The 115,343-nt window shown below is 42.5% G+C and carries 93 protein-coding genes and 1 pseudogene (1 of these 94 running past the window's edge); 31 read left to right on the top strand and 63 right to left on the bottom strand.

Features of this window, described 5'->3' with window-relative positions:
- Nucleotides 1–20 carry the start of an ArnT family glycosyltransferase gene (locus BLS28_RS26120; protein WP_091174710.1) on the bottom strand. The gene continues 1,702 nt to the left of window position 1, outside the view, so the window shows 20 of its 1,722 coding nt (coding positions 1–20); the start codon lies at nt 18–20; its stop codon lies off the left edge, out of view.
- Nucleotides 21–170: 150 nt separating this feature from the next.
- Between BLS28_RS26120 and BLS28_RS26115 the strand changes: the two genes are divergently transcribed.
- The gene (locus BLS28_RS26115) at nt 171–650 is read left to right on the top strand and encodes a DinB family protein (protein ID WP_091174707.1); all 480 of its coding nucleotides are present in this window, start codon (nt 171–173) and stop codon (nt 648–650) included.
- Here the strand turns inward: BLS28_RS26115 and BLS28_RS26110 are convergent.
- From BLS28_RS26110 to BLS28_RS26075, 8 genes are all read right to left on the bottom strand, one after another.
- On the bottom strand, nt 647–1,915 hold the full coding sequence (locus tag BLS28_RS26110) for a hypothetical protein (protein WP_143020879.1): 1,269 nt from the start codon (nt 1,913–1,915) through the stop codon (nt 647–649). The genes BLS28_RS26115 and BLS28_RS26110 overlap by 4 nt on opposite strands.
- A gap of 77 nt (nt 1,916–1,992) precedes the next feature.
- Complete coding sequence (locus tag BLS28_RS26105; protein ID WP_091174702.1) at nt 1,993–3,501, bottom strand: FAD-binding protein; 1,509 nt, start codon at nt 3,499–3,501, stop codon at nt 1,993–1,995.
- Nucleotides 3,502–3,507: 6 nt separating this feature from the next.
- A complete protein-coding gene (locus BLS28_RS26100; protein ID WP_143020878.1) occupies nt 3,508–3,792 on the bottom strand; it encodes a Bor/Iss family lipoprotein in 285 nt (94 codons plus the stop codon).
- A 202-nt stretch (nt 3,793–3,994) separates the two neighbouring features.
- Nucleotides 3,995–5,110, bottom strand: coding sequence for a cyclopropane fatty acyl phospholipid synthase (gene cfa, locus BLS28_RS26095; protein WP_091174697.1), 1,116 nt, complete (start codon nt 5,108–5,110; stop codon nt 3,995–3,997).
- A gap of 184 nt (nt 5,111–5,294) precedes the next feature.
- The gene (gene recA / locus BLS28_RS26090) at nt 5,295–6,317 is read right to left on the bottom strand and encodes a recombinase RecA (protein WP_090534412.1); all 1,023 of its coding nucleotides are present in this window, start codon (nt 6,315–6,317) and stop codon (nt 5,295–5,297) included.
- A 142-nt stretch (nt 6,318–6,459) separates the two neighbouring features.
- Nucleotides 6,460–7,215: an endonuclease III gene (gene nth, locus BLS28_RS26085; protein WP_091174695.1), complete on the bottom strand. Its 756-nt coding sequence runs from the start codon at nt 7,213–7,215 to the stop codon at nt 6,460–6,462.
- A 243-nt stretch (nt 7,216–7,458) separates the two neighbouring features.
- On the bottom strand, nt 7,459–7,653 hold the full coding sequence (locus tag BLS28_RS26080; RefSeq protein ID WP_091174692.1) for a hypothetical protein: 195 nt from the start codon (nt 7,651–7,653) through the stop codon (nt 7,459–7,461).
- 269 nt (nt 7,654–7,922) lie between these two features.
- Nucleotides 7,923–8,507: an RNA polymerase sigma factor gene (locus BLS28_RS26075; protein ID WP_090534404.1), complete on the bottom strand. Its 585-nt coding sequence runs from the start codon at nt 8,505–8,507 to the stop codon at nt 7,923–7,925.
- A 488-nt stretch (nt 8,508–8,995) separates the two neighbouring features.
- Here BLS28_RS26075 and uvrA point away from each other — a divergent pair, with 488 nt between their 5' ends.
- The 4 genes from uvrA (at nt 8,996) to BLS28_RS26055 (ending at nt 16,968) form a co-directional block, all read left to right on the top strand.
- On the top strand, nt 8,996–11,884 hold the full coding sequence (uvrA, locus tag BLS28_RS26070; RefSeq protein ID WP_091174725.1) for an excinuclease ABC subunit UvrA: 2,889 nt from the start codon (nt 8,996–8,998) through the stop codon (nt 11,882–11,884).
- A 239-nt stretch (nt 11,885–12,123) separates the two neighbouring features.
- Nucleotides 12,124–14,412: an IPT/TIG domain-containing protein gene (locus BLS28_RS26065; protein WP_091174689.1), complete on the top strand. Its 2,289-nt coding sequence runs from the start codon at nt 12,124–12,126 to the stop codon at nt 14,410–14,412.
- 192 nt (nt 14,413–14,604) lie between these two features.
- Nucleotides 14,605–15,198, top strand: coding sequence for a glycoside hydrolase family 19 protein (locus BLS28_RS26060; RefSeq protein ID WP_091174687.1), 594 nt, complete (start codon nt 14,605–14,607; stop codon nt 15,196–15,198).
- Between the two features lie 132 nt (nt 15,199–15,330).
- Entirely contained in the window at nt 15,331–16,968 is a 1,638-nt protein-coding gene (locus tag BLS28_RS26055) for an ABC transporter substrate-binding protein (protein ID WP_091174685.1), read from the top strand.
- Nucleotides 16,969–17,119: 151 nt separating this feature from the next.
- On the opposite strand, the gene odhB is transcribed toward BLS28_RS26055, so the two are convergent.
- From odhB to msrA, 5 genes are all read right to left on the bottom strand, one after another.
- The gene (gene odhB, locus BLS28_RS26050; RefSeq protein WP_091174683.1) at nt 17,120–18,673 is read right to left on the bottom strand and encodes a 2-oxoglutarate dehydrogenase complex dihydrolipoyllysine-residue succinyltransferase; all 1,554 of its coding nucleotides are present in this window, start codon (nt 18,671–18,673) and stop codon (nt 17,120–17,122) included.
- Nucleotides 18,674–18,734: 61 nt separating this feature from the next.
- Nucleotides 18,735–21,551, bottom strand: a complete 2,817-nt coding sequence (locus BLS28_RS26045; RefSeq protein WP_091174680.1) for a 2-oxoglutarate dehydrogenase E1 component — start codon at nt 21,549–21,551, stop codon at nt 18,735–18,737.
- Nucleotides 21,552–21,725: 174 nt separating this feature from the next.
- A complete protein-coding gene (locus BLS28_RS26040; RefSeq protein ID WP_091174677.1) occupies nt 21,726–23,027 on the bottom strand; it encodes a DASH family cryptochrome in 1,302 nt (433 codons plus the stop codon).
- A 259-nt stretch (nt 23,028–23,286) separates the two neighbouring features.
- Complete coding sequence (locus tag BLS28_RS26035) at nt 23,287–24,093, bottom strand: 5'-nucleotidase, lipoprotein e(P4) family (protein ID WP_091174674.1); 807 nt, start codon at nt 24,091–24,093, stop codon at nt 23,287–23,289.
- 240 nt (nt 24,094–24,333) lie between these two features.
- Nucleotides 24,334–24,879 (bottom strand): peptide-methionine (S)-S-oxide reductase MsrA, encoded by a 546-nt coding sequence (gene msrA / locus BLS28_RS26030; RefSeq protein ID WP_091174672.1) that lies wholly within the window; start codon nt 24,877–24,879, stop codon nt 24,334–24,336.
- 115 nt (nt 24,880–24,994) lie between these two features.
- Between msrA and BLS28_RS26025 the strand changes: the two genes are divergently transcribed.
- Both BLS28_RS26025 and BLS28_RS26020 read left to right on the top strand, forming a co-directional pair.
- A complete protein-coding gene (locus BLS28_RS26025) occupies nt 24,995–25,387 on the top strand; it encodes a DoxX family membrane protein (RefSeq protein ID WP_167516241.1) in 393 nt (130 codons plus the stop codon).
- A gap of 425 nt (nt 25,388–25,812) precedes the next feature.
- Entirely contained in the window at nt 25,813–26,580 is a 768-nt protein-coding gene (locus BLS28_RS26020) for a hypothetical protein (RefSeq protein ID WP_143020877.1), read from the top strand.
- Between the two features lie 85 nt (nt 26,581–26,665).
- On the opposite strand, the gene BLS28_RS26015 is transcribed toward BLS28_RS26020, so the two are convergent.
- The gene (locus tag BLS28_RS26015) at nt 26,666–27,562 is read right to left on the bottom strand and encodes a LysR family transcriptional regulator (RefSeq protein WP_091174667.1); all 897 of its coding nucleotides are present in this window, start codon (nt 27,560–27,562) and stop codon (nt 26,666–26,668) included.
- A 99-nt stretch (nt 27,563–27,661) separates the two neighbouring features.
- On the opposite strand from BLS28_RS26015, the gene BLS28_RS26010 reads away from it, so the two are divergent.
- A complete protein-coding gene (locus BLS28_RS26010) occupies nt 27,662–28,300 on the top strand; it encodes an NAD(P)H-dependent oxidoreductase (protein ID WP_091174664.1) in 639 nt (212 codons plus the stop codon).
- Nucleotides 28,266–28,556, top strand: coding sequence for a putative quinol monooxygenase (locus BLS28_RS26005; RefSeq protein ID WP_091174662.1), 291 nt, complete (start codon nt 28,266–28,268; stop codon nt 28,554–28,556). Before BLS28_RS26010 ends, BLS28_RS26005 begins: the two co-directional genes overlap by 35 nt.
- A gap of 310 nt (nt 28,557–28,866) precedes the next feature.
- Here the strand turns inward: BLS28_RS26005 and BLS28_RS30640 are convergent, their stop codons facing one another.
- The gene (locus tag BLS28_RS30640) at nt 28,867–29,109 is read right to left on the bottom strand and encodes a hypothetical protein (RefSeq protein WP_143020876.1); all 243 of its coding nucleotides are present in this window, start codon (nt 29,107–29,109) and stop codon (nt 28,867–28,869) included.
- Nucleotides 29,110–29,578: 469 nt separating this feature from the next.
- Here BLS28_RS30640 and BLS28_RS25990 point away from each other — a divergent pair, with 469 nt between their 5' ends.
- From BLS28_RS25990 to BLS28_RS25960, 7 genes are all read left to right on the top strand, one after another.
- Complete coding sequence (locus BLS28_RS25990; RefSeq protein WP_143020875.1) at nt 29,579–30,337, top strand: DUF349 domain-containing protein; 759 nt, start codon at nt 29,579–29,581, stop codon at nt 30,335–30,337.
- A gap of 279 nt (nt 30,338–30,616) precedes the next feature.
- Nucleotides 30,617–33,040, top strand: coding sequence for a beta-galactosidase GalB (gene galB / locus BLS28_RS25985; RefSeq protein ID WP_091174650.1), 2,424 nt, complete (start codon nt 30,617–30,619; stop codon nt 33,038–33,040).
- 402 nt (nt 33,041–33,442) lie between these two features.
- A complete protein-coding gene (locus tag BLS28_RS25980) occupies nt 33,443–34,264 on the top strand; it encodes an SDR family NAD(P)-dependent oxidoreductase (protein WP_091174648.1) in 822 nt (273 codons plus the stop codon).
- A gap of 127 nt (nt 34,265–34,391) precedes the next feature.
- Complete coding sequence (locus tag BLS28_RS25975; RefSeq protein WP_091174646.1) at nt 34,392–35,282, top strand: helix-turn-helix domain-containing protein; 891 nt, start codon at nt 34,392–34,394, stop codon at nt 35,280–35,282.
- A 108-nt stretch (nt 35,283–35,390) separates the two neighbouring features.
- Nucleotides 35,391–37,838, top strand: a complete 2,448-nt coding sequence (locus BLS28_RS25970; protein WP_091174643.1) for a bifunctional YncE family protein/alkaline phosphatase family protein — start codon at nt 35,391–35,393, stop codon at nt 37,836–37,838.
- A 111-nt stretch (nt 37,839–37,949) separates the two neighbouring features.
- A complete protein-coding gene (locus BLS28_RS25965; protein WP_256337540.1) occupies nt 37,950–38,819 on the top strand; it encodes an aldose 1-epimerase family protein in 870 nt (289 codons plus the stop codon).
- An 88-nt stretch (nt 38,820–38,907) separates the two neighbouring features.
- Complete coding sequence (locus tag BLS28_RS25960) at nt 38,908–39,246, top strand: hypothetical protein (protein ID WP_090534362.1); 339 nt, start codon at nt 38,908–38,910, stop codon at nt 39,244–39,246.
- A 453-nt stretch (nt 39,247–39,699) separates the two neighbouring features.
- Here BLS28_RS25960 and secG read toward each other — a convergent pair whose 3' ends face one another.
- The 6 genes from secG to BLS28_RS25930 all read right to left on the bottom strand — a co-directional run bounded on the left by secG (nt 39,700) and on the right by BLS28_RS25930 (nt 45,874).
- Nucleotides 39,700–40,068: a preprotein translocase subunit SecG gene (gene secG, locus BLS28_RS25955; protein ID WP_091174641.1), complete on the bottom strand. Its 369-nt coding sequence runs from the start codon at nt 40,066–40,068 to the stop codon at nt 39,700–39,702.
- Between the two features lie 9 nt (nt 40,069–40,077).
- Nucleotides 40,078–41,448, bottom strand: a complete 1,371-nt coding sequence (locus BLS28_RS25950; protein WP_143020874.1) for a hypothetical protein — start codon at nt 41,446–41,448, stop codon at nt 40,078–40,080.
- Nucleotides 41,449–41,469: 21 nt separating this feature from the next.
- On the bottom strand, nt 41,470–41,994 hold the full coding sequence (locus BLS28_RS25945; protein WP_091174636.1) for an LptE family protein: 525 nt from the start codon (nt 41,992–41,994) through the stop codon (nt 41,470–41,472).
- A 5-nt stretch (nt 41,995–41,999) separates the two neighbouring features.
- Nucleotides 42,000–43,256: a sigma-54 interaction domain-containing protein gene (locus tag BLS28_RS25940; RefSeq protein WP_091174634.1), complete on the bottom strand. Its 1,257-nt coding sequence runs from the start codon at nt 43,254–43,256 to the stop codon at nt 42,000–42,002.
- A 108-nt stretch (nt 43,257–43,364) separates the two neighbouring features.
- Nucleotides 43,365–44,870, bottom strand: coding sequence for a MiaB/RimO family radical SAM methylthiotransferase (locus BLS28_RS25935; RefSeq protein ID WP_091174632.1), 1,506 nt, complete (start codon nt 44,868–44,870; stop codon nt 43,365–43,367).
- 146 nt (nt 44,871–45,016) lie between these two features.
- Nucleotides 45,017–45,874, bottom strand: coding sequence for a hypothetical protein (locus BLS28_RS25930; RefSeq protein ID WP_091174631.1), 858 nt, complete (start codon nt 45,872–45,874; stop codon nt 45,017–45,019).
- 241 nt (nt 45,875–46,115) lie between these two features.
- Between BLS28_RS25930 and BLS28_RS25925 the strand changes: the two genes are divergently transcribed.
- A complete protein-coding gene (locus tag BLS28_RS25925) occupies nt 46,116–47,918 on the top strand; it encodes an AsmA family protein (RefSeq protein WP_091174628.1) in 1,803 nt (600 codons plus the stop codon).
- Nucleotides 47,919–48,095: 177 nt separating this feature from the next.
- On the opposite strand, the gene BLS28_RS25920 is transcribed toward BLS28_RS25925, so the two are convergent.
- The 16 genes from BLS28_RS25920 to BLS28_RS25840 all read right to left on the bottom strand — a co-directional run bounded on the left by BLS28_RS25920 (nt 48,096) and on the right by BLS28_RS25840 (nt 69,978).
- Entirely contained in the window at nt 48,096–48,386 is a 291-nt protein-coding gene (locus tag BLS28_RS25920; RefSeq protein ID WP_091174627.1) for a type II toxin-antitoxin system RelE/ParE family toxin, read from the bottom strand.
- Entirely contained in the window at nt 48,383–48,589 is a 207-nt protein-coding gene (locus BLS28_RS25915; RefSeq protein WP_091174625.1) for a DUF2683 family protein, read from the bottom strand. The genes BLS28_RS25920 and BLS28_RS25915 overlap by 4 nt, the downstream gene beginning before the upstream one ends.
- 287 nt (nt 48,590–48,876) lie before the next feature.
- Nucleotides 48,877–55,887: a T9SS outer membrane translocon Sov/SprA gene (gene sov / locus BLS28_RS25910; protein WP_256337539.1), complete on the bottom strand. Its 7,011-nt coding sequence runs from the start codon at nt 55,885–55,887 to the stop codon at nt 48,877–48,879.
- Between the two features lie 24 nt (nt 55,888–55,911).
- Nucleotides 55,912–56,496 (bottom strand): Holliday junction branch migration protein RuvA, encoded by a 585-nt coding sequence (gene ruvA / locus BLS28_RS25905; RefSeq protein WP_091174622.1) that lies wholly within the window; start codon nt 56,494–56,496, stop codon nt 55,912–55,914.
- Nucleotides 56,497–56,735: 239 nt separating this feature from the next.
- Nucleotides 56,736–59,015, bottom strand: coding sequence for an NADP-dependent malic enzyme (locus tag BLS28_RS25900; RefSeq protein ID WP_091174620.1), 2,280 nt, complete (start codon nt 59,013–59,015; stop codon nt 56,736–56,738).
- A gap of 146 nt (nt 59,016–59,161) precedes the next feature.
- Nucleotides 59,162–59,530 (bottom strand): iron chaperone, encoded by a 369-nt coding sequence (locus tag BLS28_RS25895; RefSeq protein ID WP_091174617.1) that lies wholly within the window; start codon nt 59,528–59,530, stop codon nt 59,162–59,164.
- Between the two features lie 636 nt (nt 59,531–60,166).
- On the bottom strand, nt 60,167–61,444 hold the full coding sequence (locus BLS28_RS25885) for a lytic transglycosylase domain-containing protein (RefSeq protein WP_091174612.1): 1,278 nt from the start codon (nt 61,442–61,444) through the stop codon (nt 60,167–60,169).
- Nucleotides 61,445–61,511: 67 nt separating this feature from the next.
- Nucleotides 61,512–62,936: an Asp-tRNA(Asn)/Glu-tRNA(Gln) amidotransferase subunit GatA gene (gene gatA, locus BLS28_RS25880; RefSeq protein WP_091174609.1), complete on the bottom strand. Its 1,425-nt coding sequence runs from the start codon at nt 62,934–62,936 to the stop codon at nt 61,512–61,514.
- Nucleotides 62,937–63,039: 103 nt separating this feature from the next.
- Nucleotides 63,040–63,213: a Sec-independent protein translocase subunit TatA/TatB gene (locus tag BLS28_RS25875; protein ID WP_175490113.1), complete on the bottom strand. Its 174-nt coding sequence runs from the start codon at nt 63,211–63,213 to the stop codon at nt 63,040–63,042.
- Nucleotides 63,214–63,245: 32 nt separating this feature from the next.
- Nucleotides 63,246–63,689, bottom strand: coding sequence for a Sec-independent protein translocase subunit TatA/TatB (locus BLS28_RS25870; protein WP_091174606.1), 444 nt, complete (start codon nt 63,687–63,689; stop codon nt 63,246–63,248).
- 59 nt (nt 63,690–63,748) lie between these two features.
- Nucleotides 63,749–65,059 (bottom strand): murein hydrolase activator EnvC family protein, encoded by a 1,311-nt coding sequence (locus tag BLS28_RS25865; protein ID WP_091174604.1) that lies wholly within the window; start codon nt 65,057–65,059, stop codon nt 63,749–63,751.
- Nucleotides 65,060–65,075: 16 nt separating this feature from the next.
- Nucleotides 65,076–65,861 (bottom strand): lipoprotein insertase outer membrane protein LolB1, encoded by a 786-nt coding sequence (lolB1, locus tag BLS28_RS25860; RefSeq protein ID WP_091174602.1) that lies wholly within the window; start codon nt 65,859–65,861, stop codon nt 65,076–65,078.
- Nucleotides 65,839–67,539 carry a tetratricopeptide repeat protein gene (locus tag BLS28_RS25855; protein WP_176844570.1) on the bottom strand — a complete coding sequence of 567 codons (1,701 nt, stop codon included), beginning with the start codon at nt 67,537–67,539 and terminating at the stop codon, nt 65,839–65,841. The genes lolB1 and BLS28_RS25855 overlap by 23 nt, the downstream gene beginning before the upstream one ends.
- A gap of 175 nt (nt 67,540–67,714) precedes the next feature.
- Nucleotides 67,715–68,146 (bottom strand): dUTP diphosphatase, encoded by a 432-nt coding sequence (gene dut, locus BLS28_RS25850; RefSeq protein ID WP_091174598.1) that lies wholly within the window; start codon nt 68,144–68,146, stop codon nt 67,715–67,717.
- The gene (locus BLS28_RS25845) at nt 68,143–69,663 is read right to left on the bottom strand and encodes an MATE family efflux transporter (protein WP_143020873.1); all 1,521 of its coding nucleotides are present in this window, start codon (nt 69,661–69,663) and stop codon (nt 68,143–68,145) included. The genes dut and BLS28_RS25845 overlap by 4 nt, the downstream gene beginning before the upstream one ends.
- A 33-nt stretch (nt 69,664–69,696) precedes the next feature.
- The gene (locus BLS28_RS25840; protein WP_311084056.1) at nt 69,697–69,978 is read right to left on the bottom strand and encodes an acylphosphatase; all 282 of its coding nucleotides are present in this window, start codon (nt 69,976–69,978) and stop codon (nt 69,697–69,699) included.
- Nucleotides 69,979–70,108: 130 nt separating this feature from the next.
- Between BLS28_RS25840 and BLS28_RS25835 the strand changes: the two genes are divergently transcribed.
- On the top strand, nt 70,109–70,630 hold the full coding sequence (locus tag BLS28_RS25835) for a YceI family protein (RefSeq protein ID WP_091174596.1): 522 nt from the start codon (nt 70,109–70,111) through the stop codon (nt 70,628–70,630).
- A 108-nt stretch (nt 70,631–70,738) separates the two neighbouring features.
- Here the strand turns inward: BLS28_RS25835 and BLS28_RS25830 are convergent, their stop codons facing one another.
- Entirely contained in the window at nt 70,739–71,908 is a 1,170-nt protein-coding gene (locus BLS28_RS25830) for an amidohydrolase family protein (protein ID WP_091174594.1), read from the bottom strand.
- A 156-nt stretch (nt 71,909–72,064) separates the two neighbouring features.
- Between BLS28_RS25830 and rlmN the strand changes: the two genes are divergently transcribed.
- Together rlmN and BLS28_RS25820 are read left to right on the top strand one after the other, a co-directional pair.
- Nucleotides 72,065–73,132 carry a dual-specificity RNA methyltransferase RlmN gene (gene rlmN / locus BLS28_RS25825; protein ID WP_091174591.1) on the top strand — a complete coding sequence of 356 codons (1,068 nt, stop codon included), beginning with the start codon at nt 72,065–72,067 and terminating at the stop codon, nt 73,130–73,132.
- A 23-nt stretch (nt 73,133–73,155) separates the two neighbouring features.
- Nucleotides 73,156–73,854, top strand: a complete 699-nt coding sequence (locus BLS28_RS25820; protein WP_091174588.1) for a ComF family protein — start codon at nt 73,156–73,158, stop codon at nt 73,852–73,854.
- Nucleotides 73,855–74,056: 202 nt separating this feature from the next.
- Here the strand turns inward: BLS28_RS25820 and BLS28_RS25815 are convergent, their stop codons facing one another.
- The 5 genes from BLS28_RS25815 to BLS28_RS25795 all read right to left on the bottom strand — a co-directional run bounded on the left by BLS28_RS25815 (nt 74,057) and on the right by BLS28_RS25795 (nt 79,994).
- Nucleotides 74,057–77,185 carry a PAS domain S-box protein gene (locus BLS28_RS25815; RefSeq protein ID WP_091174586.1) on the bottom strand — a complete coding sequence of 1,043 codons (3,129 nt, stop codon included), beginning with the start codon at nt 77,183–77,185 and terminating at the stop codon, nt 74,057–74,059.
- Between the two features lie 3 nt (nt 77,186–77,188).
- Complete coding sequence (glyA, locus tag BLS28_RS25810) at nt 77,189–78,475, bottom strand: serine hydroxymethyltransferase (RefSeq protein WP_091174585.1); 1,287 nt, start codon at nt 78,473–78,475, stop codon at nt 77,189–77,191.
- Between the two features lie 199 nt (nt 78,476–78,674).
- Nucleotides 78,675–78,977, bottom strand: a complete 303-nt coding sequence (locus BLS28_RS25805; RefSeq protein WP_091174583.1) for a type II toxin-antitoxin system RelE/ParE family toxin — start codon at nt 78,975–78,977, stop codon at nt 78,675–78,677.
- Entirely contained in the window at nt 78,974–79,207 is a 234-nt protein-coding gene (locus tag BLS28_RS25800) for a hypothetical protein (RefSeq protein WP_091174579.1), read from the bottom strand. Before BLS28_RS25800 ends, BLS28_RS25805 begins: the two co-directional genes overlap by 4 nt.
- Before the next feature lie 37 nt (nt 79,208–79,244).
- Nucleotides 79,245–79,994, bottom strand: coding sequence for a segregation and condensation protein A (locus BLS28_RS25795; RefSeq protein WP_091174577.1), 750 nt, complete (start codon nt 79,992–79,994; stop codon nt 79,245–79,247).
- A 240-nt stretch (nt 79,995–80,234) separates the two neighbouring features.
- Here BLS28_RS25795 and dxs point away from each other — a divergent pair, with 240 nt between their 5' ends.
- On the top strand, nt 80,235–82,166 hold the full coding sequence (dxs, locus tag BLS28_RS25785; RefSeq protein ID WP_091174572.1) for a 1-deoxy-D-xylulose-5-phosphate synthase: 1,932 nt from the start codon (nt 80,235–80,237) through the stop codon (nt 82,164–82,166).
- A 91-nt stretch (nt 82,167–82,257) separates the two neighbouring features.
- Here the strand turns inward: dxs and BLS28_RS25780 are convergent, their stop codons facing one another.
- The 16 genes from BLS28_RS25780 to upp all read right to left on the bottom strand — a co-directional run bounded on the left by BLS28_RS25780 (nt 82,258) and on the right by upp (nt 98,310).
- Complete coding sequence (locus tag BLS28_RS25780; RefSeq protein ID WP_091174570.1) at nt 82,258–83,844, bottom strand: gliding motility protein RemB; 1,587 nt, start codon at nt 83,842–83,844, stop codon at nt 82,258–82,260.
- Nucleotides 83,845–83,872: 28 nt separating this feature from the next.
- Nucleotides 83,873–85,009, bottom strand: a complete 1,137-nt coding sequence (gene gmd / locus BLS28_RS25775; RefSeq protein ID WP_091174568.1) for a GDP-mannose 4,6-dehydratase — start codon at nt 85,007–85,009, stop codon at nt 83,873–83,875.
- Between the two features lie 146 nt (nt 85,010–85,155).
- A complete protein-coding gene (locus BLS28_RS25770) occupies nt 85,156–85,719 on the bottom strand; it encodes a DUF3109 family protein (protein ID WP_091174567.1) in 564 nt (187 codons plus the stop codon).
- Between the two features lie 14 nt (nt 85,720–85,733).
- On the bottom strand, nt 85,734–86,528 hold the full coding sequence (locus tag BLS28_RS25765) for a DUF3108 domain-containing protein (protein WP_091174566.1): 795 nt from the start codon (nt 86,526–86,528) through the stop codon (nt 85,734–85,736).
- Between the two features lie 95 nt (nt 86,529–86,623).
- Nucleotides 86,624–87,139 carry a DUF2480 family protein gene (locus BLS28_RS25760; RefSeq protein WP_090534980.1) on the bottom strand — a complete coding sequence of 172 codons (516 nt, stop codon included), beginning with the start codon at nt 87,137–87,139 and terminating at the stop codon, nt 86,624–86,626.
- 205 nt (nt 87,140–87,344) lie between these two features.
- Nucleotides 87,345–89,462 carry a peptidylprolyl isomerase gene (locus BLS28_RS25755; protein ID WP_256337538.1) on the bottom strand — a complete coding sequence of 706 codons (2,118 nt, stop codon included), beginning with the start codon at nt 89,460–89,462 and terminating at the stop codon, nt 87,345–87,347.
- Nucleotides 89,463–89,565: 103 nt separating this feature from the next.
- Complete coding sequence (gene lptC / locus BLS28_RS25750; protein ID WP_091174560.1) at nt 89,566–90,144, bottom strand: LPS export ABC transporter periplasmic protein LptC; 579 nt, start codon at nt 90,142–90,144, stop codon at nt 89,566–89,568.
- A gap of 9 nt (nt 90,145–90,153) precedes the next feature.
- A complete protein-coding gene (bamG, locus tag BLS28_RS25745; protein ID WP_091174558.1) occupies nt 90,154–91,476 on the bottom strand; it encodes a BamG family beta-barrel-assembly machinery protein in 1,323 nt (440 codons plus the stop codon).
- The gene (locus BLS28_RS25740; RefSeq protein WP_091174556.1) at nt 91,469–92,212 is read right to left on the bottom strand and encodes a type III pantothenate kinase; all 744 of its coding nucleotides are present in this window, start codon (nt 92,210–92,212) and stop codon (nt 91,469–91,471) included. Before BLS28_RS25740 ends, bamG begins: the two co-directional genes overlap by 8 nt.
- Complete coding sequence (gene purQ, locus BLS28_RS25735; RefSeq protein ID WP_091174553.1) at nt 92,212–92,904, bottom strand: phosphoribosylformylglycinamidine synthase subunit PurQ; 693 nt, start codon at nt 92,902–92,904, stop codon at nt 92,212–92,214. Before purQ ends, BLS28_RS25740 begins: the two co-directional genes overlap by 1 nt.
- Nucleotides 92,905–93,004: 100 nt before the next feature.
- Nucleotides 93,005–93,991, bottom strand: coding sequence for a DUF6427 family protein (locus tag BLS28_RS25730; RefSeq protein WP_091174550.1), 987 nt, complete (start codon nt 93,989–93,991; stop codon nt 93,005–93,007).
- Nucleotides 93,992–94,053: 62 nt separating this feature from the next.
- Nucleotides 94,054–95,043: a glycosyltransferase family protein gene (locus BLS28_RS25725; RefSeq protein ID WP_091174547.1), complete on the bottom strand. Its 990-nt coding sequence runs from the start codon at nt 95,041–95,043 to the stop codon at nt 94,054–94,056.
- A gap of 123 nt (nt 95,044–95,166) precedes the next feature.
- Nucleotides 95,167–96,021, bottom strand: a complete 855-nt coding sequence (locus BLS28_RS25720; RefSeq protein WP_091174545.1) for a UDP-2,3-diacylglucosamine diphosphatase — start codon at nt 96,019–96,021, stop codon at nt 95,167–95,169.
- Nucleotides 96,022–96,273: 252 nt separating this feature from the next.
- On the bottom strand, nt 96,274–96,807 hold the full coding sequence (locus tag BLS28_RS25715; RefSeq protein WP_091174543.1) for a DinB family protein: 534 nt from the start codon (nt 96,805–96,807) through the stop codon (nt 96,274–96,276).
- Nucleotides 96,804–97,499, bottom strand: a complete 696-nt coding sequence (locus BLS28_RS25710; protein WP_091174540.1) for a YjjG family noncanonical pyrimidine nucleotidase — start codon at nt 97,497–97,499, stop codon at nt 96,804–96,806. Before BLS28_RS25710 ends, BLS28_RS25715 begins: the two co-directional genes overlap by 4 nt.
- Nucleotides 97,500–97,665: 166 nt before the next feature.
- Entirely contained in the window at nt 97,666–98,310 is a 645-nt protein-coding gene (upp, locus tag BLS28_RS25705) for a uracil phosphoribosyltransferase (RefSeq protein WP_091174537.1), read from the bottom strand.
- 132 nt (nt 98,311–98,442) lie between these two features.
- On the opposite strand from upp, the gene BLS28_RS25700 reads away from it, so the two are divergent.
- The 7 genes from BLS28_RS25700 (at nt 98,443) to BLS28_RS25670 (ending at nt 105,863) form a co-directional block, all read left to right on the top strand.
- Nucleotides 98,443–98,940: a GNAT family N-acetyltransferase gene (locus tag BLS28_RS25700; protein ID WP_091174534.1), complete on the top strand. Its 498-nt coding sequence runs from the start codon at nt 98,443–98,445 to the stop codon at nt 98,938–98,940.
- Between the two features lie 10 nt (nt 98,941–98,950).
- Complete coding sequence (locus tag BLS28_RS25695; protein WP_091174532.1) at nt 98,951–99,430, top strand: MarR family transcriptional regulator; 480 nt, start codon at nt 98,951–98,953, stop codon at nt 99,428–99,430.
- A gap of 106 nt (nt 99,431–99,536) precedes the next feature.
- Nucleotides 99,537–101,561, top strand: coding sequence for an excinuclease ABC subunit UvrB (gene uvrB / locus BLS28_RS25690; protein ID WP_091174530.1), 2,025 nt, complete (start codon nt 99,537–99,539; stop codon nt 101,559–101,561).
- Between the two features lie 163 nt (nt 101,562–101,724).
- A complete protein-coding gene (locus BLS28_RS25685; protein WP_091174527.1) occupies nt 101,725–101,979 on the top strand; it encodes a DUF4834 family protein in 255 nt (84 codons plus the stop codon).
- A 16-nt stretch (nt 101,980–101,995) separates the two neighbouring features.
- Nucleotides 101,996–102,292 (top strand): hypothetical protein, encoded by a 297-nt coding sequence (locus BLS28_RS25680; protein ID WP_091174524.1) that lies wholly within the window; start codon nt 101,996–101,998, stop codon nt 102,290–102,292.
- Between the two features lie 85 nt (nt 102,293–102,377).
- Nucleotides 102,378–104,858, top strand: coding sequence for a glycosyltransferase family protein (locus BLS28_RS25675; protein WP_091174521.1), 2,481 nt, complete (start codon nt 102,378–102,380; stop codon nt 104,856–104,858).
- A gap of 147 nt (nt 104,859–105,005) precedes the next feature.
- Nucleotides 105,006–105,863: a hypothetical protein gene (locus BLS28_RS25670; RefSeq protein WP_091174519.1), complete on the top strand. Its 858-nt coding sequence runs from the start codon at nt 105,006–105,008 to the stop codon at nt 105,861–105,863.
- Between the two features lie 17 nt (nt 105,864–105,880).
- Here BLS28_RS25670 and BLS28_RS25665 read toward each other — a convergent pair whose 3' ends face one another.
- Nucleotides 105,881–106,633, bottom strand: coding sequence for a glycosyltransferase family 2 protein (locus BLS28_RS25665; protein WP_091174517.1), 753 nt, complete (start codon nt 106,631–106,633; stop codon nt 105,881–105,883).
- Nucleotides 106,626–107,909 (bottom strand): glycosyltransferase family 4 protein, encoded by a 1,284-nt coding sequence (locus BLS28_RS25660; protein WP_091174515.1) that lies wholly within the window; start codon nt 107,907–107,909, stop codon nt 106,626–106,628. The genes BLS28_RS25665 and BLS28_RS25660 overlap by 8 nt, the downstream gene beginning before the upstream one ends.
- Before the next feature lie 37 nt (nt 107,910–107,946).
- Between BLS28_RS25660 and BLS28_RS25655 the strand changes: the two genes are divergently transcribed.
- From BLS28_RS25655 to BLS28_RS25645, 3 genes are all read left to right on the top strand, one after another.
- The gene (locus BLS28_RS25655; protein WP_091174512.1) at nt 107,947–111,156 is read left to right on the top strand and encodes a S41 family peptidase; all 3,210 of its coding nucleotides are present in this window, start codon (nt 107,947–107,949) and stop codon (nt 111,154–111,156) included.
- 90 nt (nt 111,157–111,246) lie between these two features.
- Entirely contained in the window at nt 111,247–112,119 is an 873-nt protein-coding gene (locus BLS28_RS25650) for a CPBP family intramembrane glutamic endopeptidase (protein WP_091174510.1), read from the top strand.
- Nucleotides 112,120–112,261: 142 nt separating this feature from the next.
- A complete protein-coding gene (locus BLS28_RS25645) occupies nt 112,262–114,529 on the top strand; it encodes an aconitate hydratase (RefSeq protein ID WP_091174508.1) in 2,268 nt (755 codons plus the stop codon).
- A 490-nt stretch (nt 114,530–115,019) separates the two neighbouring features.
- On the opposite strand, the pseudogene BLS28_RS25630 reads toward BLS28_RS25645, so the two are convergent.
- Nucleotides 115,020–115,343 (bottom strand): annotated as a pseudogene (locus BLS28_RS25630) (glucosamine-6-phosphate deaminase); the annotation flags it as partial.

Raw genomic sequence — 115,343 nt, 5'->3', positions numbered from 1 at the left:
TTTAAAGAGGTATCCTGCATTAAAATGGATGAGTAAATGAATGGGCAAAGGTATGATAAAAGATATAAGCCATAAAACGTTGGCAGCGGCGATGTGATAATTTGACGAAAAACATACCACAATCTTCATAATTTAGCGCAGCTGGAAAGCCTTAACCCATCCAATATAAAATGAAACAAGAATTTGAGGTTATCAAAAAACCGCGCCTGATGCTGTTAAACGTTGTTAAAGATCTTAGCCCCGAACAACTTAACCACATCCCCGCAGGGTTTAATAACAACCTGATCTGGAACCTGGCGCATATGATTTCCGGACAACAAGGTATTTGCTATACACGTGCAGGCGTACCTATTGTGGTTGATGACAAGTACTATACCCCCTACCGTCCCGAAACAAAGCCGCAAAGTTTTATTAATGCCGATGATATTGCTGAGGTTAAAGAGCTGCTTATTTCAACTATTGATAAAATGGAGGAAGATTACCAGACAGGTATTTTCTCAAACTATCAACCGATGACCACCCGTTATGGTGTTACCTTGAGCAATATAGAAGAAGCAATCCGTTTTTTGCCATTTCATGATGGTTTGCATACCGGTTATATCATGGCTTTGAAAAGAGCGGTTTTGGAGGAGATGAGTAAGCTTGTTTAGTATACAATCTTACTAAACGGGATCCCTACCGTTAGCCCGATTGCTGTTTTATTGTAAGGCAGTCGGGTATTCTTTAAGGAATTATTGATGTCCTGAAGCAAAAGTTGTGCTTCAAAATTTATGGCTGTGACTCCCTTTTTATCAATAAGAACAATTGGGATGCCGATGATAGAGTTGAGCGCTTTATAAGTCCCCAAATTTTTTTCAATCCGGAAACTAATGCCAACATGCGAGGTTCCGGGGATATACACTAACTTACCTGCCGCAACGGGTGTTATAAAGTTTTTATATTGGCCTATGTACCGGTCACCTTTATTTATGGTGACGGTGTTGATCCCATCTGTTCCCTGTGCTCCCGTTACATCAGCACTAAATAAGGAACCGCTTTGTACCGTATTATTCACAAAGCCTTTACCGGCAAAGGTTAAAAAGAACCGGCCCAATTTAGGGCTTTCCCAGAAACGAGTATGACTTACAAATAATTCGAGCGGGTAGTTATAATGTTTGTTAACCTGTGCATTCACATCATTGCTTACCATAAATTTTTGTGGGATAACCGGGATATAAACGCCCAGACTTGTCCAGTTATCGGTTACCAGGTCATAATTACCTGTATTTACCAGTAGTTCTGATTGCTGTTCGGAAAACCGTTGCAAATAATCTCCCCGGAGCGAAGCATAAAAGGTTTCCCGAAGTTTGCTTTTCACCTCATTGAGATTTTGTCCCGGCGCCTCCTCCTGTTTCAAAGCGTTAAGAGATTGCTCAAACTCTTCGGCCTTTTTGTTGATACTTTGAGCGATTGTATTTACCATCAATGCCCGGGCTGCATCCATCTCCTTTTTAAAATCACCATTGGCTGCGTAATAAGTTTTCGGCTTTCCCATCCAAGTTTTTTGAATGGTAAAACCCAATTGATTATCATAATACCTGTTAGCACTTTTTGCCGAATACGCGTTTGCTATATTTACCCTCGCCCCTGCTACTACAAATGACCTTACCCAATCATCACTATCAACCGGTTGGTGAAAATTATGATTGATGCTGATCATCCCTTCCGCAGCGTTGATATTAACATAATTTTTATACAACGAAAGGTCTTCATTACCGGAGAGGTAGGAGCTCACCTTATTGGACAGGAAGATATTCATGCTTTTATTAGAGATCAGCATCCCATGGCCTGTGCTGTTAGAATAGTTAGTCACTTTGCTGTTTATCGCCTTTATCTCATTGATGATCTGTGTAGTGGTTTGAGCTTTAGATTGCAAGAAGCCTGAACAGAAAAAGAGCAGACCACTTACTATGATTTTAAGCCACGCTGTATAGTTTCTCCGGTTAATATATTTCAGGCCAGCCCCCATTGCTGCGTAATTTGATTGGTAAAAACTTTCTGGCAGTCGGCATTGAGCAGGGTTTTCCGGGCGTTGACCCACCGGGTAGCTGCATCGCCGTACATTCTTTGGATGCGTTGTGGGGTAATTTCGTTGGCCTTGCCCCAATGAAATGTAAAGGGGATATTTTCATGCTCAAGCATCAGCCATACCTGGGTATAAAAGTTATAAGCTTTGTCTGATAGTGGTGCATCCAACTCCATAATGCAGGTATGTTCAAACCGGGTAAAGCCCAATGTGGCTTTGGTTTGCTTAACAAACCTAAATGAAAATACACCGCTGAAAGGGCCGATATCTTTATTGATCTTCAACATCAAATCGGCAACCCTTGGCGAAAGTTCTGCCGGGAAACCGATGGCAGAGCTCAATAGTTTTCCTCTTAACGTAGTATTGCTAAAAATTTCGCCCAGCGTACCAAAATGAGGATCAGTATTAGTTGTCATGCTGATATTTAACACCTTGGTAACTACAACCGGAACTAAAGCGGGCACAGCATCAGTAATAGTACCTATAAAACTGGCAGCATCATCTCCCGGGCCGATCCCCGCCGCGTTATCAACCGGGGGCTGATAGTTGGTACGATACGGGCGCTTATACATAGTGGTTACAAATGCCCCTTTATCCAGATCGTACGGATTAAGCAGTACCGAAAAATGGAAAGGGCGCTCGTTACCGCATGGCAGCTTATCGGTATCGCTAAAATCAAGTGTTGCCATCATACCCTGCAGTTCGGCATCATAAGGTAACCGTTGCACATAAGTTTCTAACAAAAACAGGGGTTCTGTTTCCATTAGTACGCCGTGGATAATACCGAAGCTCCCAAAACTTACCAATGCGGCATTGAAAAGTTCATCATCCTGTACCAGCTCGGTTTGCAGCAGATCCATAAACCGTTGCGCTACAATGGGAGCGGAGGCTCTTTCCAACCAAATGTGCCTGTCGGGACTTACCACAATATGGAGCCCTACTACAAAATCTGGTGTGGCACCAAAATCAAACGCCGAGCCATGAGTTCCTGTACTCACTGCACCAGCTATAGTTTGCCCGTTGCTGGCACCGGAAGTTTTGAGTGACAGGCCCCTGTTTTTCAAAAATGCGCCGAGTTCCCAAATACCGTTGCCACTTTGTGCAAAAAGCAGGTGGTCTTTGTTGCCAGTGTAAGCAGGGTTTACGGCTGTATCGGCAATAGTAAACCTGGTGTTAAGGGGTTTTGTATCCAGCATTACACCATCTTTAACCGTTGCTATTTTTGTCCACGACCAGCCAGCGCCCAATGATCGTAATGGGGTACCGGTCTCAATAGCTTCTTTAATCAGGTTTTGAAGCCCTTTGGTAGCGTCATTATAACCTTCAAGGGCATCAAGATTGTCTTCGTTGCCTAATTCATACAGATCTTTAATTTGCTCGGTAAAAGTTTCGTGCCGGTTTTCCCAACTGCTGACTCCTGTTTTAATAACTTTCATAGCCGCTTATTTGATTACGCCATCTTTGGCGCAAGGTTTACCGCATTTCCACTCTACCCTTGCAGGGCTCCAGATACCTAAGGTTACAACAGTAAGCAAGGAATAACCGAAATTATTCTTCACCGTAACTTCGGCCATACCATTGGAGCCAAGGGAATCACATATAGGAGTAACGATTCGCTTGGGGCTTTGGATAGCTCCCCAAAAAAAGAAGTTTACATTCTGGTGCGATACCTCTGACCCAGCCTGCGCCTTTGTTTCGACACGGGCCGTGTAACAACTGCACAGCATTAATGAGATTAAAACAGCAGGGATAAGCTTCCTATAAAAATACAGGGGCCTGTTCAAACGTGATGGCAACATATTGTAAGTATTTGGGAAATTCCTAAAATACAATAAAGTAAATCCAAATACTTGATTTTCAATTAAGTAAAAACACGTTTATTGAATACGTACTTTTACGTCATTTATTTGATTAATGAAAAGAAGGGGCTTATCTTATTGATTTGTACAATCCCAGATGCTTTGGTTTGGTTAAAACAATATGCCATAAATGGTTTTTTCTTGAGCGGAAGGATGCAGCGCTGGCACTAAGATAGTAGCGCCACATGCGGTAAAAGGTATCACCATATTTAACGTTAAGCTGCGGCCAGCTTTGCTCAAATTTTTTACGCCACTCCATACAGGTTCGGTCGTAATATACGCCGAAGTTATGCCAATCTTCCAAAATAAATAAGCCCTGCCATGCTGTTGAGAGTTGTGCTGCAGATGGCAGCATACCATTCGGAAATATGTATTTTGCAATCCAGGGATCGGTAACTTTAGTTGAGTAATTACCGCCTATGGTATGAAGAAGGCAAATACCGTCATCTGCTAAATTTTCGTTCACCCTTTCCATAAAGATGCGATAATTACGGTAGCCAACATGTTCAAGCATCCCCACAGAAACTATCCTGTCGAATTTTTCATGTACATCGCGATAATCCTGCACCCTGATCTCCACAGGCAAACCTTTGTTAATCTCCTTTGCAATAATGGCCTGCTCTTCTGAAAGGGTTACGCCTATCCCTTTTACGCCATACTTTTCGGCCGCATATTGAAGGAGGCCGCCCCATCCGCAGCCTATATCAAGTAAGCTCATGCCTGGTTCCAATTTTAACTTACGACAAATCAGATCAAGCTTAGCTTCCTGGGCCTCATCCAATGTTTGTGCAGTTTCCCAATAGGCACAGGAGTATATCATCCGCTTATCAAGCATCAACTCAAACAGGTCGTTGCCAATATCATAATGCTTGTGTGCAACTTCTTTTGCCTTTGATTTGGTTTGCTGATTACTAAATTTTGCCTTGAGAAAGTATTTAAGCGTATTTAAGTCGCGCGGGATCATTTTATCAACCCGGTGATACTGGACGCGAAAAAAAAATTCGTCAAGCGCTTCACAATCCCACCAACCTTCCATGTAGGCTTCCCCAAAACCTAAAGACCCTCCTGCCAGCACACGATCATACAATTTAGGATTGCGTACCTGTAAATCCCATGGGTTATTGCCATTCACGGTAATACCACCTGAAGCAAACATATTTGTAACAATCTCTTTTGATGATCCCATAGCTTTTTCCGGTTTATGCGGTGATAAAGATATTCTTTTTGCGGAAAAACAGGAACAATTGCTAACATAGTACTGCCGCGGGTTACACTACGCCAAACCCGCGGCAATTTTACAAAAAAAGCCCCCTTACAGGAGGCCTTCTTATATATTCATTAAATCACTTTAAAGATCAGTATAATCCCAATTATACTTCTTCCATGCTTTCGCCGGTTACTGTTTCTTTGATCTTATTTTCCAATTCTTCCTGTAGCTCAGGGTTATCAAGGATCAGTTGTTTAACAGCATCACGCCCCTGGCCTAAACGGGTTTCGCCATAGCTAAACCATGACCCTGCTTTTTTAATAATGTTGTATTCAACACCCAGGTCAATGATCTCACCGGCCTTTGAAATACCTTCGCCAAACATGATATCAAACTCGGCTACACGGAACGGAGGGGCAACTTTATTCTTAACGATCTTAACCTTTACGCGGTTACCGGAAACCTCATCAGTGTCTTTAATTTGGGAAATACGGCGTACATCCAAACGTACCGAAGCATAAAATTTCAATGCATTACCACCAGTAGTGGTTTCAGGGTTGCCAAACATAACACCGATCTTATCGCGCAGCTGGTTAATAAAGATACAGCAGCATCCTGTTTTGCTGATAGTGCCGGTTAGCTTACGTAATGCCTGGGACATTAAACGTGCATGCAGGCCCATTTTTGAATCGCCCATTTCGCCTTCTATCTCGGCTTTAGGAACCAACGCTGCAACAGAGTCGATAACCAAAATATCAATAGCGCCCGAACGGATTAGGTTATCGGCAATTTCCAGTGCCTGTTCACCATTATCAGGCTGGGAGATCAGCAGGTTTTCAACATCCACGCCTAATTTCTTGGCATAAAAACGATCGAAAGCGTGCTCCGCATCAATAAAGGCTGCAATTCCACCGTTCTTTTGCGATTCGGCAATGGCATGGATAGCCAAAGTTGTTTTACCTGACGATTCAGGCCCGTAGATCTCAATGATCCTTCCTTTAGGCAAACCGTTAACTCCCAAAGCAATATCAAGCCCTAATGAGCCGGTTGATATAACTTCAGTTTGTTCAACTACGGATTCGCCCAATTTCATGATGGTACCTTTACCGTATGATTTTTCCAGCTTATCTAATGTAAGCTGTAATGCCTTCAATTTATCAGCGCTATTTTTATCTATGTTAGCCATCGTATTAATTTCTTCAACAAATATAATTACATTTTTTAAAATTACTAATTTTTTTAGTAATTTATTTTTTTGCGACTGGTTGATTGGAATGTATTAAGTAAATATAATAACTACTCACTAAGTCATCTATCCACTTACTCAACTAATTATCCACACTTCTCTTCCTCAACTCCTTATCTATAATATTAAGGGCCTTTTTCTTTTTAGCTTCTTTGGCCTTCTTAAGTTTTGCAGCTTCAAGCCTTTGCAGCGCGGCTTCTGTATTATTGCGCTCATAATAGCGACAAAACCACGTAAGCGGACAAATATCGCATTTAGGGCTGCGCGCCAAACAAATATACCGGCCATGCAATATAAGCCAGTGATGTGCAACACCTATATATTCTTTAGGAATATTTTGGACCAACTGTTTTTCAACCGCCAACGGGGTACGGGCATTATTAGTTAAGCCAATGCGGTTGGCCACCCTAAAAACATGTGTATCAACAGCCATGGCCGGTTCTTCAAAAATAACCGAAGCGATCACATTGGCAGTTTTACGGCCTACACCTGGTAATTTTTGCAGATTTTCGATCCCCGAAGGTATTTCGCCATTAAAAACTTCCATCAGCATTTTGCCCATGCCTACCAAATGTTTGGCTTTATTATTAGGATAACTTACTGACCGGATGTATGCAAAAACTTCGTCGGATGTTGCGGCAGCCAGATCTTGCGGAGTAGGAAAACGCTCAAACAGTGCCGGCGTTACCTGGTTAATCCGTTTATCAGTACACTGTGCCGAAAGTATAACGGCCACCAATAATTGGAATGGGTTATTATAGTGCAGCTCAGTAACCGGGTTAGGCTGGTTTTTAGAAAAATAATCAACAAAATGGCGATAGCGTTCGGCTTTTAACATTAGTTCACTGGTTCATTCGTTCATTAGTTTATTGGTGCTTTGCTTATGGCAAATACATCCTTATAAACCACTTTCCAAAACTATCAAACTTTTCACCAATGAACGAATAAACCAGTGAACTACTGAACCATCTTAAAATAGAAAGGTTCATAAATCACTTATTGGGTTTTGGTTTTCGATTCGCATCGGTAACCTTTTCAACAATTATGATCTATGAACCAGTGGGGGAATCCGCAATAAATACTAACGTAAGCTTTTTGAATAATCCAGGATCTGGTGTATAGTTTGCACTTTGGGTTTCCTGATCAGCAGGTCCAAATCAGCACGAATTGAATTGTAAAAAATCACTTCGTCGGCGTCCAGATTTTCTTGTACATTCCTGTTCATTTCAGCTTCGTTAGCTAATGCATTTAACGTTTTTGTAAAGGTTTCATCCATAAGCTTATTTTACTATAATTTTTATATGGTTTATAACGGTGGCTTAAAGATAATATTTTGTTAAATGAAAATTAAATGAAATTTTTATTTAACAAAATTAGCTACCGGAAGCTATGAATTACGTTATTGCAACAGTAAATAACTTTATATCAGCAACTAATGAAACAATAACAGAATTTTAGACAAAAAATAAGGTTAGAATATTATTATCCGGTTTAACCTAAACAATAATATCCTAACCTTTATATCTAATCTCTTATACCGAAAAACTAATTTTTCAGGCTGAGCTCTTTGCTCTGCATCATTTTGCGGAGGTTATTAAGGGCATAGCGCATACGGCCAAGGGCGGTATTGATGCTAACATCGGTAATATCGGCAATCTCTTTAAAACTCATATCCCCAAAGTGGCGCATAATGAGCACCTCCTTTTGTTCGGATGGAAGCAGTTGGATCAGTGCTTTAAGATCTTTATGGGTTTGATCCCTAACCATCTTGTCCTCGGTACTTTCGTCATAATTACCAAGCACTTCAAAAATGTCGAAATCATCGCCATTGCTGATCATAGGCGCACGTTTTTCACGGCGAAAATGGTCAATCACCAGGTTATGTGCAATACGTGTTACCCACGGCAAAAATTTACCCTCTTCGTTATATTTACCGGCTTTAAGGGTGTTAATCACCTTTATAAATGCATCCTGAAAAATATCTTCGGCAAGGTATTCGTCTTTTACCAGCAAGTAAATAGAAGTATATATTTTTGATTGGTAACGCCTTATCAATTCTACTAAACCGGCTTCGTCGCCGGCTACATATAGATGGATTAGATCCTGATCACTCTTCAATTGAAAATCCATAGAAAGTACTACTTAAAACTTAATTCTTAGTTAAAACCTTTTAAAGTAAAGTATATTCTATAGCGTGCTCCTTAGGGGTTAAAGATTTGTTTGCTCAAATAAAATAAATTATTGGTAAAATAACAAATAAAATTTTTTTTTTTCGCGCCCTACTTTACTATTAATCGGTATAATTACCTATAAAACCATCATTTATTTGGCACACTTCCGTTAGACTTATTTTTAATACCGAAGGTTTAATCATTCGCCAAAATAAATTTTTTAAAAAGTAGTTGTTAAAACAACATTAAGTTTTAAAAAGTCAGCAAACTGTAAACTCCAATATTTCACGTAGTTTAATCCAATAAACAATCAAAACTCATTTGGATTCTGCTAAATTTTTTAGGATTTTTGCATTCGCAAAATAAAGTCCATAGCCGATAGCCCATAGACCATGGCACTGATTTAGCTATGGTCTATAGGCCATGGACTATCGACCAAAAAACAGCATGAGTAAAGAAGCAGAAAAAGATCCGCAAAAGCATATTATTATAAAAGGCGCAAGGGTGCACAACCTTAAAAACCTTGATGTGGCTATTCCCAAAAATAAACTGGTGGTAGTTACCGGCATGTCGGGTTCGGGCAAATCATCGCTCGCTTTCGATACTTTGTACGCCGAAGGTCAGCGCCGCTATGTGGAAAGCCTTTCATCATACGCTCGCCAGTTTTTGGGCCGTATGAACAAGCCCGATGTTGATTATATTAAAGGCATTGCACCGGCTATAGCTATTGAGCAAAAGGTAATTACCTCAAACCCACGTTCAACCGTTGGTACATCAACCGAGATCTACGATTATTTAAAACTGCTTTTTTCACGTATCGGTAAAACGATATCGCCCATATCAGGCAATATCGTAAAAAAAGACTCGGTGACCGATGTGGTTAACTTTGTGCTTTCATTGCCTAACGAAACCCAGGTAACCATTCTTGCTCCATTGCACCCGCACAATAACCGGAGCCTTAAAGAGGAACTTGCAGTATTGATGCAAAAAGGTTTTGTTCGTGTTGAATACAATGGCAAACTTTCGCGTATCGAATCTTTATTAGAGGATGAAACAGTAGAGAACGTTCCTTTGATGGCGGCTGAACCAACAGTCGAGATCAAAAAAACAAAGACAAAAAAAGCCGCTGCAGAAACTACCGAAATTGATCAGCAAATTGTAGTACGCATAGTTGTTGACCGCGTTACCAAGAATGAGGAAGACGAAACTATTAGCCGCTTAGGCGACTCCATACAGACTGCCTTTTTTGAAGGCAAAGGCGATTGTTTTGTTCGCTTCCAGCAACCTGACAACGATACCGAGCATGAGCGCTTTTTTTGCGACCGTTTTGAGTTAGACGGATTGAAGTTTGAAGAGCCTACGCCAAACTTCTTCAGCTTTAATAATCCGTATGGCGCATGTAAAAAATGCGAAGGTTACGGCAAGGTGATCGGTATTGATGAAGACCTGGTTATCCCGGATAAAAGCAAATCCATTTATGAGGGGGCCATTGCCCCCTGGCGCGGCGAAAAAATGCGCGAATGGAACGATGCACTGGTAAGACATGCCTTAAAGTTCGACTTCCCTATCCACCGCCAATACAATCAACTAACCGAAAAAGAGCAGCGCCTGCTCTGGACCGGCAATAAGTTTTTCCGTGGCCTTGACGAGTTTTTCAAAGAAATGGAAGAACAAACGTATAAGATCCAGTACCGTGTTTTGCTATCGCGATACAGGGGTAAAACTACTTGCCCGGAGTGTAAGGGCAGCCGTTTACGGATAGACGCTTCTTACGTAAAAATCAGCGAAAAATCAATCACTGATGTGGTGTTAATGCCGTTGGATAAAGCGTTCGAGTTTTTCAAATCGCTTGAACTGAGCGAGACCGACGCTAAAATCGGCAAACGCTTACTAATGGAGATCACCAACCGCCTTGGCTTTTTGAATGATGTAGGGTTAAGCTACTTAACACTTAACCGTTTATCAAACACCCTATCCGGCGGTGAGTCACAACGTATTAACCTGGCTACCTCTTTAGGCAGCAGTCTTGTAGGTTCGGTTTACGTGTTAGATGAGCCGAGCATTGGTTTGCATCCGCGTGATACCCAAAGGCTGATTAGCGTACTAAAATCCCTCCGCGATGTGGGCAACACCGTATTGGTTGTTGAGCATGAGGAAGAGATCATGAAAGCTGCCGATCACATTATTGATATTGGCCCGGAGGCTGGCACCCATGGCGGCGAGCTGATTTTTACCGGTACTTATAACGAAATTATAAAAGACGATAAAAGCCTCACCGGCAAATACCTGAGCGGCAGGGAAGAAATAGCTATCCCCGCAAGCCGCCGCAAATGGCACGATTTTATCGAAATAAAAGGCGCGCGCGAAAACAACCTGAAACATGTCACCGCAAAATTTCCGTTAGGCGTGCTTACTGTTGTTACGGGCGTATCCGGCTCAGGTAAAACCAGTTTGGTAAAACGCATCCTTGCCCCGGCCGTTCAAAAGGCATTGGGCAATTATTCGGGCGAACAAACGGGCTCATACGATGCTATTGATGGTGATTATGGCAAAATTGAACAGGTTGAACTGGTTGACCAAAACCCAATAGGCCGTTCATCGCGCTCAAACCCGGTTACTTATGTTAAAGCCTGGGACGAGATCCGCAACCTGTACGCCGCTCAGCCGGCAGCAAAAGCCGCCGGGCTAAAACCCTCTGCATTTTCTTTTAATGTTGAAGGCGGCCGTTGCGATGTTTGCCAGGGCGAAGGTGAAGTTAAGATAGAGATGCAATTTATGGCAGATATCTTTCTTACCTGCGAAACCTGCGGGGGCCATCGTTTCAAGCAGCATATTTTAGATATCCAGTACAAAGAAAAAAATGTATCGGAGATCCTGAACATGACTATCGATGAAGCCGTTGAGTTTTTTGCCAAAGAGCCAAAGATCATCGCCAAAATAAAACCTTTGGTTGATGTTGGTTTAGGGTATGTGCATTTAGGTCAATCGTCAAATACGTTATCTGGAGGCGAAGCACAGCGCATCAAACTGGCATCATTCCTGGTAAAGGGGAACAATACTAGTAAAACTCTTTTCATTTTTGACGAACCCACTACCGGCCTACATTTTGCCGATATTAAAAAACTGCTGAAATCATTTGATGCCCTCCTTGATCATGGCAACACCATTATTGTTATTGAACACAACATGGATGTGATCAAATGTGCGGACTGGGTTATCGATATTGGCCCGGAAGGTGGAGACCGGGGCGGTAAAGTTGTATTTGAGGGCGTTCCTGAGGACCTTCTAAAACAAAAAGACAGCTATACGGGCAAGTTTTTGAAAGAGCGGTTTTAATTGATCAATGTTTAAGCAGGCTTATCCCTTGCTATATTATATTTTAGTTAAGTTTTCATAAAATAAACTTACAGATATAAGAGCAAAGCGTATAATGCACCCTTATACGCTTTGCTTATGTAACATGTACCCACGTTTTTACGTATCAGAATAACAATTAACTATTTGTATTTAATAGTTACGGCAATCTTCCCAAAGCTTGCCAACCTAACCTTATTAATTATCGAAATATCACAAATATGAATTTATCTCTACAAACCTGTTTCAAGGCTTCATGCTTTTGGCTTTTACTTATTGTATTAGGCGTATCCTGTTCCAAATACAAAAAGCCCAAAGATGATATAGAAACAAAACCTACGGCTGCTTTTACTGCAAAAATTGATGGTGCCGATTATGCAATTGAAGCGACTGATTTTTCATCAACCTATTACACAACAAGCGGCGACGATATTAAGGCCTTGCTTACTACGGCTACATTAAACACCAATGGAAGCAAGATCACCTTTTTTGTGAATGATTTTAAACCCGGCACTGCTGTTATTAACAAAAAAACGGGAACCTCATCAAATCCCGGTAACCCTCGTTTAAAAGTGGATGCCGTTACTAACTCCGTAGTACAAAGCTATGTGCAATATATCAGCGGGGGCAATACTTATTATGCTGTTTCGGGGAGCATTACTGTTTCTTTGAGTGGTAACACAGCTACAATAAAATTCAATATTACTTTTACCGATGCTGCAGGTAAATCATTTACAGCTACGGGTTCATACACAATAAACGACTTCACAACCAATACAAAACCAAAATCACAAATCACCGATCCAACACCTATTGTAAGCAAGCCAACTATTGAAAATATAAGTCCGCTAAGCGGGTTTATTGCGGATACTGTATCCATTACCGGCACTAATTACAGCGCCACCTTAACCGAAAATATTGTGAAATTTAATGGTACCGATGCCAAAGTGGTATCGGCTATAAGCACCACCATTAAAGTAACAGTACCGGCCAGTGCCACAACTGGTGTGGTAACCTTAAAAGTAAAAGACAATGACGTAATAACCGGCCCCATGTTTACAATTTCATCGCCGGCAACTATAACTTCAATCAGCCCAACCAGCGGCAGGGCCGGAGATACCGTTACCATTAACGGCACCAATTTCAACAGCTCAATTGACGGTAACAGAGTTCGCTTTAACAATGCAGGAGCTGTTATAATTTCGGCAACCCCAACCAAAATTAAGGTTAAAGCTGCGTTGGATGGCTCAACAGGCAACGTAACGGTAACCGTTGGTTCGTCTGCAACTGTTACAGGTCCGGTATTTACTTACCTTAACCTTCCGCAGGTGCAATTTCTTTCACCTTACCAGGGCAGGGCCGGCGACACTATCGTTATTCAAGGTTATTATTTTGGAGGCACACCAGCCGCAAACATTGTAAAGTTTAATGGGATACAGGCAAATGTACTTACTGCAGCAGGAACAGCACTTAAGGTAATTGCACCTCAAGGCGTTACTTCGGGCAGGGTTACAGTCACCGTTAATGGCAAAACGTCGACTGATAGTGCCCCATTTACGGTTAACCCGCCATACCCTAATATTAAATGGCAGGAAATTTTTTATTCATCGGGTCTGGAAAACATCAATCAAATGGCCTCTTTAAGAAATGGCTTATTGGTAACCGGCGCAGCAGTTACGAGCAGTCTTTTCTTTAGTGCCGACGACAAAACATTCACCAATGTTTATAACAATCTGCCATTCAATAAAAACAGCAAAGTGATTATTCATCTGCTAAGCCAGGATGGAAAAGCATTTTATGTAACCAGTAACCTTGGCGTAGCTAAATCAACCGACGGTGTAAACTGGACAAAGCTTACACCAGATAAAAACAATCCGGACAAAGGATTCACCGGTATTGTGAGCACCAGTGAAAGACTTATGTTAGTTTCCGGCTCAACTACCTATACATCATTAGATGCAGGAACAACCTGGACAACGGCAGGCAATTCGCAGCCTGCTCAATTAGATTACTTCACCAGTTTCCCAAACAGCAAATACATTTTTGCCATTGATACCGCTAAAAACACTGCATCGCACAATGCCACTAAGCTTTATTCATCAATAGATAAAGGCACCACGTGGAATCAATCATACAGCTCTGTTACGGGAATTTATCATTTTAATGAAGGCTGCAGAGATTTTCTTAAAACAACCAACTACAGTCTTTATTGTGCATTCAGCCCGGTATCAAACCCCGGGCTTGCTGATCAAAAGCTCTATCGGTCAGTTAACCAGGGCTACCAGTGGGATCTGGTGGGCAATGAAACCTGTTTTGTAGTAAAAACCTTCGGTGTTAATGTAGCTTATGGTAGCCAAACCTTCAATTTATCAACAAATGATGGCACTACTTTCAAAAGCTTCGCACTACCACAGGGCTACAGCTACCTGGGTGGAATTGAACTGGGATCCTATATATACATAACTGTAACTAACTTATCCGGCACACACATATTCCGGTCAAGCTGGTAACTCTTCTTCTTTCTTGAAAAAATAAAAAGCCTTTTATATACTAAAGGGCTTTTTATTTTTCATTACGAGCAGCTTAGCTCTTTGATATTCCAAAATCGAATATCTATCTTTACTATTCTTCCGCACCTATTTAATCTAAAACGCTCGTTTACAGCAATTAACTTATATTACTAATACCTAAATTTTATTACCATGCCAGGTACAAAAGAATTTTATGACACCATTCGTGACACAGTTTTTAAAGGTCACATTTCACAAAGCCAGGTTGATGGTATCGAAGCCATTTTAAAGGCCGCAGCAGATGCCGGCGTTACCGATCAGCGTAAAGTAGCCTACATGTTAGGCACCGTTTACCATGAATGCGCAGGTACTATGCAGCCGATAACTGAATTTGGCAAAGGCAAAGGTCATCCCTATGGCGAAAAATTTAAAATGGGCGGGGGGCCAGGTCACCGTATCCCTTATACAACGCCCGATCAGCTTTATTATGGCCGCGGTTTTGTACAATTAACATGGTACGAGAACTATGACGCCATGAGCAAGCATTTACATCTCGACCTGCTTAACCATCCCGAATTGGCGCTTCAACCTGATATAGCTGCCAATATTATGATTGAAGGTATGACAAAAGGCATGTTTACCGGCGTTGGCTTAGGCAAATATTTTGACGCCACCCATGCCGACTGGATCAACGCCCGCCGTATTATTAACGGGAATGATCACGATGTGCTGATAGCAGGTTATGCCAAACATTTTTATAAGGGATTGACCGGTATTGATGCGTAAATTGAGTATGCGACTGTTTAACCTTTAATCTCGAACAGTCGCACAACTTTTACTTTCGGCAATCAATCATCCCTGCGCAATAATCAACTAACCCCCCACTCTGATATCATGATATTTGATATATTAGCTTAAATGAATAAGCTGATCACTTACCTTTTTGTACTATTCTCCATTCAGCTTTGTTCCTGCCATACTGATACTTCTCCCGATCAGCACAAAACCGTTTTTAATATCAATCTGGAAGAAGGCCTTACCTCACTTGATCCTGCCTTTTGCCGCAATCATTATACCATTTGGATGGATAACCAGCTTTATAACGGCCTGGTACAGATCAACGATAGTTTAAAAACCATTCCCTGTATAGCCAAAAGCTGGGAAACATCAGCTGATGGTTTATTATATACCTTCCATCTGCGTAATGATGTATATTTTCATGACGACCCTCATTTTGCAAATGGTACAGGTCGAAGGGCAGTGGCCTCAGATTTTGCTTATAGCTTCGGTCGTTTGATCGATCCCAAAGTCGCTTCATCCGGCTCATGGATCTTCAGTGATAAGGTAAAGGATAAAAGCGCCTTCATGGCACCTAATGACAGTACTTTCCAAATAAGGCTTAAACAGCCTTTCGCTCCCTTTCTAAGCTTACTCACGGCACAATATTGTTCTGTAGTCCCAAAAGAAGTGGTTGAGTTTTATGGCAAGGACTTCAGGAGCCATCCGGTAGGCACCGGCCCTTTCAGGTTTAAATACTGGAAAGAGGGTGAAGTACTGGTATTTTTAAAGAATGAGCATTATTGGGAAAAAGATGAAAAAGGTAAGCACCTCCCCTATTTGGATGCCATCCGCTCCACCTTTATTGCTGATAAGCAAACCTCATTCCTGGAGTTTGTAAAAAAGAACATCGATTTTTTAAATGATATCGATGGCAGCTATCGCGATGATATCCTCACCAAAGCAGGCAAGGTAACGCAAAAATATAAGGGTAAATTTATACTCAATACCGCTCCTTACCTGAATACCATTTACCTGGGCATGCTGGTTGATACCACTTTGCCCATTGTAAAAAAATCGCCCTTAAAAATACTTAAGATCAGGCAGGCCATCAACTACGCCATCGACCGCGAAAAGATGATCAAATACCTCCGCAACAGTATGGGTACACCGGGCTACGGAGGTTTTGTGCCCGAAGGCATGCCAGGCTTTAACGGCACCGGGGTAAAAGGTTATCTATACGACCCGGAAAAAGCTCGCTGCCTGCTCCGCGATGCCGGTTATCCCAATGGTAAAAACATGCCCGAAATTACCCTGGCTACCACTATTGGTTACCGCAGTTTAATTGAGTATGTACAAGGCCAATTGGAACGCATTGGTATAAAAACAAATGTAGAGATAACCCAGGGTGCCAGCCTGCGCGAACTAATCTCAAAAAACGGCATCAACTTTTTTTACGGCTCCTGGATAGCCGATTATCCAGATGCCGAAAACTACCTTTCAGTTTTTTACTCCAAAAATAAAATTCCCTTCGGCCCCAATTATACCGGGTTCAACAATAAAAGGTTCGATGAACTTTTTGAGCAAACCTACCAGGTAAAAGATGATGAAAAACGTTTCGCCCTCTACCGCCAGATGGATAATCTGATGATGGAGCAATCGCCCATTGTAGTATTATACTACGATAAACTGGTAAACCTTTATCAAAACAACATTAGTGGCTATAGCCTTAATGGTCAAAATTTGTTAGTGCTTAAAAGGGTGGTGAAGCGGCTTTAGTGATTAGAGGTTGGAGGTCAGAGATTAGTTGTACTTGGTTCGTCGCTACTTCTAATCACCTGACAAATTTCAAAACCTTGCGAAACCTATTACACAAAAAAATCCCGGAGGGAAAACCTACCGGGATCTCTTTTATAAAGTTTTTGCAGGGTTATACACCTAACAACAACCTTGCAGGATCTTCAAGCAATTGTTTAACCCTTACCAGGAAGCTTACCGATTCACGACCGTCAATGATGCGGTGATCATATGACAGGGCAAGGTACATCATCGGGCGGATCACAACCTGTCCGTTTACTGCTACCGGGCGCTCAATGATATTATGCATACCTAAAATGGCCGATTGCGGTGCATTAATGATCGGCGTCGATAACATCGAACCAAATACACCACCATTGGTAATGGTAAATGTGCCGCCGGTCATTTCAGGGATGGTCAGTTTGTTTTCGCGGGCTTTACCGGCAAGTACCACAATGGCTTTCTCAATTTCGGCAAGGCTCATGCTATCAGCATTGCGGATAACCGGAACAACCAAACCTTTAGGGGCAGAAACAGCGATAGAGATATCAGCAAAATTGCTGTATACGATCTCTTCGCCCTCAATACGTGCACCAACAGCCGGCCAGTCTTTCAAAGCCTCGGTAACCGCTTTGGTAAAGAACGACATGAAGCCTAAGCCAACGCCATGTTTCTCTTTGAATTTATCTTTGTATTTACCGCGTAATTCCATGATCGGCTGCATATCAACCTCGTTAAAGGTGGTAAGCATTGCCGTTTCATTTTTAACCGATACTAAACGCTTAGCAACGGTTTTACGCAACGAAGTCATTTTCTCGCGTTTCTCGTCCCTGGCACCGCTTGCTACAACAGGAGCAGCAGTTTGGGCAGCTGGAGCAGGAGCGGCAGGTTTAGCTGCCGGAGCTTGCGCGCCAAGGGCATCACCTTTAGTGATCCGGCCATCAACACCTGAACCTGATACTGATTTTGGATCAACACCTTTTTCGGCTAATATTTTGGCGGCAGCCGGTGATGGCGTACCTGAGGCATAAGTTTTAGCACTTTCGGCAGCTGCACCACCACGTGGCGATTCATCGGTAGCGCTAACTACAGCCGGGGTTACTGTAGGCTGTGAAGCACCTGCACCTTCAATAATACAAACTACGGTACCAATCGCTAATACATCGCCTTCTTTAGCGATTGTTTTTAACGTACCTGCTTTTTCGGCAGTAAGTTCAAACGTAGCTTTATCTGATTCCAGCTCGGCAATAGCTTCATCCATAGCAACAGCGTCGCCGTCTTTCTTAATCCACCGAGATAATGTAACCTCCGTGATAGATTCACCTACCGGTGGTACTTTAATTTCGACAGATGCTGATGCGGCAGCCGGAGCGGCAGCAACAGGGGCCGGAGCAGGAGCGTTTGCAACAACTTCTGGCTGTGGCTGTGCTGCAGGAGCAGCAACTTCAGCGCCTCCGTCTTCAATATTGGCAACAACAGCGCCAATTGGTAGTACATCGCCTTCATTGGCAACGATTTTTAAAGTACCGGCTTTTTCGGCAGTAAGCTCAAAAGTAGCCTTGTCTGACTCAAGTTCGGCAATAACCTCGTCCATTTCAACGTGGTCGCCGTCTTTCTTTTTCCAGCTCGAAAGGGTCACTTCTGTAATTGATTCGCCTACGGTAGGCACCTTAATCGCTAAGCTCATATTGTAGTATTGTAGATTTTATATTTTTTTCTGGATGATGTCAGGATGCTTAACTTATTGATCAATCAGCCCCGGCATCAGCCATTTTCTTTGTTGTTTTTTTAACAGCTTCTTTAACCACTTTACCGGCTGGGGCCTCAAAAGCTTTTGAAACTATGTATAACTGCTGGGCGGCATGCTGTTTAGCAAAGCCTGTTGCGGTACTGCTGCCTTCAATCCTTGAAATAACGCTCAGGTTAATCACCTTATCATTATGGAATTTACGGCAAATGTATGGCCATGCGCCCATGTTTTCAGGCTCTTCCTGTACCCAGATAAATTCGGCCTTTTCGTATTTAGCTTTGATCTTCAAAATTTGGGTAACCGGAGTGGGGTAAAGCTGCTCTACACGTACAATAGCCACATCCTTACGGTTATCGGCCTGTTGTTTGTCAAGCAGATCGTAATAAACCTTACCGGTACACAACAACACGCGTTTTACCTTTTTAGGATCAACATAAGTATCATCTATCAACTCGTGGAATTTACCGTTGGTAAAATCTTCAATTGGCGATACACATTTAGGACTGCGCAATAAGCTTTTTGGTGTAAAAATGATCAAAGGCTTACGGAAATCACGGTGCATTTGCCTGCGTAAAATATGGAAGAAGTTGGCAGGGGTTGTGCAGTTGGCAATTTGAATGTTATCATCGGCACAAAGCTCTAAAAAGCGTTCAACCCGTGCAGATGAGTGCTCAGGGCCCTGGCCTTCATAACCGTGAGGCAACAACATAACCAAACCATTACCACGCTGCCATTTAGTTTCGGCACTGGCAATGTACTGGTCAACAATGATCTGGGCACCGTTAAAGAAATCACCAAACTGGGCCTCCCAAATGGTTAAAGCAGTTGGGTTTGCAAGTGCATAGCCGTATTCAAAACCTAAAACGCCATACTCAGATAATAAAGAGTTATAGATGCTTAATTTAGCTTCGGGGTTAATGGATGCAAGCGGTGTAAATTCGTCTTCCGAATCAACCAGCGTCAATACCGCATGGCGATGCGAGAAAGTACCACGTTTTACGTCTTCACCACTTAACCTGATAGGGTAACCTTCTTTTAACAAAGTTCCGTAAGCAAGCAGTTCGCCCATGGCCCAGTCAAACACTTTGGTTTTGTTCACCATGGCACTGCGGTCTTCAAACAGTTTCTCAATTTTCTTGAAGAACTCTTTATTTGGTGGTAACACAGTGATCTTATTACCAATCTCTAATATGGTTTCTTCGGCTACAGAAGTATCAATAGCTTTTACCAGTTCTTTATGGCTTGCCAGGTGCAATCCGCTCCAAGCACCTTCAAACATGGCAATAGTATCAGTAAACCTTTCTTCTGATTTTACTTCATCTAGCTTTTGCTGTAACTCATCTTTGAAGGTTTTTTCGATAGATTTCAGGAATTCAGCATCTATACTGCCTTCATCTATCAGTTTTTGATTGTAAATCTTTAAAGGGTTAGGGTGCGCGTCGATAGCCTTGTATAACAGCGGCTGGGTGAATTTAGGCTCATCAGCTTCGTTATGGCCATAACGGCGGTAGCAAAGGATATCGATAAATACGTCCTCATTAAATACCTGCCTGTATTCCATAGCCAGGTTTACTACATAAGCCAAAGCTTCAACATCATCACCGTTTACGTGAAAAACCGGCGAAAGCACAGTTTTGGCAACATCGGTACAATAAGTACTTGAACGGGCGTCTTTATAGTTGGTGGTAAACCCTATCTGGTTGTTGATAACCAGGTGAATGGTGCCGCCTGTGCGGTAACCATCCAGTTTTTCCATTTGTAAAACTTCATATACTATACCCTGTCCGGCAATTGAAGCATCGCCATGAATCAGGATTGGAGCGATCTTTGAATGATCGCCGCCATATTTAAAGTCGATTTTTGAACGGGTAATCCCTTCTACAACCGGGTCAACAGCTTCCAGGTGCGATGGGTTAGGGCAAAGGCTCAGGTGAACTTTTTTACCGCTTTTGGTAAGCACGTCGGTTGAAAAACCTAAGTGGTATTTCACGTCACCACCAAAAGGCGATTCAGAATCGTAGTTTTTACCTTCAAACTCAGAGAATACCTCTTTATAGGTTTTCTCCATGATGTTGGTCAACACGTTCAAACGCCCGCGGTGCGCCATACCGATGATAAACTCCTCGATACCCAGATCGGCGCCTTTTTTAATTACCGAATCCATTGAAGGGATCAGCGCTTCGGCACCTTCCAGTGAAAAACGTTTTTGACCAAGGAATTTGGTGCCCAAAAAGTTTTCGAAAGTTACTGCTTCGTTCAGCTTGTTAAGCATTTCCTTCTTTTCATCAAGGGTAAAAGAAGGTGTATTACGACGGCTTTCCATCCGCTCTTCAAACCATTTTATTTTAATGGGATTACGGATGTATTTATATTCCGTACCTATTGAACGGCAGTAAGTATCCTCAAGCAACTGTCGGATATCGCGCAATTTGGCGGCACCTAAACCAACTTCAACACCGGCATTAAAAACGGTATCAAGGTCGGCTTCGCTCAAGCCAAAAGTTTCAAGCTCCTTGCCTGGGTAATAATGGCGGCGTTCGCGAACGGGGTTTGTTTTTGCAAACAAATGCCCGCGCGAGCGGTAACCATCTATCATGTTTAATACGTTGATTTCCTTTAAAAAATGTTCAGGAGTAGCTTCACCAACTACGGCAGGTGCAATTGCTCCGGCAGCATCGGTATCTTTACCAAAATCAAATCCTTCAAAGAATTTTTGCCATCCAAAATCAACCGATTCCGGTTCCTGTTTGTACTGTTCGTATAGGGAAGATATGTAGGCAGCGTTTCCGCTATTTATATAATTGAGACGATCCATGTGAAACTGATCTTTAAAACGGTACAAAAGTAATGATATACCGCTATATACTTCATAATTAATTGTAAAGAAATTTAGCCATTATTAGGCTTATTTTACCCATTGGGGTGAAAACTCAAATTATGGCGTGTTGTTTTGAAACAGATATAAAATATTTCGGTGCAGATAATATTTTTAAGCGCTAACCAAATCCCCGGCTTCATCAATGGATGATGGCTGCCAGGTATTCACAAAATCGGTTTTGGCTTCAAGCTCTTTGGGCAGCTTGGTAACTATAGCGTATTTGCTTTCCTTAGCATCGTTAACACCGGCAATAAAGGCCCAGTTGCCCCAATTGCTGGCCGGTGAGTAATCAATAAGCTTTTCTTCAAAATAAGCAGCACCCTGTACCCAGTCGGCTTTGAGGGTGTTTACTAAATAGCCCGCTACTACCTGCCGGTTTTGATTACTGATATAGCCTGTAGCATTAAGTTCATGGATTGCTGCATCAATAAGGGGCACTCCTGTTTCGCCGTTTTTCCATTTTTGGAGCGACAGCTCGGCGTCCGGCGCAAGGTCGGTGCCCTGAGCTTCGTCTTTAGCTTTGATAAATTTTTGGCCGTGTTTTTTAAACATGAACCTGAAGTAATCGCGCCAAAGCAATTCAAGCTTTAACAGGTTACCATTACTGCCATATTTCTGAATTTCCCAGTAAACCTGCCTCGGCGAAATACACCCTATCGAGATCCAGGGAGAAAGTTTTGAAGAGCAATCAGAGCCGTTACGCCCATTTTTTTGTTTCAGCAGCTGGTCTGCATTGGCAAAACACTTATGCATTTGCACCAAAGCCGCTGTTTCGCCCCCCTGAAAATATTCAGTAGCACGCATATCGTCAACAGGCTCGTTTAAACCTAATTGTTGCAAGGTTGGTAATTCGCCGGCATCGGTAATTTCCGGAACGCTGATATGATCGGGTTTTGGTACGCACGGACGAACATTACTGTCACGTTCCACCTTCTTTTTAAAAACCGCGAAACTATCCGGGATATCCTTAATCGGGAAAGGAAGATCTTCCTTATGATACATGGTATGACCGATGAAATGCTTGAGGTTAAGCCTCATTTTCCATAGCGCAGTTTCAACCTGCTCGGAGATATTGGTTTCCTCGTAGGCTACCTCACGGTGATGATAAACTTCATTTACCTGGTATTCCTGTGCAAGCTGCGGGATCACATCGGCAGGGTTACCAATGCGGATGATCAATTCGGCACCAAAACCCTGTAAATTTTTGCGGAGATCGGCAACGGCCTCTAAAAGGAACCTCGCCCTGAAATTCCCTGTTTTTGAAGCCCCCGTTTCGGTATGTTGAAAATAATAAGGATCGAAACAATAAACCGGCAGTATTTTATCAGCCTTGCGTACAGCTTCTAACAAAATTTCGTTATCATTTATGCGCAAGTCATTTCTAAACCAAACCAGAATAGTTCTATCACTCATAGTTAAACAGGGGTTAACTGAATAATAATAATGCAGTATGCAAATTTGCAATTTATTTGCGCTTCATGCACATTTTACCGCAAGATTATGACATCACCCAAACATTCAATTATTTTATTAAACTAAGTAAAATGCTTTAGCTATATAAAATAATTACACCTATAGGGGGATCAGCGTGTAAATATACGTAAATACAGGCAATTAAGTTATATACCTGCCCGGGCGGCTATCCCTCGTCAACAGTTAAAGATCAGTAGTTTTACTGATCGGCTTTGATCTTCGCCCTGATCACCGAATCTTTTTGGGCAGGGCTAAGCTTATAATTAAACCGGAAAAGTGCCCCCTCAAAATCACCATATGAAGGATTGGGAATAACAATATACCTTTTGCCAAATTCCGCTTGCAGCTTTTGTGTGGTAGCCGTCCTGCTTTCTTCGGGCGGGTGACTATCATACAGCAGGTCAAAATCGGGCAGGTTATCGCCGCAAAGCAGCAGGATGTTATGTGTTTTTAAAACGTTAAGACGGCGCGCTTCCTTGCTCGATGAAGTAGTTTTCAACTGCAGGTGTTCATCATCGGCATTAGGCAATCCATACAATTGCAGATTTTTAAGCGTACTTGCCCGCTCATTTTCATTACGGTTGGTAATGTAAAATATCGTGATCCCTTTTGATGCGGCGTACTTAAAAAAAGCAGGTGCGCCCGGCACGGTATCAGCAAGGGCTTTGTCTGTCCATTGTTTCCAGGTGGCATCGCTGTAATCTAAGTTCTGTAAGGCGCGATGGGCATCATAGGGGCTATTATCCAGCACCGTTTCGTCAATATCGGTAACAATGGCCAGTGGCTTATCACCGGGGTTCTTAATCCCTTCATCAACCCTGAGTTTAGCTACGTTATAGGCCTGAAAGCATAATGCTTTGTACTCCGCTGCCCGCTGCTGCCATAATGAAGCCCAGATCTTACCATCGTTGGTAATGCTGGTATTAGGATTGGCAGTTTTTTTAACAGATGAGCAGGCGCTGAATAACAACAGGCCTGATAGTAGATAGCTATAGCTTTTTTTCATATGGGTTGATTAAAAGAGTGACGGTCGAGACCTTGTCGAAGACTAATGCGAAAAAAGTACGCCGGCATGCTTTAACGAACTACCGTTTAACTAAACGGGTGTCATGCTGAAGCCCTCGAATCATGGTGAGCAAGGCCTCTGCGCACGACCCTTCGACGGGCTCAGGGTGACAGGCCCTTTTGCTTAATATTACTTCATCTTCAGAGCCGCTCGATTTAAACACTCCGTATGATAGGCATCTTATAACAGCTCCGGCTTTATTTTATCCTTAAACTCCTTGGCAAATTTATTGAGTTTTGGCTGGATAACAAACGCGCAGTACGACTTATTAGGATTATCGTTGAAATAATTCTGGTGGTAATCTTCGGCGCTGTAAAATGTACTTGCCGGGGTGATTTCGGTTACGATAGGATCGTCAAAAACCTGCTCATCGGTAAGCGTTTTGATCATCGCTTCCGAAGCCTGCTTTTGTTCATCTGTATAATAAAATATAGCCGAGCGGTATTGTGTGCCCACGTCGTTACCCTGGCGGTTAAGTGTTGTTGGGTTATGGGTTTTAAAGAAAACCAATAGCAATTCATCAAACGAGATCACGTCGGCGTCATACTCCAGGTGAATCACTTCGGCATGACCGGTAGCGCCTGTACAAACCTGCTCATAGGTTGGGTTTAAAACTTTGCCGCCCATATAACCCGAGGTTACTGATGTTACACCTTTAAGAGATTGGAAAACGGCTTCGGTGCACCAAAAGCAACCGTTGCCGAAAGTTATTTTTTGAATGTTCATATGTCCTGTTTTATCAAAAGTAATGCCTGTTTAAATAGTTAGCTATGAGGCTGATTTGAATATGTCAATTAAATTACTAAACTTAGTGTTTAACCTTATATTAAACCTATTAATTATGAAAATTGCAGTATTAATTGCCCGCGTTTTGCTGGGCCTGGTCTTCGTGGTGTTTGGGTTAAACTTCTTTTTCCAGTTTCTGCATATGGCCCAACCGCCCATGAGCGATAAGGCACAGGCTTTTAGCGGCGGGTTATTTGGTTCAGGTTATTTTTTTCAATACATGAAAGTAATTGAAATAACCAGCGGCCTGTTTTTAATTATCAACCGGTATACGGCACTGTTTGTGTTATTGCTGCTACCTATTTCGCTAAATATATTCCTGTTCCATGCCATTTTGGCACCGGCCGGTTTGCCAATTGGACTGGCGGTTATAGTTTTAGAGGTATTTTTGCTGTTTGCCTATCGCAAGTATTATGCGAGTATTTTTACGGCCACGCCAACGGTATAAGCACCCGGTGATTCTACAGGCTTTATTGGACAATATCCAATGTAACAAACAAGGTGTCCCAATTTTTTGATTCTCCATAAAAAAATTAAAAATTGCCGGCGTTTCTTTTTTTGCAAATAACAAATGTTCCATTTTTTGAGAGCGAAACGCCGGAACGCGTTAAAAATGAAACACATTGATAATCAGAAATTTAACACCCTACCCGAAACACTATTAAATATTTGATTATCAGCAAACAAGCCTTTTAGGAATATAAATTCAGCGTTTCAGATCCGGGCAAAATGCCCGGATTTTTTGTTTGTTTTTTTTCGTTTTTTTGGAGTTTTTTGAAAATACACGCTACTATGATCATTGTACTGACAGTACATTGTCAGCATTATTTTAATCTGGAATTAGTAGTAAAAGCAGCAAAATAAAAGCATAAATTGGCCTGTAAACCTTATCTTATGAACAGATACGCCGCCTTAATTATTTCCTTGGTTTTTATACTTTATTTCGATCATTCATCTGCACAAGATTGGTTAAAAACGGCTGAGGCAAAAGCAGCCAAAAGAGACACCAAAATATATCATCTTACATCCATCGATGGTAAAAATCAAACGGTGAAGATCGTTCCTGACTATGCAAACCATGTGCTTAAAATGATTTGCCTCAAAGATATTATTACAATAGATGATTTTTGGGGAGAAACTCCTGACATTAGGTTATTGAATAAAAACTTTATTGAGATTAACTATGCAGTAAGAGGCGGATCGGGAGTTGGGTTAGGAAATACTCTGATCATCTGCGTGGAGGGCCAACATCTATACAAGGCCATGCATGTTTTAAGATATCTTACCGGGGAATCCGGCGAACAACAGGAAGAATACCGCATTAAATTACATTTGGTTGGCAACAGTATTAACAACTGCAAATTAAAAGTCAGTGTACATGATTTTGTTGATTCAAAACCTCGCCCTAAAGAAAACTATGCCTATGACACTAACACAGTTTTAGCCTTCGACATGCAGCAAAATGTCTTTTACAGCGTTAAGCAAGACATATTCGATCACTTTATCACAACAAGAAACAAGACCAAACAAAAAATTGCAGGTAATTTCCCTATGATCATTTTAGGTAAGGAAACTTATTACTTTATAAATGACAGATGGTATTCCGGCAATCTTAACAAAGAAATGTTTGAGTTTCGATAAATCACATGGTCTTCTTTTGCCACGGCGGCCAGAGGCCGCCTTAATAGTTGCCACTCGCCGGAGGCGAGCGGCGGCGATTAGAGGCTTACACCATCTCCCGCTCAAAAATTTCCTGGATCATTCCTACCTGCTCTGCGTAAATGGATTTTTTGCGGGTGCCGAAGTACAAGGTGTTCTCAATTAAATTATATCCTTCCCAAAGCAGTTTGATATTGCCGCTGTCCCGCTCCTTTCTTGAAAGGAAATCAGGGATCACGGCTATGCCTTTACCATTACTCAAACAACGGATAATAGAGCCCATGTTAGGGACGATGAAATTAGGCTTAAAATCAGGTCGTTTGCCAAAGTTAATATGCCAGAAGCGCCGCAGGTGTTCCATATCGCCCGATGAGCCGTACCAGGTTTGGGCTTTAAGCCAGGTTTGAATCTGGTTTAGGTCTTTAGTTTTCAATAGTTCATTAAATTCGTCGGTTGGCGTTTGCGCCCCGGCAAGCACCACTATCCGTTCTTTAAAAAAAGGTTTATACTCAAGACCTTTATAATCGCCTTTATGAGGCGTAACAATCATATCGAGGATGCCATTGTCCAGGTCGGCAAGCATTTCGGGGTATTCGCCAAATTTGATGATCACATTAAAAGGCAATGTGGGCAGGTAGGATTCGAGCGTAAACTGAAAAGTTTCAAAGCACATGCCTATACTTATGGTAGGCACATCCTTTTCGGTGCTTTTATGAAAATGCCGTTCGGCATCCTCCAGTTTACAAATTGCCTCCAGGATATAGTTGTATAAGATCTTACCCCGCTCTGTGGATACCATTTTACGCGAGGTACGGTCGAACAATTTGTAGCCTACATAACTTTCCAATGAGCTTAGATGCAGGCTTACTCCCGGCTGCGAAATAAACAGCGCTTCGGCCGCGCCGGTTAACGAACCTGTTTCATATATCGCCTTAAAGGTGCGGAACCATTCAAAATTAACCATAGCCTATCTATTATAATTATGATACAAATGTATAAATTAAACTATTTTAATAATGAATTAAGCCGCTGTAATTTTGATGAAAATTAAAACAGAAAATAAATGACAAACATATTTGTAATAAACGGAGGGCAGATCTTCGGTCACTCCGGCGGAAGATTTAACAAAACATTATTGGATACGACCGTGCAGTATTTTACCGGTCACCCTGATTTTGAAGTTCGTTCAACCGATGTAAACCATGAGTACGACCCCATGCAAGAGGCTGAAAACTATAAATGGGCCGATGTGATTATTTACCACACCCCGGTTTGGTGGTTCCAGGTACCGCATGCCTTTAAAAAATATATCGACGAAGTTTTTACCGCCGGATATCAAAACGGCATTTACCGCAGCGATGGCCGCACCGCCGAAAACCCCGGCATTAATTACGGCACAGGGGGCTTAATGCAGGGCAAAAAATACATGCTTACCACATCATGGAATGCACCGGTTACCGCTTTCACCTTACCCGGCGAGTTTTTTAATGAACGCAGTGTTGACGAAGGCCCCCTGTTTGGCTTTCACCGCATGAACGCTTTTACCGGTATGCAGGCTTTAGAAAGTATTCACTTTTATGATGTAATGAAAAACGCTAATATTGAGGAGAACCTGCAACGCTACCAGGAACATTTAAACAAGCTATTTACCCAAAACAACCCAAGCCATGAAAATTTACTTAACAGCCTTAGTGAAGTGTAAGGCCGGCACCACTGCCCAAATGAAAGATTTTTTGGATAAGCTGGTAGCAGCATCCCGCCAGGAAGAAGCCTGCCTGCAATACGAGCTATACCAATCAACAACAGACGAAACCCAGTTTATTTTTCATGAAACCTGGGCCAGCCGGGAAGGGCTTGATCAGCATGTTAAGCAGGAGCATTTTCAGTTATTCAGTAAGCAGATTGCTGATATTATAGACGGCCCGCTTGGGATATATAAAACCGACAGGGTGCATTAAAATAGATAGTTAACAAAACGGCCCCCGGTTTCCACCGGGGGCCGTTTTGTTATTTGCCACAGGTTTTATTGCGATCGCCCGAGGCTTTGCATGATTTGCTGCAGTTGTCTAAACACGTTGGCATGGTGCATGACTTTGCGCATTTGGTGCAATGGTTCATTTTGTTATTGCAGCAAGGCGTATTAGCAAACGAAATATTAAATATGGTAAACAGCATCACAGTGGTGATGAAAAGAAACTTCTTCATGATTTTTTAAATTGAATGTTTAATAAAAAGATATACTATTGAAAACAGGCAGATGTCTTTTTATCAAGCTTTCGGAGGGTTCCAGCAGGTGTTGGCGTAATCGGATAAATTGCCTGCAAGGTCAAGCAAAGGAGCATTGCTACTAATAATAGCGGCAACAGGTCCGGCCTTGATAGGTTCAACTTTTAAAAAGCAGCAATTGTTACACGATAGCATGGTCATGCACATACCACCGTCACATCCTTTTTGACCGCCATGCTGTTTCTGCGGCATATGATCCATGTGATGACAGCAATTTTTGGTCATGTTATATATAGGCTCCGCTTTTCCCGGTATTGTGGAAATGAGCACCATAAAAATTAACATGATAAAGGCGATTGCTTTCATTGAATCTTGAAACGGAATGTTAGAGGAAATAGTATAAGATGATTTAAGTTTGATGTTGTTATAATACATAAATCCAATCGGCTACTATTCATCCTTCAACACATCAATAGGCTGCTTAGAGCTAACCAGCCATACAATCAGTTAACTGATTATCAATTTTATGTTAACCCTGCTAACCTCCAACTGCTGGCCTAAGTTAATAGCTATGGTGTTACCACCATAGGTTTAAATCTCCTATTTCAAGATTGATTTTTTTAGCGTGTGGTCGATGTTATCATCATAGCACTGTCTTTTGTAAGAAATATAAGTGGTACAATGAAAACGCCGACCATAAGCACAATGAACGCCTGTTGAATTTTTTATATTTACAAACCTTATGTCTAAAAAAATGATTCCATTAATATTTATAATCATCGGCAGCATTGTTACCGTTACTGCGGCTTTTTTTGACTATAGACAAAAACTCAACGATAAACAGGAGGAATTGGATAACGAAATAAAAAGAAATTTAGAATATCAAAATTTGCTTAGTAAAAGTAACGATATTATTCAAAAGAGCAACAAAATCATTGAGAGCCAACAAACCGTTATTGACTCTTCTAACAAAATAATTGATTTACAAAATCAATTAAGCGAGAGGAATGATAAAATCCAAGATTTACAAAGCAGTACATTAAACGAAATAACCGGAGGAAAGAGCATTCCCAAACTATTTATACTGCCTACACCAATCAATATTTTCATTAAGGTTGCTAATGATACCGATGTCCCGATTAGAAATATATCAATTCAAGTTACAAGAATTATCGACGATTATTTTACAACTGATTCTGCAGGAGTTTCAAATTCTAATAATACCGATGCTTGGAAAGACTGGATATTTGATGTTAGAGATCTTTCAGCACAGTCAGAAAGAATAGTATTTCAGCATGAGAACGAAAAGAAATATAACGATGTATCATACATATATAAGGTAAGTTGGTTGACAGGTTTCTATGAAGGCAGTTTTTCGATTAAAAGCGCGCAAAATTCAATGAGGCTATCTGATTCACACATTAATCATTTCACGAAGGGTTTGGATCTCAAGAAAACTGTTTACGTGGGTGGCGTAAATCCAGATATATACATCAATGGGATTAAGCCTTAATTGGTACATTTATTTCCCAAGAGCCCAATTTAGCCCGTGGTTGATGTTATTACCGTACCATGTCTTTTGTAAGAAATATAGAAGTGGCGCGATGAAAACACCGACCGCAAGCACTATATATAAATATTCAGGGGTGGGAGAGTTTTTTCCTTTATCGCTCAACTTAATTATGATTTAAAGGCAACTCCATACTTATTTACGGCATTCCTTCTCTTTTAACCTATTATTTATAATTTAGTGTCCAAAACACATTTAATCCCAAACGATATTATGTCATCAATGAAAACCCACCGCGCCGGGGCTTATAAGTTTGCATGCATCCTTGCCGTCCTGACGCTGGCCGCATTAAAACCTTTTGCCCAAAACCGGCAGAAACTTGATTTTGATAAAAGCTGGCGCTTTAACCTCGGCGCTGTTGAAAACGGCGAAAAAACAACGCTGAACGACAGCAAATGGCGCGTGCTCAATTTGCCGCATGACTGGAGTATTGAAGGTAAATTTTCAAAAGATAACCCGGCCACACCTGAAGGCGGCGCCCTGCCCGGCGGCATTGGCTGGTACCGCAAAACTTTTACTGTTCCGGCTACATCAAAAGGCAAGCTGGTTTATATTGATTTTGATGGCGTATATCAAAAAAGCGATGTTTGGATTAACGGCCATCACCTTGGCTTCAGGCCAAACGGGTATATCTCTTTCAGGTATGAACTTACTCCTTACTTAAATTTCGGCGGTAATAACGTTATCGCTGTTAAAGTTGATAACTCGGTGCAGCCAAATTCGCGCTGGTATTCGGGTTCGGGTATTTACCGCCATGTTTGGCTGGTTACCACCAACAAAACCGCCATTGATCATTGGGGCACCTATGTAACCACGAGCGATATCACCGGTGCCTCTGCCAAAGTAAATGTACAGGTACAACTGCATAATGACCAGGCATCGCCGCAGGTGCTCATCAGCACCAAACTTTATGACGCGGCCGGTAAACAGGTAGCCGCCGCGGGCGAAGCTACATCGGCAGCGCAAAATAAAAATGAGCCTTTAACGATAACCAATACCCTTACGGTAAAAAACCCGGTGCTTTGGTCGGTAGAGAACCCATACTTATATAAAGCCGTTACCCAGCTTATTGAAGGCAAAAAAGTAGTTGATGAATATACAACCACCGTTGGCATTCGCTATTTTAATTTTGATGCAGATAAAGGTTTCAGCCTGAACGGGAAGCCGATGAAGATTTTAGGTGTTTGTAATCACCATGACCTTGGCAGCCTTGGCGCAGCTATTAACAACCGTGCATTGGAGCGCCAGTTGCAGATGCTCAAAGCGATGGGCTGTAATGGCATCCGCACCTCGCACAACCCTCCGGCACCCGAACTGCTGGACCTTTGCGATAAAATGGGTTTTATTGTGATGGATGAAGCCTTTGATTGCTGGGAATGGAAAAAGGCTACTTACGATTATCACCTGTACTTTAAAGAATGGCATAAACGCGATCTGGAAGACCAAATCAAACGCGACCGCAATCATCCAAGCATCATGATCTGGAGTATCGGCAACGAAATCCCGCAACAGGCGGATACCAGCGCGTTACGCATTGCGCCTGAGTTGGCGGCTATTGTTCACAGCCTCGATAAAACCCGCCCGCTCACTACGGCTAATGACCGTCCGGATAGCACCAACAAAATTATAAAATCGGGTGCTATTGATTTGGTTGGTTATAACTATCACCAGTTTGATTACGCTAAGTTTCATGACCGTTACCCGGGTAAAAAGTTTATTGCTACTGAAACTACTTCGGGTTTGGAAACGCGTGGTTATTATGAAATGCCTTCGGATAGCATCAGGGTTTGGCCGCCAAGCTATGATAAACCTTTTGTAAGGGAAGGCAACAATGTTTCGGCATATGACAACACCCGACCACCCTGGGGCTCAACCCATGAAATGACCTGGAAGGTGATGAAAAAGTACGACTTCCTTTCGGGCATGTTCATCTGGACGGGCTTTGACTATCTGGGCGAACCAACTCCATATTCATGGCCATCGCGCAGCTCCTACTTCGGTATTATTGACCTGGCCGGCTTCCCTAAAGACGTATATTATATGTACCAAAGTGAGTGGACCAATAAAAATGTGCTCCACATTTTCCCGCACTGGAACTGGCAGCCTGGTAAAATGATCGACATCTGGGCATACTATAACAACGCCGATGAGGTTGAGCTTTACCTCAATGGCAAATCATTAGGCATCCAAAAGAAAACCGGCGACGACCTGCACGTAATGTGGCGGGTAAAATATGAGCCCGGCACGCTGAAAGCCATATCGCGCAAAAACGGCAAAACCGTGTTAACCCGCGAGATCCATACCGCCGGAGTTCCTGCAAAAATCGAGCTGACTGCCGACCGCTCGCAGATCAAAGCCGATGGCAAAGACCTGTCATTTATCACCGTAAAAATATTGGATAAAGACGGCAACGTTGTACCTGATGCTGATAACAAGGTAAACTTTAAGATTGCCGGCGAGGGCTCCATTGCCAGCGTTGACAACGGCGATCCGGTTAGCCATGATCCGTTTAAAGCTGATTACCGAAAATCATTTCATGGCCTTGCGCTGGCCATAGTACAGGCCAAAGAAAAAGCCGGCACGATCACTTTAACCGCTTCGGCTGATGGTTTGAAAAGTGCTACACTGGTACTGAAAAGTAAATAACATCACCCCCGCCCTCTCCTTTGGAGAGGGAGTTTGGACCTATAAAAAAACGCACCCCGTCTCCCTGTAGATGGGGTGCGTTTTTTTATAAGCCGAAGAGCCTTTAAAACGGAGGAAAAGTTTTTTGTAGAGACGCATAATTGCGTCTCCCGGCGGACAAGCCAATTCAAAAGGCTTCTGATTTCGTTCGAAATTGCATGCGGGAGACGCAATTATGCGTCTCTACATTTAAAACAATCAAAGTCAAACGGTTTCTAAGTTTCTGCCGACATTTACGCCTAATGACACTTTGATTACCAATTACAAGCCCCCGCGTAAAAATGTATCATTGTTCCCTACTTCTGTATAAATTGCCCTGTGTTTGCCCTGTTAATTTTGTGCTATCATTTAAAAACAACAAAAATGGCAAAGACAATTTTCATTACCGGCGCATCACGTGGTTTCGGTAAATTATGGGCCGAGGCATTACTGCAAAGAGGCGATAAAGTAGTAGCAACCGCTCGTAACCTGAGCGCTTTGGATGACCTGGTAAATAAATATGGCGACAATATTTTACCGCTGCAACTGGATGTTAATGATCGCGCTGCAGATTTCGCAGCCATCAACAAGGCAAAAGAACACTTCGGCAGTATTGATGTGCTGATCAACAATGCAGGTTACGGTTTATTCGGCAGCGTTGAAGAAACTACCGAGCAGGAAGCCCGCGAGCAGATGGAAACCAATTTTTTTGGACTGCTATGGTTATCACAGGCAGTGTTACCTGTAATGCGTGAACAAGGCTACGGCCATATTATCCAGCTTTCGAGCGTACTTGGCCTCGTTACTTTACCTGTGCTGGGTTTATATAACGCCTCTAAATTTGCGGTAGAAGGTTTAAGTGAAACCCTGGCCGCCGAAGTAAAAGGCTTTGGAATAAACGTTTCCCTGATTGAACCTAACGGCTTTGCAACTGATTGGGCTGGCGCTTCTGCCGCGCAAACCGTGGCAATGCCCGAATATGATGCTGTACGGGCGGCTTTCCAGGCTGGTTTAAATGACACCGATATTTTCGGTGTACCGGAAGCTACTACAGATGCTGTGCTGAAGCTGATTGACACCGAAAACCCTCCGTTGCGTTTATTCCTGGGTAAACACGCACACCCGTGGGTTAAACAAACTTATGAAGGCCGTGCTGCTGAGTGGGAAAGCTGGAGCGAGGTATCTGCCGCTGCGCACGGTAAATAATATCCTACAGTATATTAATTAATCAGACCATGCTTTAGGCTTTAAGCATTCAGCCTCTGATATAAATGGTATTATTTGATATAATCTACGCCGCAATTCGGCGTAGATTTGTTTATCTTTATTCATCATGCAGCATTTTAAAAATTTGGCCGATATGCACCGCTCCAATGGTTTCCCGATGCCGGAGAACCCACTCTTCAGCCTGTACAGGTGCACCCACACCTGTGGGTTTGGCGAAAGAGAGTTTACATCTGATTTTTACATGATCGGGTTTAAAAAACTTAAAGCAGGTCAGATCATGTATGGCCGTACAAAATATGATCACGATAACGGCAGCATGATGTTCATCAAACCCCGGCAGGTGATCCAGTTTAACAGTGTGGAGTATGATGAGGATGCGTTTATCATGTTCATTCACGAGGATTTTCTGAACGGCCACTTTCTGCATAACGAAATAAGCAAATATGCTTTTTTTGACTATGAGGCAAACGAAGCCCTGCACCTTTCGCCATCGGAAGAGCAGATTATGTGGGACCTTTATTACAAGATAGAAGCCGAATATCACAATAACACCGATGAATATAGCCGCGATATTATACTTACGCATATTGATTCTATCCTGAAATACTCGCAACGGTTTTACAAACGCCAGTTTATTAACCGTACAGAGCTTTCGGGTAAAACAGTATCAAAGTTTAATGAAGTGTTAGCGGCTTATTTTACCAACGGCTTATTGCTAAGCCAGGGACTGCCCTCTGTTAACGCGTTGGCCTCACAACTTAATTTATCACCTCGTTACCTAAGCGATATGCTTAAGCAGGAAACAGGAAAAACTGCTATTGAACTGATCCACATTTACCTTATAAACGAGGCAAAAAACCGTCTTAAAAGTGATTACCAAAACGTTTCTGAAATAGCATACGAACTTGGCTTTGAGAACCTTCCATATTTTTCACGATTGTTTAAAAAAGAAACGGGTATCAGCCCTAACCAGTTTAAAAAACAGTTGGTAAATTGATACACTAAGGCACTTACGCGGAAAAGTCCAATTTATTTATATTAAGTTTCTGTTAACAAGCCTTTCGGAATAAAACGATTTTGTAATTTTGATTACAATCGTTTTCTTATGAAACTAAAACTCATCGCCGGCATTATTCTTTTATGTGCGGCATTACAATCCTTCGCTCAAACTCCGGGAAAAATTGAACAAACAGGACAGGTACTATTGCCCAACGGCTGGAAGCTTAGTCCCGCGGGCAGGTCTTTACCGCTTGGCGATCTGCCGCTGAACATGCAGCTTTCCGTATCCGGTAAATTATTAGCTGTTACCAACAACGGCCAAAGCACCCAGTCGGTACAGCTCATCGACCCTAAAAATGAAAAACTGCTTGATGAGGTAGTAGTTAAAAAATCATGGTACGGGCTCGCTTTCAGCCGTGATGAAAAAAAACTATATGCATCAGGCGGTAATGACAACTGGATCCTGGTATTTAATATAGCCGGTAACAAATTGGGCACCCCGGATACCATCAAATTAGCACCGAATGCCTGGCCCAAAAATAAGGTTTGCCCTACCGGCATGGTAACTAACAAAAGTAACAGCCGCCTGTATTCGGTGACAAAGGAAGACAGCACTCTTTATATTATCGATCCTGATAAAAAAGACATCCTTAAACAGGTAAAACTCCCTGCTGAAGCTTACAGCTGTATTTTATCGCTCGATGAAAAAACGCTGTATATTTCGTTATGGGGCAGCGATATGCTTGGCTTTTACAACATAGCTACGCAAACACTCAGCACCATTAAAACCAGCAGCCATCCTAACGAACTGCTTTTAGATAAGAAAGGGAAATTCCTGTATGTGGCCGATGCGAACGACAATGCGGTATCCGTAGTAAATACTTCAACTCATAAAATAATAGAAACCATTTCTACAGCGCTTTATCCTACCCGCCTCACCGGTTCAACCAGCAACGGCCTGGCCTTATCGCAAAACGGGAAAACGCTTTATATAGCCAACGCGGATAATAACTGTCTTGCTGTATTTGATGTTACTATGCCGGGCAGCAGCAAAAGCAAGGGCTTTATCCCGGTAGGCTGGTACCCAACAAACGTAAAGGTATTGGGTAATAAAATCCTGGTATCAAACGGCAAAGGGTTTTCATCAATGGCCAATCCTAAAGGGCCGCAGCCTGTTAAAAAAACAGATAACAGCGGTTACAAGCAAGGGGCTATCAACAGCCGGGAGCAATACATAGGCGGTTTGTTTAAAGGCACGCTATCATTTATCAACAGCCCGTCGGATGCCGAACTGAAAACTTACACCAGGCAGGTTTATGCCAACACGCCGTTTACTGCTAAAATTGCAAAAACAGCCAAAGGCGAAGAAGGCAACCCCATTCCACGCCGCCTGGGCGAAAAGTCGCCCATTAAATATGTGTTCTATATTATTAAAGAAAACCGCACTTACGACCAGGTTTTAGGCGATATGCCGCAAGGGAACGGCGATACTTCGTTGTGCATCTTCGGTAAAAAAGTAACGCCTAACCATCACGCTATTGCCAATGAATTTGTATTGCTTGATAACTTTTACGTTGATGCGGAGGTAAGCGCCGACGGCCACAACTGGAGCATGGCTGCCTATGCTACCGATTTTGTAGAAAAAACATGGCCAACCAGTTACGGTAGCCGCGGTGGCAATTATGATTTTGAAGGAACCCGCAAAGCCGCCTATCCGCGCGATGGCTTTATATGGGATTATTGCAAACGCGCCGGTGTAAGCTATCGTACTTACGGCGAGTTTGTGAGCGATGGTAACCCCGGCAAAGCAAACTTAAAATCGCTTGAAGGGCATTTTTGTATCAAGTCGCCGGGCTTTGACCTGAATGTGAAAGATGTTAAAAGGACTGAGATCTGGGCCCATGACTTTGATTCGTTACTCACTATAAACGCGGTGCCGCATTTTAACACCGTGCGCATTTCAAACGACCATACCAGCGGGCAGCGCAAAGGCGCCATATCGCCCATCGCCGCCGTGGCCGATAATGATCTTGCCATTGGCCAGTTCATTGAGCATTTATCACATAGTTCGATCTGGAAAGAGTCGGTGGTTTTTATTTTGGAGGATGATGCCCAAAACGGCCCCGACCATATTGATGCCCACCGTTCACCGGTGTTTGTAGCCGGTCCATATGTAAAACGCAACGCTGTGATCCACGGTATGTATTCAACCTCGGGTGTTTTGCGTACTATCGAGCTTATTTTAGGATTGCCGCCGATGAGCCAGTATGATGCCGCAGCTATGCCGCTGTATGATTGCTTTACCAGCAAGCCCGACCTTACACCATATACTGCTAAGCCGGCACAGGTTGATTTGGAACAGCGCAACATAGCAGTAAACGAGAGCAGCAAACGTTCTGAGTTGTTTAATTTTGCCAAAGAGGATGCTGTGCCGGATATCGACCTGAATGAAGTGGTTTGGAAGTACGTAAAAGGAGAGGCATCTGTCATGCCTGCGCCAAAAAGGAGTGCCTTTGTAATTTTAGAACCTAAAAAAGAACAGGATGATGATTGATTTGTTAACTTCGTTGAACCGGAAGTTATCCAATTAACGAATCCTTAATATATTGGTTTAAAGCCCGGCCGTTGTTTATAAAAGCCGGGCTTTCACATTAATAATACTCCTATGATCACTCATTTAGAAAACGAGCACATTAAAGTAGCTATCGACACCAAAGGCGCTCAGCTAAGTTCATTTATTAACAAAGCAACAGGTATCGAACATATGTGGCAGGCCGATGAAAAGATTTGGCCATGGCATGCTCCCAACCTTTTCCCGATAGTAGGTGGCCTCATCAATAATGAGCTTTTGGTTAATGGCGAAAAGTATGCGATGTCGCGCCACGGCTTTGCACGTCAGTCGGAGTTTTTTTTATTGGAGTCGGATGAAACATCGGCAAGCTATTCGTTACCTAATTGCGAGAATACGCTTAAAGTTTATCCTTTTAAATTTGATTTCCAGATCCTGTATCACCTTATTGATAACGCGCTTCGGATTACCTATAAAGTGATCAACCTCGATAAAAAATCAATATATTTTTCTGTTGGCGGGCACCCGGCTTTTAACGTTCCCTTCAATAAAGGCGAGAACTATGAGGATTATTACCTGGAGTTTGAAACAGAAGAACATTTTGACACCCATCTTTTATCAAAAGATGGCTTTTTTAACGGCGTAACACATCCGGTACCAACTCCGAATAAAAAGCTTTATTTAACCCGCGATCTGTTTAATGACGATGCACTGGTTTTTAAAGATCTGAAATCGCGCATGGTAACTATTAAAAGCGATAAACATGATCAAACCTTGGCGCTTGAATTTCCTCATTTTAATTATCTTGGTTTATGGGCCAAACCGGGGGCTAATTTTGTTTGCATAGAACCATGGCTTGGCTGCGCCGATACCGAAGGCAAGCACGTTGATATTAAGGATAAAGAAGCTATCCAAAAATTAAGCGTGGGACATGTTTTTGAATCGGCCTATTTTGTTTGCTTATAACATTTGGGTTACAATAATTTTATACTTCGGTAAAACATTTTTCGCACTTTTTCTCTTTCATAGAAAGAATCACTTAAATATTAAAACTATGAAAACTAAAGTTTATTTATTAGCCCTCACCATGCTGCTGTCATTTACGGCGTTGAACACCTTTGCTGCTGATAGCCACGCGCTTACCCCGCTAAGCAAGGAAGAAATAGCAACCATGACAACCGAGCAAAAACAAGCCCGTGTTGAGGAGATCAAGGCCCGTGTAAATGAGATCAAAGCGATGGATAAATCGGAGCTTACCAAAGCTGAACGTAAGGAATTGCGTACCGAATTAAAATCAATGAAAAAAGAAGCCAATGCCCTTGGCGGCGGTGGTATTTACCTTTCAGTAGGTGCTATCATCATCATTATTTTGGTATTGATCCTGATATTATAATTTTAATCGTCTTGTATAAAAAACGCCTCCGACGAAAATCGGGGGCGTTTTCTTTATGTCCGTTCAGGACCTTTCAGAGATTTAAGTTACCCTATAAAATTAATGCTCATTTGGCTAGTACCAATTGAGTAATTAACTGAGTTGAACCCCTCTGGGGTTCAGATAAAGTAGGATGCTATTTCTACAAACATTTTCTCCCTCCGGGAAGACTTTTACGATTTAATAAACATATATTAATTGCTTATAGACAGGTGCACCAGAGGTGCAAAAGGTTTGTAGCATGAAAAATAGAAGTATCCTTTGCCCCAGAGGGGCAAAACAACACGCCTTGCTGATTAATTTTGTGAATTAACTTAAATCTCTGAAAGACCCGGATGGGACAGAAATTCCTGGAAAAAGAAAAAGCCCCTGAATATATCCAGAGGCCTTCAATATATCTTAATTGATTATTTACTATTTTTTGCTGCTGTCGGCTTTAGGAGCTGCCGGTGTAGCAGATGGCGTTAATGCCGGAGTTGATGAAGGAAGCGCGTTGCTTGGTTTTGAAGCTTTTTCAATTTGCTCACGCAGTGCAGGGTTATCATTGCTGCTTGATGAGCCGCCTTTTACAGCAACGTTAATAGCCAATGATAACACCATAAGGGTGATAGCTAACGCCCAGGTACCTTTTTCTAAAAAGTCGCCGGTTTTTTGTACACCCATTAATTGTGATGAGCTTGAAAAATTTGATGCCAAACCACCGCCTTTAGGGTTTTGGATAAGTACGATAAGCCCTAACAGAGCGCATACAATTACGGTAACAATGATTAAAACGATATACATTTCTTTATATTAATTAGTTTTCTTCTCTAACTCCTCAATTTGGCTTGCAAAGTAACGGCTTTTTTCCGGGAATTTCAACATCAATTTTTTGTAAGTTGCAATAGCTTTGTGATATAACATCTGGTCGATGTAAATTTGGGCTAATGTTTCACTTACCAGGTCATTTCTGTCTTCCGAGCTCTTCTTTGCTTTGTTCTCATTATCGAGCTTATCAATTGATGGCGGCCTGATCTGGGGCTCCTCTTTAATAAATTTCTCAATGATGATGTCTTCCTTTCTTTTTATCTCCGGCACATCGGGCTGAGGGGTTTTCTCCAGCTCCTCCAGAGATTGCGAATGGAAGATATTTTCATAATACTGATGCTGTAATGCATCGGCAGTCTGGCTATCAGATGCTACAGGTTTTTTTGGCTGTGCAACCGTTTCAATATTATAAGGCTGATAAGTTGATGCATATTCCTTACGGGTTTTATCTAACCACCACATAAAGGTATAAGGCATTTTCTCGTCGTTGTACTTTGATAAAACCTCCTGCTGTTCAGTAGCTTCAATTTCTGCCGGCTGCGGAGCCGACTCCTGCGATATCGCCTTATCATCATTCCTTGTGTCAACAACCGAGTTATCAAACAAAAAATAATCCGTGGATGCGATATTACCGATTATCCATTTTTCAGTTACATCGTCCCTTACGTCTTTAGCTTCGTCAACGGCAACCGGCGCCTCATCGGCCACCTCTGTTTTATCGTTTATCGCTGCATCGGTATTAACATTAGTAGCAACAGGTTCATTCACATTAGCCTGGCCTATACTTATATTCTCAATCCCAACAATTTCATCGTAAACCTCATCATCTATATCGTGGGTAGATGAAACTGATTCCCCGTTGGGCTCAGTTGCAACTGCTCCCGGATCAGCAACTTCCGTTATCGGTTCTGCATCTGCAATTTCAGGCTCAGGATCATCGATATTGATAAAATTGAAACTGCTTTTATCCTGATCTGTGTCTGCGGCTAAATCTTCGGGCAGTGTATCAGCCAGGTCATCAACAGCGGGACCGATATTAAAATAGTTTTCGGAGGCCGGTGTATTATTTACCGGAACACTATCAAGCAGGTTAATTACCTGTGATGAATTTACCGGAGAAAGGCCTTCGGGCTCCTGAATTAATTTATGCAGTAAAACAGGCTTGTAATAAACGGCCGCGCGCTGTATATCCTTATTGGTACCGGCATGGGCAAGCAAAGCATGCAAAATACCGCTTTGCGGGTAGGCATCAACCAGTTGCTGCAGGTTATAACCATAAAAAGAACCCGTTTCGGCCGGGTTGGCCAACAGTTCATCTAATATTTCGTATTGCCTGCTATTCAAATATTGATCCACGTGGTTGAAAATACAAATTGCCTACCAATTAGAAAAGGCTGCGTTAAAAATATCATCAATTAATTGCTTGTTAATTTGCTGTATAAGCCCCTGTTCCTGCGAAGAAATATCTCCCTTGTAATTGGCAAACTTAGTAAAACTTTGCTCAAAACTAAGCTTTTTATCCGCCGGAGTTTTCGCGGCATCAAATGAAAATTTAACACGCACGGTAATAGTAAGCCTGTTGGCATTAGCAATTGGCGCAACATTGCTCGCCGTTGCCTCGATAGAAACCGGGGCGATAGAATAACCGGTAATAGCGCCCGACATAGTTGCATCAGCCTCGCCGCGGACTAAGCTTAGGCTGGTTTGTGTACGGATCCTGTCTTTTAACGCTTCGGTAAAAGTTTGGCTTAGATTATTTACCACCAGCGGGGCATTGTTTTCAAAAAACTGCACATTGATGGTCTTCAAACCGGGCGGGATTGATTGGTTTTTGAGCGTGTAACATGATTGACATATAAGTATCAGCACACACACCGAAATAATCCCCAAAAGTTTTTTCATCAATTTTATAAGTTTAGTTCTTTTATTTTCCTGTATAACGTACGCTCAGAAATCCCCAGTTCATTAGCGGCAAGTTTGCGTTTACCCTTATGTTTTTTCAACGCCTTACGGATCAGGTCTGATTCTTTTTCAATCAGCGATAATGATTCCTCTACCTCTTCGGCATCATGTGTTATATTAAAACCGTCGATAGTGTTGCTATTACTGCTGGTGTTTGTAACGGTATTAACGGGTTGTTGTAAAGTAAATTGTGTTTCATTATTACCATGCAGCTCAATATCGCGGTAAAGTTGATTTAAGGTTTGCGGATTATTGGCATAATGCGGCGAAACCCCGCCATGCTCAATAATATCCGCCACCAGTTTTTTCAACTCTACCATATCCCGCTTCATATCAAACAATACTTTATACAGTATGTCGCGTTCAGAAAAATCCTCTTTAGGCTGATTGTCCAAACGCATCGGCAGGTTACGCGCGCCGGCCTCGTGCGGGATATAGGTAAGCAGGGTTTGGGCAGTGATGATCCTGTCGCGCTCAAGTACAGCCAATTGTTCGGCCATGTTTTTCAACTGCCTTACATTACCCGGCCACGAATAGTTGGTTAATACCTGCTGCGCTTCTTCATCAAGCTGGATGGGCGGCGTACGGTATTTGTCGGTAAAATCAGCAGTAAACTTGCGGAACAGCAGAAACACGTCTTCTTTCCTGTCGCGCAATGGCGGAATCTTCAGCGGTACCGTGTTTAAACGATAGTAAAGGTCCTCACGGAATTTGCCGTTCTTCACCGCGTCATACACATCAACATTGGTAGCCGCGATAACGCGTACGTTGGTTTTTTCTACTTTCGACGAACCTACTTTGATATATTGTCCCGATTCGAGCACCCGCAGCAAACGGGCCTGGGTACCCAGGGGCATTTCAGCAATCTCATCTAAAAATATGGTACCACCGTTTACGGTTTCAAAATAACCTTTACGCTCACCAACGGCGCCCGTGTAAGCTCCTTTTTCGTGACCAAAAAGTTCCGAATCGATTGTACCTTCAGGTATGGCGCCGCAGTTAACGGCAATAAAAGGCCCATGCTTGCGTGGGCTCATCTGATGTATGATGTGCGAAAAAACCTCTTTACCACTACCACTCTCGCCGGTAATCAATACCGAGATATCAGTAGGTGCAACCTGGTTTGCTATAGTTATAGCCCGGTTAAGCAATGGCGAATTGCCAATGATCCCGAAGCGTTGTTTTATTTCCTGTACTTCCATACCCCCCGGCCCCCTAAAGGGGGAGTTATTGTAAATGTTTATAATTCTTGTTTATCATAATCCCAACATTTTTTGTTACACCCCAAACCATCAGGATGTAACTCCCCTTTAGGGGGTTTGGGGGATAACTTTACCTATCAACGTAGCAGTTGTGCTGCGTTCAATCAATACGTTTACATATTGCCCCGGCTTGTAATTTTCACCAACCGGGAAAATCACCATCGCGTTTTGATCGCTGCGGCCACAATAGTCTTTGTCTGATTTTTTGGAGAAACCTTCTATCAGTACACGTTCTACCCGGCCAATGCGGGCCTGCATTCTGTAAAAAGAATATTCCTGTTGCTTGGCTACAATTTCGGTTAAGCGTTTTTGTTTTACCTCTTCCGGTATGTCATCGGCATAGCGTTTTGCCGCTAAGGTACCCGGCCTTTCGCTGTATTTAAACATGTAGGCAAAATCATACTTTACGTAATCCATCATGCTTACAGTATCCTTGTGCTCCTCATCTGTTTCGCTGCAAAAACCGGTGATCACATCGGTTGAAATTGCACAATCCGGAATGATACGACGGATAGCGTCGATCCTGTTGATGTACCATTCACGGTCATAAGTGCGGTTCATCAGGTCAAGAATACGGCTGTTGCCCGATTGTACCGGCAGGTGGATATAATTACAGATGTTATCGTATTTATTGATGGCATACAGCACCTCATCGGTGATATCCTTTGGATGTGAGGTTGAAAACCTAACCCTCAAATCAGGATCGATCAGTGCCACCATTTCTAACAGGTTAGCGAAGTTTACCCCTCCAACCTCCCCCAAGCGGAGGCTTTTGTCATTTTCAACGCCTGCTTCAATTTGCCCTTCTAAAGCCCTCTCCTTTGGAGAGGGTTGGGGAGAGGTCCATTTATATGAATCTACATTCTGCCCTAATAAAGTAACCTCACGATAACCTCTGTCAAACAGGTCGCGGCATTCGGCAACTATCGATAAGGGGTCGCGGCTGCGCTCGCGGCCACGGGTAAAGGGTACCACGCAAAATGAGCACATGTTGTCGCACCCGCGCATAATGGATACAAATGCATTGATACCATTGCTGTTTAAACGCACCGGGCTGATATCGGCATAAGTTTCCTCACGGGAGAGCAGCACGTTAACTGCCTTTTGACCATCATCTACCTGGTTAATGAGGTTCGGCAGATCGCGGTACGCATCCGGACCAACCACAACATCAACTAATTTTTCTTCTTCCAGGAATTTTGATTTGAGGCGTTCGGCCATACAGCCCAATACACCTACTACCAGGCCCGGATTTTTTACCTTAGCAACGGTAAACTCTTTTAAACGGTTGCGTACGCGTTGTTCGGCATTTTCGCGGATAGAACAGGTATTGATGAAAATAACATCGGCTACGCTATAGTCGGCAGTGGTTTCAAAACCGCTTTCGGCCAATATCGATGCAACTATCTCACTGTCAGAAAAATTCATGGCGCAGCCGTAGCTTTCAATATAAAGCTTGCGGCCATTATTTTTAGCTGTTTCGGCTTTTAACATTAACGCCTCACCCTGCCTGCTCTCATCATGTGTTTTATCCGGAATAAGCAAATCCATCATTTATATAAAAAATTAGTTTGCAAAAATAAACAAAATTTAAATACCTAAATGACATATTGTCAGTATTAAATAAAATCTCATTTATTTCAAAAAAAACGGGTGACACTTTCGCGTTACCCGTTTATCCTATTCAAATAAGCCGTTACTTATTGCGTTAAAGCTACAGTGGTGGTATTATTGATTTGCCAGATAGCTGCACCGGGCGTAGGGAAGCTTACACCCTTGGTGCTACCTTTAACACCATTGTCCTGGCCAAAATAGTAAAGTGGATGCCCTTTGTACACCAGTTGTGTTTGTCCGAATACGGTTATCACATCAAAGTCGGCTTTATTTAAAATAGAAGGAACACTTTGAACCGCCGTTACCGCATCGATTGGCCAATTAGCGTCATGCGCCACCACACCGGTGCTGAATTTATTTGTCTTAAACGTATCCTTGGTAAACAGGTACAAAGTACGGCCATTGGCATCTGTGATATATTGTGAATTTTCAGTACCGGCGATACTTTTGCTTGTGTATTGGTTACCATCATGCCCTATCAGTTGCGCGTAGGAAACCATAACGGTGTAATCCGGCTTGGCTATAAACCATGATTTGTCAACGCCATCACCGTTAACATCGGTAACTGCCACGTCTTTTGCATAATAATATAAAGGCCAGCCTTTATAGGTAGTTTGCTTGTTGCCGTCGGCATTGGTGATAACGCCGAAGTCGGCAGCTGCCAGGCCGGTACCTATAGATGGGTTTTCTTTATAAAAGGCAGGCCAGGCTACAGCGCATCCACCGGTACAAGTTGAAACGTTTGCGGCATCATCAGAGAACAGGTACAACGCACGGCCGTTATTATCCGTTATGATACTACCAAAAGTTGCGTTTGAGGTAAGCTGTACGCCGGTAACAGCTTTAGGTGTGGTTGGATTGTTGTCGTGATTTTTTTTGCACGATGCCGCTAATAAAGTTAGGGCGATTGAGCCTGTCAGGGCTAAGTACATTTTTGTTTTCATCGGGGGTCTTTTGATGTTAGTTATGGATATTTATAAACATAACGCCCTGAAATTCCCGAGGGTTGCTTTGCAGTTAAACAAAACCTTTATTTGAGTTAAACGCCGGCATATAATTCCGCATTAACAATGATGAATTAAGTATGAGTTTTAACAAAAAATAACTTATCCATCCGCTATGCTATAACAAAAGTTGCTACCTTGCTGTTAAGCATTAAAACACAAGTAAAAGTAACACCGGTAAATGGCACTCAATTTTTTAAAGCACCAGTGGCAAAAAAAAACGTTCAAATTTGTGCTGATACCGGTTATAGTGATATTGCTGCTGGCCGTAGTAGTAAACAGGTATTGGTCGCCCATTTTGGCCGACAAAGTAAAGGATGTAGTATTAAGCAGCAGCGACAGCCTTTACAAAGCCGATTTTTCGGACGCCGAGCTGCATATCCTGCAGGGCAAAATTATTATTTACAATATAACCCTTAAGCCCGACACAACAGTTTATAATCAAAAAAAGCGTTTACGCCTGGCCCCCAATACCCTGGTTGAGCTTAAGGTAAAACGGCTGGTGCTTAATCATGTGCATCCATTTAGCCTCTATTTTCAAAAAAAGCTTAATATTGGCCAAATCATCCTGAATGAGCCACGCCTGAATGTAAGCTACCAGCTAAACCATACCAGGGATACTGTTGTTAAAGATCGCCGTACAGCCTGGCAACGCATCTCCAAAAGCCTTAGATCGATCCATATCGGCAGCATATTGCTTAATGATGTTAACCTGAACTATGAGGATTACTCGGGCAACAAGGTGGCCATTTCCAAACTTAAAGAGCTAAACTTAAGTGCAAACGACCTGCTCATTGATTCGGCTACACAATATGATAAATCGCGCCTGCTTTATTGCAAAGATATCGTCACCGAATTAAACAATTACACCGGAGAAACACCAAGCGGCTTGTACGCTTATAAGATCAGGCATCTTAAACTCTCCACCCTTACATCACGCCTAAATATCGAAGGACTTGCTATGCAGCCTACTAAATCGGACGTTTTTTTTGATAAAAGCAAGAAAGACAGGCTGGGCTTACTGGCCGATTCTGTGCAGCTAAACAATTTTGACTACCTAAATTATCACAAATACCGCACAGTTTCTGCTTCAAGCCTAACCATGACAAATGGCAAGATAACTGCTTTCACCAATCCGGGTAAGAAACCAGATCCTATAACCGACAAGGTTAAAACGTTCCCCAATATGATGATCAGGAAATTAAACCTTGATTTAAGGATCGACACCATGAAAATCCGGCACGTTGATGTGGTTTATAACGAGTTCAATAAAAAATCTCAAAAAACAGGCACCGTTACCTTTAATAATACCAGCGGGGCTATTTATAATATTACTAACAATCCATCGGCCATAGCCAAAAACAACATTACCCTTGTTGATCTGACAACCTATTTTATGAACCGCGGCCGGCTCGATGTGCAATTGAAATTTAATTTAAGTGATGAAGATGCCGCCTTCAGTTATAAGGGCACATTAGGACCAATGGAATTTGGAAGGCTAAATCCAGCTACCATGCCTTTGGCTATGGTAAAAATGACATCGGGCAGTGTAAAAAAATTCAGCTTTGATATCCAGGCCAACAGCAAGGTATTTAAAGGCAAGGTTGATTTTTTATATAACGATTTAAAGGTGGTATTATTAAAACCAGATACTGCTAACGACCGCTTTAAAAGGAAATCGATCATGTCGATATTTGCTAACCTGTTTGTGATCAGGCGTAGTAATCCTGATGATAAGGGAAAGCTCACTTCGTCATTAGTAATATATAAGCGACCTAAAGATTCGCCTTTTTTTAAAACGGTTTGGAAAACCTTACTCACCGGAATCAAACCATGCATCGGCCTTGATGAAGAAAGCCAAAAAGCCACTAAAGACCGCATCGACGAGCACCTCAAAAACAAGGAAGAACGGTTAAAGAATAAGGCACAACGCCAAAAAAGAAAAGCAGAGCGAAAAAAGCTGATGGACCAGGGGAAGTTTTGATTTGAAAATTATTCAATTTGAAGATTTGAAAATGGAGCCCCTCGAGTTTTCTTCCGCCGCTGTTGGTGTTCGGAAGATAAAATTTGGGCGAAAATGTTCATTTAAAAAAGAGACAACTTTATCTTCGAACACCTGTGATGAACACCCACAACGGCGGGGTATTGATTGGGGAACTTGTTATAAAAACAACTGATCCCGACGATTGTCCCAAAAGTATAAGAGATGAACAGATGTTTCTGTAACCCGGTAAAATAGAGAAGTGTGTTTACTGATAATTGCAATTCTTACATTGACATCTATAGATGTAGCTTTATACATAAGTGGATATTCTGCTATTAGAGCTACGATGTTTTCAGTCTTTTCTAAAAATTTATCAGCAACTTTTTTTCCGAAACGGATTTCAATAAAGTCGTAAACTGCTATAAATGTTTCGTCCGCATTTTGCGTAGATAGGATTTCTAAACTCATCTTCTGTTTAGAACATTCCTAAATCCGGTGTATGGAGTTAATTTTCCCTCATCAGCTTGTTTTAGTGATTCTTTAACTCCCTTAACCACGTAATCCGGGTAAACTTCGCTTTTTTGTTCAAAAGATATTTTCATGGCTTTCATCACTGCTTTTAAAGCTGCCATCTGCTCCTTATTCTCAGGGTAAACAATTAATGCATCCATATAACAAATATACTAATTCCTTAAAGCTATTTAAAATCCCGGGTGCCGTTCGTGTCCCCTCAGGATCTCTTTTTGAGGATCATGAATTATCCGCAAATTTTTCCTGGATAGAGTAAAGCTTCGTTCATATAGTATTCGACTAAGGCTAACCGTAAGATAATTATCAGCCTTAGGGTCCTCTCCCGAGAGACCCAGAGGGGACGGAAGTTAATTTAAATTGTGAGCGACCCGAGGGAACGGGGTCTTTCATTTTCAAATCTGCAAATTAACCCATCTTCAAATCAGCCTTATTGCAGCAACAACTTCAAATTAATCCCAAAATTGGTAAATGAAGTATTAAACGTTTGCGAAGTATAGGGTTTGGTAAGGTTTGAATCATAAAACAAATTCAGATTAAAACGCTGGTTGATCACATAATCAACAGAGGGCCTTACGGTAATATTTTGTGCACCCGATGAGATCTCAGCCGATTCAACGTCGGCACGGTAAATGAGCGTTTTATTATCGCGCAATGAAAAATCGAGCTTAAAGTTCACGTCCTTATGCTGAATGCCTTCAAACCAGCCAAACGGAAAATGGAAATCTTTGGTGTGGTAACCAAAACCAAAAACAATGATCTTTTCATTTTGCTGCGCCAACTGGCTGTTAAGCATACTTAAGCTGAGCGAGCGGCTCTGGCGATATTCGGCATTGGCGGTCATGCTGTTTTTGAAACGTACGCTTGCACCCAGCAAAGGCACAAACTGCTCAAAAATGGTAACCTGCGAAAACTGGTACAACGGCAGGAAATCATTATTTAAATCGCGCGAAGTGGCAGCGCCGTTAGCTTCGCGATATTGCAGCAGCGAGATAAAGCCGCTTACATTATATGATGAACGGTAACCATGGCTCAGGTCAAACGAATCAAAAATATCCTGGAACCAGGAGATCTTACCTAAGCCATTGTACGTTACCTGCCAGTTAGGAATAGGAATTTTTGGGAATTGCGACAGGTTACTGCCCGAAGCATTTTTACCTGCATATGCTGCCAGAAACGCAGGCACCAGCACATTTTGCGAATTTGGCCCGTAACCATCGGCATAGCCATCAGCACCCCCTGCCGAATTTGGGTTGGTACGCCCTAATCTTTGCGATATCACAGCGCGGGCATCCAAAAATTTCTTAAATGTAGATGAAACATTGTTTATCCCCTTTGCCGATTCAAAGGCGGTACCAATGGTAAGGAACGATACACTGTAGTTACCCGATGTAACCGGGCTTAATGTTTCGATACTATTGCTCGATGCCAGGTATTTAAAATTGGCCTGATAATTATGATCCTGGGTTTTAAATGCACTAAGCTCAATCCGCAGATCTTTAAATGGTTCAATAATCCCCCTGAAGTGCATGTCCTCGTTTAACGATGTGGTATACAACTGATTTTGCAGGGTATCGGTGGTGATCCAGCCGTTAGCGACAGCCCTGCCCCGGATATCTGCCTGGCTGCCCAGTAAAAAGCCAAACCCGGGGGCATTACCATCTGCACCAAAAAAGCCCGACTGCGGTAAGTATCCCGGTAAAAACGTTCCCTGGGTACGGGTATAGGTTGCGCTCAGGTTTTTAATACTGGTTAGCAGGCCTATCAGGATATTGCTCTTTTTATTGGGATTATTGGCCTTACGGATAAAAGGGAACTTGTTATACAGCGACACCATATTCAGGGTTGGGTTAAGCTGGATTGCCCTTGAGTTTTGAATACTGTTACCAACATCATAAGCGGTACTATTGATAGCAAACAGCGGCTGTGTTTGCCAGTTAAAGTGTGTACTGTAACGAGCTACTGCCGATATCCAATCCAATCCCGGAATTTTGTTAATAGGTACCGTATAATTAAAGTTGATAGTGTGGTTATAATTGGTTGTACGGCCCAGTTTTTTCAGGTTATCCCAAAGGGTATCGCGCTTTAAACCATTGATCCGACCGGCGGGTTCATCCACAACCGAAAGATTGGTAGCGTCAATATCCATCTGTAATGATTTTGACAGGTTCCAGCCTATGCCGTATACACGGGTTATGTTGAAATACTTGTTGAATGTAGTTGTCGGGATAGGAATATAGTTATTAGGATCATTATCGCGCAGGGTATTCTCCGAATAAAAGCGGTTAAAATTGATGCTAAAATTCAATCGCGACGGCAGCAGGCTAAAGTTCAAATCCCGGAACAGGGCCAGCATATTGCTTTTGATGATCCTGGCAAATGGGCTGTAGTATTTGGGCTGATTGGTATAATTATAAGCAAGTGTGAGATTATAGGTTTTCTCCACATCATTCTGCGTCACAAAATCATTGTGATTGTATTCGGTGTAGGCATAAGTGGCATTAAAGTTTTCAATATCCCAAATATGGTTAAGGGCATTTTGGTTTGTACGTGCCTTATGTACGTTGGTAAAGTTGATGCTTTTGCGGGTGGTAATGTCAATAGCCGCATTCCGGATAGAGTCACGCTCTTTGGTGCTCGTTGCCGCCGCCAGCGATGCCTTCAGCTCAACATCCGGCGCTCCGGGATCATATTGCGGCATGCTCCTTTGTGATGACAAATTGATGTATGCCGGGATATGGATGCCGCTTTTATCCGGAAAAAACTTGCCGAGCTCAACATTGGCCGATACGTCATAGGTTTGATCATCACTCTGGCTCCGGTCATTCAGCCTTGAATCAAGGGTACCGAAACCAATAGTTGTTTTACTGCCCGATACGGTAATATCGGCAAAGTCGGCAAGCTTGGCATCAATCCTCGCGGTTGCGGCCCATCCCCCGCGCTGATCAAAATCGGTAAGGCGCAGCTCATCATACCAAACAGTTCCTGATTTATCCAACCCATCATCGGGCAAAACATTTGTGCCTTTATATGGATTGCGCACGCCAAGCATAATGGTACGCAGCTTGCTTAAATCGGGCTGGCCCTTGATATAAACTACCTTATCACCCTCGGTGTATTTAAAAAGCTGGTTGTAGGCCACGTTGGAGTGATTACGTGCAAGCTTCGCCCGGATCAGCAAATCAAGCTCCAGGTCCATTTCATTAACATCCGGCCATATTGCTCCTGCATCGCTGGTACCCGGCTGGGTTATTTTTAAAGGCAATTCGTATTCATAATAGTTATCCTGGTAATCAACCCCGAGGCGGATAAACGCGTTCAGGTCATTATCCTTCAAATAATCACCCTCGGCATGGATAAACATCTGCATGCGTTTGTATTTGCGCAGGTCATTATAAAAAGTACGGAAGGCGGCCCTTGAATATCCATCGCGCAGGCTTTTTATATTAAGGGACAGTGATTGCTCGTTGAGCTTGGTATTGGTTTGCAGGTTATTGTAATTACGCTGGCGGTTAATACCGGGCGGCACCACATAAGGTATAGGCGTGCGGTTACCGTTCTCTTCAATATTTACGGCCTGCACGTCGACGGTCGAATTATCTATCGGTGGGTTTTGGATAGCAGGATCGGCAATAACATTCAACGGATTTTTTTCGGTATTGAAAGCACGCCACTCGCCGCGCACCAGTTCCAGGGTCGCAAAACGCAGTACTGCAGTATCGGCAAAGTTGGTCATGAACATCCTCATAAAACGGATTGCCTTAAAATCCTGGATGTTGCCCACTTTTGATTGATAATCAGTAATCGGAATGCGGAACTGGTACCAGTTAACCGCCTGTGTTGTTCCGTTGGGCAGTTTTACCTGTGCGGTAACTTTATCGCTGATGTAATTTTGCCCTACAACCATATCTGCCGGGCGCATGGATACTTTATATTGAAAATATGAATCTTCCTGGCTCATGTTGTTGTCCCGGTTAATATCCTCGCCATCGGGCAGGGATGTTGAAGCCGAGTTTTGCAAGCCAAGCTCTGCCTGCGATTGCTGTGCCGTTTTCGAGTTACCGTCGGTGCCGTTGTATTTGCTATAACGGTCGAGGATGCCGGCACGGGCCTGGTCGAGCGCTGCGCCCTGGTAATACTGATAATCATCTGACGAAGGGTCTGCAGCGATGGTAGTAGCGGCCTGCGCGTTCAGTTGTCCTTTTATCTGCTGAACAACCGGGGCAAATTTGGTTTGCTCATCCTGGTCGTTCATGCCGTCCAAACCAACGTCCTGCAGTTTACGGGCATCGGGGTTGTTATCAAAAGCATTAATAACCGGCTGTAGTTTAGACACCCGCCCCCAGCTGGTTTCATCCACCTTGGTCAGGTCGCCGTCAACAGGCAAACCATTTTCCAGGCTTTTACGTCCATCTTTTAAAATATCTTCTGATATCGAACCTAAGTTAAAGTACAAGTCGCCACCAGCCGAGTTTGGTTTGTATATGAACGGATCAAGCATCCAAAACTCGATGTAGGATACGTTCAACGATTCAAAATCATTTGTTTCCAGCTTCCTGAACATACCACCCCAGCGTGTTTTAGGGTTTTGTAAGGTACCATCGGGATTAATGCCGGTGGTAGCATAGTTGTACGGCCCACGGATACTTGGATAAAAAGCCATGTTGAGCGTAGCCAGGCTAATCGGTTGCCCGGTAGCCGACTGCTTGTAAGGGAAAACTTCCTGCTCAATTACCTGCCTTACATAATGGTTGGAAAGCTCGCTTCTTGATATGGGGATGGAACCTGTATTGGTATAAAATATCGGGTCGATATTATAAAATGCCAGGCGGGCACGGTTATAGCCATAGCTCAGGTTATCAAACAAAGCCGATTCTCCAAACAATTGCGGCGTTCCTGAAATTTGCCAGCTGTTAGCTCCTTTAATATCTATTACCGATTGACTGTTTTCAAAATCGTCAAGATAAGATGTGCCGTGTTTGGAGCCTGCAAAATTCAATGCACCGGGACTGCCAGGCATCAGTTTGGCAAACTCGCCGTAAAAATTAATGGACGATGGCACTTTGGTATGGATGCCGGGGATCTTATCAACCAACCTGGTTAAAAACCTGGAGTTTGAACTGTAATTGGCATCAAACCCCCAAATGGTATTGGAGATGGATTCTTCGCCGGCAATTTCATTTTGGGTGATAGGCTGTTCGGTGAGGTGCATCAAAGTAGCACCTAACTGAAGTTTATCGCTGGCATGATAATCAAGCCTGGTGCCGTACAATGACTTTTGCTGCACGCCGAACAATTCATTATTCTCCAGCTTTACGGTAATAGGCTGGCCGGAAGATAACAGTGCCTGGTTCAGGATCCTGATCCGCCCGGAATTGTAATCAACCGTGTAATCGTTGCCCTCCTGCAATTTTACCGTACCAGCGGTTACGTTTACCGATCCCTGCGGAATGTTAACTGCATTTAGTTGGTACTCCGAACCTCCTGTTGAGGTATAAGTCCCCTTAATTACATACCTGTTTAATGCCGGGAAATATTGCTGCGCGATAGTTTTGGTTGAGTCATACAATGGTTGATAAACATATCGTTTAACCAGGTCGGTCTCGCCCGGGGTAAATTTGGATGCCAGGTCCGAACCAAAAGGCTCCACCACAGGGAACGAAATCCGCCCGTTTTGCGAATCGATGGTGATTCCTTCTAAAAAGTCAAAGTAGCCATCCGGTTTTTTATCGCTTTGCTGGTTGAGGTTATCAAGCCCTGCTACCTGGAGCCAAAGTTTACCTTTTAGGTTTTGCCCCTCTTCCATTACCGTTTTTTCGATCCCCGTTTTATCATCAAGACGGGTTACCGTTAATTTAAAATTGGTAGGGGCTATTTGAAAAGCACCGAGGGAGTAAATGTTTTTCATCATCAAATCCCAGGTAGGCAGATTGGTTTTCAATAACTCGCCTTTCAGCAATTTCACAAAAAGCACATTAGGCGTATTTGGGTTAACCGCAACATCGCTGCTAAATTCACCCACCTGGTATTGCACACCGTTAACGGTATACTGATAAGCTACCGCCAGCACCTCGTCATTATTCAAGGGATAATTTAGGGAGATGTAACCTAACTGCGGGTGCAGGGTATATTCCTTATCAGTAAGCTTGCGGGCGTAAGTTAGTTTTGAATAGTTATCCGTATTGCCCGATCCCTGGAAAAAGCTGGCGACATCATTGGAGTTGGTGAGCCTTGCATTTTGCGGCAAAACAGATAACAGGTTGTTTGATTGCTGGGCGAAACCTGGCCCTTTAAAACCCGCAGGCAGAGCGCTGCCGCCGCCTACTATCCTGGTTTTATTGTATGGGTTATTTTCACCAAGGTCCATGAAAGCCAATATATCGCGCGAATCGGTAGTTACATTGGTACGGTTGGTTGTCCAAACCTCAATTTTAGTAATGTTTACATTGGAGCTGATTATTGGGATATTGGCAAGCGCCCTGTTATAATTATTCCTGAAATATTGCGACAGGAAGAAGTGCTTGTTGGCCTCATAATCGGCAGGGGTCAACCTAAATTCACCCTGTTGCGAACCATTGGTAATAGTTATCGTTTTTGACTGTGAGCGTTGCTGCGAAAAGATACTGGTAACATCCAGCCGTCCAAATTTCAGCTTGGTTTTAACGCCAAAAAGCGCCTGACTACCGGTGATCAGCGTGGTATTAAGCGGCATACTAACCGTACCGGCTTCAATTTTCTGAATGATCTCGTCGGGCGAGCCTGTATAATCCAGCTTTATCTGGTTTTCAAACTGGAACTGCGCGTCGGTATTGTAATTGGTGGTGATCTTTAACTTATCGCCTATATTACCGGTTACGTTGAGTTGAATGCGCTGATCAAAATTAAAGTTAAACTGGCTGCGCTGGCGGGTGTTAAAAAGCGGGTTTTGGTTTTTATTTATCTGCCCGGCCATGATCATCTCTGCTGATCCTTGCGGACGGATATCAATCACCGAGCTGCCAAAGATCTGCTCAAACGTCCGGCTCCTGACCTTTATAGGCGGTATAAACCCTGGCTGCTGCGAATCATAGGCATAATTATCTGCCAGTTGCTGAAAATAGCCCCGCTGGGTCGATCGTTCTTTAAGTTTTAAATATTGCTCAAACGTAAGATACTGCGGGGGGCGGTAAAGTAAATTACCTACCCTTTCGTATAAAATATAACGGTTTGTGGCCGGATCATATTCAATGGTACGTACCAGGCCTGCCGGGTCGGTATTGAAAATACCTTCCCTCATCCGCTGGCTTCGTGGCGCGGTCAGGTTTATTGGTGCATTTGATTTGGTTGTATCATTTTTAGCCGCAGGCGAGGGCTTTTGTTGTGCATAAACATTTCCCAGCCCCCCGAACACCACAATGAACAACACACTTATAAGTGTCTTATAAGTAAATACTTTGATCAAAAGTTAGTAGATATTTATCCGTAATTATAGCGTTTTTAACGCGAACTTAATTAGTTCTTCAACCGTTAATTCGCCATTATTTTTCTTGATCTCCTGGTCTAATACCTTTTCGGCAACGTTACGCGCAAAGCCCAGCATTACTAATGCAGATAGTGCTTCATCCTTAACCGTCTGGCTCACCGGCACAACAGTTAGAGTATCGGGGCCTTCCTTACGCAGCTTATCCTGCAGCTCCAAAATAATCCGCTGAGCCGATTTTGGCCCAATTCCTTTTATCCGCTGGATCAATGAAACATTACCGCTCACAATAGCCGCCTGGATCTCGGCCGGGCTTATGGACGATAACATCATCCTTGCCGTATTTGGCCCGATACCCGAAATAGAGATCAAATGTAAGAACAACCTGCGTTCACCTTCCGTAGCAAAGCCGTAAAGTGTGTGCGCGTCCTCCTTTACATGTAACCATGCAAAGAGTTTACATTTTTCGTCGTCACTAATGCCCGAATAGGTATTTACCGAAATATTAATATGATACCCTACCCCTCCCGCATCTATAACCACATACGACGGGCTTTTGAACATTAGTTTTCCACTAATATAATCATACATATATTATTACTTTATTAATTTTTAAACAATGATGTTAATGGCAGATAGCTTTTACAGTGATTATCCAAAGATAAAATTCCGGCGTCATTATGTTCATATAATGACAAACAAAAAGCTGCGTTATACTCACCTTAAAAAATAAAGACGCTAAGTATTTAAATACCAGCGTCTTTATCAAAGATGTATTACTAACCCTACTCAAACCCTCCCTTCCGGGGGAACTTTAGAGGGAGTTCTATTTAACTGTTGGCGGCAGCTTTTGCCTGTGCATCAACCACTGCAATAGTAACCATATTTACAATTTCACGTACCGAACTGCCTAACTGCAACACATGCACGGGTTTTTTTAAGCCAACCAATATCGGCCCAACTGCTTCGGCGCCGCCTATTTCCTGCAAAAGTTTATAGGCAATATTACCCGACTCCAGGTTAGGGAAAATCAGTGTATTGGCCGGTTTACCATTGAGTGTTGAGAACGGGAAGTTATCATCAAGCAAATCAGCGTTAAGCGCAAAGTTGGCCTGCATATCGCCGTCGACAACCATGTCGGGGTATTTTTCGTGCAGTATCGCTACTGTTTCCCTGGTTTTTTCCGGTATCTCCCCTTCGTTCGAACCAAAGTTGGAGTATGATAATACAGCTATCCTCGGGCTGATATTAAATTGCTTTACCGAGCGTTCTATCAGCACGGTAATATCAACCAAATCATTCACACATGGGTTTACGTTCACCGTTGTATCGCCAAAAAACACAGGGCCTTTAGCGGTGATCATCATATACATGCCCGCAACACGGTTCACACCTTCTTCAGTACCGATAATTTGCAGGGCAGGTTTCACTGTGGTTACATAGTTTTTGGTTAAACCTGAGATCAGCGCATCGGCACGGCCAAACTGCACCATACAAGCGCCGTAGTAGTTGCGGTCTACCAATTGCTTTTTAGCCTCGTACAGGGTAATCCCCCGGCGCTGGCGTTTGTTATACAGAAACTCGGTATACTCATCCATATGCTCACATCCTTCCCGTGGATCAATAATATGAACATCGCCCAAATCAAGGTCATTATCATGGATGATCTTTTTGATCCTGTCGATATTGCCCAGTAAAATAGGAGTGGCAATACCTTCCTCTTTCACTATCTGTGCCGATCTTAAGATCTTATAATTATCGGCCTCGGCAAATACAACGCGCTTAGGGTTCTGTTTTGCTTTAGCGGTAAGGTTACGCAGCAGCTTATCATTAGTACCCAGGCGCACCCTCAGCTCCTCTGCATATGCATCCCAATCGGTGATCACCTTACGGGCTACACCTGAAGCTATGGCCGCTTTTGCCACCGCCATGGATACCTCGGTGATCAGCCTTTGATCCATTGGTTTCGGGATGATATAATCCTTGCCAAATTTCAGGTTAGTAAGGTTATAAGCGAGGTTAACGGCTTCGGGAACCGGCTTTTTAGCCATTTCGGCAATGGCGTGTGTAGCGGCAATCTTCATTTCCTCGTTAATGGCAGTAGCCCTTACATCCAGCGCACCGCGGAAAATGTAAGGGAAACCAAGCACGTTATTTACCTGGTTAGGAAAATCGGAACGGCCGGTTGCCATAATAATATCATCGCGTGTGCCGGCTGCAAGGTCATAATCAATTTCGGGTACCGGGTTGGCCATAGCAAAAACAACGGGCTTTTTAGCCATGGTTTTCAGCATGTCGGGGGTTACCACATTACCTGCCGAAAGACCGACAAATACGTCGGCATTTTTCATGGCATCGGCCAGTGTTTTAACATCTTTGCGGTCAGTAGCAAACTCCATCCTGATCTCGTCAAGATCGGTGCGTTCCTGGTTTAGCACACCATTGATATCAAACATCACCAGGTTCTCTTTTTTAACCCCTAATGACAGGTACATTTTTGAACACGATACCGCGGCGGCGCCCGCACCGTTAACTACCATTTTTATTTTGTCGAGTTTTTTTCCCTGGATTTCGCAGGCATTCATTAAAGCTGCCCCCGATATAATGGCGGTACCATGCTGATCATCATGCATTACGGGAATATTCATTTCGGCTTTTAGCCTGCGCTCAATTTCAAAGCAGGTTGGGGCCGAAATGTCTTCTAAATTTACACCGCCGAAAGTGGGCTCAAGCGCTTTTACAATGTTTACAAAGTCATCTACACTTTTGGCGTTCAATTCAAGATCAAACACGTCAATATCAGCATAGATCTTGAACAGGAGACCCTTACCCTCCATTACAGGTTTGCTGGCCTCAGGGCCGATGTTGCCCAGGCCAAGTACGGCAGTACCGTTGCTGATCACGGCTACAAGATTACCTTTGGCGGTATATTTATAAACATCTTCGGTATTGTCAGCAATCTTTAAACATGGTTCAGCCACACCGGGCGAGTAGGCCATGGTTAAGTCGCGCTGCGAATTTGTTGGTTTGGTAGGTACAACTTGTATCTTTCCGGGACGGCCTTGCGAGTGGTAATTCAGCGCGTCCTGTTTTCGGTTAGTTTTATTCATTTTTTTCAAATTGAAGCGCCCAAAATTACAATTCTTTTTATGGAACAAACATAAAAAAGCCCCTTTTTGCGATTATGTTAAAAAGAGGATAAAATACGGTTAAAGTTTTGATAAGATGTGTTTAAAAGATTGCATTTAGCAAAATTCTACTTTTTCTTCTTCCCTTTCTCCAGGTTCTTTTGCACCCTGAACTTTACAATTTTGGTGATCAGCTCAAGAGGCATAGGCTCATCAAGCGGAAACTGAACCGAGCCTTTGGCTCCCTTATAACCTGACAATTCTTCTTTAAATTCTTCCAATCCCTGCGGGGCCGGGTAAAAACCAATGTGATTTTTGAAGCCACCAAAGTGCACCAGGTTGCCATTGAGCACAAAGGTTGGAATAGCGTATTTGATAGCCTCCTCGGCATCTGGCGCAGCGGCTTTGATCGTTTCACGTACCAATTGCAGTTTTTGTTGAACATCTGCCGGGAAACCGGCAATATATTCGTCAATATTTTCCTTTGGCTTTTCCATGCTGATGAGTGATTGGTTGAAATAAATCTACGAAGCTTTTTTCGCTTTTGGAATCATCTCTTGCGCTCGTTTACAAACCTACCGTGTACCCATATCTTTTAATTATTATTATGAATTAAAAGAAGATGTCATTTCGACGAACCTGTTGGGGAATGTGCGGATGTGGTGAGGAGAAATCTTATACATCCAGCTCTAAACTATGTAAAGCGGCTCTACAGGGCGTATAAGATTTCTCTTTCGCTCCTATACTTAGGCCTGCCCAGCTTTGTCGAAATGACATTTTTTTTAAAGATATGGGTACACGGTAGGTTTGTAAACGAGCGTAAGTTTAAAAACTCCGGGTATAGCGGTCTAAGCTGCTTTTGCTCCGGCGGCCGGAGGCTGCTTGATAGTTGCCACCCGTCAGGAGGCGAGCGGCGGCGAGGGGGGTTAACAGGGTTAACAGAAATTGGGGTTATCTATACTCAAAACACTGAAAATCAACAAAATAATCAAAAAACAGTGTTAACCCCAAAAGCCATGGTTCGGCTGGGGCCAAGCGGTGGAAAAATGACTTTAATAACCTTATAAAAATAAAAATCCGAAAGCTGGATCTCAACTTTCGGACTTGCAGACATCGGAATCTCCGAAAAAAAATTAATTCTTTGAATACTGCCCGTCATCCTGCACATTGGCAGCAACTTCGCCGGCAGATACTTTTAACATGGCCCCTACTGTTGCCCGGTTAGTTTTAAGATGGTTCCAAACTTTAAGGTCTGATACTTCACAGCCAAACATATCAGCGATAGAAGCAAGCGTTTCGCCTCTTTTTACTTTATGGTGGGTTGGCATTCGGCGTTCGGATTTTGCCGGGGTATATTGAACAGCGGCATAAGTAGCGGGCCTTGCAGGTGTTGGTTGCACAGGCGCATTAACGCCATTTAATACATTATATAATGCAGCATAATGATCTTTTGCAGTTTGAGGAATAATAAGCCTGCGTGGTGTTTTAGGACTTCCGTTAACTACCGCCATCCTGTACGATGGGTTAAGGATCGTAATCTCTCTTAAACTCACATCAAGCGCCTGGGCAACATTACTTAACGGCACTACCCTTTTTACCATCACCGTATCGGTACGGGTAGAGAAATTGCAGGCTTGTGCAACAATGTTATGTTTATTAAAATAATGCATCACATAATTCATGGCAATGAAAGCAGGCACATAGCCACGGGTTTCAACAGGCAGATACTGGCGGATGCTCCAAAAATCGGTTACACCACCGGCCTTTTCAACAGCGCGTTCCACATTGCTTTTACCGCAATTATATGAGGCAATGGCCAGTAGCCAGTCGCCAAATTCCTGGTAGGCATCCTTCAGATAGGCAGCCGCGGCATAGCTCGATTGGATAGGGTCACGGCGTTCATCAACATAGTTATCCATGTTTAAGCCATAAGTTTTTGCCGTGGTGCCCATAAACTGCCAAAGACCTGTGGCCCCTACCCTTGATACCGCGTTCGGATCAAGCTTTGATTCAACAATCGACAGAAATTTTATTTCTTCGGGGATCCCGGCTTCGCGGAAAGCCTTTTCATATATGGGGAAGTAATATTTGGTTAAGCCTGCAACCTGGCCCATTTCATCGCGGTTGTGCATATACAGATCGATATAACCCTGTACATATTCATTATAATCAAGCTGGATATCTTTACGAATGGAATCTAACCGGCGCTTGTACAAACCTCCGTATGTACTTACCGGCAACGACTGGTTAAGCACCGGTAAAATAGTAGTGTCGGCGTTTACAATATCGGGGTTAAATTTGGTTGCCCGGCTTATTTGCTTAATTGACTTTGCCGAATTGGTTGTGTTTGTTTCGGCTTGTAAAACCTGGAGTGATAAGAGGCAAATGGTCAGCGTAAATAATCTCTTCATTTATTCAGGGATTTGATTAATTTATAATGCCCAAAGCATCAGCATTTTACTAAAATATCATTTTTTATTACAGATCGAGAAAATATTTGGCAAAATCTAACAGTTGCTGTTCGCCAAAGTGCTTTGTTAATAACTGTAAACCTAACGGCAAACCGTTGCTGTTATTGCCCGTAGGTATTGATATGGCCGGTACACCGGTTAATGAGGCTTGTACGGTAAATATGTCAGAAAGATACATTACCACTGGATCTTTCTCTTCCTTACCTATTTCAAAAGCCGGTTCGGGCGCCGACGGTACCAATATAAAATCATACTCTTCCAGTATTTCATTAGTTTTTTCCTGGATCAGCCTGCGTACCTTTTGTGCTTTAGCGTAGTAAGCATCGTAATACCCCGCGCTCAAAACAAAAGTACCCAGCATAATACGGCGCTTTACTTCCTTACCAAAACCCTCAGAACGGGAACGTTTATAAGTAGACTGTAAATCTGTAGCCAGCGGACTGCGATAACCGTAATGCACACCATCGTACCTTGCCAGGTTTGATGATGCTTCGGCCATGGCCAGGATATAATAAGTTGGCACCAGATAATCCAACAATTCAAAAGCTATCGGGGTAACTGTATGCCCATCGGCACGCAGCTTATCGATGTATTGTACAAGGTTGTCTTTTACTTCGGTGTCAACACCAGGGCTTGATATTGCTTCCTGCAGGTAAGCTATCTTCTTTTTTCCCGGCTTTTGAAGATTAGTATATGATGCAGGCGGCGGAGTTTGTGATAACGTACTGTCATATTCATCCGGACCTGCGAGTACTTCCAGCAATAATGCAGCATCTTCTACCGATTTAGTGATAGGACCAACCTGGTCAAACGATGAAGCATAGGCGATAATACCGTGCCTTGAAATTGTGCCGTATGTTGGTTTTAAACCAACAACGCCGCAAAATGAAGCTGGTTGCCTTACCGAACCACCCGTATCCGTACCTAAAGCGGCATGGCACATCCCTGCTTGTACGGCCACAGCCGAACCACCCGACGAACCGCCTGCAACTTTAGTTTCATCGGCATGGTTTTTTACCGGGCCAAAGTATGATGATTCGTTGGTGGCACCCATAGCAAATTCATCGCAGTTGCAGCGCCCAATGATCACCGCATCTTCGGCCAGCAGGCGTTCAACCACAGTTGATGAAAAGATGGAAGTGAAACCGGTTAAGATTTTTGAGGAGGCACTAACCTGGTGCCCTTTATAGCAGATATTATCTTTAATGCCGATAACCATACCGGCTAATTTGCCGGCGGTGCCATTCTTTATTTTGTTGTCAACGTTTTTTGCAGCAATCAGCGCTTCATCAGCAAACACTTCATTAAAAGCATTTAAATGAGCATTTTTTTCAATTTCAAGCAAATAGCCTTTTACAAGACCTTCAACAGTAATTTCTGCACGTTGCAACCCGCTCTTTATTTCGGTTAAAGAGGAATAAATATTAGCCATGGGGCTAAAATAAAAAACTTATCCGTTGAAATAAGAAATAAATCAACAGATAAGTTCATATACTCAATAAAAATGGCATTAAAACCTAATCCCTGTTAGGGTATTAAGCTTTTTTTTCTTCAGATGAAGAAGATGAGCCGTCGCTGTTTTGCGCGTCTTTAAATTCCTTAACGCCTTTCCCTAAGCCTCTCATTAATTCAGGTATTTTTTTACCGCCGAATAATAAAAGTATCGCAATGATGATCAGAATAATTTCTGGTGCGCCTAATCCACCCATGATTTTAAGTTTTATGTATGATTAATATTATATTATGATTTGTATTCTTCTTCTTTTTCGGTATCCAGATGACTACCGGTAACAGTCTTATCTAAATTGATATGACTTTGGTGTTCCGGCTCGGCCGGGGTATTTACGTGATAATCGCTAATAGCGATTGTATTTGGAACAGTATTTTCAACAACGGGCTTTTCGTGCTCAGCTGCAGCTTCCGGAGCTTCGGAGGCTTTTTCATCTAAAAGCGGTTTTTCTTCTTCTACTTTAGGTGCAGGTTTTTTTTCCTCGTAATTATTGATCTGGTTATTGATCTCACGTTTAACATCTTCAGAGGCATCTTTAAAGTCGCGGATACCTTTACCCAGGCTCCTCGCCAGGCCGGGCAGCTTTTCGCCGCCAAATAGCATCAATGCTGCAAAAAGTATCAGTACCATCTCGCCCGTACCAATATTTAAAAATAACAAAACTGAACTTAACATAGCATTCTGTTTAAGGATACAAATATATACAATTAAAATTTCTTATAGTTCATAACTAATTAGTTAGGCGCCAGCCAGATCTTGGGGTTAACGGGTGTTGTTCCTTTATAAATTTCAAAGTGCGCCTCCGTTTCTCCTGTCGATGGATCAGTTGCCACCGTGCCGATAGCTTGTTTGGTGCTCACTTTTTGCCCACGCGCAACAGTTACCGACCGTAAATTACTATAAGCTGTAAAATACTCCCCATGCAATATAATTACCAAATAGGTCCCGCTCACATCACCCACTTTTACAACCGTACCATCAAATACAGCCCTAACAGTACTGCCCTGGTTAGTACGGATATCAACACCTGTACTTTCACTCCTGATACCCTCAGGCGTGGTATAGGTACCAAATCCCTGGGTAATTATTCCGTTGGATACCGGCCATGGTAAACCACCGCGATTACCCAAAAAGTCGTTCGACAGCTTAGCGGCCTCAGGCGTGGCGTTCAATACACTTGATGTACTGCGCGCCGCAGCCGGCTTAGCCGGAGCCGGTGCAACAGGCGCTGGCTTATTTTCGGCCTTTGCTTTGGCTGCGGCCAGTCTTGCGGCTTCTTCAGCCCTGCGTCTTTCTTCTTCAGCAGCCCTGCGCCTGGCTTCCTCAATTTCCCTGCGGATAGCCTCATTAATGGCACGGGTTGTTTTAACGATCTTGGCCTGCAGGTCCCTCTGTTGTTTTTTCAGGATCCCTTCATGCTGCGACAGATCGCTTACCACCTTAACCTGGTTATTACGTTCATTACCCAGTGTTTCTTTTTCCTTTTGCTGATCTTTCAAGAGATCATTTTTTTCATTCTTGGTACGGTCAAGCTCATTAATTTTAACATGCAGCTCTTTTTGTGTACCCTGGATATAGTTTGCCTGCCGCTCACGGTAGGTACCAAACTGCTGTAAATATTTTAAACGTTTATAGGCCTGGTTAAAGTCTTTTGATGCAAAAAGGAACATCATCTTATTATAGGCGCTCTGGTTGCGGTATGCAAACAGGATCATAGCTGCGTATTCCTTTTTAAGCTGATCCAACTGCGACTGTAAGCTACGTACGTTATTATTGCTCTCAGAGATTTGATTATCCAATAATCTTACTTCAGAGTTGATATTTTCAATTTTTTCCTGCCGCAGGTTTATCTGTGCCTTCAGTATGCTTAGCTGCTTTAATGAAGCCTTTTTATTATTTAAAGTTTCATTGTAATCTTCATTTAATTGTTCAAGCTCTTTATTCAGCTGTGCTTTACGACGTTTCAGTTCGTCACTGCTTTGTGCGTGTACATTAACTGCTGCCAGTACCAATAGTAAAAAGAAAACTGCTTTTATAAACTTCATCAAATAAACATATTAATTATTTACCAGGCTCGTACCCATCAGGAATGCTGAACGGATAGTTTTGCTGTACTTCAAAATCGGCCTTAGTATAATGCAAATTAACTTGTATTTTTTTATCTTTTACTACTGATGCGATATCTATTTGCGCCGGCAATACCCGGTTTGTTGCTTCGATAAAGGCATTGTTGGTAACCTGTAATGATTGCGCCTGGCGCTGGTTATCTAAATTGGTTTGCGTAACCTTATTATCCGGACCAAGTATCAGCTTGTAAACCAGATCGTTCAGGGAACCGCTTAAGGTTGTATTGCCATCGGCATGGTCAAAGGTCGACTGCTCGTTCAGCAATTCGGGCACCGCGTTGCCAATCAGCAATGACTCGAGCGTTTTATAATTAACCTCTTTGCTGGCGTAAGTATATATATAACTGAATGGCTTTTTAATGTAAACGTTTTGCAAGCGGTTAATGATCATAATACTGTCGGGTGTTATAACGGCGCGGGCCGCTTCAATGCCTAATACTGCTGTGATGGAAACCCAAATCCTTTTATCTTTTGCTATCCTGATATTCAGGGTAACATCATTGCTGTTATTATTGATGCTAAGCTTGGTTTTTGCCTTGCCCGCAAATGTTGTAAAATTGACCTGGTTTGCCCTTATGGCAGCCAGTTTGCCGGCAATATCACTCGTCCTTGCTGTCGAATCTGCCTTACGGTTAACCAAAACTTGTTTACGTGCTTTACAGCTTAGCATTACCAGCAGGCAGCAAGCTATAAGTAAACTATTCGCTATATTTTTTTTCATTTATCTTACGATCTAAAACAGGTGACTGCTCACCAAAGCCTTTCGCCTTTTTCCAGTTAGTTACGGCAGCATCAGTATTCCCGAGGAAAAACAATATATCACCATAATGTTCATACTTAACCCCGCTATTGTCTTTATCATGCGTGAGGGCCTTCTCCATCCATTCTTTTGCCTGGGCATATTTTTTTTGTTTAAACAGTATCCAGGCATAAGTATCTTCAAACGATGCCGTATTAGGCTGCAACTCGTTGGAATGTGCCGACATTGCTGCCGCCTTTTCCAGCTGCTCATTCCTTAACGATAAATAATAAGCATAATTGTTTAAAGTGAATGCATTATCCGGATTGTAGGTTAAAGCTTTCTCATAACTTTCGTCAGAGCTTTTAATATTCTTCAACTCATGATAGCAATCGCCCAATAATGAAAAACTTAACGAAAGTAGCTCCTTATCCTGAAGTTCTAATGAAGTAGCATTTTTAAGATAACCAACTGCCTTATTGTTATCCTTTTTTTGTGCCCAGGCCACACCAACAAGATAGTTCATCCAGGCCTGGTTCGGAAATAATGACAATGCGTTTTCACCATCTTTAATAGCGGCATCAAGGTCGTTGTCGCCTAAATCCAGGCGCACCAGCTGTTCCTGAACATTGTACACCTGGTTATTAAGCTGGGCCGATTTTTTAAGTACTGGCTTTGCCTCTTTATATTTGGTATTCTGGATCAGCATATCGCCGTAAATAGCATAAGCCCTGGCATCGTTAGGATGGGCAACGGTCAGGATCCGGCTTAATTCAAGCGCGCTGGCTTTAGCATTGGCCTCCGGAAACTTAGGAAAGTATCCCGATATAATATTAATTTTTTGATCGATGCCGATATCCGGAATGGCAAATCCCTGGGTAAGCTCATTAAAGCTAGCTTCGTTATTCTTTTTATCGCGATAGATATCGGCCAGCGCGAAGTGCACCAAACCATTTCGCGGATCAAGCTTTTCGGCTTGCTGCAATACTTTAAGCGCCTTATCGGCAAACCCGTTCGAGTTGTAAACTTCGCCAAGGGCCAGGTAGTAACGGATCTCCCCGGGATTAGCGGCTATCTGCTTTTCCAGTTCGGAAGTGGCCTGGTCAATTTTGCCCTGCTTTAAATAGATTTTTTGACGATTGGCTAAAAGATCATCACTCGGGCCGTTCAATTTTTCAATCTCATCATATACCTTAAGGGCATCATCGTACCTTTTCAGGATGGTAAAAGCATTGGCCTTGTCAAAATAATACGCCGATTTATCCGGGTTAAGCCTGATCAGCTGGTTAAAAACATTTTCAAGCTTATCAATGGTATTGGTTTTTTCGTAGCTATCGGCCAATGCCGCCCAATACCATTCGTTATCCTTATTTATTGCTACAGCCTGCTCTAAAAGAGGCTCAGAAGCTGCAAAATCATTTTGCTGCCTTTTAAGGTTTGCCAGTTCATATAAAGAAGCATCATTTGCAGGGTCGGCCTGTAAAACGCGCTCAAACATTTCGGTGGCAAGCTTATAGTTCTCAACCGTTTTTTCGCGCAGGGCCGAAAAGAAAAGCTGCTTAACCATAGCGCTGTCCTGATAACTCATCACCTTACCTGCCGATGCCAGTGTTTTATAATCGCCGTTCTTTTTATGCTGAGCCTGAGAATTTAGAGGCAAGATGGCAAGAGGCAAGAATAAAGACGCAAGAAAAGGCGCAGAAAACAGGTGTGTTTTCCGTGTACTTTCTAATTTAATATTGCTTTTACCAATCTTCATTCTTCTTGTTTCCTGACTCTAATGGTCTTGACTATATTTCTTTCTTGCTTCCTGACTCTTATAGTCCTGACTCTAATTACTTCCCTGTGTGTCCGTAGCCGCCTTCGCCCCTTTGGGTTTCGTTCAGTACTTCTACCTGCTCCCAGTTAACACGCTCGTGTTTGGCAACTACCATCTGGGCTATCCTGTCGCCGGTATTGACCTCAAAATCTTCTGTCGAGAAATTGATGAGTAATACCTTGATCTCTCCGCGATAATCGGCATCAATAGTGCCCGGCGAATTAACAATACCGATACCATGTTTAAATGCCAGGCCGCTTCGCGGGCGGATTTGCGCTTCGAAACCCTCGGGCAATTCAATATATAAACCTGTTGGAATGAGTTTACGTTCCATTGGTTTAAGCACTACCGCAGTTTCTACATCAGCACGCAGGTCCATGCCTGCTGCATGAGCAGTTTCATAAGCCGGTAAACTATTTTTTGATTTGTTAATTATGCGGATGATCATCGTTTAAATATAGCTTTTAACTCTTTGCGTTCAAAGTAATACGCTCCAGCCGCAAATAAAAGTAAAAGCCCGTTACCAACAAAAATATTACGTTTAAATACTGAAAACGACAGAAAAACAAACAATACCGAGACAATTATATACGCAAGGTTCTTTTTTAAGTTATACGGGATGGGATAATTTTTTTGCCCCCACAGGTACGAGAGCACCATCATGGTAGCATAGGCCGCGAACGAGATCCACGCCGAAGCCATATAGCTGTATTTAGGAATAAGCAGCCAGTTTAAAATAACGGTTAATACCGCCCCTACACCAGATATATATAAGCCATAGCGGGTTTGGTCAGACAATTTATACCACACCGAAAGATTCATATAAATACCAAGGCTCAGGTAACCGAACAACAAGGGCGGTACAACGCCAAGGCCCTGCCAAAACGGATTGTAAACTATATGATGTTTCACCTCATGCGTTTCCTTTCCTACTATAAGAGTAGCCAGTATATCAACATTGGCAATAAGTGCTACACATATAATGGCCACCATAATTACAAAGTACGTCATGATGCGGGCATAAGTTTCGCCCGAATTTTTGTTTTTTGCATGGCTGAAGAAAAACGGTTCGGCACCTAACCTGAAGGCCTGCACAAAAATACTCAGAAATAATGCAATCTTGGCGCAGGTGCCATAAATGCCCACATGCGTATCGGCGATACTTTGGGGCAGCATTTGCTTCAGCATCACCTTATCTAATGACTCATTAATGATGAACGATATATTGGCTATCAATATAGGCCAACTGTATGCAAACATTTCGCTTAACATGGCACCGTCAAACTTCAGCTTCATTTGCAATATCTCGGGCAATAGCAATAATATGGTAAGCCCGCTTGCTATTGCGTTAGCTAAAAATACATATCCTACCCAATTGGGCCTGTACCAACCTGCCATCCACGCTCCGGATGGCAAATGGTGATTTATTATAAACGGAACGCCGAACAGAAAAAACAAATTGAGCATCATTACAAGGCCGATGTTTGAGCATTTGATAATGGCGTATTTTATGGGGCGGCCTTCTGCCCTGATACGGGCAAAAGGAATTACGCAAAAAGCATCAAGCACTAAAATTACGAGGAAGCACTTTACGTAAAAAATATAGTCGGCATGATCTTTAGCGACGCCGGCCTGCATGTAATTGACAATAGGATTTAGAAATAGTACACAAAAAACCAGGAATATTACTGATACCATTATAACAACACCAAACGCATTATTATAAACCTGCTGTTTGTTATCTGAACGTTTTTGCAGGTACCTGAAATAGGTAGTTTCCATACCAAAAGCCAAAATGGCGTTAATGATAGAAGCACTTCCATATACCGATGTAAAAACGCCGTTAGCATTTACCGGCAGGGTACGGGTATAAATTGGCGTTAAAACAAAGTAGATCATCCGGGAAATGATAGTACTTAAACCATATATAGCAGTTTGCCCGGCGAATTTTTTTATAGTAGACAATGGAGATATTCGATTTAATGGGTTTGTATTTAGTTACAAACGCCTTTTAACAACCTCAAAATTACGATAGTTTTTCAATTCGCCTTCATGGCTTTCAACAGCGGTCACTTCGGCGTCCTGAGGCCCTTCGTTACACCATTCCAAAAACATTTCGAGTGTAGAATTATCAGCTTCGGCTTCCATGTATACATCACCATTGGGCTCGTTGAGCACAAAACCGCGAACACCAAGCTGATCGGCAACTGCTTTTGTTGATTTACGGTAAAAAACGCCGTGTACTTTGCCTTTAACTGTAATATTAATATGTTTGATCATCAGTATTATCGTATATTGATATTGCAAAGTTAACTTTTTCCTGCTAAGCAACCTTTTAACTTTACAAGCGTAATCACTACAAAACGCATTACATTTTATTTTGATTGATATAACTCTAAAATTCTATTTTATGAAAAAAATTATTTTTTCTGCCCTGATCATTGCTCTTACAACCTTTTCGGCTTTCGCTATTTTGGGCAACTGGAAAGTGAAAGACGATGAAGCCCAGGTAACTTTTGAAGGCCACAGGGTAAGCGGTTCATTCAGCGGCTTAAAAGCCGATATAACATTTGATAAAGACCATCCCGAACAAGCTAAAATTTCGGCAACTATCGATGTTACAACCGCAGCAACCGGTTTCTTTATTAAAACCAGTCACGTAAAATCGGCCCTGGGTGCCGACGATTATCCAACCATTAAATTTGAATCAACCTCGGTATCAAAAAGCGGTAACGGCTACGTTGCCAGCGGCAAGCTAACCATGAAAGGCAAAACCAATCCCGAAGCCATCCATTTTACGTTTGACGAAAAAGGCAGCGAGGCCGTGTTTAAAGGCGATTTTAAAGTACTGCCTCCTAAGTATGGCATCGACAGAAGCGGCACACCGCCCGAGGTTACTATCCATTTAGTTGTGCCGGTGAGTAAAGGATGATATCTGCACGAATCCTTGTATAGATTGCTTATAATTTAATCGAATTACACGAATGTTTCCTTGACGTTATTCGTGTAATTCGATCTAATTTGTGAAAATTAGTGTCAATTATATCAGTTTCTTTACTTTGGTTTCGGGTGTGATCTTAAACCCATCAAGGCCGCTGATCAGGTTCAGGCCCGGGGTTTTGCCTGCTTCAAGCGTGCCTTTTTCATCGTCGATACCCAGGTATTCGGCTCCATTACGGGTACCCCATTCAACCAGGCGCGGTAAGCTTATGGAAGGGAACTTTTGTTGAATAGCTCGCATCTCGCTCAGTAAACATAATTTGCTGTTTGATGCAAGGCTATCAGTACCAAGGGTAATATTAAAACCCTGGTCAACAAAAAGATCAATTTTAGGTAAACGCCCCTCAATATAAAGATTGGCATTAGGGCAAAAACACCAGTTTATCTTCCTGTCAAATCGTTTTATGAAATAAATATCTTTTAGGTTGGTACAGGTATTATGTACCAGCAAAACCTTTTGTTTGTTAGAGAGCAGCGGGATAATAGATTGTACAGAGTTACGGGCCTGTGGCTTGAAATAGGATATATCCATACCAAAATGCTCGTACAACTCTAAAAAAGCACCAAGCTTATACCGGTAAAATTTGTTCTCATCCTCACACTCCTGGTTATGGATACTGAGCAGGTTTTCATCGTTGGTATCGCTGTGCTTTTTAATCAGCTTAAATAACTCCTTTGATACCGAATACGGTGCATGCGGGGTTATAGAACATGAGCCGGGCTTAAATTCATTGAGCAGAGCCAGCGCTTTTTCAAAAACTTCAGCAGCCTTTTCGGGCAAAAAACCAAAAGTTTCAACAAAGGTATGATAGTATAATTTGCTTTGTTTTTTCATCGCAACACTGTTATTAGTGTTGGAGATATCACCAACGGCTACAATGCCGTTATCATACATTTCCTGATCGGCTTTAGCTATGGCATCAAGAACCTCCTGCTGATCGGTACTGCGTAAAGATTGAACGTCTTTTATAAAATTTACCAGGCCGCCTTTGGGCTTTACTTTATCTTTTAAATGAGAAAGTTCGGTATGGCAATGCGTATTAATAAATCCGGGGCAAATAACTCCGCTTACTTGTTGCACATGCCCGCTGGGAGGCTTGTTACTATCGGTAACAGCGATGATCTTACCTTGATCATCAACAGTGACTATACCATTTTTAATCGGATCGGCATAAACAGGAAAAACGTAATCGGCTCTAAAACTTTTCATTAAAATTTAAACTTGGTATCGTAACACATAACGTTTTTCAAAACAATCTGTCCTGCAAAATAAGTACAATTAACTTTTAGTTATTGTTTTTTATTAGCCAAAAAAGAATGACTTTAAAAAAAGATAGATTTTTTTAAATTTAAGTACTTTTGCACTGTGAACAATACAAAAGATAAAATCGACATCCGCAGCCTGAGCCTGAATGCTTTACAGGAGCATTTTATCCGTATGGATGAAAAAGGCTTCAGGGCAAAACAGGTGTATGAATGGCTTTGGAAAAAATCTTGCTTTTCTTTCAACGAGATGAGCAATATTTCAAAAGAACTCCGTGCTAAACTGGATGCAAATTTTGTAATTAATAATGTAAAAATTAATTCTTCACAGGTTAGTGCTGATAAAACTATAAAAAATTCTTTTATTTTACACGATAACCACTTAATTGAGGGCGTTTTAATTCCAACTCCCGGCCGTATGACGGCCTGTGTATCATCGCAGGTGGGTTGTAGTCTTACCTGTAAATTTTGTGCCACCGGCTATATGGAGCGCAAAAGGAACCTCAACCCTGATGAAATTTACGACCAGGTAGTTTTAATTGATCAGCAGGCCCGCGAAAACTACAATCAGCCTTTATCAAATATTGTTTACATGGGCATGGGCGAGCCGTTGCTCAACTATGCCAATATGATGAAGTCGATAGAGCGCATCACCTCCGAGGATGGGCTTAACATGGCTGCCAAACGCATTACCGTATCAACAGCCGGCATTGCCAAAATGATCAAAAAACTGGGCGACGACCAGGTAAAATTTAACCTTGCCCTTTCCCTGCATGCGGCAAACGACGAAAAACGGAATACTATTATGCCCATTAACGAGCAAAACTCGTTAAAGGCCCTGGCCGAGGCATTGAAATATTACTACGCCAAAACCAAAAACCCGGTGACCTACGAGTACATTATTTTTGATGGTGTGAACGATGGCATCCAGGACGCTATGGAGCTGGCTAAATTTTGCAAACACCTGCCTTGCAAAGTTAACATCATTGAATACAATCCTATCGCTTTTGCCAGCTACATCAATGCCGGCGAAGATAAAGTTGAAGCATTTGCTGATTACCTCACCAAACAAGGTATTAACACGCACCTCCGGCGGAGCCGCGGCAAGGATATTGACGCCGCCTGCGGACAGCTCGCCATCAAAGAAAAAGATAAACTGGCCGAAGTTTAAAAAATCCGTATTAAATTGAGGGCATGAAATTACTGCGTGCCTACCTTTCAGATTTTGCCGCCCTGCTGTTCCCGGAGCTTTGCCCGGCTTGCCAGGCCAGCTTGGTAGCAGGTGAGCATATCATTTGCAGCGATTGCCGCTTTAATTTACCCTTTACCAATTTTCATCAGCAGCCTGCTAATATTGTAGCCCAGCAATTTTGGGGTAAAATTAATGTTGAAGCCGCCTACGCACTCTATTATTTTCATAAAGGAGGAAAAATCCAAAACCTGATGCACCATTTTAAATACAAAGGCATGCACCAGATCGGCAATCTGCTTGGCGTCATAGCAGGGGCACAGCTGGCCGCAAATGATATTTTTAATACGGCAGATGTAATTATTCCGGTGCCGCTCCATCAGCGCCGCCTGCGCGAACGTGGCTACAACCAAAGCGCCTGCTTTGCCCATGGCCTTGCCGAAAAGTTAAAGGGGGTGGTTGATGAGCACAGCCTCGTACGTACAGTGGCCACTAAAACTCAAACTCAACGATCACGCTTTGCCCGGTTTGAAAATATGCATCATGTATTTGCTGTTAAAGATGCGGCTGCACTTGAAGGCAAACATGTATTACTGGTCGACGATATAGTAACTACCGGCTCAACGCTTGAAGCCTGCGGGGCGGAGTTATTGAAAGTTCCTGGTTTGAAGTTGAGTATAGCTACCATAGCTTATGCGGTGTAGGATCATAATCGAATAAGATTATACTAATCATGCCATTGCGAGGAGCAACATAGGGATAAGTCAGGGATGCGACATGGCAATCGCATACTACACAGGGCGGTCATGCTTCCATGCGATGGCCGCGCTATCGCAATGACACCTGTTTTAGTACCGGGATTTAAACAAACTAACCTCTAATCTTCAGTCTCTAATCAATAACAGCCTACTGCTGCTGGTACCTGCTTAATTTATCGTATAGCACCCTCGGGTCAAAGGGTTTAAGGATGTAGTCATTCATTCCGGCATTGTTAATCTCGCCCATTTGGTTGCTGAGCATAGAGGCCGTAAGGGCAATGATTGGTAACTGCTGGAAATAAGCTTCTGTTTTAGCGCGGATAATGCCTGTCGCTTCCAAACCGCCCATTTCGGGCATGTGGATATCCATCAGCACTACGTTGTAGTTGCGGTTGGTTTCAACCTTTTCAATAGCTTCAATGCCGTTTTCGGCAAAATCAGCGCTGGCACCCCATTTCTTTAATATCTTATTAATGAGCAGGCGGTTAATCTGATTGTCATCTACTACTAAAACATTTATTTTAAGTCCTTCTTCCACGTTATTACTATTTCTGTTCGACTGGTAGTCTCCTTTTTTAAAGCCTATGGTAAACCAAAATGTTGATCCCTGTCCTGGTACGCTGTCAACATTTATGCGCGAGTCGTGCAGTTCAATTAACCGCTTGCTGATAGCGAGGCCAAGGCCGGTACCTCCAAACTTGCGTGTAGTATCCAGTTCGGCCTGCTTAAACTGCTCAAATATAGTACCCAGTTTATTTGCTGCAATGCCTATGCCGGTATCAATTACTGCAAACCTGATGCGCACATCCTGTTCTGATTGCTGTATCACTTTCAGATCGATGGTAACTCCACCTTTCTCGGTAAATTTAATCGCATTACCAACAAGGTTTAGTAATATCTGGATCAGCCGGGTGCGGTCGCCCAAAATCACTTTGGGTATAGCCTCATCAATGCTTTTGCTAATATATATATTTTTTTCGGCGGCTTTATACTGCATGGAGCTTGTTATGCTTTGAACAAGCTCGGTCAAATCAACCCGCTCCTTCTCCAGCTCAACATTCCCGGTTTCGATCTTGGCAAAATCAAGCACATCATTGATCAGTGTCATCAGGTTTTCGGCCGAGAATTTCAGGATGTTAAGGTTTTCCTTTTGCCCATCAAGCGGATCATCCTCCAGTAACAAATGCGACATACCAATTACGGCATTCAGCGGCGTACGGATCTCGTGGCTCATTACTGATATGAACATATCTTTGGCGCGACTCAGCTGTACAGCTTCCTCCCGGGCATTAATGAGTTCAATTTCAGCCTTCTTTTTAGCAGTTATGTCAATGATAACCTCTATGTATTTATCAACTTCGCCCTTACTGTTAATAATCACCGAGTTGATCACCGAAATCCACAAAGGCTGCCTGTCTTTCCGGTAAACCAGCAGGTCAACCTCAAATGATTGTTTATTGCGGGACAACTCCCGTGCCTTTTGGATAATAGATACGTCGGTAAGCTCCCCTTTTAGCACATCGCCAAGATGGTTGTCTTTCACATCAAGCAAAGTATAGCCGGTTATTTGCTCAAACGCTTTATTGACCCACTCAACCTTACCATCGCTGTTATTAATTACCACGCCACTGGCAGTACTGCTGGCCACCAACGAAAGCATGTTTACCTGCTCTTCAGTTTTCTTACGTTCGGTGATGTCAACCATTACAGCTATCTGTCTTTCAACACTGCCTGTTTCATTAAATAAAGGGCTATTTGACAGAAAGATCCAGATCGGGGTTTTGTCCTTTTTATAAACTTTTATTTCAACTTCATATCCCCGTTTTTCCTCTACAGCTTTTACTGCCGCCTTAAACACATTAAGGTCGGTATCTTCACCAACCAGCATGGTACCAAACATTTTACCACGCATTTCGTCAAACGTATAACCTGTTATATTCTCCAGGGCTTCATTCATCCAGATCACCTCACCCGTATTACTGCGGATCAGGATACCGCTTGGCGATTTACGGGCCGCGAAGGACAGTATCTCCAGTTCCTGTTCTATTTTTTTACGCTGGGTTATATCAATAATAACCCTGATAAATTTATCTGTTTGGCCGGCACTGTCGCGGATCACCGAGTTAAATACCGAGATCCAAACCGGTTCACCACCTTTTTTATCTATCAACAAGTCTACTTCGTAAGATACCTGGTTGCGGATGGCTTCATCAAGCCGTTTTACAGCTTCGGCATCCAACGGTACACCTTTAAGCACATCGCGCAGGCGCCGGTTTTCTACATCGGCCTGGTTATAGCCGGTTATTTGCTCAAAAGCTTCATTGGTCCATATCACCTCATCTGCCGCATTGCTGATAACCACACCACTGGTAACCCTACTTGCCACCAATGATAATAATGCCAATTCATTGGCCACCTTTTTTTGATAACTGATATCGCGCCCGCTGGCAAACCATTTATCACTTTTAAAAGTTACCGACCAGCTGATGCATTTAATATCGCCCGACGGTGTTATAATATTTGCTTCTATTTCGAAATGGCGTTGCTGCCTGCCTAATCCTTTTTTCAGGGCCGACAGCGATTTAGCCCGCTCTTCTTCCTGGAAAAAGCTCCAGATAGGTTTACCTATAACCTCAACGGGCGAATAGCCTAAAACAGATTTGGCAGAACGATTGATTTGCTCAATGATAAAATCCCGGTCCATAATGCAATGGATATCAGGAGAACTGTCAAAAAGATTATGAAACTCCTGATGGCTTTTCAAATTTTTCTCCAATTCAAGCTTCTGTTTCCGGAGCAGCAGGTGCGACATAACCTCATCGGCCAGCGTGCGTAGCGCGTCACGCTGTTCGGCTGTGAGCTTACGCGGCTTTGTATCAATCACACACAATGAGCCAAGCCTGTGCCCATCCGGGTCAATCAACGGCGCGCCGGCATAAAAACGTACGCCCATTTCATTGGCTGCGGGATTATCCTTAAACTCCTCATCTTCTTTGGAGTCGGCTATTTCAAGAAGTGCATCAGATTGGATGGTGCGGTTGCAAAAAGCGTCGGCGCGGGGTGTTTCCCCCACGTCGACGCCGTATGCTGATTTAAACCATTGTCTTTCGGCATCAAGCAGCGTTATCAGCGCTACCGGTACCTGGCATATGTAGGAGGCTAAACGCGTAATAGCGTCGTACTCCTTTTCAGGCATGGTATCCAAAACATTGTATGATTTAAGCGCTGCTAAGCGCTTATCTTCTATGTTTGATGGATCTTCCTGCCTTAGTGTCATTTTTTACTCTGAGTCCTTATCTCTGTACAACGGGAAGTCGTACATTAACTTGTGAACCCTTTTACGGATTTTCTTGATAGAATGTTCATTTTCAGGATCAGAAATTACAGCATCTATCAATTCAACAATATGCTCCATATGTTTTTCCTTCATCCCGCGGGTGGTGATAGCCGCAGTACCTACACGGATGCCTGAGGTTACAAATGGCGATTTATCATCATATGGCACCATATTTTTATTCACGGTGATATCGGCAGTTACCAAAGCATTTTCGGCAGCTTTGCCTGTAATATTTTTATTACGAAGATCGATCAGCATTAAATGATTATCGGTACCGCCAGATATGATCTGATAGCCCAGCTTCACAAATGCTTCGGCCATAGCATCGGCATTCTTTTTAACCTGCACAATGTATTTCATGTAGCTATCGCTCAAAGCCTCACCAAAAGCTACTGCTTTAGCAGCTATGATGTGCTCCAACGGGCCTCCCTGTGTACCTGGGAACACGGCCATATCCAATAATGACGACATCATCCTGATTTCGCCTTTTGGAGTTTTGATGCCGAATGGGTTTTCGAAATCCTTACCCATCATTATTAAGCCGCCACGAGGGCCGCGTAAAGTTTTGTGGGTAGTAGTAGTAACGATGTGGCAATGTGGCAGCGGATCAGTTAACAAGCCACGGGCAATTAAACCTGCCGGGTGCGAAATATCGGCCAGTACCAAAGCACCAACCTCATCAGCCACCTTACGGATAAACTCATAGTCCCAATCGCGCGAGTAAGCCGAAGCGCCTGCAATGATCAGTTTCGGTTTTTCGCGCAGGGCCACCTCTTTTAACTGAGCATAGTCAACCAAACCGGTTTCTTTACTTACACCATAAAAATGAGGTTCATACAATTTACCCGAAAAGTTAACAGGCGAACCATGCGTTAAGTGACCACCATGTGAAAGGTCAAAACCTAATATTTTATCGCCCGGCTGCAATACAGCAAGCATAACTGCCGCGTTTGCCTGTGCACCAGAATGAGGTTGTACGTTAACCCACTCGGCATTAAACAATTGCTTAGCGCGCTCGATAGCTATGGTTTCAATTTCGTCAACCACCTGGCAGCCGCCGTAATAGCGTTTGCCCGGTAAACCTTCGGCATATTTGTTGGTTGCAACAGAACCTGCAGCTTCCATAACCTGCCTGCTTACAAAATTCTCAGATGCTATAAGTTCAATGCCCTCTTCCTGGCGTTGCTGCTCTTCATCCAATAGCTTAAATATCAGTTTGTCTCTTTTCATTGTGTGTTTTTAACGGCGCTAAGTTACACAATTGATATAGATTTGAGATGTGAGATATGAGATTTGAGATACCGCAATGTTAAATTTTACTTAATAAAAAGTAAACATAATATTATTTGCTATTCAGGCTTTTACAGCGAATAAATTAATAGAATTTCATACAGCTACAATGACTATAGATTACTCATGCATTGCAGGTTTAGAATTTAAGTTTATCCGGATCAAGCCGATTATCCCAAAACATTAAAAGCTCGATAATATTATTAGCTTTTACACGATAAAACAAGCTTACCTGTTTTACAACGACACATTTATGTGTATCACTTTGTTTAGAATAGGGATAAAGTAACGGGTTATTGGATATGTGACCGATCACTTCATTGGTACGTTTAACAAAGGCTATCACCTCTTTAACAGTCCAGTTCTCATCGAGATATTCCAATATCTCATAATAGGTAAGTTCTGCAACAGGCGACCAAATGACAATCTCGCGTTGCATCATTTATTCAGAAAACGAGATTGTATTTTAGCCATTACCTCTTTGTGGGGAGTACCTTTACCTTGATCAAGCTGATTTTTTGCTTTATCAATAGCTTGCTGAACCGGTGTTGGAAGATCTGACCAAAAATCATTTTCGGATAAGCCCAACAATGAGTTTATTTCATTAAGTATATTATCATCGTTACTCTGAATTATCTTTTCTACTATTTTATACTTTAATGCAATATCCATAATTTGAAACTTTATTATAAAGTTAATAATTTTGATTTTAACTTTCCACTTTCGGTGAAATCCAAAAGTTATTATAACCCAATCCAATCTGGATATCTATCAGCTCCTGTTGCAACATTTCAAGCACCGCCAAAAAGTTATATACAAAATGAACTTTGTTTTCAGATTCTTTTGCGATTGCTTTAAAATCGAGCATTTTATTGATCTTAAGCAGATCAGCAACTGCCTTCTTTTGTTTTTCAATGGTGTAGGGATACTGTACTACCGTGTGTTTAACCTCCTCGCTGCGCCTGGTGAAATTGCGGATCATCCGTTCGTAAACAACCATGAGGCGGTAAAGCGTTAGCTCAGATAATTCTTCGCCGGGCACGGCTACTTTTTCAACCTGTTCGAGGTCATGTTTGATATTGCCGCGCTTTTCCTGTTTAAATCGCTCATCTTCCATGGGCCTGATCTCTTCACACACCTCTTTAAACTTTTTATACTCGATGAGTTTCCTGATCAGGTTTTCTTTGGTGTCCGGGTCATCGCCGGCCTCTTCGGTGCCGTAACGCGGCAACAGCATTTTGGCCTTAATGCGCATAAGTGTTGCTGCCACGAAAATAAATTCACTGGCAATTTCCATATTGAGGCTGCTCATCTGGTGCAGGTAGTGCAAAAAATCATCGGCAATTTTTGCTATTGGGATATCGTGAATATCCAGCTCATCGCGCTCAATGAAAAACAGCAGCAGGTCAAACGGGCCTTCAAACTGGGGTAACCTAATGGCAAAACTATCGTCGGTCATAAAATCCGGTCAAAAATAAACATTTCGGCCGGATTCATCGCAGCAAGAATTAAGCTGCAAAGCACAGACTTTCAGGTTTAAAAACAAACAATCCACTGCTTCTGTTGACCATCATAATATGCCTTAACCAAACTGTTTTCTTTGGCATATCCTGTTTGTTAAGTAATTTAATATCTTTATATACCCTGAATGTAACAATAATTAGTTTATTTTGCAGGTTAAATATCCTTACGAATGTCAATGCAGGTACCGGCCGGGAATTTATTACAAAAAATAAATTATCCATCTGATTTAAAGCTACTTAATGAAACAGAGCTTGAACAGGTATGCAAGGAACTACGCCAGTATATTATTGACGTAGTATCAGTTAATGGCGGGCACTTTGCCGCCAGCCTGGGTGTGGTTGAACTTACCGTAGCGCTACAATACGTACTTAATACGCCATACGATCAGTTAGTTTGGGATGTTGGGCACCAGGCTTACGGCCATAAAATACTTACCGGCCGCCGTGATGAGTTTCACACCAATCGCATTCATGGTGGCATCAGCGGCTTCCCAAAACGTTCGGAAAGCATATACGATACTTTTGGTGTAGGCCATTCATCAACTTCTATATCTGCCGCATTGGGTATGGCTGTTGCCTCTCATTATAAAGGCGAAACAGACAGGCAGCATGTAGCCGTAATTGGCGACGGCTCGATGACCGCAGGCATGGCCTTTGAAGCACTTAACCATGCCGGCATTGAAAACTCCAATCTGCTGGTGATTTTGAATGACAATAACATGGCCATCGACCCTAATGTTGGCGCATTGAAAGAATACCTGACTGACATAACCACGTCAAAGCCATACAACCGCTTCAGGGACGATATTGCCCACGTACTGGCCAAACTATCATCCATTGGCCCGGATGCCTTTAAAGTAGCCCAAAAACTCGAAAAAAGCATTAAAGGTACCCTGCTTAAACGCAGCAACTTTTTTGAAGCACTTAAGTTCCGTTATTTTGGCCCTATTGACGGGCATGATGTTAATCATCTGATAAAAGTTTTAAAGGACCTGCGCGATATTCCGGGACCTAAATTACTGCACTGTATCACGGTGAAAGGTAAAGGCTATGCCCTTGCCGAAAAAGACCAGACCAAGTGGCATGCTCCAGGCTTGTTTGACAAGATCACCGGCGAAATCAAAAAAACTAAATACGACAAGCCTCAGCCTCCTAAATACCAGGATGTGTTTGGACATAGTATCATTGAACTGGCCGAGCAAAACCCTAAGATCATGGGTATTACGCCGGCGATGCCATCAGGTTGTTCATTAAACCTGATGATGAAGGCCATGCCTAACCGTGCGTTTGACGTAGGTATTGCCGAGCAGCATGCGGTAACTTTCTCCGCCGGTTTAGCTACCCAGGGGCTCATTCCGTTCTGCAACATTTACTCCAGCTTTATGCAGCGGGCTTATGACCAGGTGATCCATGACGTGGCCATACAAAAGCTTAATGTAGTGTTTTGCCTTGACCGCGCAGGATTTGCCGGGGCAGATGGTGCTACTCACCATGGCGCTTATGACATGGCCTACATGCGCTGTATCCCCAATATGGTGGTATCTGCCCCCATGAACGAGGAAGAACTGCGCAACCTGATGTTTACTGCCCAGCAGGAAAACATGGGGCCATTCGTGATCAGGTATCCACGTGGTAATGGAGTTATGGTTGACTGGCAGCGTCCGTTCAAAGCCATCCCCGTAGGCAAAGGCCGTAAGGTTTGTGATGGCGATGATGTGGCTATCCTGTCTATTGGCGCTATCGGCAACGAGGTGATTAAAGCCACTGCCGAACTCAATGCCGAAGGTTATAACCCGGCCCATTACGATCTCCGCTTTGTAAAACCGCTTGATGAGGCTTTATTACATGACGTATTCAAAAACTTTAATAAAGTAATTACCGTTGAAGACGGCTGCATTGAAGGCGGCATGGGTAGCGCGGTACTTGAATTTATGGCCGATAATGGCTATACCAATATCCAGGTTAAACGCCTGGGTATCCCTGACAAGTTTATTGAACATGGCGACCAGCCCGAACTATGGGCCGACTGTGGCTTTGATGCCAACGGTATAGCTAGGCAAGTACGTAACATGGCTGAGAAACGCAATGTGAATACGATAGCGTCGTAATGCAAAATTGTTATTACGTACAAAACATAAAAAGCGACCATCAGTCGCTTTTTATGTTTTGTTAAAATTCTTTAATCACGCAGAGCCCCAACTAATTCGCTTTATACCTCGCCAAATCATTGTATATAGCACGGAATGAACTACGGATACCAAAGGTTAACATTGATGTTTTATCATTAAACTGGCTGTTCTTTTCACGGCGTACCAGGCCGCCAAGCTCAAACCTTAAGTTATATTTAGGGTTAATTAAATAGGCCACTTTTCCCTCCAGGTACACCATATTGGTGGTTAAGCCCTGCCCGGTGTAGTTGCCATATAACCTTGCCGGGTCACGATAGCCTTGAAAAGGGTCTTTACCATAGTTCAGGCCATTGACATCAAGCCCGTAATGCCCATAGTCGAGCTCTCCTGAAAAATCAAACCTTTTATATGAATAGTTAAGCAGTCCAACTACTTCGCGGAAATTGGCGCCCCAGGGATGTCCTATCGGCTCGCCATTTTCAGTGTAATTGATTACCGAAGAACGCTCTGAATAGGTATATGGTTTAACATTATTTGTCTCGAGCAAATAGTTTAAGCCTTTAACATTAAACAGGTTAGCCCCCCTTACACCCAATTGAAATCCGTATTTATTGCGTGAGCTACCTTTACTTGAAAAAAAGCTTGAAGACTCAAACTCGTCAAGCGAAAACTGACCATAAGCGGTGATGCCATCAGTTAGCTTATATTTAGCTGTAAATCCTATCAAAGCGTTATCGGGTGAGCCATTTGAAGCTTCAACAGGCCTTAAAAATATCACCGGGTTGATGTAAGTAAAATCAAACCCGCGTTTATGCCCTAAATCATCCTTAGCAGCCCATATCACCGCGTCAAAGAAACCGAGTGATAACCGATTAGATACGTTCCAGTCTAAATAGTGAAATACACCAAATTTTTTCCTGTCCCCATTATCTACTTTTACCGAAAGCGGGTCATTAAAATAAGTCCACATGGCCATATAACGCACATTGCCCAGCGTAGCCGTTAGCTTGAAAAATGGATATGGTGACGCATAATCAGATAATAATAATGACCGGTAGCCATCGCCAACAAAGGTTTTATCGCGCCCCGCGCTGATGTTCAAAAACTTTATCGGTGTATACGAAACGTTAGCCGTGATATATGACCAGCGGTATTCATTGCCGTAAATACCGGCGTACGCCTGCCCGGGGGCTATACCAACCTGGTTAACGTAGGTTTGTAAATAATTAGGTAATACCGCACGGTTTTCATATCCGGCCACATTATACGAAAAGTTTTTTCCGAAGGTACCGCCCAACTGGATCCCAAGCGTACCAAAATTGGTATTCTTTTTCCCTGAGAAATCACGGCTTAGATTAAAGTCGGGTAATAGATCGGCATAGAACGTGGAGTTGCTGCTTTTAACATCAATCTGATGTTCATTAAAAAAACGCCCTTTAAGATCGTTTAAGTTCATCAATGAGTCATAGTGAACTTTCAAAAGTGAGTCATCAACCATAAATGGTTTTAATGAACTATGTACCCTTGTTTTGGTTGAATAAATATCCTCATTTAGTTTCTGATAAAACTGGTAGTTATAAGGTTGATATATTGACTGGGCCTTCGCAAACCCGCTTATCAAAAGCAGTAAAATAATGCTTGTAAATATTCTCTTCATATAATGGTTTATATGGTTTTATACTTGGTTATTCAAAATAATTAGGCGTGTTAAACCCACCTTTTTTCAGATATTCATCTTTTTTTACCAGTTGCAGATCTGCCAGTACCATATCCGTCACCAATGCCTGCAGGTCATATTTTGGTTTCCAGCCGAGCTTATTATAAGCTTTGGCAGCATCTCCAATTAACAGATCAACCTCTGTCGGCCTGAAATACCTGGGGTCAACTTTTACAACAGTTTGCCCAAACCTCAAAGCCTCCAGGTTCAATCCAAGCGCGATAGCCCTTTCCTCATCAATATCAATAATCACCCCACGCTCGTTCTCATCCTTTCCGCTAAATTCAACTTCGATACCCAACTCCATGAAAGCCATCCTGATAAAATCGCGGACGGTGGTTGTTACGCCGGTTGCTATTACAAAGTCTTCGGCCCTTTCCTGCTGCAGCATCAGCCACATCGCCTCTATATAATCTTTGGCATGCCCCCAATCGCGCTGCGCCGAAAGGTTGCCTACATACAAACAGTTTTGCGAGCCAAGGGCTATTTTTGATGCTGCCCGGGTAATTTTCCGGGTAACGAAAGTTTCGCCCCTTACCGGGCTTTCATGGTTAAACAAAATCCCGTTGCAGGCATACATACCATAGGCTTCGCGATAATTAACTACAATCCAGTAGCCATATAGTTTTGCCACCGCGTAAGGTGAGCGTGGATAAAAGGGAGTGGTTTCACTTTGGGGCACAGCCTGCACCAAACCATACAGCTCGGATGTGGAAGCCTGATAGATGCGTGTTTTTTTGGTGAGATCAAGAAGCCTTACTGCTTCAAGAATACGTAGTACACCAACACCATCGGCATTGGCGGTATATTCGGGGGTTTCAAAGCTCACTTTTACATGGCTTTGTGCTGCAAGGTTATAAATTTCATCGGGCTGAACTTCCTGGATTAGCCTGATCAGATTTGTTGAATCGGTGAGGTCGCCATAATGCAGGCTGAATTTAACACCAGACTCATGCGGGTCATGGTATAAATGATCTATCCTGTCGGTATTTAATAAGGATGAGCGGCGTTTAACCCCGTGTACCTCATAGCCCTTCTTCAGCAAAAATTCTGCTAAATAAGCGCCATCCTGACCCGTTATGCCTGTTATTAAAGCCTTTTTCATTAATTATGACCGTAGATATATTAGGTAGTACAATAATATCCAATTTTATTGTAATTACCCCTATGACGTTCAATATATAGGTTTGGGCAGGCGTTATAGTACAGTTTAAAGAAAAAAATATCCGGCTTAAAAAATTTTACAAAAGATTAAATCCCGGCAACGGTATCTTCCAGTTCCCGGTACCAATCTGCTCCGTATTTACGGATGAGCGGATCTTTCAAAAATTCGTGAACGCGTACTTTCAACTCATCCCCAAATGAACATGCAGGGCTGCAGATATTCCAACGGTCATAGTTTAAAACATCAAACTCGGGATAAGATGTTATGCGGATAGGATATAAATGGCACGATATGGGTTTTTTCCAATTAACGGCACCTTCTTCATACGCTTTTTCAATACCGCATTTAGTAATGCCGTTTTCCCATATTACATAGGCGCATTCTTTGTTGGTATCAACACAGGGCGTAGTATAATCCCCTTCAAAATCGGTAACGTAAACCCCTTCCTTTTCAATGGTTTTGATCCCTTTGGCGGTAAGGTAAGGCTTTACTTTGGGATAGATCTCTTTCAGGATATCGAGTTCATCGGCATTAAGTGGCGCGCCCGAATCTCCTTCAAGGCAGCAGGCACCCTTGCATTTATTTAAATTACATACAAAATTCTCTTTTACCACATCCTCGTGCAGTAATACATTGCCAACCTCAATCATTATCTTTTTTTAAATCAATCTTTTATAGGGTTCAAAGGATATTTAAGTCCTGTAGCCGATTTCAGGTCCATTGTTACGCTGCCTATCAGCACTTCAACGTGGGCCTTTACCGGGATCCTGTTCTTATCGTTGGTAACCCAAAGGTACAACTTGCTGTTTTTCCGAAAAATGCGCCCCGGAATAATTGCCGGGCTAAATTTAAGACAATTAAACTTACCAAGCGAACACTCAACCGTTTCAGTGCCAACATAGGTTATTTGCATACTGTGAAACCCGTCTTCCAGGAAATATTGCAGATCAAAAGTATCGCCCTGTTGCAGCTTTGAAACATCAATGGCCCGCGCAAAATAATAAGCCGATACAAAATCAAAAGATTCGCCCTTATACCCGAATGTTCCTTTATTTGCCGTTACCTTCTTGTCTTTCTGATCGAACGTAACATTGTCGGTATGCCTGTACTTACCTTCGCGCCTGTTTTCAGTATAAAAATAGGGCATCAACGTTGTTTGATCTACATATGATTCATAACGGTTGCGTACCTTGTAAAAAAGGTCGAAAGAGCCGGCGGTTTTGCCTTCGGCCACGAGATGAAATGTAGGGCGGTCATTATATTTCTTATCGCTGGCCTCTACCTTTATGGTAGCTTCGGCAGCAGTAAAAAAACCGTATTTCATCTTGTAGTCCAGTTGTTCACCTGCTTTAAAGATCGACTCATTGATCTTTTTCAGTTCCTGGGCAAATCCGCCCTTGCAGCAGGCTATAAAAAGCAGTACAGTAAAAAAATATTTATTTATCAGCAGTTTCTTCATTGATTAATAGCCCTTTTTAGCCGGGGCTTGTGATATGACAACTGCTATTATAAATGGTTTAAACTTGTTTTTATTGCGCACTGCCGCTTAAATACTTAATCCTTACGCTTATAGATAGGTACTGTTGAGCAAGGCTCACCAAACATGAGGCTTTTAACCACAGCACTCAGCTTTTTAGTCAGCTCAACATAAGCAGATACCGGCACTTCGGTATCGCCGCAACCTTTCAACACAATCCGCTGCCCACGGTATTGCTCAAAATCTGCTTTGGCTATTTCCTTTTCAAAAAGTACAGTTTCCAATACCTCTTTATCCCCAAAAACAATTTCGCGGGCGTAAGGGGCCATCCGGTTGGCCAGCAGCATATATGCCCAGGCTGGTACAATAGCATCGGCAGTGCAGGTGATACCTACATTTTTACCCTCATATTGCGCCCAGTCATGTTCTTTTATAAAGTCCCTGAAATCTTTCTCGCGAAGGATTAGGCCATGGAACAGGTTATCTTTAATATCATAAATGACGCGATCGCCGGCAGGATAAAAAGAAGCCGGGTCTAAGGTAACGAGGCCGCTCTGAGCTACCTTGTTTATTATGTTTTCCTGGATATCCATATCTTTTATATGAAAGCTAAAAGCTGAAGGCACAAAGCCTAAAGCCGCTTAGCTTGATTATCAATATTTATATAAGCTGAAAGCAGAACGCACAAAGTTTAAAGCTAATACTACTTAACTGCCCTATATAAAAGCCCGTATATAAACAAAAAATCCGGGAACGGCTTAACGCTGATCCCGGATGCAAATTTACTTTAAATTTTGTTTAGAAGAATTTAGCCCTGTTATCTTTTACAATTGCATTATCTTTTAATGCATCGAGCACCTGACCTTGTGAACGTTGTAAAAGCGCCTGGTTAATTTGTTCTTTTTGTTTAATAGCATTGGTTAGTGCCGGCGGGTTAGTGAAACCATTAACCACATATACATATACACCCTGTGCACCATCAACAGGTTTTGAAATTTTGTTGATTGCCGAACCAAAGATTGAACCGATAACTTTATACTCTGCCGATTGACCTGGGATAATAGGATTGGCAAATACAATGTTTTCAACCGGAACTACCTTGCTGCCTACTTTTTGGGCAACCTGGTCAATTGAAGTACCGCCGCTAAGGGCTGTGTCAAATTTCTCTTTCAATTGTTTAGCTTTAACCTCATTACGTACCATTGGCTCAATTTGCTTTTTAACAGCCTCAAGAGATAATGTACCTTTAGGTTTAATTTCGGTAAGGCGGCTTACTATATACTGGTCGCCTACGGTAAATACTTTATCGGTAATATCGCCTTTTTCCGCTTTGTAAGCCCATCTAACCACGTCACGCGCGTTGTCCAGGCCAGGAAGACCAGAAGCTATCGCAGTAACATCTTCGGCGGTACGGGGTTTCAAACCTTCTTTTTTAGCTTCCGCCTCAAAATTATCAGGTGTTAATGAGGCTAAGAATGCCTGGGCTTTGCTGTAAGCTACAGTTTGGGTTTTGCTGCTTGCAGTTAACGGCTTATCAACTACACCAACTTTAACCAGTTTAACAGAACCTTTCTGATCTTCAACCTGAATAACGTGGTAGCCAAATTGTGATTTCACAACAAGGATATCGCCTTTATTTGCTTTATAAGCAGCATTGTAATATTCAGGAACTAAATTGCCCTGACCGCCCATTGAGCCATTTGCGTCAAATGAAGGAATTTCACCGCCCTTTACTGCGCTGCCTTTATCGGCAGAGAAAGCTGTTGCAAGTTCGGCAAATGATTTACCGCCCTGGATTAATTTTTTAATTGAATCGGCTTTAGCTTTAGCTTTTTCTTCACCGCCTGCAGATGCAAGGTCGATCAGGATATGCCTGGTTTTAACCGAATCGAAAGTGGTTTTGGTATCAACCAGCTTAGCTACTTTATAGCTGCCGTTTTCAAGGTAAGGGCCATAAACAAATCCCTTAGCCGCACTAAACATGGTAGTATCCAGTTTAGGGTCAAGGCTGCCCTTACGCTGATAAGCCAAAGGCGCTTTGGTTTCGGCATTGATCTGCACAAAAAGCGAATCGTTAGGAGTAGTTTTGAATTCATTGGCTAATTTATCAGCTTGTTGTTTAACTGCCGCTGAGTCTTCTTTTGAAGGAGCTGCGTTAAAACTAACGTATTCAAAATTCCTTAACTCCTGCGGAGTTTTAAATGAAGCTTTGTGTGCATCATAATATGCGCTGTAATCAGCATCGGTTAAAGTAACTTTAGCATCAGGGATTGAAGCATAATCAAGCGATACATATTTAAAGTTAGCCAGCTTGTTTTTTGCTTCGTAATCATCTGTAGCTTCAAGCGAGTTTACATAAAGGCCGTTGGTAACTAAAGTCATGTATTTAGTAGCTTTTTTAGCTTCTATCAGGTCGATCACAAAATCGCTCCATGCTTTTTTCTGAGCAGGGTCGGCTTTGCCTGATTGCAGGTAGGCTTTGAACTGATCATACCTGCTGCGATCAAACTGACCGGTTTGCTGATCGGCAAACTGGCGGGCTATCTGCGGGTCGGGATTGTTATCACCGATCATTACGTTCATTTCATCATCACCAACAGTAAGGCCAAGTTTTTCAATCTCTTTACCTATCAGCAACTGGCTTAAATACTGGTTCCAGGTAGTTTCCTGCAGATAGCTTGCTATTTGCGGAGAGATACTTTGTCCCTGTTGTTTAAACTGTGCAGAGTTTTGCTCCAGCTTTTCGTTGAATTTGTCATAGGGCACTTTTTCGCCGTTTACAACGGCAAGCTCGTTACTATCGTCCCTGAAAAAGGAACCGCCCGATCTTACAACTTCGCTCACAATAAATGCAAGCAGCGCGAAACCAATAAAGAATGCGAGAATCTTCCCCATCCTTTCGCGCAAAAAACCCATTATACCCATATTATATTTATAATTATTCTATTCTTTTTAAGAGGGCGCAAGATACAATTTTTAACAAAATTCTATAACACAAAATTTTCGTTAAAAAAAGTCATTATTGTGTCGCTTTTTCATCAACATGAAACAGCCCGGTGCTGCTTTTAAAGGTAGGGTTTAAAAGCTTATCATCACTTTCAAAGGTATTGCCGTTCATAACATTACCGCCGCTAAGTGTGGCCTGAACAGGTTTATTAGAGTAAACCCGCTTGGTTACCTGGTCCCAAAATAATTCGTTTGATTTAAAGGTTTCGCCTTTGGCGTTGGTGGCAACTACGTTGCCATGAAACTCAATCAGCTTTTCCTGCTCACGCTGAATGCCGGTATCTGCAATGATATCGCCTGCAAACTGACCAGTTCCCCGATCATAGTAGTCGATCTTTACGCCTTTAGGCATAATTTTATAAGGTTTCTTGATCTGGTATTCGACCATCAACGGTGCAGTAAGATGGATCTCCACTTTTGCCGAATCGCTCATGATCAGATCAAGCCCTGTAGTGCGCTGGGCTACAGTATCAACCTCATTAGCTGAAATTTCCCTAACCTTTTTCAGGTCATTTTCGCACGAAGACAGGAAAGCCGCCATTGGCAACAGTAACAGGCATAATGCCGGTATGTTAACAGCTGGGCGGCTCATGACAACAAATTAGTCGAATTTATACTTGGTAAACCACTTATCGTTAAGAGTAAAGCCAAGGTGAATATTAACGTAGTTTTCTTTAACCAAACCGTTAACCAACGAACCGCGCTGACCTATTTCTGCCGCGATATTAATTTTATAGTAACTGCCGTTATTTGAGCGCAAAGGCAAGCCAACACCTACGGTACCAGCATAACGTTTAATAGTAGTACCGTTAATGTGCATATAGGTTTGATCGTATATAGCTCCTATGCGGTAATCAACAGTGGCAAGGTAGTTTCTGATGGTTGATATGTTTGGGGTATATGAACCACCGATATTGAAAGTTTTACTGTCCTGTAAACCCTGGTTTACGCCTGCAATGGATAAGTCGGACCATTTGCCCATGGAGTAATCGGCACCAACCAAAAATTTACCATCACTTTGGAAAGAGATCCCGAACCTGTTGATCTGCGGTAATTTTAATTTTGATTTAGGCCCGGTTGTGCTAACCACGCTATCGGCAGCTATGTCCTGATTTCCGTTTGCATCGTTAAAGTACTGGCTAACAATAAAGCTGCTTTGCGTGTGCAGTTTTGTACCTGCCGATGCCGAATAGCCAAATACAAGGTGCTTGGTTTCAGACAAATCAAATGAATACTGCAAGCCGTAATCATAGTTGATACCACCAATGGCATTGCTCGATTCAATTTTTGAGTTGATGGCACCTGCCAGACCAGGAATTTCGGTAGTAGCGATATCTTTAATATTACCAAATATGTACGATACGTTTGCACCTAATAACAAATGCTTACCGATGCCAAAACCATATCCCAAATATGCTTTTGATAAACTACCATCGCCGCTGTAACTGTAATTTGTCACGTTGGTATCGGCAGGAGAACCCGAGGTTCCTAATTTATTCACCGTTTTTTTAAAATTATAGCCGCGCTCACTGTATGGCAATAAACCAAAACTCAATGCCGAACGTTTTGAAGTAGGGATGGCGAACGCGATGTGGTTAAGCCTGAAATTGCTGTTTTTTTGGCTTGCCGAACCGGTTTGCGACAGATTTAAAAAATTTGCATATAAGCCAACATCAATGGTTGTAAGATTAATGGCACCGTATGAAGCCGGATTTATTACGTTGATATTGTTAAAAAGGCTTATCCTGTTTGTAGCTACAGCTATACCGCCCATACCTATGTTTTGGCCCATCAGTTGAGGATCAATATCACCAATACCGTAACGTGAATATGGAGAGCTTGAAGTTGCCGTTGATTGCGCATGTGCTGAAAAAGCGGCAACAGCCAATAAAAGTGTTATAAAAAACCGGGTATATTTAATCATTATGCTTTTGTATAGCTGCGTTTAATCCTTTTAAAACCAAATATGGTTCAATTTTTATGTAGCGGGCAAAGATGCTATTTTTCAATAGAGTATCAAAAAAAATGCTGTCGCCCCCGCTTAGTATAATGTTCAGTTGTCCGTCGCCGGTTTTATAACTTTCAATAAAACCGGTAAGCTCATATTTTATTCCGTTTTGTACTCCCGAACGGATGGCTGTGGTTGTATTGTTTCCGTATGGCGTATCAAAACCGGCATCGGGTTCAATAAGCGGCAAACCTGCCGTATAATTGTTTAAAGCCTTATAACGCATATTTAAGCCCGGCGATATGCTGCCGCCAAAATAATTTCCTGCGGTGTCAACACCATCATAAGTAATGGCTGTACCCCCGGTTATTACCAGGCTATTTTGCCCCGGGAACATATGATATGCTCCAATAACAGCTGCCAGCCTGTCGGGCCCGAGGGTTTCAGGGGTTAAATAATGGTTATTTATTCCGCTTGTCATTAAAGTATTAAAATGCGTCAGCGAAATTTTTTGCCCCAGCCCGGTCTGCCATGCTTCTGTATTTTTTTTTACCGACGACATGATTGCCTTAACAGGATGGTATTTGTTAAGCAAAGCATCCAGTACCGGCATATCAATGGTTTCATATTGGCTAACCTCAAGTATTTCATCCAGTTTAAAAACCGCGATTTTGATGAGCGTATTACCAATATCGATAACCAGGCTGGTCATCAGGCCCTAACTATTGATAATATTGATTCAAAAATAGCTAAACCATCTTCATTGGCTAACAAGGCGTCGGCAGCACGCTCCGGGTGTGGCATTAAACCAAATACATTCCTACCTAAGTTTGTAACACCTGCAATATTTTCCAATGATCCGTTAGGATTTGCATCAGCAGTGATATTGCCTGCCTCATCGCAGTACCTGAACATTACCTGGTCGTTATCGTTAAGGGCTTTGATCACATCTGCATCAGCGAAATAATTGCCTTCACCATGTGCAATCGGGATCCTTAGGGGTTGCTGCGGATCAAGCTGAGCGGTAAGTAATGATTTTGTTGTTTGCGGTTTTAAGTAAATGTTGCGGCAAATAAATTTGCGATTGGTGTTGTGCAATAGCGCACCCGGCAACAAACCGGCCTCGGTCAATATCTGGAAGCCATTGCAAATACCCATTACATAACCACCTTTGGCAGCAAACTGGATAACCTCCTGCATAATTGGCGAAAAACGGGAAATAGCGCCCGAACGCAGGTAATCGCCAAATGAAAAACCACCGGGTAAAACAACAAAGTCAACACCCTGCAGGTCATGATCTTTATGCCATAACCTTACCACTTGCTGACCCATCACTTTCTCTAATACATATATGATATCCTCATCACAATTAGAACCGGGAAATATAACTACTCCAAACTTCATCAGAATTATTTTTTAAATTGAGGTTGAACCTAAATAGCTTATTATATAGTTTCAGGCTACAAAACTAACATAACCGCCGAAATAAGGACGAATGTAAAAGTTAAAATTTGTTAAACTGAAAGTAAATGGTGCTGATAAACAACAACAAATACAGTATTTCATAAAACCAACGCCTGGTTGCATACAAAAAATAATAGGCAAAAAACACCGTTACCGGCACTGCACAAAGCAAAAAATGGCTCAGGCGAAATTCTGAATTGAGATAAAATGAAAGTGCTGTGATCAGAAAAATAAAAAACAACAGCTGGAATGTTTTACGAATCTGCACGTAACTTTTAAAGAAATTTTGCTGCAGCTTAAAAAAACATAGCACTAATATTACAATTACCGGCACCAGCAGCAGGTAGTTATAGGAGTTAATGCTGATATGATCGGGAAATTTTTTGCCTAAGGGCGACCAGATATGGCTAAACCGGGGCAGCATATCATTCATAAAATAAATAACCGCAAGGAAAAAGAACACGGTTACATACCCTAATATCGAAATAACCCATTCGCGCCAGTTAAAAGGCCTGAATATCATAAGCGCTATCCATATAACCAGAAACAAATAAATAAACGGAAAATAAACAAGCGAACCCACCGCCACGATCAAACCCAGGTCATAAGTTGTTGACTTAACATCCTCTCCCTTATACAGGTTGAATAATTTAAACAACATCCAGATGAGTAAGAAATTACATAAAAGCGGGGCACTTAAAGTTAAAAAGGGTGTAAACAAGCCCGAAAGCGTGATATACATCAGTGCCGGCAAAAAGGTTGGCTTGCCTAATAAATTATGATGATTAATTAACGAATTAAGCAATAAAGCTTGGATAAATACAAGCCCGCCGGCCAGTATCAAATTAAGCAACGGCGAAAACGCGTATTCATATTTTACGGGTACCAGCAGCCGTGCAAAGGGTTCTACAAAAATAAACTCAACCTTTTCGGGAACCTGCACCATGAAACCTATCCGGAGCACGAACAGCAAAATAGCCAGCCATATAATATTAAGGGGATTATAGTTCCTGAAAAGATTGATCATATGTGCGGCCGTGTTTGCGGTTGCAAAATTAGCAGAAAAACCGCTTAAGTTGCAATGCTTTACTACCTTGTATACTGCTTTACCAGTTTATCAACAATAGCGGCGGTTTCATCCGGAAAATCAACTACAATCTTTTTACTATCGTTGATCCAGTGGTTTAAATGGCCGTTAAACTTATCATTTATTTCGCTCACCACCGGAACACCTAACCTGGAGGCCGAAAGCGCGTTACACTGCTGTTCGTATTGCCCTTTCATGGGTATCATCATTACCTTTTTCTGTAAAAACAGGGCCTCGGCGGGGCCTTCAAAACCGCCCCCGGTAAGCAAACCTGTACAGCTTGCCAGGCTTTTGTTAAAAGCTTCATTATTTACGGGGAAGATCTCCACGTTTCCTGATTTGTAGGCCTGCTTTTGCCGTTTTGAAAACACCTGCCATTTAACCTCTTTTTCGGCACTTAAATATTTCAGCAGGGTTTTGTCATCATAAGCCGGCAGGTAAACTGTATAATGGCCCAGGTCGGAGGTTTCCATCTGCCTGATCTCGCTCCGGATTACAGGGGTATTGATAAAAGTATCATAGCGCTCAAAATGGAAACCTACATGATAGGTAGTAGGCGAATAGTTTTTTAAAAGCCATTGCGCAAAAGGATCTTTTTTTTCGGGGCGCGGTGTTTTTGGTGATACAAACGAACACTGGTGACTTAAGGATACCGACGGTACACCCCGTAATTTACAAGCCCATGCACTTACAGGTTCAAAATCATTGATGATAAGATCATATTGTTTCAGGGGAAGGCTCCGCAGATCGCGCTGAAACTGGCGCAGGTTCATGATTTTCCAGGTAGCCCAGTTATCTACGCCGCCATTGGTACCAAATACAAAGCTTACACCATGAAAGCGATATTTCAGGGGTTGTGATAATGATACTTCTGCTTCGGTGCCGCTCACCAGCAGGTCAAGCTCGCCGTATTGTTGCAGCAAGGGCACAATTTCCCTTGCCCGGCTTATATGTCCGTTACCTGTTCCCTGTATACCAAACAGTATCTTCATTAAAATAAATTATTTTCAAATAGGATGATGATTATGCTGCGCAGATGCAACGGATGCACTGATTTATCCGCAACAATATTCAGGGGCTTAATTTAGTAAAGAAAAATGTTTTCGGTAAGTAATTTAATCGTGTTCGTGTTTAAAGCGCTCCAACAAGTTTTTAACATCGAGCATAGCGTTCAGATCTTCCGAATCAGTTTTGTCTTCTTCATCAGCATCTGTATTGAAATCATCCGGCTTGTATTTAAACACTTCCCATTTGCCATTGTGATATTCAAGAGCGCTTAAACTTTCTACCCAATCGCCCGAGTTAAGGTAAAGTACCGAGCCTGTATTTTGTGTAGACGTAATTTCCCTGATTTCGGCATGGTGAATGTGACCGCAGATCACGTAGCCATATTGTTTATCGACAGCCAGATCGGCCGCGGTTTGCTCAAATTGGTTAATGAATTTTACTGCTTCTTTAAAACTGGCTTTCACCTTTTGCGAAAAGCTCATTTTTTGCCTGCCAATAGCGGTAAGGAACCAGTTTACAAAACTGTTGATCAAAATCAATGTGTCATAACCAACCGCCCCGAGTTTAGCCAGCCATTTGGAGTGCTGCATGGTAACGTCAAACACGTCGCCATGAAAGATCCAGGCTTTTTTACCATCGATATTTAACACGAGCTTATCAAGCAGCTGAAAAGTGCCCATGTTAAAATCGGTAAACTTGCGCAGCATTTCGTCATGGTTGCCGGTTAAATAATAAACCGGGATGCCATCGGTAACAAACTTCAGGATGCGGCGCACTACTTTCATATGTGCCTCGGGCCAGTATGATTTACTAAATTGCCAAATATCAATAATATCGCCGTTAAGGATAAGGATTTTGGGCTTGATGCTTTTTAAATATTTAAGCAACTCTTTTGCGTGACAGCCGTAAGTACCAAGGTGCACATCAGATATTACTACAATATCAACTTCGCGTTTTGCCATTAAATTAAGGGGCTATTTTACAGGCCGGCAAGATATGCCGGAAAACAACATTTTCATTAATAAAGCAACGATTACTCGTCGTCCTCATCTTCGTTAACAGTCAATTCATATGGACTTGCATAGAAGCAGCCGACCAGGATCAGCAACCCTATAACTACCAAATAAGCATACTCAAAATTCATCACAAAGATTTTTACAAATGTCTGAAATTTAACATTATCCTACTGTTAAGACTACATTAAATATAAAAGGTTACTTTGCTGTATTAAATTTATTTTTGATCCTGTTAAGTTGTTTCAAGTGGTGCTCTAAATGAATGCGGATAAATTTAAACCATTGCCTGGCATTAAGCATTCCCATACGCGGGTGCTTGTATCTGTTAGCCGGCGATGATTCGGCAATGAGGGGCATAGTCGTTTCAACCCGCTTGCGGCATTTGATGATCAGGTTTTTGGCATCTTCCTTACTGATCTTATTGGCAGCCATTTTATCGCTTACCGCATTGGGGACTGTTGTTTTAACCGGCGGAAATTTACCTAACAACAGCAGGATCCGGCCTTCCCAATTAATGCCTTTTTTAGTTGGCTCGCAATTGCCGTGGGTACAACGTTCAAGCGCGATTGATGAACCCAGCGTAGCCTGCATAATATGGCTGTAAACCTCGGCAAACGACCAGCCGCCATCTTCCGGGGTAACATCAAACAACTCATCGGGGATAACATCCAGTTGTTTGCGGTATTCATCAAGGGCTGCATCAATAGCTTTACGTTCTTTGGAGATACTCATAAAAGTAAAGTTAACTCTTTTAAATGAGCTATCTGCACGGGGATATCCTGAGGCTTTTCCGCATTAAAAGGATTAAAATAAATGGCATCTATCCCAAAACCAAGCGCCCCGCGGATATCAGCTTCAATGCTGTCGCCGATCATTACACTTTCTTGTTTCGATGCCCCGGCCAGGTCAAGCGCGTGTTGAAATATGGCTTTGTCCGGCTTGTTAACGCCAACATCTTCGGAGATGATAATGTTCTGAAAATATTTGGCCAGATCGGTCCCCGCGATTTTTATCCGTGTTGAATCTTTAAACCCATTCGAGATCAGGTGCAGGGTATATTTTGATTGCAGATATTGTAATGTTTCGTGCGCATGCGGAAACAGGTTGGTTTTGGTAGGGCAAAGCTTTACGTAAGCATCCTCAAAATCAAGCGGCATCAGGTCGGGATGCAAACCAAGATCAGTAAAAGTTGATTTGAAACGAGCCTCCCGCAGTTCATCTTTGGTGATCTCGCCGATATGATACTGTGCCCAAAGGCGGTGATTGTTCCGGGTATAAGTTTCGATGAACAATTCGGCAGATTGCAGCCCAATTTCGCCAAGCCGGTGAATAACATATAACTCATGCAGGGCCTCTTCGGCATTTTTATCGAAATCCCAGATGGTATGATCGAGATCAAAGAAGATGTGTTTGTATTGTTTCATGTCGGATTTCGGATATTCGATTTCGAAATTTTTTTCCCTGCTTAAAAATTCAAAATTAAGAATTTCAATATTACTAAATCCGAAATCCCAATTCCGAAATTCGAAATCAAAATAAATCCCAAATCAAACTAAATCCGAAATCGAACATCCGAAATTCGAAATCAAACTACACTTTTTCCCCAAATGCCAGGTCGCCCGCATCACCCAGACCAGGTACAATATAAGATTTGCTGGTCATTTCATCGTCGACAGCGCAGAGCCACAATTTGGCTTTTGGTAGGTTTGCCTTTACATGCGCCACACCTTCGGTACTGGCAATTACAGCGGCAATGTGCAGCTCCTTTATTTTATACTGAGCCATTAACTCCTTACAAACCGATACAATACTTTGCCCGGTAGCCAGCATGGTATCGCACAAAATAAAGATCTTATCATCAAGGTTAGGGGTTGAGATATGATCAACCTGGATCAAAAAGCTGCCATTACGCTTCACCTTGCGATAAGCTGTGATAAATGCAGAGGGCGACCGGTCAAAAAACTGCATAAAACCCTGGTGAAAAGGCAGACCGGCGCGCAATATAATACCCAGCACCGGTTCATCGGCCGGCATATTAACACTGGCTGTACCCAAAGGGGTTTGAATTTCTTTGGTTTCGTAATGTAATGCTTTGCTCAGCTCATAAGCCAATATAACTCCTAACCTTTCCTGGTTCCGCCTAAAACGTGCCTTATCCTGCTGAATAACGGCATCCCGTAATTCAGCCAGAAACTGGTTGGCAATGGTATTGGTTTTATTGAGGATGAAAATCATGCTTAAATTTAAGCGTTTTTGAGCAATAGTATCACTATTTGTTTATTAAATGTCATACCGCACCATAGGAAGGATAATAAATTTTGAATTTACGTAGTTAACTACGTAGATTTGTACATAAATATTAAAGTCATGGATACTACACCTGTTATTAGCTCACTCAACAATACTTATTGCCAGCAGATCATTGATATCATTTTACCAATTCAGCAAATTGAATTTAATGTGCCAATCACGCTTGAAGCCCAGCCCGACCTGTTTGATATTGAAACCAATTACCACCAAACCGGCGGAGATTTTTGGGGAGCGATATATAACAAACAACTTGTTGGCACCATAGCACTTATTGCTTTTGATAATAATTCGGCGGCCATACGCAAAATGTTTGTACTTAAAGAATACCGGGGAAAGGAGCTGGGTATTGCGCAGTTACTGCTCAATAATCTTATTGATTATTGCAAACAAAACAACATTGCCCACATTTATTTAGGTACTGTTGAGATGCTGAAAGCGGCCCATCGCTTTTATGAAAAAAATGGCTTTACACACCTTGCCAAACAGGATTTGCCTGAATCATTCCCGCTTATGGCTGCAGATACCATTTTTTATGAGTTACATTTGAACAATTAACAGCGATATAATGAATGTTATTGACGAATCGGGAATTTTAGCAATTTCAACAAGGTTGCAGCGCCTGGCCGAGCAGCTGCGCAAAGACGGTGTACTTGTATACAAAGCCAGTAATATTGATTTTGAACCCAAATGGTTCCCTGTTATTTATACTTTGCATTTTAAGCCTGTTTTAAGCGTGGTGGAAATCGCAACAGAAATTGGCTACACCCATCCTTCAACCATCAGTCTGTTAAAAGAATTGGAAAAAGAGAAATTGATCCGATCAAAAAAGGACAAGGCCGATGAAAGGAAGCGTCTTATCATGTTAACAACAAAAGGCCAGGAACTTATTGTGCGCATGAAACCCGTTTGGGAAATTATGAAAGCGGCCGCCGCGGAAATTGCCGATACTCAAAACAACCTGATGAAGGCTATTATTGAAGCCGAAGAGAAAATAAAGCAGCAGAGTTTTTTGGATAGGGCGTTACGTTTAAAGGCGGAAATGTAATTTATTACCCCCGGCACAACAATGTTGACATACGGTTGTCATTACCATGTACTTATTTTGATTTGCAAACCCTGTTTCTGGATTATTTGTATTTTTACATAACAACATGGATTTTCAATTAACATCTCAATATAAACCAACCGGCGACCAGCCTGAAGCTATAAGGCAGCTGGTTGAAGGTATCAATAACGGCGACCCCTATCAAACCCTTTTGGGGGTTACCGGATCGGGCAAAACCTTTACGGTTGCCAATATTATAGCACAAACGCAAAAACCTACGCTGATCCTGAGCCACAACAAAACATTAGCGGCACAGCTTTATGGCGAGTTTAAGCAGTTCTTTCCCGAAAACGCGGTGAACTACTTTGTGTCGTACTACGACTATTATCAGCCGGAGGCATTTATTCCTACCACCAACACCTACATTGAAAAGGACCTGCAGATAAACGAGGAAATAGAAAAGCTTCGTTTACGTACTACTTCGGCTTTAATGTCGGGCAGGCGCGATGTGATCGTGGTATCGTCTATATCCTGCATTTACGGCATGGGCAACCCCGATGATTTTGCCGATTCGGTTTTCAAATTTGCCGTAGGCACGCGCATCAGCAGGAATGCTTTCTTACATCGCTTAGTTGAAATTTTATACGCCCGCACCACTGCCGATTTTAAACGAGGGACATTCAGGGTTAAGGGTGATACAGTGGATATTTTTCCGGCTTACCTGGATTATGCCTACCGCATCTCCTTTTTTGGTGATGATATTGAAGAGTTAAGCGCCTTTGATATTGGCACAGGTAAAACCATCGAAAAAATGACACACATGGTGGTTTATCCGGCCAACCTGTACGTTGCCCCCCGAGAGCGTTTCCTGCAGTCCATCTGGGCTATACAGGAAGAGTTGGAAACCCGCAAAAAACAGTTTATCGATGACGGCCGTTTCCTGGAAGCCAAACGGCTTGAAGAAAGGGTTAATTACGATTTGGAGATGATCCGCGAGTTGGGTTACTGCTCGGGCATCGAGAACTACTCCCGCTTTTTTGATGGGCGCAAGCCCGGTGCAAGGCCGTTCTGCTTGCTCGATTATTTCCCGGAAGATTACCTGATGGTGATTGACGAAAGTCACGTAACGGTTCCGCAGATCAGGGCCATGTATGGAGGTGACCGTTCGCGCAAGATCTCCCTGGTTGATTATGGCTTCCGCCTGCCGGCGGCTTTGGACAATCGCCCACTTAATTTCCAGGAGTTTGAAAATCTTGCTCCGCAAACCGTTTATGTAAGCGCCACGCCAGGCGATTTTGAACTTGAAAAATCAGGCGGTGTGGTGGTTGAACAGGTGATCCGTCCGACAGGATTGCTTGATCCGGTGATTGACGTTCGCCCGGTGATAAACCAGGTGGATGACCTGCTTGACGAAGTAGATAAAACAATTAAAAAAGGCGACCGCGTACTGGTAACCACCCTTACCAAACGTATGGCCGAAGAACTGGCCAAATACATGGACAGGCTGGGTATAAAATGCCGTTATATTCACTCAGAAGTAAAAACACTGCAGCGCGTGGAAATTTTACGTGGCCTGCGCCTTGGCGAATTTGACGTATTGATAGGTATCAACTTACTGCGTGAAGGATTGGATTTGCCCGAAGTATCCTTAGTGGCTATTTTGGATGCTGATAAAGAAGGGTTCCTTCGGTCAGAACGCTCATTGATCCAAACCATAGGCCGTGCAGCACGTAATGACCGTGGCCGTGTAATCATGTATGCTGATACCATAACCGATTCGATGCAGATCACGATGGATGAAACCAACCGCCGCCGCGAAATTCAGATTGCGTATAACACGCAACATGGCATTACACCGCTAACGGTTGGCAAAACGCGCGAGGAAATTATGGAGCAAACCTCGGTGGTCGACTTTAAAGGCGGTGTACAGCAGGCTTATGTAGAAACCGATACGCTGACTCTTGCCGCCGATCCGATAGTTCAATATATGACCAAAGCCGACCTGAAAAAATCAATCGACAACACCAAAAAAGATATGCTTGCTGCAGCCAAGAACATGGATTTCCTTTTGGCCGCCAAGCTCCGCGACGAGATGTTTGCTTTGGAAAAGATGATGGAAGAGAAGTTTTAATTTGAAAATTTATTGATTTGAAGATTTGAAAACTACAGTCCCCACATTTTCAAATCTTCAAATTGCTTTATTTTCAAATTAAAACAGCGTCAGCTATCCCCAAATCATAATAAAACAATTTTACCGTTATATACCTTATATTTGTAAGCTCAAAATTAACAGTATGATTCTTATTCGTTTCCTGATCATATCTATCTGTATATTATACATTATTCGCAGCCTGGCTCGTTACCTGCTGCCTTTTCTTTTTGAAAGTGTTGTGAATAAAGCCCAGCAGCAATATCAACAGCAACAACGTAATTACAATGAAGGCCCAAAACCTGATGGAAAAATCAGGATCGACCATATCCCGCAGCCTAAAAAAGGCAGTGTACCCGACAGTGAAGGTGAATTTGTTGATTACGAAGAAGTAAAATAAACCTAACCAAAAAATCATGGACACCAACCCTGTATTTAGAAGGCGTCAAAATCATAACAACACGCCCGAGTCAATTACGCTGATTATCACCAATGTCATCGTATTTATAGTGGCCACTCAAATTTTTGCCAATTGCACTAAGATTAGCACTTTTTACTGGGTGATCATGGGTGCGCTGGGCGTTTACAACTTTTTCAACATCCGTAAATACCGCGAAGATTACGGCAAAGTGCAGGTTATTGCTTATGTAATATCTATCATTGTGCTGATTGCCATGTTTTTCCTGCTGCGCAGCCGTGCGCAAACCTGTTAAGTTATTCCTTAACAAAACTTATAATTCCTATTCTCATTGTAATTTCTATTTTTGAGGAATATAATATCCATTTCAAAAAACTTAAATGAATAACTGGTTTAAGCGTAACGGCATTCATTTTGCCATAGCTGCAATTTTTTTAATGATCTGCTTTATATTTTTAACCCCGGCTTTCCAGGGAAAAACATTAGGCGGCAATGACGTTACAAGGGCTCTATCAACCCAAAAAGAAATCAACGATTACAAAGCTAAAGACACTACGATACTCTGGACCAACCAGATCTATGGCGGTATGCCCACCTACCAGGTGTGGGCACCTTATAAAGCCAATTTAACTACATGGGTGGTTACTGCCATAAATTACACTTTCCCAACCCCTGTTGGTACAGTATTGTTATTCTTATTAGGTACATACTTCCTGTTTATTGTGTTAAAGGTTAATCCATGGCTTGCAGCGGCAGGTGCAATAGCGTTTACCTTTTCATCATATAATATCATTTTGCTGGTTGCCGGGCATGCTAATCAGGCTTTCGCCATAGCATTTTTCGGGCCGATACTTGCGGGTATCATCCTTACGCTTCGCGGCAAGCATTTACTTGGTTTCGCGGTTACAGCCTTGTTTCTTGCGTTAGAGATCAGGGCCAACCACATACAAATGACGTACTATTTGATGCTGGCCTTATTGATCATGGTGGGTATTGAGCTTTACCATGCTATCAAAAATAAAACCCTTAACAGCTTTCTAAAATCGCTGGGATATATAGCGGCGGCTACTCTTCTTGCGGTTTCTGTAAATGCATCCATATTATGGAGTACTGCCGACTATGGCAATGAAACCATCCGTGGCAAATCAAATCTCACAAGGCAAGCTGCAGAGCCCAATAACGGTTTGGCACGCGATTACGCCTTTGAATGGAGCCAGGGTGTTGGTGAATGTATTACTTTCCTTATTCCTAACGCTTATGGCGGCGGCGAACAAGGCTCTACCGATCCGGACTCACACGTAATCAAAGCGCTTAATGCAAGTGGAGCCGACCCTAATCAGGTTACCGGCATTTCGGCCAATTATCTACCCTTATATTGGGGTAATAAACCATTCACTGCCGGCCCATTCTATTTTGGTGCAGTAATTTGTTTACTGTTTGTATGGGGTTTAATGATTGTTAAAAACCGTATTAAATGGTGGTTGCTTGGTGCTGTGGTTTTAACTACGCTATTATCATTTGGCAGAAATTGGCCTTTTCTGTCTGATCTGTTCTTTAACTATTTCCCGCTTTACAATAAATTCCGTGCAGTTGACTCAATATTGGCAATTGTAGGTTTCTGCTTCCCAATCCTTGCTGTATTAGCAGTAAACGAAGCTATTATAAATGAAGATAAAGAAAGCCTGTTTAAAAAACTAAAAATTGCTTTTTACATTACCGGTGGCATTGTCCTAATTGTGGCCGTGGTACCTTCATTGCTGTTATCTTTCAGTGTTAGCGAACAACAAGCCGGCGTTATTGCACAAATTGGTCAGGCCCTTAAAACTGATAGTTCAGCCCTTACCCGCGCTTTAATTGCCGACAGGGAATCCATAGCACAAGCAGATGCTATCCGGTCACTTATATTCATTGCTATAGCATTTGGTATTGCATGGGCATTCCTTAAAAAGAAGATCAATCCAACTGTTGCATCGCTTGCTTTCCTGGCGCTGATCCTTGTTGACCTTTGGGGTATCGACAAACGCTATTTAAATCACGATAGCTTTGCGCCAAAACAAGACAATGAAACACCACAGCCACGCGAGGTTGACCAGTTTATCATGAAAGATAAAGATCCTGATTTTAGGGTGTTTGACGCCACACAATCAATCAAAGGCGATGGTCTTACACCATTTTTCTATAAATCGTTAGGCGGATACTCTGCTGCAAGGTTAAAACGCTGGGAGGAGCTTGTTGACAATCAATTAAGCAAAAGCATTAACCAGGATGTTTTGGATATGATGAACGTGAAGTACATTATTAATTCTGATCCAAAAACACAAAACGTAGGTATGCAGGTAAATCAAACTGCCTGCGGCCATGCGTGGTTTGTAAAAAGCATTAAATATGCCGACAATGCCGACCAGGAAATGGTAGCCATCAGCAGTTTTACACCAAAAGATGAAGCTATTGTTGATAAACAATACAAAAGCATTATCGACGAAAAAACTTTGGGAGCAGGTGCCGGCGAAGGCAAAATTGAGCTTACCAGCTACTCACCCGACCATATGGTTTACACAAGCGGTTCTACCGCCTCACAAATTGCGGTTTTCTCCGAAGTATACTATAACAAAGGCTGGAAAATGTATATCGACGGTGTTGAAAAACCTTATTTCCGTGCCGATTATCTATTACGTGCAGCTCAGATCCCAATCGGTAACCACAAAATTGAATTTATTTTCCACCCGGCTTCATACTACATAGGTGAAAACATTTCATTAGCAGGTTCAATCCTACTGGTGCTTGCCTTAGGTGGTGCCGCTTATACCGAAAACAAAAAGAAAGCTCCGGCTCTCAAACCGGCTGATAAGAAAAAAGCTTAATCAAAGCTTACATTAAAGAAAAGCGATGGGTTGATACTCATCGCTTTTTTTGTGGTACATTATTTATGGGTACATTCATGATAAGAATAATAATCGGTTCACAATCTGAAAAGATTGTAACTTTGAAAAAACCTTATCACAAATAGAATGAAAGAATTAATACAGCAAAACAAATTTGATGAGCTCAAATTTGCCCTCCAAAATTCAAATAGCCAGTTAAAAATACATCAGGTTCTTGCGCGGGCTTTAAACGGCAACCATTTTGAAGAGACTGACTATGGCTTTGAGGCGAATATGTACCAGGAAGAATTTTTAGAAGGTTTTGATTTGTATAAGGTATTAAACAAATCAGAAATTCCCCAAAACCAGCTTCAGGAGTATAAAATTGCATTAACGTTCCTGGTATTTAAAATGGGGGGATTCATAAAACTTTTAGCTGATAAAACCATGCAACAAGGGTTATATCTTTCACAAGTTGAAAACGTATATAAAGTTGATCCCTCCTTAAGAAAAGAATTACAGGCGTTTATTGATTTATTAAAAGAAACAAATGACGTGCAGGCCATTGCAAATGCCTCCGCTGCAAAAGCGCAAATAAGCCTATCGGTGGCCGATCTGCTCGAAAAGTACGAAATTGGGCAAGATATGCTGCAATTTGCCAGGGGATACGAAGATGCGGGCTTAAAAGACGAGGCTACCCGGATCTACATAAATATACTATCGGATTTTGAATGTGAATCTGCAAAAACATCAAGTAATTTATTCCCTGAGATCACTCACGTTGATACACGTAGTAATGAGGAGATAGAAATTTTTGAAAAAGCTAAAAGTCGCTTTGAAACAATTACAGGCGCCAATCTTCCCACAATAAAAAGAGTTAGACCGGATGATGATGCTAATGCAGAAAAATTAGTTGAAGCGGTAGATAAACATGAAATATCCTTAGAAGTAGAAGAAAATTACCCAATCAGCTTTTGGGACCGGGTTAAACGATTTTTCAGCTAAGGTAAGGCTCAAGTGGCCTAATCATTAGTACGCCTATTCTTCAACCAATACCAGCCTAAATTAAAGGCGATAACAAAATGGTTAAAAATAGTGGGGATCAAGCCATAATTTTGCTTCATGATCTCAAAACGCTCCATCAAACTTTGGCGATGCTTTTTCTTTGACATGCCCCCTACCAGGTATTTGGCCACGTAACGGTTAACGTTCACAATCTTTTTAGCCTTTTTTGCCGCGCGGATTATCCAGTCGATATCCGAACTCAATTGATATCTTGGGTCATAGGGTTCTGCCAGCGAACGCCTGATATAGATAGCCTGGTGACTAATGCTCATGCCATATTTAAAACCGCGCCAGGTAAACTTAGCTGGTGCTTTGTGACGGCGCTGCCCTAAACTACTCCCGTCATCGGCTATCATTTCTGTTTCACCATAATAAATGTCGGCATCCTCTGCAGCGGCAAAAACAGCGGCAACGGTTTCGTTATCATAAAACTCATCGCCCGAATTCATGAAGATCACATAATCGCCGGTAGCTAAAGCAAGCCCTTTGTTCATGGCATCATAAATGCCCCCATCTTTTTCGCTGATGAATTTGGTTATTTGACTTTTGTATTGATCAATTACTTGTAAGGTGCCATCGTTAGATAAACCATCGACAATAACGTATTCGATATTGCTATAAGTTTGGTTGATTACCGACTGTATGGTACGTTCAATATCGCGCACATTGTTATAAACAATAGTAACAACGCTTAACCGGGGACTAAACATCGGCACCTCCCCTGTTTAAAAGTTGATTATAAACTTCGATATGCTTTTTAGCGATCACTTCTTCCGAAAAACTATCCATGATAGTTTGCCGGGCCTGTTGGTTAAGCTTGTCCCTTTCCGGATGCTTAATGATCCATTCCATCCCATCGGTAAAACTTTCGGACGAACGATAGGTTGCGAGGTAACCACTATGCTGATGCTGCACCATATCCGGGATGCCACCTGTAGTAAAAGCGATTACGGGTGTACCACAGCTCAGGCTTTCCATTACAGTGTAAGGTAAATTATCCTCAAGGGATGGGATCAAAAAAGCATCAGCGGCTGCATAATGTAGGGCCAGCTTTTCATCATTATTAATAGTTCCTAAGAAACTGGTTTTAAAAGGAAAGTCGGGCAGGTTTTCTGTGCCCCGGTTTCCAAAAACCACCAGTTCTACCTGATCGGTTTCAGCGCCTAAACGCTGCCTGAGCAGTTCCATGCCCTCTAATAGATATTGAGTACCTTTATGCAGATCTTTACGCGATGGCATAAATCCGCTTAAAAAGATAAATTTATCCGTCGACAGGCCCGCTTTGGATTTTGCTTTCTTTTTGTCTATCGGTTTAAAAACATCGGTTTCCAGCGTATTTGGAATATTGCTTGCGGCTTTGCCCTGCATCAAACTGCTTTTCTTTACAGAATCTTGCATCCATAAACTTGGGGCGATAATGTTGAAGTCGAGTTGCTGATAAGCCCTATTTTTTTGCTGCCAGATGCGGTGCGAAATATCATCATCGGCAGATTTGATCAGTAGCGGGCAGTTACCGCATTGTTGCTGGTAATGATTGCAGGTATAGCGCACATGACAACCACCGGTAAAGGCATTGCTGTCATGAAAGGTCCACACCACAGGCTTGCCCAGCTTTCTAATTTCGGCTATATGTTTGGGATCCAGAAAGCCATGATTAATCCAATGCAGGTGAATGATATCGGCATTTTTAACATCGGGATGTTTGATTACCGAACGGCCAAACCAGGTAAAGGAAAAAGGTGTACGGCTATCGGGTTTTAGAAAACGTTTAGCCAATATCCGTTCCAGAATAATAGTTGCGGCCGTATATGATTTTTGGATAATATTACGGTTAAAAGTCTTGATATCAGGATTATTTCCAAATTTATAATGTACTATAATTTTAGAATCGATATTTTGGCTAAGTAATGCCCGGTTAAGGCGCATGCAGGCCCTGCCCGCGCCGCCATTACCGTCATACGTATTGAGGTGCACCACTTTTAACATGGCTCAAAAATACATTTATTCATAAAACTTAAACCATATGAAGAAACTATACATCTTATTGTTTTTGGCAGCACTGTGCCAAACCAGCCTTAAAGCCCAAACAACCGGAAGCTATTTTACATCTAACCCAACCCTAACACCCGATGGCAAAACTGTAATTTTCAGTTACGAAGGCGATCTTTGGAAAGCCGATATCAACAGCCCAGCCGCCACGCGATTGACCGCCATGCAGGGAGAAGAAACCAGTCCGCGGGTATCGCCCAACGGGCAATGGCTGGCCTTTTCATCAAACCAGTTTGGCAACAACGATGTGTACGTGATGCCCCTCGCCGGCGGCGATATCAAGCAACTTACCTATAATGATGCCGGCGATAATGTGGATTCCTGGACCTGGGATTCGAAATCCATTTACTTTAACTCAAGCCGTTACAATGGTTTCAGTGAATACAAAGTAGCTGCTACCGGCGGAACACCGGTGCGGTTGTTCGGTCATTATTTTAATACCATTCACGGCGTTGTTGAACATCCGCAAACAGGCGAGCTATTTTTCAGCAATACCTGGGAGAGTATTTATTTCCCAAACCGCAAGCATTATAAAGGCGCTTACAATCCCGATATTCAATCGTACAATCCTAAAAGCAAAGCCTATAAGAAATATACCGACTGGCAGGGCAAGGATTTCTGGGCCACCCTTGACCAGAAAGGAAACATCTATTTTGTATCCGATGAGGGCAACGAAGAATATAACCTGTACACTTTTATTGATGGTAAAAAAACTGCGTTAACCCAGTTCCCGACATCCATTAAACGCCCGCAGGTAAGTGCCGATGGCAGCAAGGTTGTTTTTGAAAAAGATTACCAGATTTTTATGTACGATGTGGCATCCAAACAAACTCAGAAGCTAAGCTTAAACCTGTTCCGCAATAATGTACTGCCCAAAGACCAATCGTTTGAAACAGGCGGTAAAATTGAAGGAGCAGCATTATCACCCGATGGCAAAAAGCTGGCTTTTGTATCCCGCGGCGAATTATTTGTAAGCGATGCCGAAGGTAAATTCGGTAAAAAACTGGAGCGTAATACCAGCGAACGCGTTACCGAAGTAAGCTGGATGAGCGATAACAAAACCCTCATTTTGGGTCAAACCCTGGGTGGCTATCCTAACTGGTACACCATGGCAGCCGACGGCAGCGGTGCCGAAAAACAACTTACCACAGATAAAGGCAGCAATCGCCTGTTGAGTATGAATAAAGACCGCACACAGGCCATTTATCTGAGCGGCCGTAATGAACTGAAACTTTTGGATCTGAAAACACTCACTTCAAAAACAATTGTTACCGATGAGTTTTGGGGATTCTACAACCCTCCTCCACGCTTTTCGCCAAATGGTGAGTACGTGGTATACAACGCTTACCGCAATTTTGAGATGGACGTTTTTGTTTATGAGATAAAAACCGGGAAAATACTGAACCTTACCAATAGCGGTGTTACAGAATCGGCGCCATTCTGGTCGCCGGATGGTAAGTATATTTATTTTTCATCATCCCGTACACAGCCCGAGTATCCTTACGGCTCAAAAGATGCCCACGTTTACCGGATGCCTTTGCAAAAGTATGATGATCCTTTTAAGATGGATAAGTTTACGGCCCTGTTTAAAGAGGAGAAAAAAGACGACGATAAAAACAAAAAGGATAAGGACAAAAAAGCGTCTAACAAAAAGAAACCTTTATCTGAGCAGCCAACGCCTAAACCGCCTGCCGATATTGTGATAGACACCGAAGAACCGATGAAAAGACTGGAACGCATCAGCCCGGAGTTTGGCCAGGCCCAGGGACCTTATGTGATTCAAAAAGGGGATAAAACATTGGTATACTATGCCTCAAACCATAGCGAAGGTAAGGGGGCGCTTTACCGTACCACCCTTGAAGCTTTTGAAAACCCTAAAACTGAAAAAGTTGGCAACGGCGACTTCGGCAATTACAACATTTTTGGCAATGGTGATAAATATTTTGTACTGGCCGGAGGCAATATCTATACCCTAAACATCGATGCTAACAAAGTGGATAAGTTAGATATCAATTACAGTTTTACCCGTAACATGGCCGGGGAATTTACACAGATGTTTGATGAAACCTGGGCCGGACTGGATGAAAACTATTACGACGGCAATTTCCACGGGGCCGACTGGAAAAAGGTTCATGACAGCTATAAAACATTTGTCCCTTATATTAATAACCGGGCCGACCTGCGCCTGTTGCTGAATGATATGCTTGGCGAGCTCAATTCATCGCACCAGGGCTTTTACTCAAACGGCAGCGAGGAAAAGAAAACCCTCAGCTACCGCACCATGGAAACCGGAATTATTTTTAACAATGATTCACCATACAAAGTTAGCGGTATAGCTACCCGCAGTAATGCCGATAGAGCCGGCATTGATGTAAAACCGGGCGATATCCTGAAAGCAGTGAACGGCGTTACGGTTGATGAAAAGCAGGACCGTAATTATTACTTCAGCAAACCGTCGCTTGATAAGGAAATTGAGCTAACCTTTAGCCGCGGCGGCAAAGATATTAAAGTAAAGCTTCACCCAGAGTCAACCGGTGACCTGTCGGGCAATCTTTACGACGACTGGATCAAGACCAATGCTAAAACAGTTGCAGAAAGAAGTAAAAACCGCATTGCCTATTCATATATGAAAAACATGGGCGATGGCGCCCTGGAAGATTTCCTGGAAGATATGGTTGATGATGCTTATAACAAGGACGCGCTTATCCTCGACCTGAGGTATAATACCGGCGGTAACGTACATGATAATGTTTTAAAATTCTTGTCTCAAAAACCCTATTTGCAATGGGCTTACCGCGATGGTAAAAAAGCACAGCAATCAAACTTTGCACCTGCGGCCAAACCGATCATCCTGCTCATGAATGAGCAAACCCTTAGCGACGGCGAGATGACCTCACAAGGCTTTAAACAACTGGGCCTGGGCAAAATTATCGGCACCGAAACTTACCGCTGGATCATTTTTACCAGTGGCAAAGGTTTGGTTGACGGATCATTCTACCGTATCCCGGCCTGGGGCTGTTATACGCTTGATGGCAAGGACATTGAGAAAACAGGTGTGACACCGGATATTTATGTAAAAACAGATTTTGCAGACAGGATGGAAAATAAAGATCCGCAGTTGGACAGGGCTATTGAGGAGATTTTGAAGCAGTTGCCTCCTGCTATATCAAAAGGAGAAAAATAATCTGTTCATATTTTATCGAACTATTTTTTAATTTTAAATTGGCTGGTCGTTTATCATGACCGGCCAATTTTTTTCCTAAACAATCGCAAAATGTCTGAAGTAACAAACATTGAAACAAGTGCCAAAGGGCCTGAAAACATTACTCATATTCCGAAAATAGCCTACCCTAATATAAAATCTGTTGTAAGACTATTTTTCATGTACCTTGTTTTTCTGATCATCGTTATAATAACCGCAGGCATTGTATTTATGAATACTCCAAAAGAATTTCCGGCGGTGAGATCGATATTCAAAGTATTGACGAATGCTGCTCCTATACTAATGGCAATACAGTATACTTTAAAAAGGAGTGAAAAACAACAAGGTTATCCGTCAACCATAAATTACAATAAAATTGAAGGGTGGCTTATCCCGGTGCTGATTATAGCGGCAACAGCATTCTCAATCATTTTAGAACGAATTTCGGTATTGCTACCAATGCCTTTGAAGGTTCGGGAGATATTTGAGAGGGTGTTCACCAAAGATCTGTTCTCGTTCATGAGTGTTGTTATTATAGCTCCAATCGTAGAGGAAATATTATGCAGGGGCATTATTTTAAAAGGATTATTAAAAAATTATGCACCTAACAAAGCCATAATCATTTCTGCGATCCTTTTTAGCGTACTGCACTTAAATCCCTGGCAGGCTATTCCAGCATTTTTCGGGGGCTTATTTTTAGGTTGGATCTATTATAAAACGCAATCCGTAATTCCGGGAATGATTTTTCATGCTGCCATAAATACTACAGGATTTGCATTTTTGTTTTTAGGGAACTCCAAACAAGACCTACCTGATATTTTTGGAAAGATGTATTATCCGGTTCTGTTGGTGTCTGCATTAGTTTTCACTGTATCATGCATCTTCATCAACAAAAAAGTGAAGGTTGCCGTAACCAACCAACCTCTAACCACTAATCTCCAATAACTTATTTAGAACTTATCCAAATAACATTTGTATAAAGCACTGAGGGCTTTCAAATGTTATTTTTTGTAAATTCGCCGCTCTAAGGCCAGTTAATGGGCTTAACGTCAATTTCTTTTACTTTTCACCTAAAAATCAAATACAAATGGCTTTTGATTTAGATATGATCAAAAAGGTTTACGACCGCTACAGCACACGTGTTGATGCTGCCCGTAAAGCGACCGGTAAACCCCTAACTTTAACCGAAAAGATTTTATATGCCCACCTTAGCGAAGGCGATGCTCAAAAAGCATTTGGTCGCGGGGTTGACTATGTTGATTTTGCACCAGACCGTGTAGCTATGCAGGATGCTACTGCTCAGATGGCCCTTTTGCAGTTTATGCAAGCCGGTCGCCCGCAGGTTGCCGTTCCATCTACCGTACATTGCGATCACCTTATACAGGCTAAAATTGGCGCTGTTGAAGATTTAAGCACCGCTGTTGACGTTAACCGCGAAGTTTATGACTTCCTGGCTTCAGTATCTGATAAATATGGTATCGGTTTCTGGAAAGCCGGTGCAGGTATCATTCACCAGGTAGTGTTAGAAAACTACGCTTTCCCGGGTGGTATGATGATCGGTACCGACTCACATACTCCTAATGCAGGTGGTTTGGGTATGATTGCTATTGGTGTTGGTGGTGCCGATGCGTGCGACGTAATGGCCGGCTTACCATGGGAGCTTAAATTCCCTAAACTGATTGGTGTAAAATTAACCGGTAAACTTTCTGGCTGGACTTCAGCTAAAGACGTTATCCTGCGTGTTGCTGGTATCCTTACTGTAAAAGGTGGTACCGGTGCTATTGTTGAATACTTTGGCGAAGGCGCACGTTCAATGTCGGCAACCGGTAAAGGTACTATCTGTAACATGGGTGCAGAAATTGGTGCTACTACCTCTATCTTCGGTTACGACGAAAAAGCTGCTGCTTACCTGAAAGGTACAAAACGTGCCGATATAGCTGAACTTGCTGACGCTATCGCAGAACACCTAACCGGCGACGAAGAAGTTTACGCTAACCCAGAGCAATATTTCGACCAGGTTATCGAAATCAACCTGAGCGAGCTTGAACCACATGTAAACGGTCCGTTCACTCCGGATTTGGCATGGCCTATCTCTAAATTTGCTACCGCTGTTAAAGAAAACGGCTGGCCTACCAAATTAGAAGTTGGTTTGATTGGTTCATGTACCAACTCATCTTACGAAGACATCACCCGTTCGGCTTCTATCGCTAAACAGGCTATCGATAAAAAATTAAAAACTCAGGCCGAGTTCACCATCACTCCGGGTTCTGAGCAGGTACGTTACACTGTTGACCGCGACGGTTACCTTGATACTTTTGCTCAAATGGGCGGTGTGGTATTGGCTAACGCCTGCGGACCATGTATCGGCCAGTGGGCCCGTCATACTGACGATCCTACCCGTAAAAACTCTATCATCACTTCGTTTAACCGTAACTTCGCTAAACGTCAGGATGGTAACCCTAATACCCATGCTTTCGTAGCGTCTCCTGAAATTGTTACCGCTTTCGCTATCGCAGGCGATTTAACTTTTAACCCGCTTACCGATACGTTAACTAACGAAGCTGGTGAGCAAGTTAAATTTGATGAGCCTCAAGGCATCGAACTACCTGTAAAAGGTTTCGCTGTTGAAGATGCAGGCTACCAGGCACCAGCCGAGGACGGCAGCAAAGTTGAAGTTATCGTTTCTCCAACTTCATCACGTTTGCAATTGCTTGAGCCATTCAAAGCATGGGAAGGTACCGACATTACAGGCCTGAAATTGCTGATCAAAGCTAAAGGTAAATGTACTACCGACCATATTTCAATGGCCGGTCCATGGTTGAAATTCCGCGGTCACCTGGATAACATTTCAAACAATATGCTGATCGGCGCTATCAACTACTTTAACCTTACTGCCGATAGCGTTAAAAACGAATTAACCGGCGAGTACGGTCCGGTTCCGGCTACTCAGCGTGCGTATAAAGCCGCAGGTATCGGTTCGATAGTAGTGGGCGACGAAAACTATGGCGAAGGTTCATCACGTGAGCACGCGGCTATGGAACCACGTCACTTAGGTGTACGTGCCATATTGGTAAAATCATTTGCCCGTATCCACGAAACCAACCTTAAAAAACAAGGTATGCTGGGTATCACTTTCGCTGATCCTAACGATTACGAAAAGATCCAGGAAGATGATAACATCGATATCACCGGCTTAACTACTTTTGCCCCAGGCAAACAGTTAACCGTTGTATTACACCATAAAGATGGTTCAAGCGAATCATTCCCTGTAAACCACACTTATAATGCCCAGCAAATTGAGTGGTTTAAAGCAGGCGGTGCGTTGAATATCATCCGCAAGCAAATGGCATCTTAAGGCTGAAAGCCGAAAGGTAAAAGCTGAAAGCTATAAATTTGAAGGCCTTTCCATTTGGGAAGGCTTTTTTGCTGGGTATAAATGCGACCAACTTTATCGTAAAAAAGTCGTCCCAATTACGCATATTTTGAATTTCTACAATATTACCTCTATTGAGAAACATATAATCTTCGTTGGAATCCAAAGATTAGTCCCAAAACTATAAAGATTACACCAAGTAAAATTAAGACTAATATGACTATTCTATCCGATTGCCGGTTTGTCTTTGCTTCTTCTGCTACTGCTTTTTCAACAGCAGCTTTTTTCAGATCTATTGATTTAACTTTTGTTAACCTTGCCCTCATTATTTATAAATGTATTAATTTCCTAAAAAAAACGACCGTACGGTAAACCGTATGGTCGTTACAAAATAAGGACTTCTTGATAGTCTTTAAGATTTACGAAGTTTTAAAAACTTCGTAAATCTAACTCCACGTTAAGATCTGTAATTTTAGAATTTATATCTCACAAATGCTTCCATAGCTTCGTATTCAGCCAAACCAAGGCGGTCATAACGTTGAGCAGTGTCACGGGTACGGTCTTCTGCTCTTACCCAGAATTCCCTTGCATCATCACCTGGGAATACCGGAGTATCCTTCTGTGACTGGTGTTTGAAGATGGCGTTACGCTTGCGGATCACTTCCTGTGGCGACAATGGTACTGCCATCTCTATCTCATAAGTTTCAAACTCATGCCATGCACCACGGTACATCCACAGCCAGCAATCTTCTACCCAGGCTTCTTTACCTTTTAACCTGTCCAGTGCAGCTAAGAT

Origin of the sequence: Mucilaginibacter gossypii (genome assembly GCF_900100945.1) — a bacterium.
GTDB classification, from domain to species: domain Bacteria; phylum Bacteroidota; class Bacteroidia; order Sphingobacteriales; family Sphingobacteriaceae; genus Mucilaginibacter; species Mucilaginibacter gossypii.
This window is presented reverse-complemented; position numbering and strand designations above follow the sequence as displayed.

Excerpts from the sequence above, each read along its gene's own strand:
- BLS28_RS25725 (WP_091174547.1), bottom strand. The coding sequence starts at position 95,043 with ATGAAGATACTGTTTGGTATACAGGGAACAGGTAACGGACATATAAGC.
- BLS28_RS25730 (WP_091174550.1), bottom strand. The coding sequence starts at position 93,991 with ATGATCAATCTTTTCAGGAACTATAATCCCCTTAATATTATATGGCTG.
- BLS28_RS25805 (WP_091174583.1), bottom strand. The coding sequence starts at position 78,977 with ATGATGCAACGCGAGATTGTCATTTGGTCGCCTGTTGCAGAACTTACC.
- secG (WP_091174641.1), bottom strand. The coding sequence starts at position 40,068 with ATGTATATCGTTTTAATCATTGTTACCGTAATTGTATGCGCTCTGTTA.
- BLS28_RS25835 (WP_091174596.1), top strand. The coding sequence starts at position 70,109 with ATGAAAAAAATTATTTTTTCTGCCCTGATCATTGCTCTTACAACCTTT.
- upp (WP_091174537.1), bottom strand. The coding sequence starts at position 98,310 with ATGATTTTCATCCTCAATAAAACCAATACCATTGCCAACCAGTTTCTG.
- gatA (WP_091174609.1), bottom strand. The coding sequence starts at position 62,936 with ATGGCTAATATTTATTCCTCTTTAACCGAAATAAAGAGCGGGTTGCAA.
- BLS28_RS25715 (WP_091174543.1), bottom strand. The coding sequence starts at position 96,807 with ATGAGTATCTCCAAAGAACGTAAAGCTATTGATGCAGCCCTTGATGAA.
- BLS28_RS26115 (WP_091174707.1), top strand. The coding sequence starts at position 171 with ATGAAACAAGAATTTGAGGTTATCAAAAAACCGCGCCTGATGCTGTTA.
- ruvA (WP_091174622.1), bottom strand. The coding sequence starts at position 56,496 with ATGTATGATTATATTAGTGGAAAACTAATGTTCAAAAGCCCGTCGTAT.
- BLS28_RS25945 (WP_091174636.1), bottom strand. The coding sequence starts at position 41,994 with ATGAAAAAACTTTTGGGGATTATTTCGGTGTGTGTGCTGATACTTATA.
- BLS28_RS25930 (WP_091174631.1), bottom strand. The coding sequence starts at position 45,874 with ATGAAAACAAAAATGTACTTAGCCCTGACAGGCTCAATCGCCCTAACT.
- nth (WP_091174695.1), bottom strand. The coding sequence starts at position 7,215 with ATGTTAAAAGCCGAACGCTATCGCCATTTTGTTGATTATTTTTCTAAA.
- BLS28_RS25765 (WP_091174566.1), bottom strand. The coding sequence starts at position 86,528 with ATGAAGAAACTGCTGATAAATAAATATTTTTTTACTGTACTGCTTTTT.
- BLS28_RS25970 (WP_091174643.1), top strand. The coding sequence starts at position 35,391 with ATGAAACTAAAACTCATCGCCGGCATTATTCTTTTATGTGCGGCATTA.
- BLS28_RS25885 (WP_091174612.1), bottom strand. The coding sequence starts at position 61,444 with ATGAAGAGATTATTTACGCTGACCATTTGCCTCTTATCACTCCAGGTT.
- BLS28_RS25645 (WP_091174508.1), top strand. The coding sequence starts at position 112,262 with ATGGCTTTTGATTTAGATATGATCAAAAAGGTTTACGACCGCTACAGC.
- BLS28_RS26025 (WP_167516241.1), top strand. The coding sequence starts at position 24,995 with ATGAAAATTGCAGTATTAATTGCCCGCGTTTTGCTGGGCCTGGTCTTC.
- cfa (WP_091174697.1), bottom strand. The coding sequence starts at position 5,110 with ATGGGATCATCAAAAGAGATTGTTACAAATATGTTTGCTTCAGGTGGT.
- BLS28_RS25710 (WP_091174540.1), bottom strand. The coding sequence starts at position 97,499 with ATGAAACAATACAAACACATCTTCTTTGATCTCGATCATACCATCTGG.
- BLS28_RS26060 (WP_091174687.1), top strand. The coding sequence starts at position 14,605 with ATGCCAGGTACAAAAGAATTTTATGACACCATTCGTGACACAGTTTTT.
- BLS28_RS25865 (WP_091174604.1), bottom strand. The coding sequence starts at position 65,059 with ATGAAGTTTATAAAAGCAGTTTTCTTTTTACTATTGGTACTGGCAGCA.
- msrA (WP_091174672.1), bottom strand. The coding sequence starts at position 24,879 with ATGAACATTCAAAAAATAACTTTCGGCAACGGTTGCTTTTGGTGCACC.
- BLS28_RS26015 (WP_091174667.1), bottom strand. The coding sequence starts at position 27,562 with ATGGTTAATTTTGAATGGTTCCGCACCTTTAAGGCGATATATGAAACA.
- BLS28_RS25870 (WP_091174606.1), bottom strand. The coding sequence starts at position 63,689 with ATGTTAAGTTCAGTTTTGTTATTTTTAAATATTGGTACGGGCGAGATG.
- BLS28_RS25720 (WP_091174545.1), bottom strand. The coding sequence starts at position 96,021 with ATGGCAAAACGCGAAGTTGATATTGTAGTAATATCTGATGTGCACCTT.
- BLS28_RS25780 (WP_091174570.1), bottom strand. The coding sequence starts at position 83,844 with ATGAAGAGAATATTTACAAGCATTATTTTACTGCTTTTGATAAGCGGG.
- lolB1 (WP_091174602.1), bottom strand. The coding sequence starts at position 65,861 with ATGAAAAAAAATATAGCGAATAGTTTACTTATAGCTTGCTGCCTGCTG.
- BLS28_RS25655 (WP_091174512.1), top strand. The coding sequence starts at position 107,947 with ATGAAGAAACTATACATCTTATTGTTTTTGGCAGCACTGTGCCAAACC.
- BLS28_RS25795 (WP_091174577.1), bottom strand. The coding sequence starts at position 79,994 with ATGACCGACGATAGTTTTGCCATTAGGTTACCCCAGTTTGAAGGCCCG.
- uvrA (WP_091174725.1), top strand. The coding sequence starts at position 8,996 with ATGAGTAAAGAAGCAGAAAAAGATCCGCAAAAGCATATTATTATAAAA.
- BLS28_RS26105 (WP_091174702.1), bottom strand. The coding sequence starts at position 3,501 with ATGAAAGTTATTAAAACAGGAGTCAGCAGTTGGGAAAACCGGCACGAA.
- dxs (WP_091174572.1), top strand. The coding sequence starts at position 80,235 with ATGCAGGTACCGGCCGGGAATTTATTACAAAAAATAAATTATCCATCT.
- BLS28_RS26010 (WP_091174664.1), top strand. The coding sequence starts at position 27,662 with ATGACAAACATATTTGTAATAAACGGAGGGCAGATCTTCGGTCACTCC.
- lptC (WP_091174560.1), bottom strand. The coding sequence starts at position 90,144 with ATGAGCCGCCCAGCTGTTAACATACCGGCATTATGCCTGTTACTGTTG.
- BLS28_RS26100 (WP_143020878.1), bottom strand. The coding sequence starts at position 3,792 with ATGCTGTGCAGTTGTTACACGGCCCGTGTCGAAACAAAGGCGCAGGCT.
- BLS28_RS25830 (WP_091174594.1), bottom strand. The coding sequence starts at position 71,908 with ATGAAAAGTTTTAGAGCCGATTACGTTTTTCCTGTTTATGCCGATCCG.
- BLS28_RS26040 (WP_091174677.1), bottom strand. The coding sequence starts at position 23,027 with ATGAGTGATAGAACTATTCTGGTTTGGTTTAGAAATGACTTGCGCATA.
- galB (WP_091174650.1), top strand. The coding sequence starts at position 30,617 with ATGAAAACCCACCGCGCCGGGGCTTATAAGTTTGCATGCATCCTTGCC.
- BLS28_RS25770 (WP_091174567.1), bottom strand. The coding sequence starts at position 85,719 with ATGATTGAGGTTGGCAATGTATTACTGCACGAGGATGTGGTAAAAGAG.
- BLS28_RS30640 (WP_143020876.1), bottom strand. The coding sequence starts at position 29,109 with ATGACCAAAAATTGCTGTCATCACATGGATCATATGCCGCAGAAACAG.
- purQ (WP_091174553.1), bottom strand. The coding sequence starts at position 92,904 with ATGAAGTTTGGAGTAGTTATATTTCCCGGTTCTAATTGTGATGAGGAT.
- BLS28_RS25960 (WP_090534362.1), top strand. The coding sequence starts at position 38,908 with ATGAAAACTAAAGTTTATTTATTAGCCCTCACCATGCTGCTGTCATTT.
- BLS28_RS26080 (WP_091174692.1), bottom strand. The coding sequence starts at position 7,653 with ATGGATGAAACCTTTACAAAAACGTTAAATGCATTAGCTAACGAAGCT.
- glyA (WP_091174585.1), bottom strand. The coding sequence starts at position 78,475 with ATGAAAAGAGACAAACTGATATTTAAGCTATTGGATGAAGAGCAGCAA.
- BLS28_RS25935 (WP_091174632.1), bottom strand. The coding sequence starts at position 44,870 with ATGATGGATTTGCTTATTCCGGATAAAACACATGATGAGAGCAGGCAG.
- BLS28_RS25665 (WP_091174517.1), bottom strand. The coding sequence starts at position 106,633 with ATGTTTAGTCCCCGGTTAAGCGTTGTTACTATTGTTTATAACAATGTG.
- BLS28_RS25975 (WP_091174646.1), top strand. The coding sequence starts at position 34,392 with ATGCAGCATTTTAAAAATTTGGCCGATATGCACCGCTCCAATGGTTTC.
- BLS28_RS25670 (WP_091174519.1), top strand. The coding sequence starts at position 105,006 with ATGAAAGAATTAATACAGCAAAACAAATTTGATGAGCTCAAATTTGCC.
- BLS28_RS25915 (WP_091174625.1), bottom strand. The coding sequence starts at position 48,589 with ATGGATGCATTAATTGTTTACCCTGAGAATAAGGAGCAGATGGCAGCT.
- BLS28_RS25925 (WP_091174628.1), top strand. The coding sequence starts at position 46,116 with ATGGCACTCAATTTTTTAAAGCACCAGTGGCAAAAAAAAACGTTCAAA.
- BLS28_RS25685 (WP_091174527.1), top strand. The coding sequence starts at position 101,725 with ATGATTCTTATTCGTTTCCTGATCATATCTATCTGTATATTATACATT.
- BLS28_RS25700 (WP_091174534.1), top strand. The coding sequence starts at position 98,443 with ATGGATACTACACCTGTTATTAGCTCACTCAACAATACTTATTGCCAG.
- BLS28_RS25990 (WP_143020875.1), top strand. The coding sequence starts at position 29,579 with ATGATTCCATTAATATTTATAATCATCGGCAGCATTGTTACCGTTACT.
- bamG (WP_091174558.1), bottom strand. The coding sequence starts at position 91,476 with ATGATTAAATATACCCGGTTTTTTATAACACTTTTATTGGCTGTTGCC.
- odhB (WP_091174683.1), bottom strand. The coding sequence starts at position 18,673 with ATGAGCTTAGCGATTAAGGTGCCTACCGTAGGCGAATCAATTACAGAA.
- BLS28_RS25815 (WP_091174586.1), bottom strand. The coding sequence starts at position 77,185 with ATGACACTAAGGCAGGAAGATCCATCAAACATAGAAGATAAGCGCTTA.
- uvrB (WP_091174530.1), top strand. The coding sequence starts at position 99,537 with ATGGATTTTCAATTAACATCTCAATATAAACCAACCGGCGACCAGCCT.
- BLS28_RS25820 (WP_091174588.1), top strand. The coding sequence starts at position 73,156 with ATGAAATTACTGCGTGCCTACCTTTCAGATTTTGCCGCCCTGCTGTTC.
- BLS28_RS25740 (WP_091174556.1), bottom strand. The coding sequence starts at position 92,212 with ATGACCAGCCTGGTTATCGATATTGGTAATACGCTCATCAAAATCGCG.
- BLS28_RS26075 (WP_090534404.1), bottom strand. The coding sequence starts at position 8,507 with ATGGATTTTCAATTGAAGAGTGATCAGGATCTAATCCATCTATATGTA.
- BLS28_RS25650 (WP_091174510.1), top strand. The coding sequence starts at position 111,247 with ATGTCTGAAGTAACAAACATTGAAACAAGTGCCAAAGGGCCTGAAAAC.
- dut (WP_091174598.1), bottom strand. The coding sequence starts at position 68,146 with ATGATCATCCGCATAATTAACAAATCAAAAAATAGTTTACCGGCTTAT.
- BLS28_RS26055 (WP_091174685.1), top strand. The coding sequence starts at position 15,331 with ATGAATAAGCTGATCACTTACCTTTTTGTACTATTCTCCATTCAGCTT.
- BLS28_RS25895 (WP_091174617.1), bottom strand. The coding sequence starts at position 59,530 with ATGGAAAAGCCAAAGGAAAATATTGACGAATATATTGCCGGTTTCCCG.
- BLS28_RS25695 (WP_091174532.1), top strand. The coding sequence starts at position 98,951 with ATGAATGTTATTGACGAATCGGGAATTTTAGCAATTTCAACAAGGTTG.
- BLS28_RS25675 (WP_091174521.1), top strand. The coding sequence starts at position 102,378 with ATGAATAACTGGTTTAAGCGTAACGGCATTCATTTTGCCATAGCTGCA.
- BLS28_RS26005 (WP_091174662.1), top strand. The coding sequence starts at position 28,266 with ATGAAAATTTACTTAACAGCCTTAGTGAAGTGTAAGGCCGGCACCACT.
- BLS28_RS25840 (WP_311084056.1), bottom strand. The coding sequence starts at position 69,978 with ATGATCAAACATATTAATATTACAGTTAAAGGCAAAGTACACGGCGTT.
- BLS28_RS25660 (WP_091174515.1), bottom strand. The coding sequence starts at position 107,909 with ATGTTAAAAGTGGTGCACCTCAATACGTATGACGGTAATGGCGGCGCG.
- BLS28_RS25965 (WP_256337540.1), top strand. The coding sequence starts at position 37,950 with ATGATCACTCATTTAGAAAACGAGCACATTAAAGTAGCTATCGACACC.
- BLS28_RS25920 (WP_091174627.1), bottom strand. The coding sequence starts at position 48,386 with ATGAGTTTAGAAATCCTATCTACGCAAAATGCGGACGAAACATTTATA.
- gmd (WP_091174568.1), bottom strand. The coding sequence starts at position 85,009 with ATGAAAAAGGCTTTAATAACAGGCATAACGGGTCAGGATGGCGCTTAT.
- BLS28_RS25760 (WP_090534980.1), bottom strand. The coding sequence starts at position 87,139 with ATGGATATCCAGGAAAACATAATAAACAAGGTAGCTCAGAGCGGCCTC.
- BLS28_RS26045 (WP_091174680.1), bottom strand. The coding sequence starts at position 21,551 with ATGGATCGTCTCAATTATATAAATAGCGGAAACGCTGCCTACATATCT.
- BLS28_RS25680 (WP_091174524.1), top strand. The coding sequence starts at position 101,996 with ATGGACACCAACCCTGTATTTAGAAGGCGTCAAAATCATAACAACACG.
- recA (WP_090534412.1), bottom strand. The coding sequence starts at position 6,317 with ATGGCTAACATAGATAAAAATAGCGCTGATAAATTGAAGGCATTACAG.
- BLS28_RS25900 (WP_091174620.1), bottom strand. The coding sequence starts at position 59,015 with ATGAATAAAACTAACCGAAAACAGGACGCGCTGAATTACCACTCGCAA.
- BLS28_RS25755 (WP_256337538.1), bottom strand. The coding sequence starts at position 89,462 with ATGGGTTTTTTGCGCGAAAGGATGGGGAAGATTCTCGCATTCTTTATT.
- BLS28_RS26035 (WP_091174674.1), bottom strand. The coding sequence starts at position 24,093 with ATGAAAAAAAGCTATAGCTATCTACTATCAGGCCTGTTGTTATTCAGC.
- BLS28_RS25800 (WP_091174579.1), bottom strand. The coding sequence starts at position 79,207 with ATGGATATTGCATTAAAGTATAAAATAGTAGAAAAGATAATTCAGAGT.
- BLS28_RS25980 (WP_091174648.1), top strand. The coding sequence starts at position 33,443 with ATGGCAAAGACAATTTTCATTACCGGCGCATCACGTGGTTTCGGTAAA.
- BLS28_RS25875 (WP_175490113.1), bottom strand. The coding sequence starts at position 63,213 with ATGGGTGGATTAGGCGCACCAGAAATTATTCTGATCATCATTGCGATA.
- BLS28_RS26065 (WP_091174689.1), top strand. The coding sequence starts at position 12,124 with ATGAATTTATCTCTACAAACCTGTTTCAAGGCTTCATGCTTTTGGCTT.
- BLS28_RS25940 (WP_091174634.1), bottom strand. The coding sequence starts at position 43,256 with ATGGAAGTACAGGAAATAAAACAACGCTTCGGGATCATTGGCAATTCG.